General features: G+C 70.7%; 97 protein-coding genes and 1 pseudogene. 62 read left to right on the top strand and 36 right to left on the bottom strand.

Features of this window, described 5'->3' with window-relative positions:
• Nucleotides 1-73 precede the first annotated feature (73 nt).
• From IF188_RS15075 to IF188_RS15055, 5 genes are all read left to right on the top strand, one after another.
• The gene (locus IF188_RS15075) at nucleotides 74-1,030 is read left to right on the top strand and encodes a carbohydrate ABC transporter permease (RefSeq protein ID WP_224751926.1); all 957 of its coding nucleotides are present in this window, start codon (nucleotides 74-76) and stop codon (nucleotides 1,028-1,030) included.
• 1 nt (nucleotide 1,031) lies between these two features.
• Complete coding sequence (locus IF188_RS15070) at nucleotides 1,032-1,913, top strand: carbohydrate ABC transporter permease (protein WP_141896107.1); 882 nt, start codon at nucleotides 1,032-1,034, stop codon at nucleotides 1,911-1,913.
• A 54-nt stretch (nucleotides 1,914-1,967) separates the two neighbouring features.
• Nucleotides 1,968-4,001, top strand: coding sequence for a DUF4185 domain-containing protein (locus tag IF188_RS15065; protein ID WP_224751925.1), 2,034 nt, complete (start codon nucleotides 1,968-1,970; stop codon nucleotides 3,999-4,001).
• An 85-nt stretch (nucleotides 4,002-4,086) separates the two neighbouring features.
• A complete protein-coding gene (locus tag IF188_RS15060) occupies nucleotides 4,087-4,671 on the top strand; it encodes an AAA family ATPase (protein WP_224751963.1) in 585 nt (194 codons plus the stop codon).
• A gap of 102 nt (nucleotides 4,672-4,773) precedes the next feature.
• Nucleotides 4,774-5,676: an SMP-30/gluconolactonase/LRE family protein gene (locus tag IF188_RS15055; protein WP_191172621.1), complete on the top strand. Its 903-nt coding sequence runs from the start codon at nucleotides 4,774-4,776 to the stop codon at nucleotides 5,674-5,676.
• A gap of 17 nt (nucleotides 5,677-5,693) precedes the next feature.
• Here IF188_RS15055 and IF188_RS15050 read toward each other — a convergent pair whose 3' ends face one another.
• On the bottom strand, nucleotides 5,694-6,836 hold the full coding sequence (locus IF188_RS15050; RefSeq protein ID WP_191172620.1) for a glycoside hydrolase family 172 protein: 1,143 nt from the start codon (nucleotides 6,834-6,836) through the stop codon (nucleotides 5,694-5,696).
• Between the two features lie 141 nt (nucleotides 6,837-6,977).
• Between IF188_RS15050 and IF188_RS15045 the strand changes: the two genes are divergently transcribed.
• The 8 genes from IF188_RS15045 (at nucleotide 6,978) to IF188_RS15010 (ending at nucleotide 17,082) form a co-directional block, all read left to right on the top strand.
• A complete protein-coding gene (locus IF188_RS15045) occupies nucleotides 6,978-7,967 on the top strand; it encodes a LacI family DNA-binding transcriptional regulator (RefSeq protein ID WP_191172619.1) in 990 nt (329 codons plus the stop codon).
• A gap of 129 nt (nucleotides 7,968-8,096) precedes the next feature.
• Nucleotides 8,097-9,617, top strand: a complete 1,521-nt coding sequence (locus IF188_RS15040) for an FGGY-family carbohydrate kinase (protein ID WP_191172618.1) — start codon at nucleotides 8,097-8,099, stop codon at nucleotides 9,615-9,617.
• Nucleotides 9,614-12,214: a GH116 family glycosyl-hydrolase gene (locus IF188_RS15035; RefSeq protein WP_191172617.1), complete on the top strand. Its 2,601-nt coding sequence runs from the start codon at nucleotides 9,614-9,616 to the stop codon at nucleotides 12,212-12,214. Before IF188_RS15040 ends, IF188_RS15035 begins: the two co-directional genes overlap by 4 nt.
• A complete protein-coding gene (locus IF188_RS15030) occupies nucleotides 12,211-13,848 on the top strand; it encodes a fucose isomerase (RefSeq protein ID WP_191172616.1) in 1,638 nt (545 codons plus the stop codon). Before IF188_RS15035 ends, IF188_RS15030 begins: the two co-directional genes overlap by 4 nt.
• Before the next feature lie 23 nt (nucleotides 13,849-13,871).
• Nucleotides 13,872-14,846: a hypothetical protein gene (locus tag IF188_RS15025; RefSeq protein WP_191172615.1), complete on the top strand. Its 975-nt coding sequence runs from the start codon at nucleotides 13,872-13,874 to the stop codon at nucleotides 14,844-14,846.
• Nucleotides 14,847-14,873: 27 nt separating this feature from the next.
• Nucleotides 14,874-15,275, top strand: a complete 402-nt coding sequence (locus tag IF188_RS15020) for a YciI family protein (protein WP_191172614.1) — start codon at nucleotides 14,874-14,876, stop codon at nucleotides 15,273-15,275.
• Nucleotides 15,272-16,573 carry an RNA polymerase sigma factor gene (locus tag IF188_RS15015; protein WP_191172613.1) on the top strand — a complete coding sequence of 434 codons (1,302 nt, stop codon included), beginning with the start codon at nucleotides 15,272-15,274 and terminating at the stop codon, nucleotides 16,571-16,573. The genes IF188_RS15020 and IF188_RS15015 overlap by 4 nt, the downstream gene beginning before the upstream one ends.
• 41 nt (nucleotides 16,574-16,614) lie before the next feature.
• A complete protein-coding gene (locus tag IF188_RS15010) occupies nucleotides 16,615-17,082 on the top strand; it encodes a VOC family protein (RefSeq protein ID WP_191172612.1) in 468 nt (155 codons plus the stop codon).
• 51 nt (nucleotides 17,083-17,133) lie between these two features.
• Here the strand turns inward: IF188_RS15010 and IF188_RS15005 are convergent, their stop codons facing one another.
• A complete protein-coding gene (locus IF188_RS15005) occupies nucleotides 17,134-20,511 on the bottom strand; it encodes a DUF5979 domain-containing protein (protein WP_191172611.1) in 3,378 nt (1,125 codons plus the stop codon).
• Between the two features lie 177 nt (nucleotides 20,512-20,688).
• Between IF188_RS15005 and IF188_RS15000 the strand changes: the two genes are divergently transcribed.
• The gene (locus tag IF188_RS15000) at nucleotides 20,689-21,051 is read left to right on the top strand and encodes a hypothetical protein (protein WP_224751924.1); all 363 of its coding nucleotides are present in this window, start codon (nucleotides 20,689-20,691) and stop codon (nucleotides 21,049-21,051) included.
• Between the two features lie 43 nt (nucleotides 21,052-21,094).
• Here the strand turns inward: IF188_RS15000 and IF188_RS14995 are convergent, their stop codons facing one another.
• Together IF188_RS14995 and IF188_RS14990 are read right to left on the bottom strand one after the other, a co-directional pair.
• Nucleotides 21,095-22,495, bottom strand: a complete 1,401-nt coding sequence (locus IF188_RS14995; RefSeq protein ID WP_224751923.1) for a DUF2252 domain-containing protein — start codon at nucleotides 22,493-22,495, stop codon at nucleotides 21,095-21,097.
• A gap of 92 nt (nucleotides 22,496-22,587) precedes the next feature.
• Nucleotides 22,588-24,912, bottom strand: coding sequence for an arylsulfatase (locus IF188_RS14990; protein WP_191172609.1), 2,325 nt, complete (start codon nucleotides 24,910-24,912; stop codon nucleotides 22,588-22,590).
• A 174-nt stretch (nucleotides 24,913-25,086) separates the two neighbouring features.
• Here IF188_RS14990 and IF188_RS14985 point away from each other — a divergent pair, with 174 nt between their 5' ends.
• Together IF188_RS14985 and IF188_RS14980 are read left to right on the top strand one after the other, a co-directional pair.
• Nucleotides 25,087-25,758 carry a GAP family protein gene (locus tag IF188_RS14985; RefSeq protein WP_191172608.1) on the top strand — a complete coding sequence of 224 codons (672 nt, stop codon included), beginning with the start codon at nucleotides 25,087-25,089 and terminating at the stop codon, nucleotides 25,756-25,758.
• 18 nt (nucleotides 25,759-25,776) lie between these two features.
• Entirely contained in the window at nucleotides 25,777-26,691 is a 915-nt protein-coding gene (locus IF188_RS14980) for a formylglycine-generating enzyme family protein (RefSeq protein ID WP_318152893.1), read from the top strand.
• A 418-nt stretch (nucleotides 26,692-27,109) separates the two neighbouring features.
• On the opposite strand, the gene IF188_RS14975 is transcribed toward IF188_RS14980, so the two are convergent.
• Genes IF188_RS14975 through IF188_RS20605 form a run of 3 tightly spaced genes read right to left on the bottom strand, consistent with a single transcriptional unit; the run spans nucleotide 27,110 to nucleotide 32,028 of the window.
• Nucleotides 27,110-28,033 (bottom strand): HAD family hydrolase, encoded by a 924-nt coding sequence (locus IF188_RS14975; RefSeq protein ID WP_191172607.1) that lies wholly within the window; start codon nucleotides 28,031-28,033, stop codon nucleotides 27,110-27,112.
• 40 nt (nucleotides 28,034-28,073) lie between these two features.
• Nucleotides 28,074-29,432, bottom strand: coding sequence for a DUF2252 domain-containing protein (locus IF188_RS14970; protein WP_191172606.1), 1,359 nt, complete (start codon nucleotides 29,430-29,432; stop codon nucleotides 28,074-28,076).
• Nucleotides 29,433-29,475: 43 nt separating this feature from the next.
• Nucleotides 29,476-32,028 carry a LuxR C-terminal-related transcriptional regulator gene (locus IF188_RS20605; protein WP_191172605.1) on the bottom strand — a complete coding sequence of 851 codons (2,553 nt, stop codon included), beginning with the start codon at nucleotides 32,026-32,028 and terminating at the stop codon, nucleotides 29,476-29,478.
• 171 nt (nucleotides 32,029-32,199) lie between these two features.
• Here IF188_RS20605 and IF188_RS14960 point away from each other — a divergent pair, with 171 nt between their 5' ends.
• The 4 genes from IF188_RS14960 (at nucleotide 32,200) to IF188_RS14945 (ending at nucleotide 35,826) form a co-directional block, all read left to right on the top strand.
• The gene (locus IF188_RS14960) at nucleotides 32,200-32,439 is read left to right on the top strand and encodes a hypothetical protein (protein WP_191172604.1); all 240 of its coding nucleotides are present in this window, start codon (nucleotides 32,200-32,202) and stop codon (nucleotides 32,437-32,439) included.
• 57 nt (nucleotides 32,440-32,496) lie between these two features.
• Nucleotides 32,497-32,904, top strand: a complete 408-nt coding sequence (locus IF188_RS14955; RefSeq protein ID WP_191172603.1) for a DUF7144 family membrane protein — start codon at nucleotides 32,497-32,499, stop codon at nucleotides 32,902-32,904.
• 80 nt (nucleotides 32,905-32,984) lie between these two features.
• Nucleotides 32,985-34,421, top strand: coding sequence for an anaerobic C4-dicarboxylate transporter (locus IF188_RS14950; protein ID WP_191172602.1), 1,437 nt, complete (start codon nucleotides 32,985-32,987; stop codon nucleotides 34,419-34,421).
• Between the two features lie 55 nt (nucleotides 34,422-34,476).
• On the top strand, nucleotides 34,477-35,826 hold the full coding sequence (locus IF188_RS14945; protein WP_191172601.1) for a M20/M25/M40 family metallo-hydrolase: 1,350 nt from the start codon (nucleotides 34,477-34,479) through the stop codon (nucleotides 35,824-35,826).
• 65 nt (nucleotides 35,827-35,891) lie between these two features.
• Here IF188_RS14945 and IF188_RS14940 read toward each other — a convergent pair whose 3' ends face one another.
• A complete protein-coding gene (locus tag IF188_RS14940) occupies nucleotides 35,892-37,472 on the bottom strand; it encodes an MFS transporter (RefSeq protein WP_191172600.1) in 1,581 nt (526 codons plus the stop codon).
• Nucleotides 37,473-37,548: 76 nt separating this feature from the next.
• Between IF188_RS14940 and IF188_RS14935 the strand changes: the two genes are divergently transcribed.
• The 5 genes from IF188_RS14935 (at nucleotide 37,549) to IF188_RS14915 (ending at nucleotide 45,496) form a co-directional block, all read left to right on the top strand.
• Nucleotides 37,549-38,646 carry a hypothetical protein gene (locus IF188_RS14935; protein WP_191172599.1) on the top strand — a complete coding sequence of 366 codons (1,098 nt, stop codon included), beginning with the start codon at nucleotides 37,549-37,551 and terminating at the stop codon, nucleotides 38,644-38,646.
• Complete coding sequence (locus tag IF188_RS14930) at nucleotides 38,643-39,800, top strand: AI-2E family transporter (protein WP_191172598.1); 1,158 nt, start codon at nucleotides 38,643-38,645, stop codon at nucleotides 39,798-39,800. The genes IF188_RS14935 and IF188_RS14930 overlap by 4 nt, the downstream gene beginning before the upstream one ends.
• A gap of 25 nt (nucleotides 39,801-39,825) precedes the next feature.
• Nucleotides 39,826-42,540 (top strand): cation-translocating P-type ATPase, encoded by a 2,715-nt coding sequence (locus tag IF188_RS14925; protein ID WP_191172597.1) that lies wholly within the window; start codon nucleotides 39,826-39,828, stop codon nucleotides 42,538-42,540.
• A complete protein-coding gene (locus tag IF188_RS14920) occupies nucleotides 42,537-43,052 on the top strand; it encodes a hypothetical protein (protein WP_018173441.1) in 516 nt (171 codons plus the stop codon). Before IF188_RS14925 ends, IF188_RS14920 begins: the two co-directional genes overlap by 4 nt.
• A gap of 122 nt (nucleotides 43,053-43,174) precedes the next feature.
• The gene (locus IF188_RS14915) at nucleotides 43,175-45,496 is read left to right on the top strand and encodes an arylsulfatase (RefSeq protein ID WP_191172596.1); all 2,322 of its coding nucleotides are present in this window, start codon (nucleotides 43,175-43,177) and stop codon (nucleotides 45,494-45,496) included.
• Between the two features lie 60 nt (nucleotides 45,497-45,556).
• Here IF188_RS14915 and IF188_RS14910 read toward each other — a convergent pair whose 3' ends face one another.
• Complete coding sequence (locus tag IF188_RS14910; RefSeq protein ID WP_191172595.1) at nucleotides 45,557-47,200, bottom strand: SulP family inorganic anion transporter; 1,644 nt, start codon at nucleotides 47,198-47,200, stop codon at nucleotides 45,557-45,559.
• A 47-nt stretch (nucleotides 47,201-47,247) separates the two neighbouring features.
• Here IF188_RS14910 and cls point away from each other — a divergent pair, with 47 nt between their 5' ends.
• Nucleotides 47,248-48,714: a cardiolipin synthase gene (gene cls / locus IF188_RS14905; RefSeq protein WP_318152892.1), complete on the top strand. Its 1,467-nt coding sequence runs from the start codon at nucleotides 47,248-47,250 to the stop codon at nucleotides 48,712-48,714.
• 286 nt (nucleotides 48,715-49,000) lie between these two features.
• Nucleotides 49,001-49,984, top strand: coding sequence for a hypothetical protein (locus IF188_RS14900; protein WP_191172593.1), 984 nt, complete (start codon nucleotides 49,001-49,003; stop codon nucleotides 49,982-49,984).
• A 390-nt stretch (nucleotides 49,985-50,374) separates the two neighbouring features.
• On the opposite strand, the gene IF188_RS14895 is transcribed toward IF188_RS14900, so the two are convergent.
• A complete protein-coding gene (locus IF188_RS14895; protein ID WP_191172592.1) occupies nucleotides 50,375-51,538 on the bottom strand; it encodes an AI-2E family transporter in 1,164 nt (387 codons plus the stop codon).
• Nucleotides 51,539-51,659: 121 nt separating this feature from the next.
• Here IF188_RS14895 and IF188_RS14890 point away from each other — a divergent pair, with 121 nt between their 5' ends.
• From IF188_RS14890 to IF188_RS14875, 4 genes are all read left to right on the top strand, one after another.
• Nucleotides 51,660-52,043 (top strand): SHOCT domain-containing protein, encoded by a 384-nt coding sequence (locus IF188_RS14890; protein WP_191172591.1) that lies wholly within the window; start codon nucleotides 51,660-51,662, stop codon nucleotides 52,041-52,043.
• 26 nt (nucleotides 52,044-52,069) lie between these two features.
• A complete protein-coding gene (locus IF188_RS14885; protein ID WP_191172590.1) occupies nucleotides 52,070-52,486 on the top strand; it encodes a DUF6325 family protein in 417 nt (138 codons plus the stop codon).
• A 26-nt stretch (nucleotides 52,487-52,512) separates the two neighbouring features.
• Nucleotides 52,513-52,857, top strand: a complete 345-nt coding sequence (locus tag IF188_RS14880; RefSeq protein ID WP_191172701.1) for an SHOCT domain-containing protein — start codon at nucleotides 52,513-52,515, stop codon at nucleotides 52,855-52,857.
• A gap of 195 nt (nucleotides 52,858-53,052) precedes the next feature.
• The gene (locus tag IF188_RS14875; protein WP_224751922.1) at nucleotides 53,053-54,060 is read left to right on the top strand and encodes a TIGR00341 family protein; all 1,008 of its coding nucleotides are present in this window, start codon (nucleotides 53,053-53,055) and stop codon (nucleotides 54,058-54,060) included.
• A 21-nt stretch (nucleotides 54,061-54,081) separates the two neighbouring features.
• Here IF188_RS14875 and IF188_RS14870 read toward each other — a convergent pair whose 3' ends face one another.
• The 4 genes from IF188_RS14870 to IF188_RS14855 are packed head-to-tail and all read right to left on the bottom strand — an operon-like array spanning nucleotide 54,082 to nucleotide 57,741.
• Nucleotides 54,082-54,861: a potassium channel family protein gene (locus IF188_RS14870; RefSeq protein WP_191172589.1), complete on the bottom strand. Its 780-nt coding sequence runs from the start codon at nucleotides 54,859-54,861 to the stop codon at nucleotides 54,082-54,084.
• A 1-nt stretch (nucleotide 54,862) separates the two neighbouring features.
• Complete coding sequence (locus IF188_RS14865) at nucleotides 54,863-55,975, bottom strand: DUF998 domain-containing protein (RefSeq protein WP_224751921.1); 1,113 nt, start codon at nucleotides 55,973-55,975, stop codon at nucleotides 54,863-54,865.
• Nucleotides 55,972-57,078, bottom strand: a complete 1,107-nt coding sequence (locus IF188_RS14860; RefSeq protein ID WP_318152891.1) for an AI-2E family transporter — start codon at nucleotides 57,076-57,078, stop codon at nucleotides 55,972-55,974. The genes IF188_RS14865 and IF188_RS14860 overlap by 4 nt, the downstream gene beginning before the upstream one ends.
• Nucleotides 57,079-57,123: 45 nt before the next feature.
• Nucleotides 57,124-57,741 (bottom strand): hypothetical protein, encoded by a 618-nt coding sequence (locus IF188_RS14855; RefSeq protein WP_191172588.1) that lies wholly within the window; start codon nucleotides 57,739-57,741, stop codon nucleotides 57,124-57,126.
• 123 nt (nucleotides 57,742-57,864) lie between these two features.
• Between IF188_RS14855 and IF188_RS14850 the strand changes: the two genes are divergently transcribed.
• Both IF188_RS14850 and IF188_RS14845 read left to right on the top strand, forming a co-directional pair.
• Nucleotides 57,865-59,073 (top strand): glycosyltransferase, encoded by a 1,209-nt coding sequence (locus IF188_RS14850; protein WP_191172587.1) that lies wholly within the window; start codon nucleotides 57,865-57,867, stop codon nucleotides 59,071-59,073.
• A 6-nt stretch (nucleotides 59,074-59,079) separates the two neighbouring features.
• Nucleotides 59,080-60,366, top strand: coding sequence for a glycosyltransferase family 4 protein (locus tag IF188_RS14845; protein WP_191172586.1), 1,287 nt, complete (start codon nucleotides 59,080-59,082; stop codon nucleotides 60,364-60,366).
• Nucleotides 60,367-60,393: 27 nt separating this feature from the next.
• Here IF188_RS14845 and IF188_RS14840 read toward each other — a convergent pair whose 3' ends face one another.
• The gene (locus tag IF188_RS14840) at nucleotides 60,394-60,981 is read right to left on the bottom strand and encodes a hypothetical protein (protein WP_191172585.1); all 588 of its coding nucleotides are present in this window, start codon (nucleotides 60,979-60,981) and stop codon (nucleotides 60,394-60,396) included.
• 376 nt (nucleotides 60,982-61,357) lie between these two features.
• On the opposite strand from IF188_RS14840, the gene IF188_RS14835 reads away from it, so the two are divergent.
• The 3 genes from IF188_RS14835 (at nucleotide 61,358) to IF188_RS14825 (ending at nucleotide 66,592) form a co-directional block, all read left to right on the top strand.
• Complete coding sequence (locus IF188_RS14835; RefSeq protein ID WP_191172584.1) at nucleotides 61,358-62,386, top strand: GlxA family transcriptional regulator; 1,029 nt, start codon at nucleotides 61,358-61,360, stop codon at nucleotides 62,384-62,386.
• Nucleotides 62,387-62,573: 187 nt separating this feature from the next.
• Nucleotides 62,574-64,283, top strand: a complete 1,710-nt coding sequence (locus tag IF188_RS14830) for a SulP family inorganic anion transporter (protein ID WP_191172583.1) — start codon at nucleotides 62,574-62,576, stop codon at nucleotides 64,281-64,283.
• Between the two features lie 95 nt (nucleotides 64,284-64,378).
• A complete protein-coding gene (locus tag IF188_RS14825) occupies nucleotides 64,379-66,592 on the top strand; it encodes an ATP-dependent Clp protease ATP-binding subunit (RefSeq protein WP_191172582.1) in 2,214 nt (737 codons plus the stop codon).
• A gap of 80 nt (nucleotides 66,593-66,672) precedes the next feature.
• Here IF188_RS14825 and IF188_RS14820 read toward each other — a convergent pair whose 3' ends face one another.
• Nucleotides 66,673-67,254 (bottom strand): nitroreductase family protein, encoded by a 582-nt coding sequence (locus tag IF188_RS14820; protein WP_191172581.1) that lies wholly within the window; start codon nucleotides 67,252-67,254, stop codon nucleotides 66,673-66,675.
• Between the two features lie 206 nt (nucleotides 67,255-67,460).
• Here IF188_RS14820 and IF188_RS14815 point away from each other — a divergent pair, with 206 nt between their 5' ends.
• From IF188_RS14815 to IF188_RS14785, 7 genes are all read left to right on the top strand, one after another.
• On the top strand, nucleotides 67,461-69,212 hold the full coding sequence (locus tag IF188_RS14815; protein WP_191172580.1) for an aldehyde dehydrogenase family protein: 1,752 nt from the start codon (nucleotides 67,461-67,463) through the stop codon (nucleotides 69,210-69,212).
• A gap of 39 nt (nucleotides 69,213-69,251) precedes the next feature.
• Nucleotides 69,252-70,838 (top strand): AMP-binding protein, encoded by a 1,587-nt coding sequence (locus IF188_RS14810; RefSeq protein ID WP_191172579.1) that lies wholly within the window; start codon nucleotides 69,252-69,254, stop codon nucleotides 70,836-70,838.
• On the top strand, nucleotides 70,835-72,493 hold the full coding sequence (locus tag IF188_RS14805; RefSeq protein WP_191172578.1) for a GMC family oxidoreductase: 1,659 nt from the start codon (nucleotides 70,835-70,837) through the stop codon (nucleotides 72,491-72,493). Before IF188_RS14810 ends, IF188_RS14805 begins: the two co-directional genes overlap by 4 nt.
• 126 nt (nucleotides 72,494-72,619) lie before the next feature.
• Nucleotides 72,620-73,942, top strand: a complete 1,323-nt coding sequence (locus tag IF188_RS14800; protein ID WP_191172577.1) for an MFS transporter — start codon at nucleotides 72,620-72,622, stop codon at nucleotides 73,940-73,942.
• Entirely contained in the window at nucleotides 73,942-75,318 is a 1,377-nt protein-coding gene (locus IF188_RS14795; protein WP_224751920.1) for a PucR family transcriptional regulator, read from the top strand. The genes IF188_RS14800 and IF188_RS14795 overlap by 1 nt, the downstream gene beginning before the upstream one ends.
• A 6-nt stretch (nucleotides 75,319-75,324) precedes the next feature.
• A complete protein-coding gene (locus tag IF188_RS14790) occupies nucleotides 75,325-77,196 on the top strand; it encodes an alkyl/aryl-sulfatase (RefSeq protein ID WP_191172575.1) in 1,872 nt (623 codons plus the stop codon).
• A gap of 32 nt (nucleotides 77,197-77,228) precedes the next feature.
• The gene (locus IF188_RS14785; protein ID WP_191172574.1) at nucleotides 77,229-78,071 is read left to right on the top strand and encodes a UbiA family prenyltransferase; all 843 of its coding nucleotides are present in this window, start codon (nucleotides 77,229-77,231) and stop codon (nucleotides 78,069-78,071) included.
• 96 nt (nucleotides 78,072-78,167) lie between these two features.
• Here IF188_RS14785 and IF188_RS14780 read toward each other — a convergent pair whose 3' ends face one another.
• The 4 genes from IF188_RS14780 to IF188_RS14765 all read right to left on the bottom strand — a co-directional run bounded on the left by IF188_RS14780 (nucleotide 78,168) and on the right by IF188_RS14765 (nucleotide 82,785).
• Entirely contained in the window at nucleotides 78,168-79,307 is a 1,140-nt protein-coding gene (locus tag IF188_RS14780; protein WP_191172573.1) for an FAD-dependent oxidoreductase, read from the bottom strand.
• Complete coding sequence (locus IF188_RS14775) at nucleotides 79,300-80,004, bottom strand: methyltransferase domain-containing protein (protein ID WP_191172572.1); 705 nt, start codon at nucleotides 80,002-80,004, stop codon at nucleotides 79,300-79,302. Before IF188_RS14775 ends, IF188_RS14780 begins: the two co-directional genes overlap by 8 nt.
• The gene (locus IF188_RS14770) at nucleotides 80,001-81,155 is read right to left on the bottom strand and encodes a type III polyketide synthase (protein ID WP_191172571.1); all 1,155 of its coding nucleotides are present in this window, start codon (nucleotides 81,153-81,155) and stop codon (nucleotides 80,001-80,003) included. The genes IF188_RS14775 and IF188_RS14770 overlap by 4 nt, the downstream gene beginning before the upstream one ends.
• 193 nt (nucleotides 81,156-81,348) lie before the next feature.
• Entirely contained in the window at nucleotides 81,349-82,785 is a 1,437-nt protein-coding gene (locus tag IF188_RS14765; RefSeq protein ID WP_191172570.1) for an MFS transporter, read from the bottom strand.
• A 58-nt stretch (nucleotides 82,786-82,843) separates the two neighbouring features.
• Between IF188_RS14765 and IF188_RS14760 the strand changes: the two genes are divergently transcribed.
• The 3 genes from IF188_RS14760 to IF188_RS14750 all read left to right on the top strand — a co-directional run bounded on the left by IF188_RS14760 (nucleotide 82,844) and on the right by IF188_RS14750 (nucleotide 84,453).
• Complete coding sequence (locus IF188_RS14760) at nucleotides 82,844-83,377, top strand: helix-turn-helix domain-containing protein (protein WP_191172569.1); 534 nt, start codon at nucleotides 82,844-82,846, stop codon at nucleotides 83,375-83,377.
• A gap of 81 nt (nucleotides 83,378-83,458) precedes the next feature.
• Nucleotides 83,459-83,926 carry a ribonuclease E activity regulator RraA gene (gene rraA / locus IF188_RS14755; RefSeq protein WP_191172568.1) on the top strand — a complete coding sequence of 156 codons (468 nt, stop codon included), beginning with the start codon at nucleotides 83,459-83,461 and terminating at the stop codon, nucleotides 83,924-83,926.
• Between the two features lie 44 nt (nucleotides 83,927-83,970).
• On the top strand, nucleotides 83,971-84,453 hold the full coding sequence (locus IF188_RS14750) for a nucleoside deaminase (RefSeq protein ID WP_191172567.1): 483 nt from the start codon (nucleotides 83,971-83,973) through the stop codon (nucleotides 84,451-84,453).
• 189 nt (nucleotides 84,454-84,642) lie between these two features.
• Here IF188_RS14750 and xdhC read toward each other — a convergent pair whose 3' ends face one another.
• The 3 genes from xdhC to IF188_RS14735 are packed head-to-tail and all read right to left on the bottom strand — an operon-like array spanning nucleotide 84,643 to nucleotide 89,488.
• Complete coding sequence (gene xdhC, locus IF188_RS14745; RefSeq protein ID WP_191172566.1) at nucleotides 84,643-85,497, bottom strand: xanthine dehydrogenase accessory protein XdhC; 855 nt, start codon at nucleotides 85,495-85,497, stop codon at nucleotides 84,643-84,645.
• A gap of 8 nt (nucleotides 85,498-85,505) precedes the next feature.
• Nucleotides 85,506-87,980, bottom strand: a complete 2,475-nt coding sequence (gene xdhB / locus IF188_RS14740; protein WP_191172565.1) for a xanthine dehydrogenase molybdopterin binding subunit — start codon at nucleotides 87,978-87,980, stop codon at nucleotides 85,506-85,508.
• A complete protein-coding gene (locus IF188_RS14735) occupies nucleotides 87,977-89,488 on the bottom strand; it encodes a xanthine dehydrogenase small subunit (RefSeq protein ID WP_191172697.1) in 1,512 nt (503 codons plus the stop codon). Before IF188_RS14735 ends, xdhB begins: the two co-directional genes overlap by 4 nt.
• Nucleotides 89,489-89,600: 112 nt before the next feature.
• On the opposite strand from IF188_RS14735, the gene IF188_RS14730 reads away from it, so the two are divergent.
• From IF188_RS14730 to vapC, 4 genes are all read left to right on the top strand, one after another.
• Complete coding sequence (locus IF188_RS14730; RefSeq protein ID WP_191172564.1) at nucleotides 89,601-90,011, top strand: VOC family protein; 411 nt, start codon at nucleotides 89,601-89,603, stop codon at nucleotides 90,009-90,011.
• An 84-nt stretch (nucleotides 90,012-90,095) separates the two neighbouring features.
• A complete protein-coding gene (locus IF188_RS14725) occupies nucleotides 90,096-90,668 on the top strand; it encodes a hypothetical protein (RefSeq protein WP_191172563.1) in 573 nt (190 codons plus the stop codon).
• 133 nt (nucleotides 90,669-90,801) lie between these two features.
• Entirely contained in the window at nucleotides 90,802-91,032 is a 231-nt protein-coding gene (gene vapB, locus IF188_RS14720) for a type II toxin-antitoxin system VapB family antitoxin (RefSeq protein WP_224751918.1), read from the top strand.
• The gene (gene vapC / locus IF188_RS14715; RefSeq protein WP_318152889.1) at nucleotides 90,954-91,433 is read left to right on the top strand and encodes a type II toxin-antitoxin system tRNA(fMet)-specific endonuclease VapC; all 480 of its coding nucleotides are present in this window, start codon (nucleotides 90,954-90,956) and stop codon (nucleotides 91,431-91,433) included. Before vapB ends, vapC begins: the two co-directional genes overlap by 79 nt.
• Before the next feature lie 48 nt (nucleotides 91,434-91,481).
• Here vapC and IF188_RS14710 read toward each other — a convergent pair whose 3' ends face one another.
• Complete coding sequence (locus tag IF188_RS14710; protein WP_191172561.1) at nucleotides 91,482-92,591, bottom strand: ABC transporter permease; 1,110 nt, start codon at nucleotides 92,589-92,591, stop codon at nucleotides 91,482-91,484.
• The gene (locus IF188_RS14705; protein WP_191172560.1) at nucleotides 92,588-93,472 is read right to left on the bottom strand and encodes an ABC transporter ATP-binding protein; all 885 of its coding nucleotides are present in this window, start codon (nucleotides 93,470-93,472) and stop codon (nucleotides 92,588-92,590) included. Before IF188_RS14705 ends, IF188_RS14710 begins: the two co-directional genes overlap by 4 nt.
• A gap of 322 nt (nucleotides 93,473-93,794) precedes the next feature.
• Here IF188_RS14705 and IF188_RS14700 point away from each other — a divergent pair, with 322 nt between their 5' ends.
• Nucleotides 93,795-94,364 carry an NADPH-dependent FMN reductase gene (locus IF188_RS14700; RefSeq protein ID WP_191172559.1) on the top strand — a complete coding sequence of 190 codons (570 nt, stop codon included), beginning with the start codon at nucleotides 93,795-93,797 and terminating at the stop codon, nucleotides 94,362-94,364.
• A 200-nt stretch (nucleotides 94,365-94,564) separates the two neighbouring features.
• Here the strand turns inward: IF188_RS14700 and IF188_RS14695 are convergent, their stop codons facing one another.
• Together IF188_RS14695 and IF188_RS14690 are read right to left on the bottom strand one after the other, a co-directional pair.
• A complete protein-coding gene (locus IF188_RS14695) occupies nucleotides 94,565-95,260 on the bottom strand; it encodes a response regulator (protein WP_191172558.1) in 696 nt (231 codons plus the stop codon).
• Nucleotides 95,257-96,534: a sensor histidine kinase gene (locus IF188_RS14690; RefSeq protein WP_191172557.1), complete on the bottom strand. Its 1,278-nt coding sequence runs from the start codon at nucleotides 96,532-96,534 to the stop codon at nucleotides 95,257-95,259. Before IF188_RS14690 ends, IF188_RS14695 begins: the two co-directional genes overlap by 4 nt.
• A 180-nt stretch (nucleotides 96,535-96,714) precedes the next feature.
• Here IF188_RS14690 and IF188_RS14685 point away from each other — a divergent pair, with 180 nt between their 5' ends.
• From IF188_RS14685 to IF188_RS14675, 3 genes are read left to right on the top strand one after another with little or no spacing between them, the layout of a single operon-like run.
• The gene (locus tag IF188_RS14685; protein WP_191172556.1) at nucleotides 96,715-97,152 is read left to right on the top strand and encodes a VOC family protein; all 438 of its coding nucleotides are present in this window, start codon (nucleotides 96,715-96,717) and stop codon (nucleotides 97,150-97,152) included.
• The gene (locus tag IF188_RS14680; protein ID WP_191172555.1) at nucleotides 97,153-97,866 is read left to right on the top strand and encodes a winged helix-turn-helix transcriptional regulator; all 714 of its coding nucleotides are present in this window, start codon (nucleotides 97,153-97,155) and stop codon (nucleotides 97,864-97,866) included.
• A 30-nt stretch (nucleotides 97,867-97,896) separates the two neighbouring features.
• On the top strand, nucleotides 97,897-98,520 hold the full coding sequence (locus IF188_RS14675; protein WP_191172554.1) for a dihydrofolate reductase family protein: 624 nt from the start codon (nucleotides 97,897-97,899) through the stop codon (nucleotides 98,518-98,520).
• Nucleotides 98,521-98,694: 174 nt separating this feature from the next.
• On the opposite strand, the gene IF188_RS14670 is transcribed toward IF188_RS14675, so the two are convergent.
• Both IF188_RS14670 and IF188_RS14665 read right to left on the bottom strand, forming a co-directional pair.
• Nucleotides 98,695-100,782, bottom strand: a complete 2,088-nt coding sequence (locus tag IF188_RS14670; RefSeq protein ID WP_191172553.1) for a sigma-70 family RNA polymerase sigma factor — start codon at nucleotides 100,780-100,782, stop codon at nucleotides 98,695-98,697.
• Nucleotides 100,783-101,003: 221 nt separating this feature from the next.
• Nucleotides 101,004-101,843: an exodeoxyribonuclease III gene (locus IF188_RS14665; protein WP_191172552.1), complete on the bottom strand. Its 840-nt coding sequence runs from the start codon at nucleotides 101,841-101,843 to the stop codon at nucleotides 101,004-101,006.
• A 92-nt stretch (nucleotides 101,844-101,935) separates the two neighbouring features.
• Here IF188_RS14665 and IF188_RS14660 point away from each other — a divergent pair, with 92 nt between their 5' ends.
• The 5 genes and pseudogenes from IF188_RS14660 to IF188_RS14640 all read left to right on the top strand — a co-directional run bounded on the left by IF188_RS14660 (nucleotide 101,936) and on the right by IF188_RS14640 (nucleotide 104,293).
• Nucleotides 101,936-102,163: a ribbon-helix-helix domain-containing protein gene (locus tag IF188_RS14660; RefSeq protein WP_191172551.1), complete on the top strand. Its 228-nt coding sequence runs from the start codon at nucleotides 101,936-101,938 to the stop codon at nucleotides 102,161-102,163.
• Entirely contained in the window at nucleotides 102,160-102,525 is a 366-nt protein-coding gene (locus tag IF188_RS14655; RefSeq protein ID WP_191172550.1) for a type II toxin-antitoxin system PemK/MazF family toxin, read from the top strand. The genes IF188_RS14660 and IF188_RS14655 overlap by 4 nt, the downstream gene beginning before the upstream one ends.
• 49 nt (nucleotides 102,526-102,574) lie before the next feature.
• Complete coding sequence (gene pyrE, locus IF188_RS14650; protein ID WP_191172549.1) at nucleotides 102,575-103,153, top strand: orotate phosphoribosyltransferase; 579 nt, start codon at nucleotides 102,575-102,577, stop codon at nucleotides 103,151-103,153.
• Between the two features lie 67 nt (nucleotides 103,154-103,220).
• Nucleotides 103,221-103,499: pseudogene (locus IF188_RS20690) on the top strand (carboxymuconolactone decarboxylase family protein); the annotation flags it as partial.
• Nucleotides 103,500-103,576: 77 nt separating this feature from the next.
• Entirely contained in the window at nucleotides 103,577-104,293 is a 717-nt protein-coding gene (locus tag IF188_RS14640; RefSeq protein WP_449560817.1) for a sigma-70 family RNA polymerase sigma factor, read from the top strand.
• 213 nt (nucleotides 104,294-104,506) lie between these two features.
• Here the strand turns inward: IF188_RS14640 and pdxR are convergent, their stop codons facing one another.
• Nucleotides 104,507-105,940: a MocR-like pyridoxine biosynthesis transcription factor PdxR gene (gene pdxR, locus IF188_RS14635; protein WP_191172548.1), complete on the bottom strand. Its 1,434-nt coding sequence runs from the start codon at nucleotides 105,938-105,940 to the stop codon at nucleotides 104,507-104,509.
• A gap of 66 nt (nucleotides 105,941-106,006) precedes the next feature.
• On the opposite strand from pdxR, the gene IF188_RS14630 reads away from it, so the two are divergent.
• Entirely contained in the window at nucleotides 106,007-107,020 is a 1,014-nt protein-coding gene (locus IF188_RS14630) for an aldo/keto reductase (protein ID WP_191172547.1), read from the top strand.
• 238 nt (nucleotides 107,021-107,258) lie between these two features.
• On the opposite strand, the gene IF188_RS14625 is transcribed toward IF188_RS14630, so the two are convergent.
• The gene (locus IF188_RS14625) at nucleotides 107,259-108,068 is read right to left on the bottom strand and encodes an HAD-IIA family hydrolase (protein WP_191172546.1); all 810 of its coding nucleotides are present in this window, start codon (nucleotides 108,066-108,068) and stop codon (nucleotides 107,259-107,261) included.
• 40 nt (nucleotides 108,069-108,108) lie between these two features.
• Between IF188_RS14625 and IF188_RS14620 the strand changes: the two genes are divergently transcribed.
• Nucleotides 108,109-109,062 carry an SDR family NAD(P)-dependent oxidoreductase gene (locus IF188_RS14620; RefSeq protein WP_191172545.1) on the top strand — a complete coding sequence of 318 codons (954 nt, stop codon included), beginning with the start codon at nucleotides 108,109-108,111 and terminating at the stop codon, nucleotides 109,060-109,062.
• Nucleotides 109,063-109,353: 291 nt separating this feature from the next.
• Here IF188_RS14620 and IF188_RS14615 read toward each other — a convergent pair whose 3' ends face one another.
• The 3 genes from IF188_RS14615 to IF188_RS14605 form a co-directional block, all read right to left on the bottom strand.
• The gene (locus IF188_RS14615; protein ID WP_191172544.1) at nucleotides 109,354-109,989 is read right to left on the bottom strand and encodes a metal-dependent transcriptional regulator; all 636 of its coding nucleotides are present in this window, start codon (nucleotides 109,987-109,989) and stop codon (nucleotides 109,354-109,356) included.
• Nucleotides 109,990-110,013: 24 nt separating this feature from the next.
• On the bottom strand, nucleotides 110,014-110,922 hold the full coding sequence (locus tag IF188_RS14610) for a phosphotransferase family protein (RefSeq protein WP_191172543.1): 909 nt from the start codon (nucleotides 110,920-110,922) through the stop codon (nucleotides 110,014-110,016).
• Between the two features lie 82 nt (nucleotides 110,923-111,004).
• Entirely contained in the window at nucleotides 111,005-112,330 is a 1,326-nt protein-coding gene (locus IF188_RS14605) for an Nramp family divalent metal transporter (RefSeq protein WP_191172695.1), read from the bottom strand.
• Between the two features lie 85 nt (nucleotides 112,331-112,415).
• Between IF188_RS14605 and IF188_RS14600 the strand changes: the two genes are divergently transcribed.
• Complete coding sequence (locus IF188_RS14600) at nucleotides 112,416-113,066, top strand: TrmH family RNA methyltransferase (protein WP_191172542.1); 651 nt, start codon at nucleotides 112,416-112,418, stop codon at nucleotides 113,064-113,066.
• A 13-nt stretch (nucleotides 113,067-113,079) separates the two neighbouring features.
• Here the strand turns inward: IF188_RS14600 and IF188_RS14595 are convergent, their stop codons facing one another.
• Nucleotides 113,080-113,283, bottom strand: coding sequence for a hypothetical protein (locus IF188_RS14595; protein ID WP_191172541.1), 204 nt, complete (start codon nucleotides 113,281-113,283; stop codon nucleotides 113,080-113,082).
• Nucleotides 113,284-113,402: 119 nt separating this feature from the next.
• A complete protein-coding gene (locus IF188_RS14590) occupies nucleotides 113,403-114,728 on the bottom strand; it encodes an MATE family efflux transporter (RefSeq protein WP_191172540.1) in 1,326 nt (441 codons plus the stop codon).
• Nucleotides 114,729-115,343: the final 615 nt, after the last annotated feature.

The raw sequence follows: 115,343 nt of genomic DNA, 5'->3' as shown, positions 1-115,343 counted from the left end.
CGGACGGAAGGGGTCCGGGGGCCGATCGCATCGGCCCCCGGACGTGTGCCCGGGCCCACAGTGAGGTGAGGAAATGACCGCGACGCAGACCATGATGACCGAGACCGAGACGATGGTGCTGCCCGGCGGCCGCCGCGACAAGCGCAGGCACGACCGATTCCGGTACCGCGACGGCAGGATCGCGTACCTGTTGATCCTGCCCGCGGTGGTGCTGCTCGGGATCTTCGTGATCTGGCCGGCGGTGTACGCCGGCTACCTGTCCTTCCAGGACTGGAGCTTCTACAAGGACCCGCAGTTCGTCGGCTTCCGCAACTACACGAACGTGCTGAGCGACCCGCTGTTCTGGGAGGCGATCGGACGCGGCTTCGTGTTCGTCGCCATGACCGTGCCGCCGATGCTCATCCTCGCGTTCTTCTTCTCGAGCCTGGTGGTGAGCGTGTCGCGCTGGTTCGCGAGCGTGCTCAAGGTGAGCATCTACATCCCCACGATCATCTCCTCGGTGATCACGTCGATCATCTTCGTGCTCATCTACAACTACTCCGGCGGAGTCCTCAACGCGATGCTCGGCGGTTTCGGCATCGACCCGATCGCGTGGATCGGCGACCCGGCGTGGGCGCTCCTGGCGATCGCGATCCCCGCGATCTGGCTGGGCATGGGCCTCACCTCGCTCATCATGGTCGCGGCGATGGTGGACATCCCGGCCGAGTACTACGAAGCGGCCGCCATGGAGGGCGCCAACTGGTGGGAGAAGACCCGCTTCATCACCATCCCGCAGATGAAGAACGTGTTTCTCTACCTGCTCATCACGGGATTCGTCGCCGCGATCCAGCAGTTCGAGCTGCCCCTCGTGATGACCGGCGGCGGTCCGCTCAACGCGACCACGCTGCCGAACCTGTTCATCTTCAACCACTTCCGCAACGACATCAACGTCGGCTATTCGATCGCGGCCGCGCTGCTGCTGTTCGTCGTGCTGGGCACGGTGTCGGCGCTGGTGTTCCGCTTCGTCAACTCCGAGAGGCTGGTGGACTGACGTGACCGCCGTTCAGGATGCCCCCGTCACGACGGCGCTCGTCCCGCGCCGCCGGCACCGCGACACCGCATGGTGGCTGTACGCCATCGGCAAGACGATCGTCGGGATCGTGTTCGTCGCGGCCGCGCTCTTCCCCCTCGCGTGGATGGTGATCGCCGGCTTCAAGTCGAAGACCGAGGTGATCCAGACCCCGTTCCAGTTCTTCCCCGAGGTATGGCGCTGGGAGAACTACGCGCAGATCCTGGCTGATCCGACGTTCACCCGCACGATGCTGTGGACGTTCCTCGGCGCGGTGCTGTTCACGCTGCTCGCGCTCACGGTCAACTCGCTCGCGGCGTACGCGTTCGCGCGCCTGGACTTCCGCTTCAAGAGGACGCTCTGGGTCATCGTGATCACGACGATGTTCATCCCCGGCATGACCATCCTGCTCACGAGCTTCATCGTGGTGACGAACCTCCAGATGCTCGATACCCTCGCCGTGCTGGTGATCCCGGGCGCCGCGAGCGCGGGGATGATCTTCTTCATCCGGCAGTTCTACCTGAGCATCCCGTCGAGCCTCGAAGAGGCCGCGATGCTCGACGGCTGCGGTCGCCTGCGCATCTTCACGAAGTTGTTCCTGCCGCTCTCGAAGCCCCCGTTCGTCGTGATGGGCATCACGGCGTTCCTGGCGTACTGGAACTCGTACGTGTGGCCGATCATGACCATCACGACCCCCGACCAGTTCGTCGTGCAGCAGTACCTGGCGACGTTCCGCTCCGAGCGGAGCACGGAGCTCGGCCTGCTGATCGCCGGGTCCGTGCTCGCCGCGGCGCCGGTCGTGATCCTGTTCCTGATCTTCCAGCGCCAGATCATCGGCAACATCAAGATGGCCGGCCTCAAGTGATGTGATCCAGACCTCCGCGAAAGGCGCGGGAGGACGATACGGAAAGGCGCAATGATGCGACGATTCAGAACGACCACTGCCGCCCTCGCGGCGGTCGGCGCGCTCGCCATCGGGGTGATCGTCCCGATGGGAGCCGCGGCGGCGCCGACCGGCGAGGACGCCGTGCCGGCGGCATCCCCCGATCACTCTCCGGCGGTCGTCGTCGGCAAGATGACCGGACCGAAGTCGACGAGCGCCACCGACACGCAGTGGCGCGTCACCGGCACCGACCTCGGCATCATGTGGGACAACGGGCAGGGCGAGATCCTCACGGCGTTCGGCGACACGTTCGGCGACTGGACCGGACCGGGCGGCGGAGGCGGCGACTGGCGATCGAATGTGCTGCTGCGCAGCAGCGACACCGATCTCACCGACGGCATGACGTTCGATTCGGCCGTCGAGGATGCACCCGGTCACGCCGGCGAGCTCATCCCGTCGCTGAAGATCAACGGGCAGGAGATCACCACGATCCCGACCGCCGGCATCGCGGTGGGCTCACGCCAGTACCTCGCGTTCATGTCGGTGCGTCAGTGGGGCGACCCCGGCAAGTGGGACACGAACTACAGCCGCATCGCGTACTCCGACGACAACGGCGAGACGTGGAACTCGACCGATGGACCGCAGTGGACCAACACCGCCGACGGGCAGGACCCGTTCCAGATGGTCGCGTTCGAGCGTCACGACGGCTGGGTCTACATGTTCGGCACGCCCAACGGGCGCTTCGGCGCCGCTCACGTCGCCCGCGTGCCCGAGGCGCAGGTGCTCGACAAGTCGGCGTACACCTACTGGGACGGCGCGGCCTGGGTCGCGGACGAGACGGCCGCGGTCGCCATCGTGCCGCCGAACGTCGCGGAGCTGTCGGTGCAGTACAGCGACTACACCGGCGGGTGGCTCATGACGTACCTCGACGAGAACCTCGACCTCGTGCTGCGCACCGCGCCGTCGCCCGAGGGCCCGTGGAGCGACCGCCAGCGGCTGGCGAGCTTCGCCGACTACCCGGGGCTGTACGGCGGATACATGCATCCATGGTCCGACGGCGGTGACCTGTACTTCTCGCTCTCGCAGTGGGAGCCCTACAACACCTACCTGCTGCGCGCCGAGATCGACCGCGACGGAACCGTCGTCAACCCCAACCTCATCGAGGATCCGGGCTTCGAGCGCGCCGTCGACGGCTCCATGCCCGCGCCGTGGGCGTGCACCGGAAACTGCGGCATCGACATCAACCACACGTGGGCGTATGGCGGCACCAAGCAGGGCTGGATGCGCTTCAACGCGGGATGGATCGATGTGCATCAGGACGTCGCCGTCGAGCCGAACACCACGTACACGTTCACCGGGTTCGTGGTCACCGGCGGCACTCCCGCCGAGGGCTCGATCGGCGTCCGCGAGCTGGGCGCCGGCGGCACCACGATCGGTGAGACGACCTTCGAGGCGGTGGGGGCGTACACCCGCTACTCGGTCACCTTCCACAGTGGCGACCGCACCGCCGTGCAGGCCTACGTCGGCACGCACCTGAATGGCGACCGCTGGGTGCAGATCGACGACCTGTCGCTCGTCAAGGCGAAGGAGCAGCTCCCGGGCCTCACGGTCTCAGTGACCTCCGATCCCGCGGCGGGCAGCGAGGTGGTGCGCGACGACGTCGTGACGTACACGGTGCGCGCCTCGACCGACAGCGCCGGCCCGGAGGGCGTCACGCTCGCCGTCGACCTCGCCGGTCTCGTCGACGACGCGACCCTCGACGCGGCATCGCTGCGTTCATCGATCGGTACGCCGGTGCTCGACGGATCGACGTTGCGATGGGCAGGTGCGATCCCGTCGGGCGCGACACTGGACGTGACGTTCTCTGCCACGGTTCGTCGAGACGCGTCCCGCACCGACTCGAGCCTCGTCGTGACGACGTCGGCGATGGCCGACCGGGCCATCCTCACCTCGTGCGAGGGCTGCGTGACGATGTTGACGGCGGTGCACTACGACCCGCGCAAGCCACGGCCGGAGTTCCCCGACAAGCCCGGCAAGCCCGAGAACCCCGGCAAGCCCGACAAGCCGTAAGACGAAGCGCGCGCGCCGCCTCGCAGGAACGGAACCGGCGAGGCGGTGCGTCCGCACGAACGACAGGGAGTCACTCTTGCTGCTGATGGTGACCGGTGCCAGCGGCGCGGGCAAGTCCACCGTTCTCGCCGAGCTGGCGCGCCAGGATCTGGGGCATGCCGTCCGCTGCGTGGAGTTCGACTCCGTCGGCGTGCCCGAGGGCGCCGACACCGCGTGGCGGCACTCTGCCGTCGAGCACTGGGTCGACCGCGCGGTGGACCTCCAGTCGTCGGGGGTGCACCTGCTGCTGTGCGGTCAGGTGCCGCTCGGCGAGCTGCTGGCAGCCCCTTCGGCGGAGCGGCTTGACGGCCTCGAGGTGTGCCTGCTGCACTGCTCGCCCGAGGTGCGGCGCGACCGCCTGCGCCGTCGCGGCGAGCCGGAGGACGCCCTCATCCACCACGTGCGGTTCGGCGAGTGGTTCCTGCGGCACACGCTGGACCCGTCCCACAGCCCCGACGTGATCCGCGTCCCGTCGCCGACTCCGATGCGCTGGGATCGCTGGGAGGGCTGGACCGAGGACGATCCCCGGTGGGCGGCGCACGTCATCGACACCGATGCGCTCACCGCGACCGAGGCCGCCGGACAGGTGGCCGCATGGGCGCGCGCGGCACTCGAGCGTTCGGCCGCGTGAAGGCCCGGGAGAGCGGGGACCGCGCCGAGCGCGTGGTGCTTCCTAGGATGGGCTGATCACTGTATCCGGATGCCGGGCAGGGGCGAGCAGGAAGGCGGGCCGATGGCGACCGAGCGGCTGGCAGCGGTCTACGAATCGTTCGACGAGCGATTCGCCGATGTCGGCGGAGACCACTTCATCGAGTGCGTGTTCGACGACGGGCGTTGGCTGGAGGGCCCCGCCTACCACCCGGCGCATCGGTTCGTGCTGTTCAGCGACATCCCGAACGAGCGCGTCCTTCGTTTCGACGAGCGCACGCGCCGCGTCGACGTCTTCGATGCGGCGTCCGGCTTCGCGAACGGCCGCACCGTCGACGCGCAGGGACGATTCGTCTGGTGCGAGCACGGCGGCCGCCGTGTCGCGCGGCTGGAGCACGACGGCTCGACGAGCGTCGTCGCCGACGCGTACGAAGGCATGCCGCTGAACAGCCCGAACGACGTGGCGGTCCACCGCGACGGCTCGGTCTGGTTCACCGACCCGACCTACGGCATCCTGAGCGATTACGAAGGGGTCGCCGCGACCCCGCAGCAGGCGGTGCGCGGCGTGTATCGCGTGGATGCCGGCGGCTCGGTCGCGCTGCGCTTCGGCGGGCTCGATCAGCCGAACGGCATCGCCTTCGCCCCCGACGGCACGTCCGTCTACGTCACCGACAGCGGCACGCCGGCCATCTGGCGCGCCGAGGTCCGCGCCGACGGCTCGGCCGGCGCCGCGGACCGGATCGCCGAGGCCGACGTGGTCTACGACGGCATCCGCACCGACGCCATCGGCAGGCTGTGGGTGGCCGCCGCCGACGGTGTGCGCTGCCATGCCGCCGACGGCACGCTGATCGGTCGCATCCCGCTGCCGCAGATCGTGGCGAATCTCGAGTTCGGCGGCCAGCGGCGCAACATCCTGTACATCACGGCCACGACGAGCCTCTACGTCCTGCGCACCACGGTGCGCGGACGCGCGCTCGCTGACCGATGAGACGCGCCGCGCGCGCGTCAGTCCTGCGGCGCGCGCGGCGGGGTGGCGCCGATGTCAGGGACCGGGGCGGTGCCTAGGTGGACCTCCATGTCGTCGGCGCTCGGCGACTTGGGGCGCCGGGCCGTCGGCCGGTCGAGGTAGAACATCGCGGTCGAGGCGATGTCGTCGCGCAGCGGCAGGTATCGCCAGCCGCTGCGCCACCCGAGCGCCTGGATGTCGACCTTCGGGATGCCGGAACCGAAGAAGATCGGGTCCAGCAGGTGCCAGCGGTACATGCCGAAACGCTGCTGGCTGACGTACAGGCCGTCGGGGCGGATCACCTGCGGCATGCCGAGGTACGGGGTCGAGAACTCGGTGTACCCCTTGCCGGGGATGTCGAAGTTCCACGCGCCGCCGAAGTAGTCCTCGGTGCCGGTGCCGCAGATCGTCGGGTAGTCGGTGTCGTCGTCGAGGTAGAACTTGATCTCGCCCTCGCCCCACCACCCGTTGGAGTTGACACCCCAGGCGAGGTACGTGCCGACGTACTGTCCGCGCCCCTCGATGCCTTCGAGGATGGTGTGCGGCACGAGCTCCTCGAGCGGGTTCGAGCGGCGCCACTGGGCGTGGAAGTAGCCCTCGTTCGAGTAGTCGCCGCCGATCTCGTAGGTCACCTGGTAGTAGACGCGCACGTCGACCACCGACGTGTTCTCGATCGTGAGCCGCGCGCCGGTGCGGAACGGCATCGGCCAGTACGAGTTGAAGCCGCCGTGCGGGTTCGCGGCGATGGCCTGCGAGTTCACCTGCGCGAAGACGCCCCAGCCGTTGCAGAAGAAGTCGCCGTACGGCACCTCGACGGCGGGCTCGTCGGCGCCGTCCCAGTAGGCGCGGAGAATGAGGGTGCGCCAGTTGTCGGTGTGCGTGGTGATCCAGATGTGCGTGATCCTGCCGCCGCCCTGGATGTTCGCGAGGTCGAAGGTCTCGCCGGCCTTGATGTCGACGCTGGGCGAGATCTTCCAGCCCGGGCCGAGGTCGCGCGCGCAAGAGGCGCCCGTTCCCTCGGTCGCACGACCGCCGCCGCCGACCGCGCCGTCGAAGTTCTCGGGAGAGATCGACCGGGTCTGCAGCGACCGCAGCGAGGCGATCGACGAGAGGTCGGGGGAGGGGAGCTGGGGAGCGGTCATCGGGCCGTACGTCCTTGTGCCGGCGCACCGTGACGGTGCGGAGAGTCGATCAGAAGTCGGATATTTTGGAATCGATTTCAACACTGTATTGTGGGCTGACCGGCATGTCAACGCGCGCCGGAGCACGGGGAAGCGGGTGACATGGCCACGATCTACGAGGTCGCGAAGCTCGCTGGCGTGTCGCCGGCGACGGTCTCGCGCGTCTTCAACGGCATGGGTGTGTCGGACGAGAAGACGCTGGCGGTGCGCGAGGCGGCGCGGCAGCTCAAGTTCACCCCGAACCGCACGGCGCGCACGCTCCGCCGCCAGGCGTCCGAGGTCATCGCCCTCGTGATCCCCGACATCGAGAACCCGTACTTCACCGAGATGGCGCGGGGTGTCGAGGATGTCGCGTCGCAGGCCGGCTACTCCGTCGTGCTGTGCAACACCGACTCGCAGATCGAGAAGGAGGCCACGTACCTCCAGATCGCGATCTCGGAGCACATGGCCGGCGTGATCCTCGCGGCAGCCTCGGATCACACCAACCTCGACGAGCTCATGGCGACCGGCCGCCCCGTGGTCGCGGTCGACCGGGGAACCGGATACGACATCGACGGCGTCGTGATGGCGAACCGCACCGCGGGCCAGGCTGCGACCGAGAATCTCGTGCAGGCAGGCTACCGCCGCATCGCCTGCATCACCGGACCCCAGCACATCGAGACTGCGTACGAGCGCGCTCAGGGCTGGCGCGCCGTGCTGGCGCGCCACTTCCCCGACGGCGAGCCCGACGAGCTGCTGCGGTACTCGACGTTCCGCGTGGATGGCGGCCGTGAGGTGATGGAGGAACTGCTCGCCCTCCCCGAACCTCCGGATGCCGTCGTCGCGTGCAACAACATGCTCGGAGTCGGCGCGATCCAGGTGCTGACCGAGCACGGCCTCACGCCGCCGAAGCTCGGCGTGGCCGTCGTGGGCTCGCTGCCCTTCACGACGCTCTCGCCGACTGCCGTCACGGTGGTGCGCCTGCCGGCCCGGCACATGGGTGTCACGGCCGCCAAGATGCTGCTGGAGCGCATCAACGGCGACGACCAGCCGGCGCGCACGGTCGTCCTGCGCAACGAGGTCCAGCCGGCTCGCGCTCTGCTGCGCGGCTGATCCCGCAACCGCTGTTTCAGCCCGCATGCGATTTCGCGCGGTTGATCATGAAATCGATTTCGTCTACAGTGGACGCATTCGCCCGACGCCGTCCGCGTCTCAGGCGCTGTCGCGATCGAGGAGGATCCGATGACCGTCCGCTGCACGCTCGGTGTCGACATCGGCACGTCCAGCAGCAAGGGCGTGCTCGTCGACGAGACGGGCCGCATCGTCGCCGTCGCGACGCGTGTGCACGAGGTCTCGCGTCCGCGCACCTCGTGGGTGGAGATGGATGCCCACCTCTGGTGGGACGAGTTCGTCTCGCTCGCCCGCGAGCTTCCCGAGCGGGCGCGTGAGCAGGGGATCGACCCCGAGATCAGTGCCGTCGGCGTGAGCGGCATGGGCCCCTGCGTCCTGCTGGCCGACGAGCAGGACGAGCCCGTGCGCCCGGCCATCCTCTACGGCGTCGACATGCGCGCGGGCGCTCAGATCGCGCGCCTGACCGACGAGCTCGGCGCCGACGAGATCGTCCGGATCGGCGGATCGACGCTCACCTCTCAGGCCGCCGGTCCGAAGATCGCGTGGATCGCCGATGAGGAGCCCGAGGTGTTCGCGCGGGCGTGTCTGCTGTTCATGCCGGCGTCCTGGCTCGTCCGCCGGCTCACCGGCGCCTACGTGCTCGATCACCAGTCCGCCAGCCAGTGCTCGCCGCTGTACGACGTGGAGGCCGAGACCTGGCACGAGCCCTGGTGGGACCGCTACGCGTCCGGGATCCAGCGGCCACGGCTGGCGTGGGCGGGCGAGGTGGCGGGCGCCGTGACGGATGCCGCGGCCGCGGCCACGGGCATCCCTTCGGGAGCGCCCGTCGTCACGGGCACGATCGACGCGTGGACCGAGGCGGTGAGCGTCGGCGCGCACGAGGACGGCGACCTCATGCTCATGTACGGCACCACGATGTTCCTCATCGCGACGGGCACCGAGACGCTGCGCACCCCCTCGATGTGGACGACCGTCGGCGCATTCCCCGGCACCCGCAACCTCGCCGGCGGCCTGGCGACGTCGGGCGCGCTCACCGCCTGGCTGAAGGGGATCACGGATGCCGACTACCCGGCACTCCTCGCCGAGGCCGAGGTCTCCGGGCGCGGTGCGCGCGGGCTCGTCCTGCTGCCGTACTTCGCGGGCGAGCGGACGCCGATCCAGGACCCCGACGCGCGCGGCGTCATCGCCGGGCTGACCCTCGACCACACGCGCGGCGACCTGTACCGCGCCGCCCTCGAAGCCACGGCGCTCGGGGTCCGCCACAACGTCGAGACGATGCGCGCCGCGGGCGCCGACATCCGCCGCATCGTCGCCGTCGGCGGGGGCACCCAGGGCGGGCTGTGGCTGCAGATCGTGTCGGATGCGACCGGCCTCGTGCAGGAGGTGCCCCGCACGACCATCGGCGCCGGCTACGGAGCCGCGTTCCTGGCGGCCGCGGCGACGGCCGATGTACCGCCGCGCATCGCCGACTGGAACCCCGTCGCGCACACGGTGCACCCCGATCCCGACGCGGCGACCTATTACGACGAGCTCTTCGAGCGCTACCTGCATCTCTACGCCTCGACGAAGGAGCTCGTCCACGAGCTCGCCGCCGAGCAGCGGCAGGCGCTGCCCCAGGAGGCGATGGCATGACCGGCCCGTCCGAGACCCGCAGGCGTGCCCGCGGCATCCCGCACACCGCCGAGCGGGCCGCCTTTCCGCTGGGCGGCATCGGCACGGGCAACGTATCGCTCGGCGCGCGCGGTGAGCTGCGCGACTGGGAGCTCGAGAACGCCCCCGACAAGGGGCGGATCAACCCGTACTCGTTCTTCGCGATCCATGCGGCGCCGCTCGACGACGACGGCGCCGACGCCGGCGACGCCGTCACGCGCGTGCTCGAGGCGCGCATCACGGGGCGTCGCGACATCGACGCCGGCTTCCTGTTCGAGTGGCAGGCCGGCCTGCCACGGCTGCGGGGGGCGACGATGCACGGCGAGTACCCCGTCGTCGACATCGACTTCGACGACGACGTGCTGCCCGTCGAGGTGTCGCTGCGGGCGTTCACGCCTCTCGTGCCGCTCGACGCCGACGCGTCCGGCATCCCCGCCGCCGTCCTGCGCTACCGCGTGACGAACCCCGCGGACCGGTCGGTGCGCGTCACCGTCGCCGGCAGCGTCAGCCACACCGCCGGCCGCGGCGAGGGTCCGTTCGGCATGCGCGCGCAGCAGACGGTGCGCTGGCGCGAGGAGGAGGGTGTGCGGGGGCTCGACTTCGGCATCGGCCTTCCCGACGACGACCCCGGCTACGGCACGCTGAGCCTCACGACCACCGACGCGTCGACCACCGCCAAGCCGCAGTGGGTCACCGGGTTCTGGCCCGACGGCGCGCGCCTGTTCTGGAGCGACCTGTCGGATGACGGGATGCTGCAGCCCGAGCCCCGCCTGACGCTCGAGGACCGCCCGCGCGGCCTGTTCGCCGACTCTGCCGCGGCGGGGCCGATGAGCGAGGAGGAGCTGTTCGAGCGCCTGCCGCGGCTGCGCACCGGATCACTCGGGATCGTTCACGAGCTGGCACCGGGCGAGAGTCGCGACTTCGAGTTCGTTCTCGCGTGGAGCTTCCCGAACCGGGTCCGCTCGTGGCGCGGCAACATCGTCGCCGACGAACGCGCCGACCCCGGCACCGTGCGCAACCGGTACGCGGTGCTGTGGCCGGACGCGTGGGGTGCGGCATCCCATCTTCATCGTGAGCTGCCCGCGCTCGAGGCGACCACGCTCGCCTTCGTCGACGCGCTCTACGGCGGCACCCTCGACCCCGTCGTCGCCGATGCGGTGGGCGCGAACATCGCGGCGACGCGGTCGACCACGGCGTTCGTGGTGGAGTCGCCGCACGCCGACCTCGGCGACGGGCCGGTGCTCGCCGCGTGGGAGGGCTCGTTCTCCCACGTCGGCTCGTGCGAGGGCACGTGCACGCACGTGTGGTCGTACGCGCAGACGATGGCCTGGTTGTTCCCCGCGCTGGAGCGCAGCGCCCGCCGCGTCGAGTTCCTGCTCGAGACCGACGACGCGGGTGCGCAGAAGTTCCGCAGCAACCGCGTCTTCGGCGGTGAGCCGTGGTTCATGGGACCCGCGGTCGACGGACAGCTCGGCACCTTCCTGCGCCTGCACCGCGAGTGGCGGTTCTCGGGCGACGACGGCTTCCTGCGCGAGTCGTGGCCCGCGGCCGTGCGCACGCTCGAGCATGCGATCCGCGAGTGGGACCGCGACGGCGACGGCCTGATCGACGGAGAGCTCCACAACACGTACGACATCGAGTTCCACGGGATCGACCCGCTCGCCAACGGCATGTTCGCCGCGGCGCTGCGCGCGGGCGCCCGCATGGCGGCGCACCTCGGCGAGACCGCGCGGGCGGCAGACTGGCTCGACCGGGCCGACCGGGTCGCCGCAGGCATGGACGCGCTGCTGTGGAACGGCGAGTACTACCGGCAGGTGATCGACGACGTCGACGCGCACCGCTACCAGTACGGCGAGGGCGTCCTCTCCGATCAGCTGCTCGGCCAGTTCCACGCGTGGATCAACGGCCTCGGCGACCTGCTGCCGCGCGAGCACCTGCGCAGTGCTCTCGGCGCGATCGTCGCGCACAACCACCGCGCGGACCTGACGGCCCATGAGAGCACGCAGCGCGTGTACGCGCTCAACGACGAGGGCGGGCTCCTGCTCGCCTCGTGGCCGCGCGGCGGGCGGCCCTCGATCCCGTTCGTCTACTCCGACGAGGTATGGACCGGTATCGAGCACCAGGTGGCCGCATCCCTCGTCTACGCGGGTCTCGTCGACGAAGGCCTCGACGTCGAGCGCGTGCTGCGTGCCCGCTATGACGGCGAGTACCGCAGCCCGTGGAACGAGATCGAGTGCGGCAACCACTACGCCCGCTCGCTCGCGTCGTGGGCGCTGCTGCTCGCGTTCAGCGGCGTGCAATGGGATGCCCCCGCCCGCACACTCTCGTTCGACCCCGCTGTCGGCGGCCCCTTCCGCGCGCTGTTCACCACGGGCGACGCGTGGGGGCGCATCGAGATCGACGGAGACGAGCTGACCCTGCACGTCGACGGCGGCTCACTGACCCTGGAGCGTCTCGAACTGCGCGGCCGGCCCGTGCACGTCGCGGCCGCCCCTCCTTTCACCCTGACGGCCGGCGAGAGCGTGACCGCTCGCTCGGGTGCCGCCGTCGCAGACCCCTCACCTCAGGAGACCCCATGACCGGCTACGCCCTTCCCACCGTCCGCGAGCACCAGGCCGCGCCGCCGAAGACCGCCTACCTGATCGCGTCGGGCGACCTGCGCGAGTCGGCGAACGCCGCCGGCTGGCCCACGCAGGTCGAGCTCGAAGCCGGCGTCACCGGCGTGCTGAACGACCTCGGCTGGCAGGTGATCCGCGCCAACGACGTCGACCCGGCGACCGGCCACGGCTTCATCTCGAGCCAGCGGATGGGGCTCGAGGTCTTCAAGACCATCCCGCCCGACGCGCCGCTCGTCGTCGCCGAGGCGGTCTGGCAGTACTCGCACCACGTGCTCGCCGGGTTGCGCACGCACGAGGGGCCGATCCTCACCGTCGCCAACTTCGCCGGCGACTGGCCGGGGCTCGTGGGCCTTCTGGGGCTCAACGCCGGGCTCACCAAGATGGGCAAGGAGTACGCCTCGATCTGGTCGGTCGACTTCACGGACGACTGGTTCAAGAACGGCATCCGGGAGTGGACCGAGACCGGCGCCATCACGCACGACGCGTCGCACGTGCGCCCGCTGCCCGAGCTCCCCGACACCCCGGAGGTCGGGCTCGGCCGCGCGCTCGGCGACCAGCTGCTCGCGGATAAGGCGATCATCGGCGTGTTCGATGAGGGCTGCATGGGCATGTACAACGCGATCTTCGACGACGAGCTGCTCAACCGCACCGGCATCTACAAGGAGCGCCTCTCGCAGTCGGCGCTGTACGCCGAGATGCTGAACGTGACGGATGCCGAGGCCGACGCCGCCCGCGACTGGCTGACCGACCGCGGCATGACGTTCCGCTTCGGCACCGACGAGGCCACTGAGCTCACCGAGGCGCAGGTGCGCTGGCAGCTGAAGATGTACATCGCGGCACTGCGGATCGCCGACGACTTCGGGCTCGATGCCGTGGGCATCCAGTACCAGCAGGGCCTGAAGGACCTGGTGCCGGCATCCGATCTCGCCGAAGGCATCCTCAATTCGACCGAGCGCCCGCCGGTGCTCTCGCGCGACGGGTCGCGAGAACTGTTCGCCGGGCGGGCGTTCCCGCACTTCAACGAGGCCGACGAGGGCGTCGCGGTCGACGCGCTGGTGACCGACCGGGTGTGGACCGCGATGGGCCTCGTGCCCGACAACACGCTGCACGACGTGCGGTGGGGCGAGGACTTCGACGGCGAGTTCGTGTGGGTGTACGAGATCTCGGGCTCGGTGCCCGCCTCGCACCTCGGTGGGTGGGACAAGGCCGAGGGCTGGCGGCAGGGGCCGGTGTTCTTCCCGGCAGGCGGGTCGACGATCAACGGCGTCTCGAAGCCCGGCGAAGTGGTGATCTCGCGGGTGTACATCGCCGACGGCGTGCTGCAGGCCGACATCTTCCGCGGCACCGTCGTCGAGCTGCCCGCAGAAGAGACGCAGCGACGCAAGGACGCCACCAACCCCGAGTGGCCGATCGCGCACGTCGTGCTGCACGACGTCACCCGCGACCAGTTCATGGCCCGCCACAAGGCCAACCACGCGCAGCTCGTCTACGCGCCCGACGCCGAGACCGCCGACAAGGCGCTGATCGCCAAGGCCGCGATGCTCGACCGGATGGGCATCCGGGTGCACCTCGTCGGCCGCGTCGCCGGGCTGTGAGCGACACGGGCGAGGGCGAGAGGATGCCGCACGACAGCGAGGGCCGGGAATGGGCCGAGGCCGTGACCGACGGGCGCTGGCTGCGTCCCGCGCTGGTGGGAGGACCGCGTGAACCACGGTGGGGACACCCCGAGGGGATGCAGCTCGGGCTGCATCCGCTGTCGGGGCCGCGCGGCCTGCTGCGCCTCTACACGCCGTACCTCGGGCAGCCGCGGGACCGGCTGCTGAACTTCATCGCGGTCGAGCCGATCCCGGCGGGCGCCGCGGAGCGCGGCTACTCCGAGCTGGAGCGCAGCCGCCTCGACGATGTGCCCGGACTGCGCATGTGGTCGACAGGCGACCCCGGCGACGCGGCACCGCGCGACCCGCGCGATCCGGTGCGCGGCACGGTGGCCGACGTCGACGGCGTCGAGACGCTCACCGTGGACGTCGCCGTGGAGCCGTTCGCGAACGGCGCCGACGTGTGGGTGCGGGCGGTGTTCCGCGCCGACCGGCCCCACGAGATCTCGGTCGCCGCGTACCGGCGGGAGTCCTCGGCGGAGCTGGAGTCCTGCGTGCTGTCGGCGACGATGGGCAACTGGGCGCGGCTGCGCACGCTCCGGCTGGCCGACGGCGAGGCGCACGCGGGCGACCTGTGGCCGCATTACACCGACGTGCACTTCGCCGAGCATGCCCGCTTCGGGGTCGACCGGCTCGTGGGCGACAGAGGAATGGTGTCGGTCTCGGCCGCGCCCGACGAGACAGAGCCGCACCTCGCCGTGCACGCACCGGGAACCGCGGAGCACTGGTCGTACGTCGGACGCCCGGCCCTGCAGACGTGGCGCGCCGACCACCCCGACCCCGCCCTCGTGGCGCAGGTCAACGGTCGCTACACGTACTGGATGAGCGAGGCGCCGATCCCCGGCGGCATCGCGTTCGAGAACTTCGAGCTCGTCGAGCCGTTCCGCCAGGGCCGCGCGTTCACCTTCTCGGTCGAGCCGCTGGTGCCGGTTCCATGATGGGAGCCGCCCTGTCAGGATGACGGCATGCGCTTCATGCTGATGCAGACCTATGGCCCGACGGCCTCGGACGCCCCGCCGATCACGCAGTGGACGGCTGCCGAGGCCCAGGCCCACATCGCGTTCCAGCAGGAGCTGAACGAACGTCTGGCCGAGCTCGGCGAGCTGATCGACGCCGTGGGGCTCGCGGGGCCCGAGTCCGCGCGCGTCGTGACGAGCGACGGCCGCACCCCGGTGATCACGGACGGCCCCTTCCCTGAGACGAAGGAGCTGCTCGCCGGCTACCGGCTCGTCGACGTCGACTCGTGGGACCGCGCGCTCGAGATCGCCGCCCTCGTGTCGGCGGCCCCCGGTCCGGGCGGCGCACCGGTGCAGGCGCCCATCGAGGTGCGTCAGGTGATGGGCGCCCCGGCGACCGACGAGCTGTGACGACAGCGCCCGACTCCCGGCGGCTCGAGCGGCTGCTGCGCGAGCAGGGTCCGCGTGCCCTCGCGATCGTCGCGAGCCGGTACCGCGACTTCGACGGGGCGGAGGATGCCGTCCAGGAGGCGCTCCTCGCGGCCTCCGAGCAGTGGCCGGCCGGCGGCATCCCGGACGATCCCCGCGCCTGGCTCGTCACCGTGGCGTCGCGACGGCTGGTGGACGCCTACCGTTCGGCCGACGCACGCCGCCGGCGCGAGCGCGAAGCGTGGGACGACCGCGATGTCCCCGCAGCCGATGAGCCCGACACCGGCGGCACCGACGACTCGCTCACCCTCGTGCTGCTGTGCTGCCACCCGGCGCTCACGCCCGGTGCCGCGATCCCGCTCACGCTGCGGGCGGTCGGCGGGCTCACCACGCGCGAGATCGCGGCGGCGTTCCTCGTGCCCGAGGCGACGATGGCACAGCGCATCAGTCGGGCCAAGGCGACGCTCCGGGCAGCGGGCGGCCGGTTCGAGCCGCCGCCGGCCGATGCCCGCCATGAGCGCGCGCGCTCGGCACTGCACGTGCTGTACCTCATGTTCAACGAGGGCTACGTGGCGAGCGAGGGCGACGACCTCGCCCGCCCGGACCTCGCGGCCGAGGCGATCCGGCTGACCCGGATGCTGCACGCATCGCTTCCCGCGGACGCCGAGGTCGGCGGACTCCTCGCACTGATGCTGCTCACCGAGGCGCGCCGCGCCGCACGGGTCGACACGGCCGGCCGCCTCGTGCCGCTGCCCGCCCAGGACCGCAGCCGGTGGAACCGGGCGCTGGTGGCCGAGGGCGTTTTGCTCCTCACCGAGGCGATGCGCCGCGGCGAGGTGGGCGAGTACCAGCTGCAGGCTGCGATCGCCGCCGTCCACGACCAGGCGCCCTCGTACGCCGACACCGACTGGCCGCGCATCGCGGGGCTGTACTCCGCGCTCGCGCGGCTCACCGACAGCCCCGTCGTGAGCCTCAACGCGGCCGTCGCCGTCGCGATGACCGCCGGCATCCCGGCCGGCTTGGAGAGACTGGATGCCGCAGCCGCCGTCCTCGGCGACCACCACCGCGTGCACGCCGTGCGAGCGCACCTGCACGAACTGGCCGGCGATCGCGAGCGGGCTGCGGCCGAGTTCCGTGCCGCGGCCGCGCGGACGGCGAACGAGGCAGAGCGGCGGTACCTGACGGATGCGGCATCCCGGCTGGCCGCCGCGGCTGCCGAGGATTCTCGAGAAATGTCCGGCGCAGATGTCGAGAAGGGCGGATCGGCTCCGACTCCCTGATGAAGCCGCCCACCGGGGCGGCCACGACGGAAGGAACCGAAATGCCTCGCATCACCCCCAACCTCTGGTTCGACGGTCAGGCGCTCGACGCGGCCGAGTACTACGCGACGGTCTTCCCGGACTCGCGCATCACCGACGTGAGCCGTCTGGGCGAGGACGGACCGGTGCTCACGGTCTCGTTCGAGCTCGACGGGCAGCCCTTCCTCGGGCTCAACGGCGGCCCCCAGTTCACGTTCACCGAAGCGGTGTCGTTCGTGATCGACTGCGCCGACCAGGCCGAGGTCGACCGCTACTGGGACGAACTGACCTCGGGCGGCGGCGCCGAGGGCCGCTGCGGCTGGCTGACCGACCGGTTCGGGCTGTCATGGCAGGTGGTGCCGCGCGCGCTCGTCGAGCTGCTCACCGACCCCGATCCGCGTCGCGCGGCCGCGGCCGGCATCGCGCTGCAGGGCATGAGCCGCATCGACGTGGCGGGACTGCGCGCCGCCGCGGACGCCGCCGCTGCCTGAACCGTCGGAGGGAATGGATGCCTCGACCCGGCGGGTCGAGGCATCCATTCATCACATCCGGCGGGCGCGGCGCGTGTGCCGGATCGTCAGGAACGCACCGAGCGCGATCGCCGTGAGTGCGCCGAGCGGCACGAGCGGCGACACCGCGCCGCCACCCGTCGCCGGCAGCGGGGTCGGAGTGGGCGTCGGCGTCGGCGTCGGCTGCGTGGACGCCGTGTTGGTCAGCGTCAGCTCTGCGGTCTGCGGCGACGACGTCTCAGAGATCGGCAGCGTGACGCGCCCGTCGGCGTTCGGAGTCAGGACCTGCCCATCGACGGACCAGGTCGGCGTGCCCCAGTCGACCCCCAGCACATCGGGCAGGTCACCCTCCTGCGCCTCGATGACGGTGCCGACCGGGAAGTACGGCGAGACGATCTGCACGTTCGGCTCGAGTTCGACGGAGGTCTGCGGTTCGCCGTCGAGCCACCAGTTCGCGGGGAACGTCGTGCCCGCCGGGAGCGAGCCTGCCCCGTCGCCCTCGACGACCTTCGTGACCGCCCAGCGCGTCAGCGCGACGACCGAGTTGGTCACTTCGAGCACCGGCGTCTCGTCCACGCCGATCTCGACGGAGGTGCCGGGACTCCAGGTCGCTCCCGCCCACGCGTACCCCGGCGGGAGCGCGGCCGCATCGGGCGCCTCTTCGAAGAGCCACACGATCGTTCCGTTCGGGAAGGTGATCGGGTTGCCGTCCTCGTCGACCGGACCGGCAGGGGTGCCGTCGGCCGGGATGACGAAACGTCCGGCGGTCGGCATGGGGCCGTCGCTGCCGGGGGCGTGCGCCACGTAGTCGATCGTGAACGAGTCGGTGAGCAGCTCATCGGGATCGATGCCCGACAGCGCCTTCTGCACCTGGAACGTGCCTCGCAGAGGCAGGACGTGATTCGTCAGCGTCGAATGCACGACGGCCTGGTCGTCCTGGCCGATGACGAGCTGAGACAGGTCGAACTGCGCGCGTTCCCACGAGAGATGGGGAACGGCGGGCGGCACGGCCTCGGTGTAGCTCACGACGGTGCCGTAGGGGAACTGCATCGAGTCGCCCGCGTCGTCGACCGGCCCCACGGCGGAGCCGTCGCCGGGCAGGCGCAGCGTCCCTGTGCGCACCTCGCCCGTCGGCAGGGTCGCTGTCCATTCGACCGTGAACTCGAGATCGGACGGGACCTGGTCGTCAGGAATGCCCTCGAACGCCTTCGAGAGGGTGAAGGTGCCCTCACGCAGCTCGTTGGTCACGTCGATCGCGATGTCACCGGTCGCCGGCAGAGGGATGTCGACGATCGCATCGCTCAGGTCGGCCTGGCCCTCGTCGAAGGCGGCCGGCGTATAGGTCGTCGTGGTGCCGTCGACGGTCACCGCGATCACCGGCAGCTTCCACGCGGACGGGTCGACGGGGTCGCCGTCGAGCGTCGGCACGAGTTCGGCGAGCTCGAGCGTGTCGGCCTCTGCTTCGACGTCATCGATGAGCTGAGGCTCGCCGACGGGAAGGTCCATGGTCGTGCGCGTCCCGGGCGGGTCGGTGTTGTAGCTCACGGCATAGCCGTAGGCGGGGTCGGCAGCATCCCCCACCGCCGACTTCACGATCGTGATCGTGCGGGCGGACTCATCCGGCGTCACCGTGTTGGTGAGCTCGACCGACACGGTGTCGTCGGGGCCGACGATGAACGTCCGGCCTGGATCCCAGCCGACGCTTCCCCACTCGTACCCGTCGGGTGCGTCGATGCCGTCGAGGTCCTCCGTCAGCACGATCCGCGTGCCGACGGGGAACTGCTGGCCGACCGGCACGACGGTGCCGTCGAACGGCACGTCGAGCGTGCCCTGATCGATCTGCTCGCCGCCGTAGAAGGCGGTCCACGTCACCGGAACGGTCGCCTCGGACGGCGGCCCGGGCTGGCCGCCCGACAGGTCATCGATCGTCTTCATGACGCTGAAGGTTCCCGTGAGCTGTGTCGCCGTGTTCGAGACGACGACGTCCGCGGTGCCGACTCCTACCGTGAGGGGATTCGGCGTGATCGTCGCGTCGACCCACTCCCACCCGGGCACGCTCTCGGGTTCGATCTCGTCGAAGGTGACGACCGTCCCCGTCGGGAACTGCTCTCCCGCGGCGACCGGAGTCCCGTCAGCGGGGACCTCGAGCGTGCCGACCGTCACCGCGCCGTCGGGGTCGACGGCGCGGTAATTGACCGTGAACGTCGTCCCCTCGGGCAGGTCGGAGTCCTCGATGCCCGAGAGAGCCTTGCGCACGGCGAACGTGCCGTTCGATTCCGCGCACGGAATGTTGCTCGAGAAGAGATAGGAGTGCACCTCGCCGCCGCGCAGCGTCACGTCCTGGCCGATGACCTGGCCGTTCAGCGGTGCGGCGGTGACGGTCACCGAGGCGTCGGGAGCGTAGATCGAGCCGTCCATGCGGCCGCCGTCGGGGGCCGTGACGGTGACCGGTCCGGTGAGGGCCGAGAGGTCCCACACGATGTAGGGCGAATACGCACCCTGCGGGTCGACGCGCGCGCCCACCACATCAGTCGTGCCTGCCGCCACCCGGATGACGAGCGGATTGGCGACGCCCGGTGTGGGCCCGGCCGAGAACTGGATGAGCGAGGCGCCCGAGATGTCGGCGTAGTCGACCACGTTCGGCTGGTCGGCGCTGAGCGGGCCGAGCACCACGCGGTCGCCCGCGTCCTCGGCGATCGTCACGGGGTACCCGATCCCGTTCGTCGGGTCGGCGATGTCGGCGAAGCAGGCGGCCGCCTGGTCCCACGTCGCCTGGCGGTTCGCCTCCACGTAGTCGGCGACGGCCGTGTCGGACGTGTTCGCCGTGTAGATGCTGTGGTCGCCGGTCGCCCCCGTCGGCGGCTCGGCGTCGGCCGGGTACTGCTGGTGGGTCGTGTCGATGAGCGGCGTCTGGTCGGGGTTGGACGGGTTCTCGTTGAGTCGCAGGAAGTCGGCACGGGCGAACGCCTGCCACGGGCCGTCGCGCTCGACCATCTTCAGGTCGCCGAACAGATCCGGGTCGGTCGTGCCGGCGCTGGTGATCTGCAGGATGCCGGTGCTGTCGGTGCTGTACTGGTTGACGAGCAGGCGAGTGGGGTCGCCGTCGACGGTCGGCAGATCGTAGTCGCCGGTGCCCGCTGCGACATGGATGATCGTGTACGTCCCGCTGCTGCCCTGGACCGTCGCCGTGCCGCCCACCGCGATGCTGCCCTCGGTCTCCTGGTTCTGCAGCAGCGCGTCCTCACGGGCGTACACCGTGAAGCCGCCCGCGATGGCGAACGGGTTCACCGAGTCGGGGTACGCGGCCGCGGCCGGCAGGGCCGTGACGGCGACGGCCCCGGTGGCGGCCAGAGCGGTGGAGAGTGTCGCAGCCAGGATCCGGCGCAGACGGGGACGATGCGTAGTGCTCACAACGGTGCTCCTCTTGCTCTGCGCGGGGGACCACAGAGCGACGCAGTCGGGTGCTGTCGTGCTCAGTACACCACACCGGATGACGTGCCGTCACGTGACTCGGCGACCGCCGAGGCGCATGATGGGGACGTGGTGACGCTCGATGACATACGTGGGATCGCTCTCACATTTCCGGGGGTGGCCGAGCGTGTCGACGGCACTCGCGGGGCCCTCACGTGGCGCACGGCGACCGGCGTGTTCGTCTGGCAACGCGGGCCGAGCGGCCGGGACCTCGAGCAGCTCGCTGCGCTCGGCCGCGAGTGGCCGCCGGGCGAGGTGGTGGGCGTGCGCACCGACGGCGAGCAGGGCAAGCTCGCGCTGATCGAGACCTATCCCGGCGCGTTCTTCACGATCCCGCACTTCGACGGGTACCCCGCCGTCCTCGTCCGCCTGGACGCGATCGACCCGGCGCTGCTGCGCGAGGTCGTGACCGACGCGTGGCTGCTCAAGGTTCCGAAGCGCGTCGCGAACGAGTGGCTGGCTGCGCATCCCCCCGAGTGACGTGGATGCCGGGCGCCCGGCATCCACCCGCCATCGCGCGTCGCTACACGCCGCGGTGCGCGCGGAACAGCATCCAGTCCGCGCGTGACTGCTCGGCGTACGCGTGCGCCCACTCCAGGATCGCTTCGCCCGCGGCGCGGCCGCTGCCCAGGTACCCCGACACCGTCCCCGCGACGGGGGACTGCCCGTGGGCGCGCGCGAGGGTCGCCGCGCACGCCTCGGCGTACCAGTGGAAGGCGGGATCCTCGAGCGCGTCCATCTCGAAGCCGCCCTTCATGTCGTGGAACTGGCGCACGTAGTACGAGCGGAAGTCCACGCCAGGCGCCTGGTCGTCTCTGACGTGCCCGAGGAACGGATCCGACACGGCCTGCAGCACGCGCTGCATCGCGACGACCCTGGCGCCATCGGCGTAGCTGTCGATGTATCGCTGCACCGCACGCGGCTGGCGGATGCGCCCGTGCTGGGCGAGCACGCTGGGTCCCGCCTCCTTCGCCTGCAGCAGCACCGTGTGGCCGTCGGCGTCCTGCATCGCGATCAGGTAGCACCGGGTGCCGACGCTGCCGACTCCGACGACGCGGCGCACCACGTCGACGACCGCGTAGTGCGACAGCAGCACGCGGATGTCGGTGTTGGCGCTGCGCAGGTAGTCGTCGAACACCTCCTCGACGCGCGTCACGAGCTCGGGGCGCACGTGGGTCATGGTGGGCGGCGCCTCGACGAAGCCGACGCGGCCGTCGCCCCGGCGCTCGGTGAGCCGACGCGCCGCGCGCGCCCCGGTGCGCTTGGTGGCGTCCTTGATGGCCGCGCGCAGCGCCTTGGCGGTGTGGCCGTCCGCGGCGGCCTGGGCGGCCTGGGCGGCGCGCGCGTCGAAGTGGTCGTAATAGCGGTCGAGGGGGCTGCGCGTCACCCCGGCGCGCAGCGAGCGCGCGTAGGTCCGCACCGCGGCGAGTGCGGCATCCCTCACGACCATCTCGTCGCGCGAACTCGCCTGTCCGGCGATCACGATGCTCGTGACGAGTCGTTTGACGTCCCATTCCCAGGGTGCCCACGCCGCCTCGTCGAAGTCGTTCAGGTCGAACACCAGCGTGCGCTGCGGCGAGGCGTACAGTCCGAAGTTCGACACGTGCGCGTCGCCGCACGAGCCGACGAGCAGATCGGTGCCCGCAGAGTTCGCGAGGTCGGCGGCCATGAGCGCCGCGGTGCCGCGGAAGAAGGCGAAAGCGCTCTCGGCCATCCGTGCGGAGCGCAGCGGCACGAGCTCGGGCACGCGCGTCGCATCCTGTGCGTCCAGCACCGCCATCGGGTCGCGCTCGCCCGATGGCGGCTCGGCGAGCATGCGCCGCGGCAGCCGTTCGCGCAGTCGCTCGCCGCGCGCGAACTGCGCCTTCATGGGCTCGAGCGCGATCCAGTCCTCGCGCGGCGATTCGCGCCCCTCGGTCGTCATGGCGAAAGTGTGCCATGGGATGCCTCGCCCGAAACGCCGATCGGCGCCGGACCCCTGCGGGCCCGGCGCCGATCGCCGTCGATGCTGCGAGACTACTCGCGCGCGAAAGCCGCCTGCGCTTCGAGCTCGAGGTCGAGATATTGCTCGTCGCTCACATCCACCGCGACGCCGAGGATCTTGCCTCCCGTGAACCGGTAGGGCGTCTTGTACGAGCGGCTCACCGAGTCGGCGCTGTCGTAGCCGATGCAGAGGCCGTCGCCGCACAGCGTGAACTTGCCGACCTGCGCCCGCATCGGGCCGGACGCCACCGCCTGGTCGTCCACGTACAGGGTGGTCGTGCCGACCGACTCCTTGTTCGGACCGGCGCCCTCGCGGACGAACTCCATGCCGAGCGAGTGCTTGCCCGGCGTGAGCTTCTCGGACACGAACGTCTGCTCCGGCGGGATGCCGAGGAAGTTGTAGACGTAGTGCAGCTTGCCGTCCTGGATGAACAGCGCGTGCCCGCCGAAGCGGGAGCCGTGGGCGAAGATGACACCCTCGGCGCCCTCCTCGATGTCGACGTCGGCGATGATCTTGTACGACCGGCCCCGAACGTTGACGGCGACGCCCTCCGGGACAGCGCCGCTGTCGGGGTAGTACACGTAGCGGCTGCGCGGCGGCTCCGACGACGGGCGGTCGATCGTGAGCTGCTCCATCGCGGTGCGGTCGTCGATCGGCAGGCCGTAGTTGGCATCAGCCTCTTCGAACCAGGCGTCGACGAGCTCCTTGACCTTCTCGGGGTACTGGTCGGCGAGGTTCTTCGACTCGGAGCGGTCCTCGTCGACGTGGTACAGCTCCCACTTGTCTTCGTCGAAGCGGCCGTGCCCGGTGATCGGCGCGTGGGTTGCGGCGACCTTCCAGCCGTCCTGCCACAGACCACGGGTTCCGATCATGTTGTAGTACTGACGCTTCTTCTGCGTCGGGGCGTCGGGCGCCGCGTCGAACGAGTACCGCATCGACACACCCGGCAGCGGTGCCTGCTCCACTCCGCGGTACACCTCGGGCATCTGCAGCCCGGCGACGTCGAGGATCGTCGGCACGATGTCGGTGACGTGGTGGTACTGGTGACGGATCTCGCCCTTGGCCCTGATGCCGGCCGGCCAGTGGATGATCATCGGGTCGCACGTGCCGCCCGAGTACTGGCTGTAGCGCTTGAACATCTGGAACGGCGTCGAGAACGCCGCCGCCCACCCCGTCGGGTAGTGGTTGTACGCCTCGGGCCCGCCGAGGTCGTTCAGGCGGGTCAGGTTCTCGGCGAGGTCGTCGGGGTAGTTGTTGAAGAACTTGTTCTCGTTCACCGAACCGTCGGGCGATCCTTCGCCCGACGCGCCGTTGTCGGCGCAGTAGAAGATGATCGTGTTGTCGAGCTGCCCCGTCTCTTCGAGGAAGTCGATGATGCGGCCGATCTGAGCGTCCGTGTACTCGCTGAAGCCCGCGAACACCTCGGCCATCCGGCGGAAGAGCGTCTTCTCGTCGTCGCTCAGCGAGTCCCACGGCTTGACGTAGTCCGCCGGGTTCGCCTGGTCCTCGGGGATCGGGTTGAACGGCGTGAGATCGGTGTCTTCGGGCAGGATGCCGCGCTCGATCATGCGGCCGAGCACCCACTCGCGGTAGGCGTCGTAGCCGTCGTCGAACGCGCCCTTGTACTTGTCGATGTATTCCTGGGGAGCCTGGTGAGGTGCGTGGTTGGCGCCAGGGCAGAACCACATGTACCAGGGCTTGGAGGGGTTCGAGGCGCGGTTGTCGCGCAGCATCTGCAGCGCCTGGTCGGCGAGGTCCTTCGAGAGGTGGTAGCCCTCTTCCGGGGTGTAGGGCTGCTCGATGAAGTGGTTGTCTTCGGCGAGATCGGGGTACCACTGATTGGTCTCACCGCCGAGGAACCCGTAGAAGCGGTCGTAGCCCATCTGCAGCGGCCACTGCTTGCGGCTGCCGCCGGCGGCGTTGTCCTGCTCGGGCACGTTGTGGTCCTTGCCGAGCCAGAACGTCGAGTACCCGTTGTCCTGCAGGATGTGGGCCATCGGCGCGCAGTCGTCCGGGATGCGGCCGGAGTTGCCCGGGAAGCCGTTGGTGGACTCCATCAGCGAGGCGATGCTGTTGCGCGTGTGGTTGCGGCCGGTGAGGAAGACCGAGCGCGTCGGCGAGCACAGCGCGGTGGTGTGCCACTGCGTGTACGTCAGGCCGTTCTTGGCGAGCCGGTCGAGGGTCGGCATGTTGATGCGTCCGCCGTACGGCGACCACGACGCCATGCCGGTGTCGTCGTACAGGATCACCAGCACGTTGGGTGCGCCCTCCGGCGCCGTCGGGAGCAGATAGGGGTCCCAGTCGGGAACCGAGTCCCGCACATCCAGCTTGATGGTCCCCTTGAATTCCGCGGCCATGTTCTCTCCTACGTCGTTCCCGGTGCGCCGCGAGGGCGCGGCGCCCTTCCGACGCTATCCGTTCCTCCAAGCGGGCGAAAGGAACGGCGCGAACCGGATGCATCGATGCATCCGGTTCGGCAGCCGCTACGGTGAGTCCGACAGCCGAACCGTTCCGGACCAGGAGGCACGCTCATGGGCGCCGTCATCGGAGACATCCTTCCCCTCGCCCTCGGTGTGGCGATCAGCCCCATCCCCGTGATCGCGGCGATCCTCATGCTGCTGTCGCCGAAGGCGCGCGTCACGAGCGTCGGGTTCCTGCTCGGCTGGGTCATCGGCATCATCGTGGCGGTGACGGTGTTCACGCTGCTCTCGTCGGTGCTGCCCGATGAGGATGCGGATGCCTCCAAGCCGATCCAGGGCGTGATCCAGCTAGTGCTGGGCGCCCTGCTGCTGCTTCTCGCGGTCCGGCAGTGGCGCGGCCGCCCGAAGGCGGGCGAAGAGCCGAAGATGCCGAAGTGGATGCAGGCGATCGACAAGGTGACCTTCCCGGTCGCGTTCGGTCTCGGCTTCCTGCTGTCGGCGATCAACCCAAAGAACCTGCTCATGGCGGCGGGCGCCGGTGTCGACATCGGCTCGGCCGGTCTCAACACGGGTGAGATCGTGCTCGTGATCGCGATCTTCACGCTGCTCGCGGCATCCACCGTCCTCGTTCCCGTGGTCGGCTATCTGATCGCGGCAGACAGGCTGCGTGGACCGCTCGACGCGCTGCGGGTGTGGCTCGGCAGAGAGAACGCGATCATCATGGCGGTCCTGCTGCTGGTGATCGGCGTCTCGCTGATCGGCAAGGGGATCGGCAGCTTCTAGGCCGGATACGGTGGTCGGGTGACCTCAGCGATCCACGACCAGGTGCTGCTCCCCGGCGGCACGTTCACGATGGGCTCGGACGAGTTCTACCCCGACGAGCAGCCCGTCCACGAGCGCGAGGTCGCACCGTTCCGCATCGACCGCTATGCCGTCACGAACGAGCAGTACGCCGCGTTCGTGGACGACACCGGCTACGTCACCGTCGCCGAGCGCGAGCTCGACCCGGCGAACTTCGAGGGGGCAGACCCGGCCGACCTCGTCCCCGGCGCGATGGTGTTCACGCCGACGGCCGGCCCCGTCGACCTGCGCGACTGGCGCAATTGGTGGCGGTGGCAGCCGGGCGCCTACTGGCGGCGGCCGTTCGGACCCGAGTCGTCGATCGATGAGCGGCTGCGGCATCCCGTCGTCCACATCGCGTTCGAGGACGCCCAGGCGTACGCCGACTGGGCGGGGCTGCGCCTGCCCACCGAGGTCGAGCACGAGTACGCCGCCCGCGGCGGGCTCGAGGGCAAGCGGTTCGCGTGGGGCGACGAGCCCTACCCGGGCGGCGTCGCGCAGGCGAACTCGTGGCTCGGCCGCTTTCCGTACGACAACCAGGGAGTGGGGGATGCCGCCCCCGTCGGCTCGTACCCTCCGAACGGTTTCGGGCTGTACGACATGACCGGCAACGTGTGGGAGTGGACCACCGACTTCTACACCCCGCGCCACCTCCGGCTGTCGGACAAGCCGGTGGATGCCGGCAAGCGCGCCAACCTGCTGGCGGCCGCGAGCGCGCAGGACGGCTTCCCGTCGATCCCGCGCCGCGTGCTCAAGGGCGGCTCGCACCTGTGCTCGCCCGACTACTGCCTGCGTTTCCGTCCCGCGGCGCGCTCGCCGCAGGCCGAGGACACCGGCATGTCGCACATCGGATTCCGGCTCGTCGGCGAGGCCTGATCCCGACGCGGGCGGCGGCCGCTGACCTCGCTTCCGGTTCGGCCTGACCCGGCCCGGCCCGGCCTGACTGCCCGACCCGCCCCACGGCCCGGTCCATTCGCGTGTCGGGATCCTTCGCGCTGTCGAAATCGGCATCCGCGCATGAAACAAACAGGCGCGGTTGCCGATTTCGGCAGCGCGAGCAATCTGGGCGAGGCGAGAACGACAGCGGTTGCCGATTTCGACAGCGCGACCGCGACCGCGACTGTGCCGCGACCGCGACCGCGACCGCGACCGCGACCGCGACTGTGCAGCGACCGCGACCGCGACCGCGACTGTGTAGCGACCGCGACCGTGGCCGCGAGGCCACGCCGCCGCAGCTGCGACGGCCGGAGACCGGGCCGGCGGACGAGGCGGGCCGCCGGCATCCACTCTCCGGTCAGGCGGTCGGGAAGACCTGCGACCAGTCGTCGCGGACGCTGACGACCGTCACGCCGTCGGCGGCGAGCGCCTGCTCGGCCCCCTTGTCGTACGGCGCGTCGCCGCGGCCGGTGTCGTCGTCGTGGTGCACGAGCAGCGCGAGGCTGCGCGGACTGCCCTGCGCGAAGCGCAGCATCGGCAGGTCGCCGTTCGAGTTGCCGGCTGCGAGGATCGGGCGGCGCCCGGTGCGCATCCAGATGCGCACCGGCTTCTCGGGGCCGTCGTCGAAGAACGCGAGCTTCGGCGCATAGCGCACGACGTTCGCGTCGGCGTCGTACGTCAGGCCCATGCCGGTGCCGACCACCCGCTCGGCGGGGATGCCGTAGTTCGCCTCGGTCATCGGGCGCATGAAGTCGCGCTCGCCGCCCGACACGATGTACGTCGTGAAGCCGTTCGATTCGAGGAACCGGATGAGCTCGACCATCGGCTGGTAGACGACCTGCGCGTACGGCGTGCCGAGCGTGAGGTGGCGCGCGTCGCGATAGAAGTCGGCGACGGATGCCGCGTACTCGTCGACGCTGACACCCCCGGAGGCGCTCGCGACGGCGGCGATCAGCAGACCGAGGTCGGCGTCGTCACCGGCGTAGTGCTTGTCGATGGCCGCGCCGAGCCACGACATGTCACCGCCCGCGGCCGCCTTGTACGGCTGCGTGTCGGCGAGCGACGGATCTGCGGCGGCCGCGGCCTTCCACTGCTCCAGCAGGTAGTGCAGCTGCGTGGGCATCGGCTTCTCGGTCCACAGCGTCCCGTCGTTGTCGAACACGGCGACCCGCGCTTGCGGTTCGACGTAGTCCGGACCGTTCTCGTCGGTCACGGCGGCGACGAAGTCGAGGATGGCGGTGCGGGTGGCGGTGTCGCGCCACGACGGCAGGGAGTCGCTCATGGTGGCGACTCTAGCGGGGTTGGTGCGGCGGTCCGAGGCGTCAGTTCGCCGCGACGAACGTGTCGTAGTCGCCCTTCGACACCGCGGCGTAGGAGCGGGCCCATTCCAGGATCGCCTCGGCCGCGACGCGCCCGTTGCCGATGTAGCCGGCCACCTGCGCCGCCGTCTGCGACTGCGCGTGGGCGCGGGCCAGGATGATCGCGCACACCTGGGCATAGGTCGAGAACGGCACGTCCTCGAGCGTCTCGGCGGTGATGCCCCCCTTCATGTCGCGGAACTGGCGCACGTAGAAGTCTCGGCCCTCGGGTCCTTTGGCGTGACCGAGGAACGGGTCCGAGAACGCCTGCAGGGTCTTCTGCAGGCCCACGACACGACCGCCCTGCCCGACGCGGGCGATGAATCGCTCCGCTCGCGCCGGCTGCTCGATGCCGCCGTACTGGGCGAGCACGCTGCGGCCCGCCTCTTTGACCTGCAGCAGCAGTGCGCGGGCGTCGCCGTCCTGGAACGCCATCACCCAGCAGCGGGTGCCGACGCTGCCGACGCCGACCACCCGGCGCGCGATGTCGGCGAAGGTGTAGTTCTGCAGCAGCATGCGCACGCTCAGATCGGCGCTGGCGAGGTACTCCTCGATGTAGTCCTGCAGAAGTGCCGCGAATTCCGACGACACGTGGGTCATGGTCGGCGGCTGTTCGACGAACTGGCGGCGTCCCGACTCATCGAGCACCGTCAGCTTGCGGGCGGCCTTGTCGCCGGTGCGCTTCTGCGCCTCGCGGATCGCGGCGCGCATCGCCCGGCCTGACTGCTTGTCCATCGTCGAGAGCGCGGCATCCACGTCGGAGTGCAGGTAGAACCGCTCCAGTGGCGAGGACTCCACCGTCGTGCGGATGGTGCGGGCATAGGCCAGCACGGCCGCACGGCACGCGGCATCCACCACCGACTCATCTCGTGAGGTCGCCTGCCCGGCGATCACGACGCTCGAGATGAGCCGCTTGAGATCCCACTCCCACGGCGCCCACGCGGCCTCGTCGAAGTCGTTCAGATCGAACACCAGCGTGCGCTGCGGTGAGGCGTAGAAGCCGAAGTTGGCGACGTGTGCGTCGCCGCACGACGCCACGAGGATGCCGCTGTGCGGATCGCGGGCGAGGTCCGCGGCCTGCAGCGCGGCGGTGGCGCGATAGAACGCGAACGGGTTCGCCGACATGCGTTCGGTGCGCAGCGGCACGAGTTCGGCGACCCGCGTGCTGTTCTGCTCGGCGAGGATGGCCATCGGGTCGCGGCCCGTCGTCGAGAGCCGGGACAGCGATCGACGCGGGGTGAACCGACGGGCCTCCCGTCCGCGTTCGACGTGTTCCTGGGTGCTCACCGGCCCGACCCAGCCGGCATCCGACATCGTGCTCATGCGCTCATGGTGGCCCTGCGGGAGCCGCCGCGCATCACCCGCGTCAGACGACGCGGCTGTCTTCGCTCGTCTCGAACAGTCCGAGCTCGGTCGCGCGCTCGATCGCGGCATCCCGCGAGGCCACGCCGAGCTTGCGGTAGATGTGGGCGAGGTGGGTCTTGATCGTGTTCGTCGACAGGAAGCACCGTTCGGCGATGTCGGCGATCGTGTAGCGGGTGGGCAGGTAGCCGATCAGCTCGAGCTCGCGCGGCGTCAGGTCGTCGACGAGGCGCTCGCTGCGCGGCGATCCCTGGCTGCGCAACCGCTCTGCGATCGCCCTGCCGAACTCGCTGCGCCCGGTCGGCACCTCGTCGAGCAGTTCGAGCAGGGCGGGCCCGACCCGCAGGAACGGGCGCGACAGGCGGTCGTCCTGCGCGTGCTGCAGTGCGGACTCGAGGTGCTCCCTCGCGGCCATGCGGTGTCCTTCGGCCAGGCACAGCCACGCGGTGAGCGCGTCGACCTCGATCGGCGCGATCGGATGGGGCTGCACACCGCGGGCGCGCAGCTCGGCGAGGCGCTCACGGGCCAGCGGCGCGCGCCCCGCGGCCACGAGGCCCGCGACCTCCTCGAACGCGACCGCCGACCACTCCCCGGCCTGCGGGACCGGGGCGGCGGGCTGGCCCCTCATGCGGGCATCGCGCAGCGCCAGCGAAGTGAGCGTCTGACGCACGAGGGGCGGAGGCGGACCGACGGCATGGACGCTGTCGGGCTGGACGTGCGGATGGATGACCTGTGAGGCGGCGTGCGCGAGCCAGAGCAGTTGCGTCCGGTTGTCGGATGCCGCGGCCGAGACCGCGACGGCGAGCGAGGCTGCGCCCGCCCCCGCCTCACCGCGCTGGATGCACACGAGAGCACGCGCGAGATGCGCGTCGGCCGGTGCGGGGTGGCCGTGCGGGCCCACCTCGCGGGCGAGGTCGAGCGCCTCGTTCGCATGATCGGAGGCGTCGCCCAGTAGGCCGGACAGCGCTTCCGCGAGCGCCAGCGCACCGAGCGCGTGAACGCGGTGCCGGGCGTGGGCGAACGCCGCCGGCGAGAGCGCGGCCGCGAACTGCTCGCGCGCCTCGTCGATCCGTCCCAGCATCAGCCGGGCACGGCCCGCCGACACCCGGCTGATCAGCTCCAGCAGCGGACGCGACGTCAGGCCCATCAGGTCGGGCGGTTCCGTCGCGGGATGTGCCGTCAGCAGCGCGACCGCCTCGTCGGCGATCCCGACGAACACCTCGGGGTGGGAGCTGAACTGCACTTCCGCGCCGAGGTAGGCGAGTGCGATCTGGCGCCGGCCGACACTGAGACCTCGGTCGGCGACGAGACGCTGGAGGGCATCGACGGCCGAGATGGCGTGGCCGCCCATCGTGTTCGCGATCGCGAGCAGCAGCTCCGCATCCGGTCGTGACGCACGGACATCCGGGGGCACGAGCGAGAGCCACTGGATGATCTTGGCAATGCGCACATCCTCGTACGGGTCGGGTCCGATGCGCAGGATCACGTCCATCGCGCGGGCCCAGCGCCGGGCGCGCAGAAGGTACTCGACCGCCGTGTCGACGTCGCCCCCGGCGAGGAACCAGTCCGCTGCAGCCTCGAGTGCTTCATCCTCATCGGCCGCGCGCGTCGCGCGGAGCCGGTAGATGAGCAGGTCGCGGAACAGGCGGTGGAAGCGGAACCAGCCGGGGCGCCCCGGCACACGCACGAGGAAGAGCGAGTCGCGTTCGAGTCGGGTGAGGAAGTCGTCGCCGCCGGCGACCGCGGCGACGGCCTCGGCAAGTCCTGCCGACACCTCGTCGAGCACCGCCAGCCTCATGAGTGCGTTGCGCCGCTCCGGCCTGAGCCCGTCCAGCACCTCGACCCGGAGATAGTTCATGACCAGCTGGTCGGTGTCGGTGAGCTCGTCGACCACGCGGTCGGGGTCGTCGGCGAACCGCAGCCGCAGGGCCGTGAGCTGCACTCCTGCCGCCCATCCCTCGGTCTGCGCGGTGACCGCCGCCGCGGTGGCGGGCGCGATCTCTCGGCCCGCGATGGCCGACAGCACCTTGCCGGTGGTCTCGTCGTCGAACGCCAGCTCGCGCTGGCGGATCTCGACGAGGTCGTGCTCCAGGCGGTGCCGGCTCCAGCCGAGGTTCAGGTCCACGCGCGATGAGAAGACGGCGTGGGCGTTCGGGGGCAGCAGGTCGATGAGCCGCCACAGGTCGGTCAGCACCGCCGTCTTCGCCAGATGGTCGAGGTCGTCGAACACCAGGACGAGCTCGCCGGCATCGGCGAGCCGCTCGGCCAGGTCGACCAGGAACGGCTCGCCGAGCCGCGCCCTGGCGGTGACGGCGGGCGGCTCCGGCGGTGAGAAGCGCGGCGCGACCGCGGCGATCCCCGCGCACAGGCGACGCGCGAACGCACCGACGGCGCGATCGGCCGACGCCAGGTCGAACCACGCGACGGCGAGCTGCGGTCGGCTCTGCGTCCACTGCGTGATGAGCACCGTCTTGCCCGCCCCGGCCGGCGCCACCACGAGCGCCAGCGGCGAGAAGAGGGCCGCATCGAGCTGTCGCCGCAGCGCAGGGCGGTCCACAGCGTGCGGCGGTGTCCTGCGAGGTTCGACCACTGGCATCCCTTCCCCTGAGGGGGCGCGCGGTGGCCAAATCATCCCACAGGGGTGACGTGGCGGCGAGAGGGGTGCGGGAGAGTTGGCGCCTGCGGCGAGCAGAACGCACCGGGCACGTCGTCTCGAAGGGGGTTCGCGATGCACGACCAGACGGTCGAGATCGTGGTCGGCGGACCGCTGAGCCCCGACCTGGTCGTCACCGCGCTGGAGGGCTTCGCCGTGACGACCGACGACGACGGCCGCACGCACGTGATCGGCCGGGTGCCCGATCAGGCCCGGCTGATCGGGCTGCTCGCGATGTTCGACGGACTGCACATCGCCGTGATCTCGGTGAACCCGATCGCCGACGAGGATTCTCACCCTCACCGGGTGACGTGACACCCGGCGCACGACCATAGCGTGCGAGTGCGGGGCATGAGAGAACAGGAGAACGCAATGAGCAGCACAGCGAGCGGCCGTACCGGATGGGCGGGCTGGGGCGTCTTCGCCGGGGTGATCCTGCTGATCAGCGGGGTCTTCGGCGGGCTTCAGGGACTCGTCGCCATCGTCGGACCCGACGCCTACTTCGCCGTCGTCGACGGCTCCCTCTTCCTCTTCGACGTGCAGGGGTGGGGGTGGTGGAACCTCATCATCGGGGTGCTGCTGATCCTGACGGGCATCGCCCTGCTGGCGGGGCAGACCTGGGCGCGGGTCGTCGCGATCATCCTCGCCGCGCTGAGCGCCATCGGGCAGCTGATGCTGATCCCGACCCAGCCCTTCTGGGCGCTGGCGATCATCGCCGTGGACATCCTCGTGATCTACGCGCTCACGGCGCACGGCCGCGAATTGGCGATCCAGGACTAGCTCGATGATGGCCCGGGACCACGGTCCCGGGCCATCATCGATGATGCGGCGTCGTCGCCGCGCAGTGGCAGAGGAGCGACATGGAAACCGTCCTGATCATCCTGCAGGCCTGCGTGGTGCTCGGCGCCATCATGCTCGGCGTCCGCACCGGCGGCCTCGGCCTCGGCCTGTGGGGCGTCGTCGGCACCACGATCCTGGTGTTCGTCTTCCGGCTCGAACCCGGATCACCGCCCGTCGACGCCTTCTTCATCATCATCGCGGTCATCACCGCGTCCTCGGCCATGCAGGCGGCCGGCGGCATCGACTACCTGGTGTCGATCGCGTCGAAGATCATCCAGCGCAATCCGCGCCGTCTCACCTACGTCGCGCCGCTCGTGGCGTTCGTGTTCACTGTGCTCTCGGGCACGTCCAACATCTTCTTCGCACTGATCCCGGTGATCTACGAGACCGCGTACCGCAACGGGCAGCGGCCCGAGCGGGCGCTCGCCGCCTCGACGGTGACCTCGGGCCTCGGCATCACCGCCAGCCCGGTGTCGGCCGCCATGGCCGCGTACCTGGTGCTGATGGCGGGCACCGGGTACGAGCTGCCGCAGATCCTCCTCATCACGATCCCGTCGGCGATCGTCGCGTGCATCGCGACGTCGTTCGTGCAGCAGCGCCTCGGCAAGGATCTGCTCGACGATCCGGAGTTCCTGGGGCGCGTCGCGGACGGCCGCGTGGAGCTGTCGCCCGCCCTGCGCGCACGGTACGACGCCAAGATGGCGGGGACCGCCGAAGGCGGGGGCTCGGATGCCGCCGGCACAGGCCGCACGAAGACCGCCGGCGCGACGGCATCCACCTTCATCGAGCACCCGGTGCCGCCGGGCGGGCAGACGGCCGCGCTCATCTTCATCGCGGGCACGCTGCTGGTGGTGGTGCTGGGGCTCTTCCCCAGCCTGCGGCCGGCCTTCCCGAACGCGGACGGTGAGCTCGTCCCAATCGGCATGTCCACCGTGATCGAGATGGTGATGTTCACCGCGGCTCTCGTGATCATCCTGGTGCGACGGGTGAAGCCCAGCCAGGTGGTCGAGCAGCCCCTGCTGAAGGCCGGATACGTGGCCGCCGTCGCCCTGTTCGGCATCGCGTGGATGGCCGACACCTTCATCGCGGCCAACGAAGAGACCATCATCGAGCCGCTCGGCCAGATGATCGTCGCGAACCCGCTGCTGCTCGCGGTGGCGCTGTTCGTCGTCGCCGGCCTCACCACGAGCCAGTCGGCCACCACGAACACGCTCATCCCCATCGCGCTCGCCGCGGGCCTCGCACCCGGGGTGATCACGGCGATGTGGCCCTCGCTCATCGGCGTGTGGCTGTTCCCCGCGAACGGTTCGCAGATCGCCTCGGTCGAGACGGATGCCACCGGCTCGACCAAGCTGACGCAGATCCCCGTCTGGCACTCGTTCACGATCCCGATGCTGGTGTCGTGGGTCGCGGTCGTCGCCTCGGGCCTGCTGATCCAGCTGGTCGTGCCCTCCTGACGGAACCGAGACGCGCCCACCGAGAACGACCGACAGTCCGACAGGAAGAGGAACCATGTCTGATCGCGCAACCGAGGTCGAGCAGCTGATGCCGGAGGTGCTGGAACGCCTGCGCGCGCTGGTGAGGATCCCGTCCGTGGCGTTCCCGGGGTTCGACCCCGAGCCCGTGCACCGCATGGGCGAGGCGGTCGTCGAGCTGTTCCAGGCGGCCGGTGCCACCGACGTCGCCCTGCTCGACGTCCCGGGAGGGTACCCGTGCGTCTACGCCGACCTGCCGGGGCCCGAAGGATCGCCGACGGTGCTGCTGTACGCGCACTACGACGTCCAGCCTGCGCCCGCGAGCCAGCGGTGGTCGATCGCCGACCCGTTCGAGCCGGCCGACGGCGAGGACGGGCGCATCTACGGACGCGGCGCCGCCGACGACAAGTCGGGGCTCGTGATCCATTACGCCACGCTGCGTCTGCTCGGCGAAGACCGGCCGTGCCGCATCAAGCTGCTCGTCGAGGGCGAGGAGGAGACGATCTCGCACCTGGAGGACTTCGTCGAGGCGAATCCCGAACGGTTCGCCGCCGACGCCTTCGTCATCGCCGACATCGGCGGGCAGGTCGTCGGGCGGCCGGGGCTGACGACCGCTCTGCGCGGAGACGTGGCCTGCACGGTGACGGTGCGCACGCTCGCGTTCCCCGTGCACTCCGGTCTCTTCGGCGGAGCGGCACCCGACGCCATGACGGCGATGATCCGCATCCTCGACTCGCTGCACGACGAGGCGGGCGACACGGTCATCCCCGGCGTCGACACGTCGACGTGGAAAGGCGCCGCGATGGAGGAAGAGGTCTACCGCGACGGCTCGGCGATCCTGCCCGGCGTCGACTACCTCGGCACCGGGTCGCTGTCGGACCGCATCTGGGCGAAGCCCTCCGTGACGGTGCTGGGCATGGACCTGCCGAGCACCGCCGAGGCGTCCAATGTGCTGCTGCCCGAGGTGACCGCGAAGCTCTCGATGCGCATCGTTCCCGGCTCGGACGCCGATGCCCAACTCGAGGCGCTCATGGCGCACCTGCGCGCCCAGCGCCCGTGGAACTGCGAGGTCGAGGTCGCGAAGGTCAAGACCGGTCACGCGTTCGCGGTCGATGAGACGCATCCCGCGATCGTGGCGGCCAAGGATGCCCTCAAGGCGGCGTACGGCGCCGAGGTCGAATCGATCGGCAGCGGCGCGTCGATCCCGCTCGTGGCCTCGCTCCAGAAGATCGCCCCCGACGCGGCGATCGTGCTGTGGGGCGCCGAAGACACCGCGAAGGCCCGCATCCACGCCTCCGACGAGTCGGTGGATCCGGCCGAGATCGCGCGCATGATCGCCGCGCAGGTCGCGTTCATCGAAGAGGTCGCGAGGTCGGCACGCGCGTGAGCGCGGCAGCGTAGAGCAGGTGGATGCCGACGGGCGCGGCCGCCGGCATCCACCTGTCTCAGGCGTCAGCCGCCGATCACGCTGTCGACGCCGCTCGACGGGGCGGGATCGGGGAGCCGGCGCATCCGCAGGGCATTGAGGGCGCCGGCGGCGGCGGCGAGGATCGGCACGAACAGGGCGATCTGCAGGGCGATCGGGCCCGCCTCGCTGTTGATGCGGACGATCTCGGCCGAGGTCTCGGGCGGCTCGTCGGCGAGCATCTCTTCGAGCCCGGTGTTCGACATGAGTTCGGCGTCCTCTTCGAGCACCGCCGAGACGTGGGTCTTCTCGTCGGCGGTGAGCACCGTGCTCTGGTCGGCGAGCGCGGTGAAGCTGCTGGCCAGAGCGGCGAGCAGGATCGCGCCGGCGAAGGCGAGCCCGAACGACAGGCCGAACGAGCCGGCCGCCGAGTTGACCCCCGCCGCCTCGCTCACCCGTTCCTCGGCGATCGGCGAGAGCGTGTAGTTGTTCAGTTGCGAGACCAGCATGCCCAGGCCCGAGCCGACGACGATCAGCGGGATCGCCAGGTACCACCCGCTGGTCGCGATCGGCACCAGCGGCACCAGCACCACCAGGCCGATCACGGCCAGCAGGAACCCGAACAGGATGATGGTCGCCGGGCGGCGCTTGATGCCCCGGCCGGCCAGCAGCGCGATCGCGAACATGCTGAGCGAGAGAGGGGCGATCGACAGGCCGGCCAGGAAGGCGTTGTACTCCAGCACCATCTGCAGGTACAGCGGCAGCACGATCATCGTGCCGCCGAGCGTGATCTGCTGCAGCAGCTGCCCCGTCGCGCCGGTGCGGAACGGCTTCGAGCTGAACAGGGCCGGATCCAGCAGCGTCGGCTTGCCGCGCCGCTTGCGACGGACCAGCCAGAACCCGAGACCGACGAGCGCGACGAGTCCGAGCAGGATCGTCGCGCCGACGTACGCCGCCCCCTCCTGCCACAGCAGGATGCCGAGCACGACGCCGCCCATGCCGACGACCGACAGCAGCGAGCCGACGACGTCGACCGATCGGTCGCCGGTGTACGGCACGTCCTTCACGAGCCGCACGCCGATGAGCACGACCGCGATCGTCAGGGCCTCGAGCAGGAACCCGACCCGCCACGACAGGAAGGTGGTGATCGCGCCGCCCAGCAGCGGCCCGACGGCGGCGGCGATCGCGGCGGCCGCCCCGACCGTCGCATACACGCGGGTGCGGTGCGCGCCCTCGAAGTTGCCGTGGATGAGCGACTGCATCGAGGGGAGGAGGAGGGATGCCCCGAGACCGCCGATGATCGCCCAGAAGATGATGACGGCGGTGAGGCTCGTCGCGAGCGTCATCGCGACGGCGCCGATCGCGTAGCCGAGGAGCCCGAGCGTGTAGGCGAGCTTGCGGCCGATGAGGTCGCCGGTCTTGCCGCCGATGAGGATGAAGGCGGCCGACACCAGCGCTTCGAGCGCGATCGCCCCCTGCACGCCGCTCGCCGTCGCCCCGAGGTCCTTGACCACCGCCGAGATCGACACGTTCATCAGCGACGTGTCGACGACGAGGACGAACATCGCCATCGCCATGAGGATGGCCAGTCGCGCGTTGAAGCGACCCGTGTCTTGCCCGCTGCTCATGACGCACAGCGAACCATGCCGCGGCGCTGCGGGAATCACCCCCCTGGGGTGACGGTCCTCGGTACAGACTGACGCCATGACCCGGACCACACCTGCCGTCGCCCCGGCCGGGGCGACGCCGGAGCAGACTCCTCGCACCGAACGCGAGGCGCTCTACCTGTCGTTCGGTGCCCAGATCGTCGGCGGCGTGTACGGGTTCGTTCTCGCGCAGTTCACCGCGGCCCTGTCGCTCGCCGGCGACGACCCGTTCGCGCTGTGGGCGGCGATCGGTGCCGCCGTGGTCGCGGCGGTGGTGTCGACCGCGGGCTACTGGCGGTCGCGGGCCCAGCCCGAGCAGCGGTGGCGGCGCGACCTGCCGGCGTGGCTGTTCACGGTCAACACGATCTCGGTCGTCGTCGTGCACGTCGCCCTGGCGTTCCTCGCCACCTACGGCCTCTACCGGCTGCTGGCGCTCGGCTTCATCGGGCTGCCGGTCGTGACGTTCTGGGCGGTCGTGCTGATGGCGGTGACGCTCGGGCTCTCGGCGTACTTCGTCTATCTGTCGTCGTCGAGCATCACGACCCAGCGCCTGTCGACGCTGCTCATGGCCTTCATCGCGATCGGCACGCTGACGGCGACGATCACCACGCCAGATCCGGAGTGGTGGACGGTGCACTTCAGCCAGCTGGGCACGTTCGACGACCTGTCGAGCTGGATCTTCAACGGCACCCTCATCGCGGGCGGCCTGCTCGTCACGACGTTCGCGGTGCACATCTCGCGGGACCTCGGCGCCCTCGTCGAGGCCGGGACGCTCGTGCATCGCGGTGTCGCCCGCTTCGTGAGCACGGCGTTCGTGGTCATGGGCATCATGCTGGCGTTCGTCGGGATCTGCCCGGTCGATGTGAACCTGTGGGTGCACAACCTGTCGGCCTCGGGCATGGCGGTCGCCTACCTGGTGCTGCTGATCGCCGGGTACCGGAATCTGAACGGGATGCCGCGCGCCTACTTCGTCGCATCGTCGGCGTTCCTGGCGGCCACGGTCGCCTCGGTCGTGCTGTTCATCGTCGGGTACTTCTCGCTGACCGCGTTCGAGATCATCGTCTTCGCGCTGATCTTCGGCTGGATCGCGGTCTTCATCCGGTTCCTCGGCGTCGCGGGACGCAAGGACGACACCCCCGGAGGAATGGCGGCATGAGCGACACGACGGATGGCGCCGAGGTCGCGCCTGCGGTCGAGACGGCGGTCGCGCCGCTGCCGGCGGCGCGGCGCCGACGCGGGCCGCTGGCGGTCGAGGCGCTGTTCCAGCGCCCGCTGGTGTCGGGGTTCCTCGCGACGATCGGCGTGCTCGGGGCGATCCTGCTCGGCAGCGCGTTCATGTCGATCGGCACGATCCTGCTGTACATCGTGCTCGCGATGTTCCTCGCGCTCGGTCTCGACCCCATCGTGCGGCTGCTCGAGCGCAAGCGGGTCAAGCGGCCGCTGGCGATCCTCATCGTGTTCGGCTGCTTCGCGGTGCTGTTCGTGCTGTTCCTGGTGTTCGTGCTGCCGCCGCTTCTCGCGCAGATCGGCGAATTCATCAAGGCGATTCCCGAGGCGCTCGAAGAGGTCGATCAGACGCCGTGGTTCGCAGCCCTGCCGCCCGACATGCAGGCGGCCATCGCGGGCGTGGTGCAGGGACTGGCCGACTGGATCGCGAGCCCGTCGACGCACGCGGCGATCGGCGTCGGGATCGTCGCGGCCGGCGTCGGGTTCGTCGCCGCGATCTCGGCGAGCTTCGTCGTCGTCGCCCTGACCCTGTACTTCCTCGCATCGCTCGACGCGACGAAGCAGGCGTTCTACCTGCTCGCCCCGGCGCACAGCCGCCCGAAGCTGCAGGAGCTCACCGAGCGCATCACCGCGTCGGTGGGCAGCGCCCTGCTGGGGTCGGTGACGCTCTCGGCACTGAACGCGGGCACCGTGTTCGTGCTGCACCTGCTCATCGGCCTGCCGTTCGCGGCGCTGATGGCCGTGATCGCGTTCGTCATCACGCTCATCCCGCTGTTCGGCTCGGTCATCTTCCTCGTGATCGGCACGGCGGTGGCGCTCTTCTCCAGTCCGATGCAGGCGCTCATCTTCCTGATCTGCTACCTCGTCTACATCCAGGTCGAGTCGTACGTGCTGAGCCCGCGGATCATGAACCGCGCCATCTCGATCCCGGCTGCCCTGGTGCTCATCGCGGCGATGGTCGGCGGCGCACTGGGCGGGGTCATCGGGGTGCTCGTGGCCTTGCCTGTGACGGCATCCATCCTGCTCATCATCCGTGAGATCGTGGTGCCCCGGCAGGACCTCAAGATCACCCCCGAGGGGTGAACACCCCCTCGGTAGCGTCGGACACATGACCACCGCCACCGGAGGATCCACCGACACGCCCTGGTTCGCCCAGGACGCGGACGCCGTCGTCGCGAGCGTCGCCACCGACCGGGACGCCGGCCTGACGAGCGCGGAGGCAGAGCGAAGGCTCGCCGAGCACGGGCCGAACGCGATCGCCGCCGAGCCCGCGCCGTCGGTGTGGCAGGTGTCGCTCAGACAGCTCGCCGACCCGATGAACGTGATGCTCGTCGCGGTCGCGATCATCAGTCTGTTCATCAACCAGGTGAGTGTCGGCATCCTCGTCGGCGCCCTCGTGATCCTCAACGTGTTCCTCGGCACGCGGCAGGAGATGAAGGCGAAGGCGTCCGTCGACGCCCTCGCGAAGATGCAGATCCCGAAGGCCAAGGTCATCCGCGACGGCGCGCTCGTGCAGGTCGATGCGACCTCGCTCGTCCCGGGCGACATCATCACGCTCGAAGCCGGCGACATCGTGCCGGCGGACGGCCGCATCATCCGCTCGGCGACGCTGGAGACGCAGGAGGCGGCGCTCACGGGTGAGAGCGCGCCGATCGCGAAGGACGCCGCCGTCATCGCCGACCCCGAGACGACCCTCGGCGATCGGGCGAACATGGTGTTCCAGAACACGCAGGTGACGCGCGGCACCGCCACGGCCGTCGTGGTGGCGACGGGGATGGGCACCCAGATGGGCCAGATCGCCTCGATGCTGTCGGCCGTGAAACCGTCGAAGTCGCCCCTGCAGCGCGAGCTCGACTCGCTGACCGGCGTGCTCGGCTGGATCGCCTGGGGCGCGGTCGCGATCATCATCATCACGGGACTGCTGCGCGGGCAGGAGATCGCGTCGGTGATCCTGCTCGGCATCTCGATGGCGATCTCGGCGATCCCCACCGGCATGCCGTCGTTCGTGCAGGCCATGCTCTCGTACGGATCGCGGCAGCTCGCCGAGCACAAGGCGGTCGTCAAGAACCTCACCGACGTCGAGACGCTGGGGGCGACCAGCGCCATCAACTCCGACAAGACCGGCACGCTCACGATGAACGAGATGACGGTGGAGTCGCTGTACTACGCCGGCGAGTGGTTCACCGTCAGCGGCACCGGGTACGAGAAGACGGGCGACATCCGCCACGCCGCGGGGCTGCCCGTCCCCGACTTCACCCAGCTCGCCCTCGCGCTCACCCTGTGCAGCGACGCGACCGTGTCGGACGACGGCGACGTCATCGGCGATCCGACCGAGGCCGCTCTCGTCGTGCTGGCCGCGAAGATGGGGGCGGATGCCGCCCTCACCCGCGTCGAGTACCCCCGGGCCGCGGAGGTGCCGTTCGACTCGGCGTACAAGTTCATGGCGACCTTCCATGAGCGCCCCGCCGCCGGCGGCGGGACGGAGCTCGTCGAGCTCGTCAAGGGCGGTCCGGACGTCGTGCTCGAGCGCTGCTCGTCGGTGCTCACCGTCGACGGCGCCGCCCCCATCGAAGAGAAGCGGCAGGCGATCCTCGACGCGAACCGGGAGCTGTCGGAGCGCGGCCTGCGCGTGCTGGCGTTCGCGGTCCGGCGCTTCGCGCCCGGTACGCCGACGCCCGCCGATCCCATGGCCGAGGTGAAGGACCTCAGCCTCGCAGGGCTCGTCGGCATCATCGACCCGCTGCGCCCGTCGTCGAAGGAGGCCGTGCGGATCGCCCGTGAGGCGGGCATCGAGGTCCGCATGATCACGGGCGACCACGCCATCACCGCCGCGGCGATCGGCGCACAGCTCGGGCTCGGCGATGGGGCGGCGAGCGGCGCCGAGATCCAGGCGATGTCGGACGAGGAGCTCACGGCGAAGCTCCCGCACCTGCACGTCTTCGGCCGCGTCACCCCCGAAGACAAGCTGCGCCTCGCGCGCCTCATGCAGGAGGACGGCGCCGTCGTCGCCATGACGGGTGACGCCGTGAACGACGCTGCGGCGCTCAAGCAGGCCGACATCGGCGTCGCAATGGGCTCCGGCAGTGACGTCACCAAGCAGGCCGGCAAGATGATCCTCGTCGACGACAACTTCGGCACGCTCGTCACCGCGGTGCGGCTCGGCCGGGCGATCTACGACAAGATCGTCAGCTACGTGCGGTTCCAGATGTCGCAGTTGTTCTCGCTCGTGCTGCTGTTCCTCGTCGCGAGCCTCTTCGACATCAATCACGGCGTGCCGCTCACGCCGATCATGGTGCTGTTCCTGAACTTCTTCATCGCGATCTTCCCGGTCATCGTGATCCTGCTGGATCCTGCGCCCGAGGGCATCATGCAGAAGCCCCCGCGCGACCCGAAGAAGACCATCGCGAACGGCGGGGCGGTCGTGCTGTGGTTCGTCTACGGCGGGCTCATCTTCATCACGACCCTCATCCCGCTGCTGCTCTACCCCGACCAGCTCAGCTCCACCGCTCCGAACGCGCCCGTCACGATGGCCTTCGTGGTCGCCGCGCTCGGTTCGATCTTCGGCGGCCTGGTGATGCGTCGCGACCCGGAGTCGGGCCTGACGGCGCCGATCCTGGTCGCGGTCAAGTGGCTGGCGATCCCGCTGGCGCTGACCGTCGCGGCGGTCGAGATCGGCTTCCTGCAGCGCCTCGTCGGCACGACGTCGCTGACCGGGAACGAGTGGCTCATCTGCCTGGGCCTGTCGCTGCTGGTGCCGGTGTTCATCGAGCTCGAGAAGCTGCTGCGGCGCTCGCGGCACCGGCGACAGGCTGGGGCCTCATGAGCGAGGAGGATCTCGGCGACGAGACGGGCACCTCCCCGTCGCTGCTGCCGATCCTGATGACGGAGGAGGCGATCTACGGCCTCATCCTGGTCTCGGGCATGATCGTCGTCGCCGGCAGAGGAGCGTCGCTCGAAGTGCTCGTCACGGTCATCGTCACCGTTCTGGTCTTCTACGCCGCGCACGTGTACGCCGGCGCCGTGGCGCGCCTCGCCGAGTCCCGCGGCAAGGCGTCGCCCGCCGGGAGTCTGGCATTCGCGGCCCGGGAGTCCTCGGGGCTGCTCGTGGCGAGCGTCGTGCCTGTCGTCATCCTGTTCCTGGGCACCTCTCACGTCATTCCCGACGTGGTCGCCAACTGGGCGGCGCTCATCGTCAACACGATCCTGCTGGCGGTGCTCGGCTGGATCGCGGTCGGGCGCTGGCGGCCGAGGTTCGCCGCGCGCCTGCTCGGCGCCCTCATCGCGGCGTCGTTCGGCGTGATCCTCATCCTGCTGAAGGCGTTCGTCACGCACTGACCACGCCGCACGGCGACGGATCGGTGAATCGTCCGTGAGTCTCTCCCGCGGTCCCGGCATCCCCAATAGGGTCCGAGGTGGGGGCTCCGGGTGCCCTCGACACGTGAACGAAGGAGAGCCCTGTGCCTCGCGATTTCCAGGGGAAGATCGAACTCGACATCCGCGACTCGACGCCTGACTGGGGCGCCTACGAGCTGACGAAGGCGCCGAAGGATGCGCCGAACGTCCTCGTCGTCCTCTACGACGACACCGGCCTTGCGGCATGGGAGCCGTACGGCGGGCGGATCAAGATGCCGACCCTTCAGCGCCTTGCCGACAACGGTCTGACGTACTCGCAGTGGCACACGACATCGCTCTGCTCGCCCACGCGGTCCACCTTCCTCACCGGTCGCACGCATCACCAGAACGGTTTCGCGACGATCTCCGAGTCGGCGGTCGGCTTCCCGGGCTACAGCGGGCACATCCCGAAGTCGAACGCGTCGATCGCACGCATCCTCCGCGACGCGGGGTGGTCGACCTACTGGGTGGGCAAGAACCACAACGTGCCGGTCAACGCCCTCTCCAGCGGCTCGGATCGGAGCGAGTGGCCGCTCGGTCAGGGGTTCGACCGGTTCTACGGGTTCATCGGCGGCGAGACGAACCAGTGGTACCCCGACCTCGCCGTCGACAACCACTACATCGATCAGCCCTACATGCCCGAGGACGGCTACCACCTGTCGAAGGACCTCGCCGACCAGGCGATCCGGATGCTGCGCGACACCAAGCAGTCAAACCCCGACAAGCCCTGGTACCTGTGGTTCTGCCCCGGCGCGAACCACGCCCCCCATCACGCGCCTCAGGAGTACATCGACAAGTACAAGGGTGTCTTCGACGACGGCTATGAGGCCTATCGCGAGTGGGTGCTGCCGCGCATGATCGAGCGCGGCATCCTGCCCGAGGGCACCGAACTCACCGAGATCAACCCGATGACGGAGGGGACGTTCTCGCCCGGCGACGCGGTGCGACCCTGGGCCGAGCTGAGCGACGAAGAGAAGAGGCTGTTCAGCCGCATGGCCGAGGTCTTCGCGGGGTACAGCGAGTACACCGACGCCCAGGTCGGCCGCGTCATCGACCATCTCGAGAAGTCGGGACAGCTCGAGAACACCCTCATCATCTACGCGGCCGACAACGGCGCCTCGGGTGAGGGAAGCCCCAGCGGCTCGGTCAACGAGAACCTCTTCTTCAACGGCTACCCCGACGACGTCGCGCACAACCTCGAGATGATCGACAAGCTCGGCGGCCCCGAGGCCTACAACCACTATCCGACCGGGTGGGCCGTGGCCTTCTCGACGCCGTTCCGCATGTTCAAGCGGTACTCGTATGCGGGTGGCTCGGCCGATCCGCTGATCATCCACTGGCCGGCCGGCATCGCCGCGAAGGGCGAGGTGCGCGATCAGTACCACCACTGCACCGACATCGTGCCGACGATCCTCGAGGCCTGCGGCGTCACGGCGCCTTCCGTCGTGGACGGCGTCGAGCAGACACCGATGCCCGGTGTCTCCATGAATTACACCTTCGACAGCGGCGATGCGCCGACGAAGAAGGAGACCCAGTACTACGAACTCGCCGGCACCCGAGGTATCTGGCACAAGGGGTGGAAGGCCGTCGCCGAACACGGGCCGATTCCCATCGGCCTCGGGAACTTCGACAAGGACCGCTGGCAGCTGTTCCACGTCGACGAGGACCGCTCAGAGGCGCACGACCTCGCCGCCGAGCATCCTGAGAAGCTCGAGGAGCTCACCGCGCTCTGGCTCGAAGAGGCGCACAAGTACGGTGTGCTCCCGCTGAACGACCTCAGCGTCCCCGAGCTCGTGAAGCTCGAGTACCACCTGCCCGTGCCCGTCGACGGCCGCTACATCTACTACCCCGGCACGACCGAGGTGCAGGAGCAGCTCGCCGCGCGTACGCAGCAGGTGTCGTTCAAGATCCTCGCCGACGTCGACTTCACCTCCGATACGGAGGGTGTCATCGTCGCGCAGGGGTCGCGTTTCGGCGGCTACAGCCTGTACGTGAAGGACGGCGAGCTGTCGTTCGTGTACAACTTCCTCGGCATCCCACCCGAGCAGCGCGTCACCACCGGCGCGCCCTCCGAGGGCCGCCACGTCGTCGGCGTCGGGTTCGAGAAGAAGGGCCATGGCGAGCATGGCGAGGCCCTCGGCACGTTGACGCTCTACGTGGACGACCAGGCGGTGGATTCCGCCGACATCCGCACGCAGCTCGGCCGCTACGCCCTGACCGGCGAAGGCCTGAGCGTCGGATACGACTCCGGCGACACCGTGACGACCGCCTATCCCAACCGGTTCGCCTTCACCGGCGGCGAGATCCACGAGGTGGTCTACGACGTCGCAGACGATCACTACATCGATATCGAGAGGGAGTTCGCCGCGAAGCTCGCGAGCGACTGACACGGGCAGACGAGGGGGTGGATGCCGCGGCATCCACCCCCTCGCGCTGTCTCCGCGGCCTCAGACCGAGGCTGCGGCGAGTCCCTCCGGGACGGTCGCGTGGACGCGGCCGTCCCGTTCGAGGCTCGCGAACCACGGGGTCTTGCGGGCGATGGCGGTGGCCTTCTCGGGAAGGCGCGCCAGATGCAGCACGATGCCGAGCTGGGCCAGCTCCCGGTCGAGGCTCTCCAGCGCGTCGAGGATCGTGACGGTGATGATGTCGAGCCGCTCGACGTCGAGCACGAGTGCGTCGACCGGCGGAGTCTGACTCGTCGCGAGGGCGATGATCGCACGGGCGTTCTCGGCGGCATTGGCCGTGTACAGTCCGCGGCCGAGATGCACGGCGACGACATCGCCCTCACGGCCCGTGATGTCGAGCCGGGGGATGTTCACCTCGCGCAGGACGAGGACGAGGGTCATGACGACGCCGATGGCGACGGCCGGGAGGAGCCCTGCCGAGAGGCCGATGAGCGCCACGACCAGCGCGATCCAGAAGTCGATCCTGCTGATGTGCGCCCAGCGCACGAGCTCGGGGATGTTGATCAGCCCCATCACGGCGACGAACACCATCGCGGCCAGGGTGGCTTGCGGCAGCAGGCTCAGCACCGGCCCGAGGAACAGCGCCACCAGGATGGCGAGGACCACGGTGACGAGCGTCGACAGCTGCGTCTTGGCGCCGGCGTTCTGGTTGACGGCGCTCTGCGAGAACCCGCCGGCCGACGGCATGGTCGTGAAGAACGAGCCGACGACGTTGGCGGCGCCGGTGGCGAACAGCTCCTGGTTGCTGTCGATCTGCGGCTCGGTCGCCTTGCGGATGCCGCGTGCCACGGCCGCGGACTCCAGGAACGCCATCACCGCGATCGCCAGGGCACCCGGGATCAGATCGGCGAAGTGGGTGAAATCGGGCAGCGACGGCGTCGGGAAGCCCGACGGCACCGGGTCGATCAGTGCCACGCCTGCGGCGGTCAGCCCCGTGAACGCGGCGAGCAGGATGCCGGCTGCGACGACGATGAGCGTTCCCGGCACGCGCGGCGCGAAGCGCTGCAGCAGCACGAGGACGAGGATCGACCCGACAGACAGTGCCACCGTCGGCCAGTTGACGCTGTCGAACGCCTTGCCGACCGCGACCAGCGAGCTGATGAAGCCCTCGCCCGACACATTGCCCGTCTCACCGAGCAGCTTCGGCAGCTGGCCGACCGCGACCGTCGCGCCGACGCCGATCTTGAGGCCCAGCACGGTCGCGCCGCTGATGTTCTCGACGAGCGAGCCGAGCTTGAGCAGCCAGGCGAGCAGCAGCATCGCGCCGACCAGCAGCGTCAGCGTCATGAGCGAGCCGAGGGCGGCGTCGGGGTCGTCGGCCGACGCCGCGACGCCGGCCGACACGAGCGTCGTCGCGGTGAGCGTCGCGATCGTCGAGGTCGTCGACACGCTCATCGCCCGGCTGCCGCCGAGCAGCGCGTACACCAGCATCGGCAGGATGCACGTGTAGAGGCCGATCTGCACCGGCAGGTTCGCGATCGTCGCGTAGGCCATCGCCTGCGGCACCACCACGGCGCCCGCCGAGAGGCCGCCGACGATGTCGGGCAGCAGCCACTCGCGGCGGTACCCGGCGAACGTGGGAAGCAGCCAGCGGGGTCGGCGGGAGACGGTGGCGGTCGAGGTCACATTCGCGAATGTACCGGGATCGCCGCGGAATGCGGCACACTGCTCACGTGGACTCCGCTCTCTTCGCGAACCTCGGCTGGGGCATCGGCCTCCTCGTGGTGCTCGCCATCGACATCGCCGCACTCATCGTGATCCCCAAGGGCCGCAAGCCCACGGCGGCGATGGCATGGCTGCTGCTGATCTTCCTTCTGCCGCTCTTCGGCATCGCGCTGTTCCTGCTGATCGGCAACGTCAAGCTCCCGAAGAAGCGCCGTGCAGAGCAGGCCCGCATCGACGGGATCATCCGCGAGCGCGTGCAGTCCGAGAAGGACAGCGAAGCGGACCCCGACACCTGGCCGATCTGGTTCCGGCGTGTCGCGGCGCAGAACGAGAAGCTCACGAGCCTGCCGGCGGTCGGCGGCAACCGGGCCGAACTGATTCCCGATTACGAGGCATCCATCACCGCCATGGCGGCAGCGATCGACACCGCGCAGAAGTACGTCCACGTGGAGTTCTTCATCGTCTCGTGGGACAAGACGACGGAGGTCTTCTTCACGGCGATGGAGAACGCCGTCAAGCGCGGAGTGACGGTGCGCCTGCTCGCCGACCACGTCGCCTCCCGCAAGGCGGTCGACCAGAAGAAGACGTTCGCCGAACTCGATCGCATCGGCGTCATCTGGTCGTGGATGCTGCCGGTGCAGCCCTTCAAGGGCAAGTACCAGCGTCCGGATCTGCGCAACCACCGCAAGATCGTCGTGGTCGACGGCCGCACCGCGTTCGTGGGCTCGCAGAACCTCATCGACCGCAGCTACAACACCCCGAAGAACCTCAAGCGGGGCCTCAAATGGCAGGAACTCGTGTCGCGGGTCGAGGGTCCGGCGGTCGCCGAGATCGACGCCGTGTTCCAGTCGGACTGGCTCGTCGAGACCGGCGTGGAGCTGACCGACGAGCGGGTGCCCGCCACGGCGCTCGCTCCCGCCGGCGACCTCGTCTGCCAGCTCGTGCCCAGCGGCCCGGCCTACGAGACCGAGAACAACCTTCGGCTCTTCCTGTCGCTGATCCACGGGGCGACCGAGCGCGTCATCATCACGAGCCCGTACTTCGTGCCCGACGAGGCGATGGTCTACGCGATCACGACGGCGTGCCAGCGAGGCCTGGAGGTGCAGCTGTTCGTCTCCGAGATCGGCGACCAGGGCATGGTCTACCACGCCCAGCGCTCGTACTACGACGCGCTGCTGGAGGCGGGCGTGCGCATCTTCATGTACCCGGCACCGTTCATCCTGCACTCGAAGCACTTCTCGATCGACGACGACATCGCCGTCATCGGCTCGAGCAACATGGACATCCGCTCGTTCAGCCTCAACATGGAGGTGTCGATGATGGTGCTGGGCTCCTCGTTCGTCGCGCAGATGCGCGAGGTCGAGCAGGCCTACCGCGACGCCGGTCGCGAGCTCACCCTCGACGAGTGGCGCCGCGAGCCCGCCAAGGCGACCTTCCTCGACGGCGTCGCGCGCCTGACCTCGGCCCTGAACTGAGCCGCCGGGACGGGATGCCGGGCGCCCGGCATCCCGTCCTCCGCTGTGGTGCGGCGTCCCGAGGTCGGGTATCTGTGGGCCGAGCCAGGGGATTCGCCGCGAGACCGGGGACGTCGCCCTGGGTTTCGGCAGGGATCCCTTGGCTCGGCGCAACCGGGGATCCGGGCGTGGCCCCAGCGTCGGCGCCCTCCTCCACAGAGGTGCCCAAGACGCCCGCTGCGACGAGTTGTCCACCGGCCGCGGCGGCGCGAGGCTGCGCGATGCGACCGCGATGCATTGTGGGTTCATGGCCGCACCGACCCGAGTCACTCTGCTGCTCAGCCGCGAGCGGCCGTTCGAGGTGGCGCGGCTCGACCGCGACCGGCGACTGCATCGAATCAGGGCCGGGGCGTACGTCCTTCGCGAGGTGTGGGACGCCCTCCCGCCGTGGGAGCGGTATCGCGTCCGGGTGCAGGCGGTGGCGCGCACCTGGAGCGCACCGATCTTCTGCCTGGAGTCAGCCGCGGTGCTGCAGGGGCTTCCGATCTTCGGCGAGCCGTCGCATATCCACCTCCTGAGCGCGGACGGCCGTTCGTGGAGCGAGGGCGACGTCATCGTCCACGGCCATGTCGACGAAAGAGAGATCGTGGATGCCGGCGGCCACGGCATGACGGCGCTCGCCGATACTGCAGTCGACCTTGCGCGGGTGCTGCCACCGGCGTTCGCTCTTGCGCTCGTCGATGCCGCGGCGCGGCTGCTCCAGGCGTCCGGCGCGGCGCTCGACGTCAGCGAACGAGGGCGTGCGCGGGCGAACCGGCGAGGAGTGCGCCAGCTCGACTGGGTGCAGGCGCGTGCCACGCCGGTGTCGGAGTCGGCGGGCGAAGCCGTGAGCCGAGCTGTGATCGAGTGGCTCGGGTACGAGCCGCCCGAGCTGCAGCACGAGTTCCACTACGAGGGCTTCGACGACCGTTCGGACTTCTACTGGAAGCGAGCTCGCATCATCGGCGAGTCGGACGGTTACGGCAAGTACGACGCCGACGATCCCGAGGGGATGAAGGCGCACTTCGTCCGGGAGAAGAAGCGGGAGGACCGTCTCCGCCGACACGAAGGCGGGTTCGCGCGATGGGACTGGTCCGACACGATCAGCCACGAACCGTTGGACGAGAAGCTTCGGTCCGCGGGGCTCCTCCCGCTCTACGCACGTCAGGACGGCATGCTCGCCACGCTTGCGCGCAACCCCCGCTCGCTCATCCCCTCCCGGAGTACGAAGGCCTCCGCCACCCGCGCTTGACCCGCATCGCGAGGCGCCACGGTTCGGGCACTCGGTCGCTCCGCCGGCGGCGTCGTGGGCGAGACCGCGGGAGCCGTGCGGCGAGGCAGGGGGTTCTTCGCGAAACCGGGGGTGTGGTCCTCGGTCTCGGCGCGGATCCCTTGGTTCGGCGAGACCGGGGCGTGCGTGCGGTGGTGGGGGCGTGCGGTGGTGGGGGCGTGGATGCCGGGCGCCGGGCATCCATCCATCGCCCCTGAAGCGCGACACCGGGGATCTCTGCGCCGAGGCAGGGGGCTCTTCGCGAGACCGGGGGTGTGGTCCTCGGTCTCGGCGCGGATCCCTTGGTTCGGCGAGACCGGGGATTGCCGCGGGCGTGTGCGCGGGGGCGGTGTGCGAGACCGGCAGCCGGCGTCAGACCTTGATGTCCTGACGGGGCACCACGACCTCGCGGATGATCAGCAGCAGCGACGCGATCACCGGCAGGGCGAGCAGCACGCCGACGATGCCCATGAGGGCGCCGCCGGCGAGGGCTCCGATCAGCACGAGTGCCGGCGGGATCGAGATCGCCTTGTTCATGACGCGCGGGCTGACCACGTATGACTCGATCTGGATGTAGACGAGGTAGCAGACCGCGAAGATCAGGGCCTGCAGCGGGCTCGTGAACAGGGCGACCAGAGCTCCGAGGACGAGGAAGATCACCGAGCCGAACAGCGGGATCAGCGTGATGACGAACGCGATCACCGCCATGAGCGCCGGGAACGGCAGGCCGATCAGCAGGTGCAGCACGAACACCACGGCCGCGTTGATGAGCGACAGCGTCACCGATCCGAGCAGCGCCGAGCCCACCGAGCCGGTGATGCGCTCGGTGAGGTCCTCGATGCGGGCACGGCTGCGCGCGGGGGCGAGGGCGTACAGCGCGCGCTTGCTCGCGGCGAGGGATGCGAGGAAGTACAGGGTCAGTGCGACCACGATGAAGGTCGCCGACACGGCCCCGATGAAGCCGATGCCGGCCGACAGCAGTCCGCCGCCCAGATGGGCGAGGGTCGACGGCGACGAGATCCAGTCGCCCGCCTGCTCGATGCCCGCCAGCACCGCCTGCTGCGCGCCGGGCTCGAGCGCGCCGAACCACGCGGACTCGGGAACGGCCGCGATCGCGTCGGGGATCGCCGCGACAAGCTCGCCGATCTGCGCGAGCACCGGGGGGAAGACGAACAGCAGGAACGCCGCCATCGCCACCGCGAAGCCGCAGAACACGATCGCGATGCCCGCGCCGCGTTTGACACCCTTGCCCTCCAGGCGTCGCACGAGCGGATCGAGCCCGACCGCCAGGAACATCGCGAGCACGATGTACACGAGGATCGTCGAGATGACGGTCACCGCGAGACCCATCACGAGCGCCGCGAGGACCCCGATCGTCACGAGGAAGCCCAGCGCGAGCGGGTGGTCGAGCCCGGCGACCACCGCCCACACCCGTCGCGGGCGCTCCGTGGCCGCAGCGACGACCGCGGGGTCGTGGGATGCTGCGACCTCGGTGTCGCGTCCGGAGATGTTCGAGGACTCGGGGGGAATCGTCATTTTCACATGATGCCGTGAAGGGACGGTTGGGAGTAATGTCGCGAAAAGGAACGGCGCGCCGCGCTGTTCCTTTCGTTACAGCGACGGGCTGACGTCCGTCCGACAGATTGGCAAACCGCACATGGGCTTCTGGGACCTTCTCGCTTGGATCTTCTGGGTCTTCGTCTTCGTCGCCTACCTGATGGTCGTCTTCTCGATCATCGGCGACCTGTTCCGCGACGAGAAGCTGAACGGCTGGCTCAAGGCGGTCTGGATCCTGTTCCTCATCTTCGTCCCCTTCATCACCGCGCTGGTCTACCTCATCGCACGCGGCAAGGGTATGCAGGAGCGCTCCATCGCACAGGCGCAGGCACTGCAGGCCGCGCAGCAGGACTACATCCGTCAGACCGCGGGCACGTCGGCCAGCCCCGCTGACGAGGTCGCGAAGGCCAAGGCGCTGCTCGACGCCGGGACGATCACCCAGGCCGAGTTCGACTCACTGAAGGCGAAGGCGCTCTCGGCCTGAGAGCCCTGATCGGAAACGGAGAAGACATGACTGACTTCGACTACGGCCCCATCGAGTTCTACGCGATCGGGTTCGAGGGCGACCGCCCGGGTCCCGGCGTGCTGCAGGCCGTCGACGACCTCGTTGCGGCCGGCACCGTGAACGTCCTCGACCTGGTGTTCGTCCGCCGCTCGCCCGAGGGTGAGCTCGAGATCCTCGAGCTGTCGGACACCATCGAGAGCGACGTGCCGACCCTCGACCTCGAAGGCCTCGCCGGCGAAGAGGACATCCTCGCCCTCGCCGCGGGCCTCGAGCCGGGCACCTCGGCGGCGATCCTCGTCGTCGAGCTGCTGTGGGCCAAGGCCTTCGCATCCGCGCTGTACGACGCCGGCGGCGCCGTCATCGCGCGCGAGGGTGTTCCCGCACCGATCGTCAACGCGTTCCTCGCTGAGAACGCCGACTGAAGGAGGAAGACATGCCACTCGGAAGAATGGGCCGCCCCGGCCTGATCGGCATGGCCGCTCGCACCGCCGTCGTCGCGGGCACCGCGACCGCCGTCTCGGGCGCCGTCGCCGGTCACCAGCAGCAGAAGGCGTACGAGCGCCAGGAGCAGCAGGCGTACGAGATGCAGCAGCAGCAGGCTGCGATGGATGCCGCCGCCGCACAGGCCGTCGCCAACGCGCAGGCCGCCGCTCCCGTCCCCGCTCCGGCAGCGCCCGCTGCCGGCGGCGGTGACGACCTGATGGGCAAGCTCAACCAGCTCGCCCAGCTGCACGCGCAGGGCATCCTGTCGGACGAGGAGTTCGCCGCCGCGAAGGCGAAGCTGCTCGCCTGACACTCCGTCACGCGAACCGCGACGAAGGCCGCACCCGCAAGGGTGCGGCCTTTCGCCATGCGAGCGGCTCAGGACGGGTGCACGCGGCGCGCGGAACGGGCGCTCGCGGGGCCTTGACGGGCATGGTCGACACGGCACGGGCATGCTCGACGACGAAAGGGCATGGCCGGTGGGAGTGTGCGCCATGATGTGCGCATGGCGATCTTCTCCGGTGCGATGAAGGCACTCATTCCGTTGACGCAGCGGCAGACCGCCGACGAGGTGACCGAGGCGCTCGACCTGGGCTCCGGCGACCGGGCAGGCAAGCGCAGCGGGTTCCTGATCATGCTCATCCTCGCTGCGATCATCGCGATCGCCGGCGTGCTGACCGACTCGACGGCGACCGTCATCGGCGCGATGATCATCGCGCCGCTGGGCACCCCCATCCTGGGGATCGGCCTGGGCATCGTGCGGGGGCAGCTTCGGCTGGTGGTCCGATCGATTCTGTGGGTCCTCAGCGGGTTGGGGATCGTGGTCGCGCTGGGCCTGCTGTTCTCGGCGTTCGTCGCCACGCCGCAGAGCCTCTTGACGAACTCGCAGGTGCTGGGACGCACGTCGCCCAGCTTCCTCGACCTGGTCGCGGCTCTGGCCACCGGGTTCGCGGGGGCCTTCGCGATGTGCCGCCGCGACCTCAGCGCGATCCTTCCCGGCGTCGCGATCGCGATCTCGCTGGTGCCTCCGCTGGGGGTTGTCGGCGTGTGCGCGGGCCAGGGACTGTGGCCACAGGCACTGGGCGCCCTGTGGCTGTTCCTGTCGAACGTCCTCGCGCTCATCATCGCGGGCAGCATCGTCTTCACGCTCGCCGGCTTTGCGCGCGAACCCGGGTCGTCGCCGGTCGCCAACCGTCGCCGCGCGTACATCATCGTGACCGTGCTGACGATCGTGATCGCGATCCCGCTCGCGCTCAACTCGATCGTGTCGATCGCGCTGGCACGCTGGTCGGTGGTGATCCAGCAGACGACGGCCGGCTGGCTCGCCGACGACGGTACGGCACGGGTGACGGGCGTCGACTGGTCGGGTACGACGGCGACCGTCGAGGTCGTGACCGACGACGGGATCACTCCGCCGATCGACGAGCTGCGCAGCGCGCTCGCCGATGCGGTTCCCTCGTTCATCGGCGTCGTGGTCGACGCCGGGCAGGGGGTCGAGATCCCCGTCCAGTGAGCCGGGCGGGGAGAGGATGCCTCACACCTGGCGGTCGGACGACGTGGCGTCCTCGACGCCGGTACCGCCGGCATCCGTGCCCTCGTCGATCGTCCTCGAACCCGGGTTCTGCGCGGCCGTCAGCTCGTCGATGCGCGCCATCAGCTCGCGCACCTGCGCCCGGGTGGCGGGCTCCTCGGCGTCGTTGTTGCGGGTCCCTCGCTCGACCACCCACGACGCCAGCGTCGCCGTGATCACGCCGGCCAGCGCCACGCCGCCGAGCATCAGCCCCACGCCGACCCACCGGCCTGCCGACGTCACCGGCGTGTAGTCCCCGAACCCGGTCGTCGTCACCGTCACGCACGACCACCACAGCGCGATCCCGAAGGTCGTGATCGTGGCGTCGGGCGAGTGACGCTCGGCGTCGAGCACCGCCAGCGACGCGACGAAGACGAGCAGCACCGACGCGCCGGCGCCGTAGACGATGATCTGGGTGCGCAGCAGAGCACCACGCGTGGGCTTCATGCCGGGGAGCTTCGTCAGCACCTGCAGCAGCCGCACGAGTCGCAGCACCGGGATGACGGCGAACGCCAGTGCGAACAGGTGCGTGCGGAACCAGAGCCATCTCTGCTCGGCGAGGAACAGCCGCACGAGGTAGTCGGCGATGAACATCGCCCACGTCACGAGGATGACGATGTCGGCCGCGACGCGCGCCGGACCCTGCAGGTCGGCGATCACCCGCCACGAGAAGGCGACGAGGTACGCGAAGCCCGCGACCATCAGCGGCACCTCGGTGCGCCGATGCCACGTCTGCTCGTTCATCTCAGGCCCTGCGGGCATCCAGTTCGAGGGCGGCCGTGTTGCGGATGAACAGCACGATCCACGAGAAGATCAGGATGCCGGCGACCAGCTCCACGGCGGTCAGGGTGTAGTACCCGATGCCGAAGAAGATGCCCAGTACGACGGTGACCGCCAGGAACACCCACCCGACCGCATAGAACGCGCGCGGCATCCCGGGGATCCACTTCGGCAGCATGACCACGAGGGCGGCGTAGGCGACGACCATGCCCGTCGCGACGGTGTTGTGCACCAGGAAGAAGTCGTCGACGTGGAAGATGCCCACGCACGCGAGGAAGATGCCGACGATGACCAGCAGCGCGCGGACCCATCGCCGGGCGCTCGCACTCGTGGCAGGCACGTTGCGGGTCGCGTAGCGGGCGAGGGTCGTCACGATCACACCCGCGACGATGATCGTGATGTTGAACGCCCACGAGGACGTGTTCGACGACATCCCGAGGGCGCTGAGGTTGTCTTTCCACCAGTCGGGGTCGCTCGCGGTCATCATGCTCGCGACGACGCCGAGCACCAGGAACACGGCGAGCACCACGGCGAGCAGCTGCAGGTCCATGTGGGTCGCCGAGTAGAACGCGATGTAGGCCGTGAGCGCCGACGACGCCCCCGCGAGGACGAGGGCGGGGATCGCGAACACCTCGGCACCGAGGAACGACTGTTCGAGGATCACGGCGAGCAGGGTCCAGCCGAGCACCGCGATCACGCCGTGCGCGAAGGCGAGCGCGGCGATGTCGACGTAGTCCAGGAACCGCAGCCGGGTGCCGTGCCGGCCGCGTTCGCGCAGCACGAACCGCCCGGCGATCACCGCGAGCAGGGCCGAGACGCCGGAGGCGACAGCGGCGTACTCGCCGATCGACCCAGGGCCCGAGATCGGCGTCGACTGCAACCGGAAGACGATGAGCGCCACGAGCGCGGCGACGACGAACGCGATCGCGCCGACGCTGAGCGCCATCGACTCGAGGCCGCGCTCCGTGGACGAGTCGAGCAGTCGCGCCGCGACCGCCTCGCGGCGGGTGGCCTCGTGCGGGGCCGACGAGGACGCGGGGTCGGCGGCATCCATCTCGTCGATCGGGGTCTGGGTCATGGCCGCCTCCCTGCGGTCTGGTGGTCGGATGCGGGGCGCGGTCGCGCGGAGCGGTCGCCCGAGAGCCAGCGCAGCCAGGTTGCCCCCGGGTCGCCCTCGAGCACGAGCGTGCGGACGAAAAGGGTGAGCGGGATCGACAGGATCGCGCCGAGCGGGCCGATCACGAACGTCCAGAAGATCACCGAGAAGAAGCTCAGCGTGAGGCTGAGGTCGACCGCGTCGCTCACGAACTTGGGCTGCACGAGCACCTGCAGCACGACGTTGACGACGCAGTAGATCGCGATGACGCCGAGGAACAGCGGCCACCCGCCGACGACGAACGCCAGCACCGCCGGCGGGATCAGGCCGATGACGAAGCCGATGTTGGGGATGAAGTTCGTGACGAACGCGAGGATCGCCCAGGTCACCGGGGCCGGCACGCCGAGCGCCCACAGGGCGAGGCCGTCGATGATCGCCACGATCGCCCCGAAGCTCGCGTTGACGACGTAGTAGCGGCGGATGCCGGTGTTCAACTGACGTGCGCGCTGGATGACCGGCCGGCGCTCGGCGCCGAAGACGCGCTCGGCCTCCCCGTAGCGGGCGGCGTCGGCCGCCATGAAGATGACGTACGCGAACACGAAGAACAGGGCCGTCGCGATCCCGACGACGGTACCGCCGAGGCTCGACACCAGGCCGAGGATCGTCTTCGGGTCGACGGCGGCAGCCGTGGCGTCCGCCGCCTGCTGGTCGAGGCCGAGCGACTGCAGCCACGCGACGACGTCATCCGCGCTCGAGCGCAGCTTGTCGGCGTAGTCGGCGATCAGGCCCGCGAACTGGGTGCCGGCGACCCACAGCAGCGCCGCCATGCCCAGCAGCACCAGGTACGCGACGACGATGACGGCGGTCGTGCCGGCCCATCGCGGCCAGCCGAGGCGCTGCAGCGGACGCCGTGCCGGCTCGCAGATGACCACGAGCACGATCGCGAGGGCGAGCGGGCCGAACACGCCGCGGGCGAAGTACACCCCGGCGAGCACGACCGCGGCGGCGGCGAGCGTGAGCAGCACACGCAGGCTCGGCGACAGCACGGGTGCTGCGGGCACGGCGGGCGGGGTATCGCGCTTCACGTGCTCAGGCTAGCGGCGCGAGGCCGCCGCGGGCGGTTGCGTCGATCAGTTCTTCGGGTCGATCCGCAGCACGCCGGGCGTCTCGCCGATCGCGACGTCGTCGATGACCCGCAGGGTGCGCGCGATGTCGTCGACGCTGCCGATGACGGTGCCGAAGCGCTCGCGGTCCGAGCAGACCGCCGTGACGGTCACGAAGTGCGTGCCGGTGTCCCAGGTGTACGTGGCGAAGGGTGGCGTCCGCGGGTCGGACGGCAGCGCCATCTCGAGTTTCTCGCCGACGCCCAGGTACGGATTGCGGAAGGACTCGGTGTCGTCGTACTCCATCGGCATCATCGCCCGTGCCGCGCGAAGGTCGTTCGTGGCCTGCTGAACCTGCGCCATGACGACGACGAGCTCGGCGTCCGCCTTCCAGACCCACACCAACACGCGGCCCGCGGCGCGTCGCATCAGGAACGGGGCGGCCTGACTCATCGCCCACGCGGCCACCGAGCTGCCCGGGCGGGCTCCTCCTGCCGCTGAGCTCGTCGAAGCGCCGACGGCGCCGCCGGCCTGGGTGAGCAGCATCCGGATCGCCGCTTTGCGATGGCGGCGTCCGCGGAAGCCGAGGGACTCGGTCACCGGCACCCACAGGTTCGGATCGGCGTCGGCCTGCAGTCGGGGCATGCCCCCAGGGTACGTGCCGCCTCTGGCGCGTTCCTGGGGGTCCGCGGAACCGCGTGAAGTAAGGTGGATGCCGCGCCCCGACCAGCCCTCGGTGCGCATCCGCCGCACAGAAGGCCCTGATCCGTGACCGATCCTGCGACGCCCGAAACCCCCGGCGCTTCCGAGCGCCCGCTGAAGATCCTCATCGGCGCCGACACCTTCCTGCCTCATGTCAACGGCGCGGCCCGCTTCGCGGAGCGCCTCGCGGCCGGTCTCGTCGCGCGCGGCCACGACGTGAACGTCATGGCCCCCAGCAAGACGCATCGCGAGCACGGCACCTTCACGGAGGTCATCGAGGGGCAGCCGATGACGATGTACCGGCTGCCGGCGTGGCGCTTCCTGCCGCACGACTGGCTGACCTTCGTGCTGCCGTGGATGTCGAAGCACTACGCCCGCCGCGTGCTGGACGAGGTGAAGCCCGACGTCGTCCACATCCAGTCCCACATCGTGATCGGTCGCGGCCTCTCGCGCGAGGCGCACAAGCGCGGGATCCCGATCATCGCGACCAACCACGTGATGGCCGAGAACATCCTCGACTTCACGACGCTGCCTGATGCCCTCGACCGCGTGTTCGTGAAGATCGCCTGGGCCGACGCGAAGCGCACGTTCGACCTCACGCGTGCCGTGACGACGCCGACGCGCAAGGCCGCCGACTTCCTGGAGTCGACGATCGACATCGATGGCGTGATCCCGATCAGCTGCGGCATCGACGCCGGCAACTACACACCCGACCTGCAGCCGCGGGACGGCAACCGCATCGTGTTCGTCGGCCGTCTGACCACCGAGAAGCAGATCGACGTGATCCTGCGGGCGATCGCGAAGCTCGACCCCGCGCTGGATGTGCGCTTCGACATCGTGGGCAGCGGCGACCAGCGCCGCAACCTCGAGAACCTCACCGCGGAGCTCGGGCTGTCGCAGCGCGTGCACTTCCACGGGCACACGAGCGACGAAGAGATCCGGTCGCTGCTGACGAACGCGAGCGTGTTCGCGATCGCCTCGATCGCCGAGCTGCAGTCGATCGCGACGATGGAGGCGATGGCCTCCGGCCTGCCGATCGTCGCGGCGGATGCCGTCGCGCTGCCGCACCTCGTGCACGACGGCGAGAACGGGTACCTCTTCCGCCCCGGCGACGTGGACGACCTCGTGGCGAAGCTCACGGCCGTGCTCACGCTGCCGCACGAGGAGCGGGTGCGCATGCAGCAGGCGTCGCTCGACGGCGTCAAGGTGCACGACATCCAGCGCACCCTCGACACGTTCGAGGCGCTCTATCGCGACGAGCCGCTGCCCGAGTAGGCCGCCGTGCACGTCCTGATGTTCGGCGACCAGCATGCCGAGACGCTGGGCGGGGCCCAGGTGTCGATGCGCCTGCAGCGGCGATTCCTCGAGAAGGCCGGGCACACGGTGACGATCGTGGCGCCGGCCCGTCATGGCCGCGCCCGCTCGCGGGGGGCAGCGGCCGATCCGTCGTATCTCGATCTGCCGTCGATCCCGATCACGTTCGACCGCGAGTACTCGATGACCTGGCCGGGCGCGCGCACGGATCGACGAGTGGATGCCGCCCTCCGGCGCCTGCTCGAAGACACCGGCCGTCCGCTCGTCGATGTCGTGCACGTGCAGGCCGACTTCTGGGGCGCGTTCATCGGCCACCGGTTCGCGAAGCGCCACGCCCTGCCCGTCGTGCACACGATGCACAACCGCGTCGACGTCGGCATCGAGGCCACGGCGCCGTTCCCGGGGCTCGTGCTGCGCGTGCTCAACGCGTGGCAGCGCCGGGCGCTGGGGGTGTTCATGGAGGCGAAGCCGGTGGGGCGCGACGGCTGGGCGTACCTGCGCCGGTTCGCCGGCCGATCGGATGCCGTCACCGCGCCGTCGACGCACTTCGCCCGGCGTCTCGAGGCGCATGGTGCGGTGCCCCAGGGCCGACGAGGCATCCCTCCCCATCTGGATGCGCCGCCGACGGATCCGACCGTCGACGTCATCTGGAACGGCATCGACGACGACCTTCTCGAGGCGGCGCTCCTCGCGGCGCCGGCCGAGCGCGCACCAGGCCCGCCGCGGTTCGTGTGGCTCGGGCGGATGAGCCCCGAGAAGCGGCTGCTGCCGTTCCTCGAAGCCCTCGCGCTGTCGGGCGTCGACGCCGAGGTCGAGATCATCGGCGGCGGCGGTCAGCAGCGGGCGGCACAGCGACTGGTCGGCAGGCTCAGGCCGCGCGCCGCCGTCACGTTCGCCGGCCGGATGCCGTACGCCGACACGCTGCGGCGCATCGCCGCGGCGGATGCGGTCGTGCAGACCTCGATCGGCTTCGAGACGCAGGGCATGACGATCTTCGAGGCGGCCTCGCTCGGCACTCCCGCCGTGGTGAGCGATCCCGACCTTGCCGCCGAGCTCGGCAGCGGGTACTGGCCGGTGGGCGACGGTCCCGGCGCCGATCCGTCGATCGCGGCGCTCGCCGAGGCGCTGCGGGCGGCGGCATCCGACATCTCCGCGGGGTCGCCGCGCACGCCCGACCCGACGGTCCGCGAGCGGTTTCGCCAATCGTCCCGCACGGCGGCGATGGTCGACGTCTACGAGCGCGTCACCGCCTGACGGGGCCGCCCGGCGCGACGGCCCGTGTCAGCCGTAGACGATGCTGAGGATGCCGCTGTAGATCAGGTTGCCCAGGATCGCCCAGATCGTCGCGACGCCGATGCCCAGCCCGATGCCGGCAGCGCCCTTCGGCGCGCCCTTCTTCGCCAGTCCGATGGCGCCCAGCACGACGGCAGCGAGCGCAAGCAGGCCGCCGATGCTCGTGAAGACGGTGGTCACGAGGTTGACGAGCACGTAGTTGTAGTTCGGCTGCAGCATCATCGCCGCCTGAGTGACGAGCGTCACGGTGGACAGCACGAGCGTCGCGATCGCGATGATCAGCGCGACGAGACCGAGGGTGTTCTTCGGCCGTGCGGGCGCGGTCGCCGCGGCGCCGGGGGAGCTCTGCGCCGGGTACGTCTGCGCATTCGGGTATGCCGCGTTCGGGTATGCCGCGTTCGGGTCCGGTGTGCTGGGGTAGACCGGAAAGGCGGTGGGGTCGGACTGCGGCGCAGGCTGCGCGGGGCTCGCGGCAGCAGGCGCGGGTGTCGCGGCGGGTCCCGGCTGCGACGCCGTCGTGTCGGCCGGGATCGGCTGGTCGTGGGGAGTTTCGGGGGTGCTCGGGGGAGTCGTCACGTGCCAGAGCTTAGGGTGCCGCAGCGACGTTCGCACGGGTCCCGCCGGGTGAGCCGCCGCGCTCCGGCGTGATCTGCCACACTTGCGCCACCGGTGTGCGGCGCATCGTGCAGAAGTGCGGCGGCTCGGGCGGCGGAGAGCCCGAGGAGAGTCAGGGCAGACGAGTGCGGTCGGTGGGCACGCGGCGGTAGCCGTCGGTGCGGAGTGCGAGGGCGGTCGACGTGAGGGCCCAAGCCGCCAGGCCGGCGAGAACGATGATCAGGAACATGGCAGAAACGCTACGCTTGCGGTAGGACTGCCACGAGTGGCAGGATTGACACACATCGCACGAAAACTGCCACACTGGAGTTCGTCCGAATCCGCATCGGAGGTCTGCATGAGAACCGTCGCCTGCATCGTCGTCGACGGGTTCGCACCGTTCGAGTTCGGGGTCGCGTGCGAGGCCTTCGGCCTCGACAGGTCGGACGACGGCGTGCCGAACTTCGACTTCCGCGTCGTCACGGCAGACCCCGGCGTGGTCCGCTCGAAGCTCGGCTTCTCGCTCAACGTCGAGCACGACCTGTCGTTCGCGTACGAGGCCGATCTCGTGGTCGTGTGCCCCACGCCGCGCGAGTACTGGGGTCACACCGATCCGCGTGTCATGTCCGCGGTGCGCGCCGCGGCCGCGCGCGACGCCTGGGTGCTGAGCGTGTGCAGCGGGTCGTTCATCCTCGCCGAGGCCGGGGTGCTCGACGGACGCAGGGCGACGACGCACTGGATGTATGCCAACGTCATGGCTTCGATGTACCCCTCGATCGATGTCGACCCCGACGTGCTCTACGTGCAGGACGGCCGCATCATCACGAGCGCCGGCACCGCCGCCGGCATCGACGCGTGCCTGCACCTGCTGCGGCAGGAGCTCGGCGCCGAGCTCACCAACAAGATCGCGCGCCGCATGGTCGTGCCGCCGCAGCGGGACGGCGGCCAGGCCCAGTTCATCGCCAGCCCGCTGCCCGCGACCACGTCGCTGTCGCTCGCCCCGGTCACCGACTGGATGCTCGACAACCTGCGCCTCGACCTCACCGTCGACCAGCTCGCGGCGAAGGCGCACATGTCGCCGCGCACGTTCGCGCGCCGATTCAAGGCCGACCACGGTGCGACGCCCGCGGCGTGGCTCGCGCGGCAGCGCATCATCCACGCCCAGCGGCTGCTCGAGAAGACCGACCTCGGACTCGACCGCATCGCCTACGAGAGCGGATTCGGATCGGCGGCCGTGCTTCGCCAGAACTTCGCGCGCGTGCTCGGCACGACGCCGACGGCCTACCGCGCCCGGTTCGCCTGCACCGATGACGTGGTCGTCGGCGAGGAGCCGGTGGATGCCGGTGCGGCAGAGGCTGCGGCATCCACTCTCGAATCCGTCGCCTGACGGCTCCCGGGCCGTTCTCCCAGATCAGGAGATCTCGCCAGCGCAGGACGTCTTCTGCAGAAACGGCCTGTCTTCGCGAGATCTCCTGATCTCGGCGAGGGAGCGCTCGGCGAGGGAATGCACGGCGAGGGAGCGCACGGCGAGGCGCGTCCGCGACAGGCGGGCGCCTGTTCGCTAGCGTGTCAGCGTGGGGCTCAATCCGCGGACGTGGTTCTCGCGCAAGACGCTGCGCAAGGACCTGGTCGCGGGTCTGACGCTCGGCGTCGAGAGCGTGCCGGACGGGCTGGCGCAGGGGCTGCTGTCGGGGCTCAACCCGCTCGCGGGCCTCTACGGACACCTGTTCGGCATGATGGGCGCGGCGCTGTTCACGAGCAGCGCCCTGATGACCGTCCAGGTGACCGGTGCCATGGCGCTCATCGTGTCGGACGCCGGACTGCAGACCCTCGCGGATCCCGACCGAGCGCTCTACACGCTCACGATCATGAGCGGGATCATCCTCGTCGTCGCGGGTCTGCTGGGCGCGGGCAGGCTGGTGCGGTTCGTGCCGACCGCCGTCATGACGGGGTTCGTCACCGCGGTCGGCGTCAACATCGTGCTGGGCCAGCTGTCGAACTTCACCGGGTACGCGGCGCAGGGCGACAACCGCATCGCCAAGACCATCGACCTGGGACTGCACATCGTGCAGTGGAGCATCCCTGCCCTCGTCGTGGGCGCGATCACGGTGCTCATCATCGTGCTGCTGCAGAACACCCGCGTGGGTGCGCTGGGCATGGTCGTCGCGGTCGTGGTCGGCTCGATCTCGGCGGTGATGCTCGACCTGTGGGTGCGCACGCCGGTCGTCCTGCTGCGCGACCTCGTCGCGGTGCCGGGGTCGCTGCCGGCGCCCGTGCTGCCGAGTCTCGACGACGTCGTGTTCCTGATCCTTCCCGCGATCTCGCTCGCGTTCGTGGCGATGGTGCAGGGTGCCGGGGTCTCGGCGGGCATCCCGGTGCAGGGCAAGCCCGCCGACACGTCGCGCGACTTCATCGGGCAGGGCGCGGGCAACATCGTCTCGGGCATCTTCCGCGGGATGCCGGTCGGCGGGTCGTCGTCGGGCTCGACCCTGGTCGCCGCGGCCGGAGCGCGCACGCGGCTCGTGTACTTCGTGGCCGGTGCCGTGATGTCGCTGGTCATCCTGCTGGCTTCGGGGCTTGTCGCCTACATCGCGATGCCCGCCCTCGCCGGCCTGCTGATCGTCGTCGGCGTGACCGCGGTGAAGCCGAGCCGCGTCTACTCGGTCATCAAGAGCGGCCCGCTGCCGACGGTCGTGATGGCGGTGACGTTCGTGCTGACCCTGCTCATCCCGCTGCAGTTCGCCGTGCTCGCGGGCGTCGGCCTCGGCATCATCATGTTCGTCGCGCAGCAGTCCAACCGCGTGCGGGTGCGGCGCGTGGTCTTCGCCGACGACGGGCGCATGCGCGAGATCGATCCGCCGCGCCGCATCCCGCCGCACGAGATCGTCGTGCTGCAGCCCTACGGCAGCCTCTTCTTCGCCAGCGCACCCACGTTCGAGAGGCAGCTGCCCGCGGTCACCGTGGAGTCGACGCGCTCGATCGTGATCGTGCGTCTGCGCGGCGTCGACGAGGTCGGTCTCGCGTTCGTAGAGGTGCTGCGCCGTTACGCGCGCGAACTGCGGGCGGCCGAGTCCGGCCTCAAGCTCGTGGTCAGCGAGGCGCGCGTCATCCGGCAGCTCGAGGCGGGCGGCCTGCGCGCCGAGATGGGCGAGGCGAACCTCTATCGCGGCTCGGAGTGGGTCGGCGCCGCGCTCCGCCGTGCCTATGACGACGCACGCGACGAGCTGCGGGACGAACCGCGCGAGCCCCGAGAAGAGAGGCGGGAAGGACCCCGCGAAAGCTGACGCGTCTTGCCGCGGCATCCCTCTCTTGATAAACTTGAGCCATCACGACTCAACTTTGAATCGCCACGTTGAGTCTCACAGATTTCAGGAGACACATGAACGCCACGCAACAGCCCGGACAGGAGGAGGCGCAGAGCGCCCTCGAGCAGTTCGGCATCAACCTCACCGACCGCGCCCGGCAGGGCAAGCTCGACCCCGTCATCGGGCGCGACAGCGAGATCCGGCGCGTCAGCCAGGTGCTGACCCGCCGCACCAAGAACAACCCCGTGCTCATCGGCGAGCCCGGCGTCGGCAAGACCGCCGTCGTCGAGGGCCTCGCCCAGCGCATCGTCGCGGGCGACGTCGCCGAGTCGCTCAAGAACAAAGAGCTCGTCACCCTCGACATCTCGGCGCTCGTCGCCGGTGCCATGTACCGCGGCCAGTTCGAGGAGCGCCTGAAGAGCGTGCTCAAAGAGATCACCGAGTCCGACGGGCGCATCATCACCTTCATCGACGAGCTGCACGTGCTCATGGGCGCAGGCGGCGGCGAGGGCTCGGTCGCGGCATCCAACATGCTCAAGCCCATGCTCGCGCGGGGCGAGCTGCGGCTCATCGGCGCGACCACGCTCAACGAGTACCGAGAGTTCATCGAGAAGGATGCCGCGCTCGAGCGCCGCTTCCAGCAGGTGTACGTGGGCGAGCCGTCGGTCGAAGACACCGTCGCGATCCTGCGCGGACTCAAGGAGCGGTACGAGGCGCACCACAAGGTCGCCATCGCGGATGCCGCACTCGTGGCCGCCGCGTCGCTCTCGCACCGCTACATCCCGAGCCGCCAGCTGCCCGACAAGGCCATCGACCTGATCGACGAGGCCGCGTCGCGGCTGCGCATGGAGATCGACTCGGCCCCGCTGGAGATCGACGAGCTGCGCCGCCACGTCGACCGGCTCAAGCTGGAGGAGCTCGCGCTCAAGAAGGAGAAGGACGACGCCTCGAAGGAGCGCCTGGCCGCACTGCGCGAGACGCTGCGCGGGGAGCAGGAGCGTCTCGACGAGCTTCAGGCGCGGTGGGAGCGCGAACGGTCGTCGCTCAACCGCGTCGGCGACCTCAAGACCAAGCTCGACGCCGCCCGCATGGAGGCCGAGCGCGCGCAGCGCGAGGGCAACCTCGAGAAGGCGTCGCGTCTGCTGTACGCCGAGATCCCGGCGCTGGAGCGGCAGCTCGTCGAGGCCGAGCGCGAAGAGCCCGCCGGCGACCGGATGGTCAACGACCAGGTGACCGACGAAGACATCGCGGCCGTGATCGCCGCGTGGACGGGCATCCCGGTCGGGCGCCTCCTGCAGGGCGAGACCGAGAAGCTGCTGCACCTCGAGTCCGAGCTCGGCAAGCGGCTGATCGGGCAGAAGGATGCCGTCAAGGCGGTGTCCGACGCTGTCCGGCGCTCCCGCGCGGGCATCAGCGACCCGGGACGGCCGACCGGTTCGTTCCTGTTCCTCGGCCCGACCGGTGTGGGAAAGACCGAGCTCGCCAAGGCTCTCGCCGAGTTCCTCTTCGACGACGAGCACGCCATGGTGCGCATCGACATGTCGGAGTACGGCGAGAAGCACTCGGTCTCGCGCCTGGTCGGCGCCCCTCCCGGGTACATCGGGTACGAGCAGGGCGGCCAGCTCACCGAGGCCGTGCGCCGTCGGCCGTACTCGGTCGTGCTGCTCGACGAGGTCGAGAAGGCGCACCCCGAGGTGTTCGACGTGCTGCTGCAGGTCATGGACGACGGTCGTCTCACCGACGGTCAGGGCCGCACGGTCGACTTCTCGAACGTGATCCTCATCCTGACGTCGAACCTCGGCTCGCCGATCCTCATCGACCCGACGCTGTCGACCGAGCAGAAGCGCGAGTCCGTCATGGCCATCGTGCGGCAGGCGTTCAAGCCCGAGTTCCTCAACCGCCTCGACGACGTCGTGATGTTCTCGGCGCTGAGCGAGGACGACCTCGCGCAGATCGTCGAGCTCACGGTGGACGCGCTCCAGCGTCGCCTGCACGACCGTCGACTGACCCTCGCGGTCACCCCCGACGCGCGTGCGTGGCTCGCCGAGCGCGGCTACGACCCGGTGTTCGGCGCCCGGCCGCTGCGCCGGCTGATCCAGTCCGAGATCCAGGACCGCCTCGCGATGGCGCTGCTGTCGGGCGGCGTGCGCGACGGCGACGTCGTGCGGGTCGACGTCGCGGCCGACGGCTCGCAGCTCGTGCTCACGAGCGACGGCCCGGCAGCGCCCGAGTCCGCCGCCGCTGACGACACCGACGAGGTGATCGAGGCCGAGCTGCTCGACGACTGACCCTGCGCGCCCTGCGGAAGAACGGATGCCGCCGTCCCAGCCTGGGACGGCGGCATCCGCTTCCTCGAACCGGGGCTGGGTCAGTCGTCCACGAGGACTGACTCGGCGACGGGCCGACGCACGCGGGGCGCGTTCTCGCGCGCCTGCAGCTCGTCCGACGCCTGACGGATGTCGCCGAGCTCGCCGACCGCCATGACGGTGACGGGAGTGAACTCCGCGCCGAGGCCGAAGCCGGCCGCGATCGCCTCGCGGTCGAAGCCGCCCATCTGGTGGGTCGAGAGGCCGTTCGCGTGCGCCTGCACCGTGAAGTGGGCGGCGACCTGACCGGTGTCGTACTGCGCCCACAGCATCGGCTTGCCGTCGCGCTCGGTCTCGGCCACGAAGACGACGAGGGCCGCGGCGTCCCCTGCCCACGCGCTGTTGAACCCGGCCAGCGACGAGAGCACGGTCGCGTGCGCGGCCGATCCGCGGCGGGCGACGATGACGCGCCACGCCTGGGTGTTGGCGGCGGTCGGCGCCCAGCGGGCCGCCTCCAGGGCGCTCGCGAGCGACCCTTCGTCGATGACCGCGTCGCGGTCGAAGATGCGGGTGCTCCAGCGTTCGGCCAGGACGTCGATGATCGGGGCGTCGGTCTCGGCGGTGCGGGTGCTGAGGGCGGACATGTGGCGTCTCCTTGCTGTCGTGCGATGTGGCGGGACGCCATCGGCCCACGTCTATGCAACCGCATGGAACTGGATGTATTCCGTGCCAGGTGAGCCTCCGTGCCAGGGTTGTGCACCACGCACAAGGCTGCTCGGCAAGTGTGGAATTCCCGCCATTCCGTCGCGCTGCGGCGGTGCGCAGACTATCCGGGATCGAAGGAGATCCCATGACCATCATCGAGTCGACAGCGCCGTCCGCTCCCGCCGAGACGTCGTCGCTCACCGAGACGAGGCGACGCGAGCTGGACGCCGTCATCGCCGAGCTGCAGCAGGGCGAGAAGGCGTGGGCTCGCACCTCGCTCGCCGAGCGAGCCGCGCTCCTCGGCAGGGTGCACGCCGCGGTCGCCGACGCGGCGGAGGAGTGGGCCGCCGTCGCGGGCACCATCAAGGGAATCGACCCGCACGCCACCGCCATGGGCGAGGAGTGGATCTCGGGGCCCTACCCGGTGCTCGCCGGCGCCGGCACGCTCGCGCACAGCCTCGCCGCGCTCGCACGGCGCGAGAGCCCGCTGGCCCGCACCCCGTTCGGCACCGCACCGGGCAACCGCACCACGGTCAAGATCCTCCCGCAGGACGCGCACGAGTGGACCCTGCTCAACGGCTTCTCGGCGGAGGTCTGGATGCCGCCGGGCGTGGCCGCAAGCACGGTCCGGTCTCGTGCGGGCCTCGGTTCGCGCCGGCCGTCGCTCACCCAGGGCGTCGGGCTCGTGCTCGGCGCGGGCAACATCACCTCGATCGCCCCGCTGGACGTGCTGTACCAGCTCATCGCCGACAACCGCGTCGTGCTGCTGAAGCTCAACCCGGTGATGGCCGACATGGAGGGGCCCTACCGCAGGGCGCTGGCGCCGCTGATCGAGCTCGGCGTGCTGCGCATCGTGCAGGGCGGCGGCGACGTCGGCGGCTACCTCGCCCATCACGCCGGTATCGCCCACGTGCACATCACCGGCAGTGCGGCCACGCACGACGTCGTGGTCTACGGTCCGGGTGACGAGGGGCGCCGCCGCAAGGCCGCCCGCACCCCGCTGCTCGACAAGCCCATCACCAGCGAGCTCGGCGGCGTCGCCCCGGTCATCGTCGTTCCCGGGCGGTGGACGACGCGGGATCTGACGTACCAGGCCGAGCACATCGCGACCATGCGCCTGCACAACGGCGGCTACAACTGCATCGCCGGGCAGGTCGTGATCGTGAGCGAGGACTGGCCCCAGAAGGAGGCGTTCCTCGCCGAGCTGAGCAGGGCGATCGATCGCGCCCCCGCACGCCGGCCCTGGTACCCCGGCAGCGATCAGCGGCTGGCTGCCGCGAAGGCGGCGTACCCGTCCGCGACGACACTCGGACCCGATGGCGGGCGCCTGCTCGTGCGCGCCACAGCCGCGCCCGACGTCATCGAGAACACCGAGTGCTTCGCGCCCGTGCTCGGGGTCGTGGAGGTGCCGGGCTCGGGGCAGGCCTTCCTCGACGGCGCGGTGGCACACGCGAACGAGAAGCTGGTCGGCACCCTCGGAGCGAACATCCTGATCGCCCCCCGTGACCGCAAGGCGCTCGGCGAGGGATTCCGCGAAGCCGTCGCCGCACTGCGCTACGGCACGATCGCGGTCAACGCGTGGACCGGCGTCGGATTCCTCACCGCGACGGCGCCGTGGGGCGCCTTCCCCGGGCACACCCTCGACGACATCCAGAGCGGCCGCGGCGTGGTCCACAATGCCCTGCTGATCGAGGACCCCGAGCGCACCGTGGTGACCGGTCCGTTCCGCCCCTTCCCCCGCTCCGTCGCACACGGCGAGATGACGCTCTTCCCGAAGCCGCCGTGGTTCGTCACGGCGCGCTCGGCGGCCGCCACCGGACGCCGTCTGACCGAGTACGCGACGAGCCCCGGATGGATGCGGATGCCGGCGGTCTTCGCCGCCGCCTTCCGCGCCTGAATCCCACCCCCCCGAACCCGAATCGAAGGAGATTCTGCGATGTTCCGCAGCCCCCTGCCCGACGTCGTCATCCCCGACGTCACCGTGTACGACTTCCTCTTCGGCTCCCTCGCCGAGGCCGACCGCGAGCGCTGCGCGCTCGTCGACGGCCCGAGCGGCGCGGCGACGACCTACCGCGAGCTGCAGGCGCGCATCGACGCCGTCGCCGGCGCGCTGGCCGCCCGCGGTGTCGCCCCGGGCGACGTGGTAGGCCTCCACGCCACGAACTCCGTCGAATTCGTCGTGGTGTTCCACGCCATCCTGCGCGCGGGAGCGACGGCCACGACGGTGAACGTCATGGCGACGGCATCCGACCTCGCCTCGCAGCTGACCGACTCGGGGGCGACCACGCTGTTCACGACCTCGGCCCTGCTCGGTCAGGCGCGCGAGGGGGCCGCGGCCGCCGGCATCCCGGACGAACGCGTGATCGCGATCGACGGTGCCGACGGGCACCCTTCGCTCGACGAACTGCTCGCCGAGCAGCACGCCGCGCCGGACGTCACGATCGACCCGGCGACGCACCTCGCGGTGCTGCCGTACTCGTCGGGGACCACCGCCCGGCCGAAGGGCGTGATGCTCACGCACCGCAACCTCGTCGCGAACGTCGTGCAGTGCGGCGACCTCGTCGGCATCGAAGACGACGACCGCGTGCTCGCCGTCCTGCCGCTGTTCCACATCTACGGCATGACGGTGCTGCTGAACATGGCGCTGGCGCGCCGGGCGGCCCTGGTCACCATGCCGCGGTTCGACCTGCCCGAGTTCCTGCGCACGATCCAGGACGAGAAGTGCACCCTGGTGTTCATCGCCCCGCCGATCGCGCTGGCACTCGCCAAGCACCCGCTGGTCGACTCGTACGATCTGTCGAGCGTGCACACGATGACCTCGGGCGCTGCGCCGCTCGACGGCAAGGTGGGCGCAGCTGTCACCGAGCGGATCGGATGCCGCATGCGTCAGGGCTACGGCATGACCGAGATGAGCCCGGTCTCGCACGTGATCCCGCTGGACCGCGACGACATCGCCCTCAGCAGTGTCGGCATCACCATCCCCAATGTGGAGTGCAAGCTGATCGACACCCTGACCGGGGCAGAGATCGAGGTGCCCGCCGAAGGCGTCAGCGAGCCGGGCGAGCTGCTCTGCAAGGGCCCGAACATCATGGTCGGCTACCTCGGCAACCCCGAGGCGACGGCCGCGACCATCGACGCCGACGGGTTCCTGCACACCGGCGACATCGCGACCGTCGACGCGGACGGCCTCGTCACCGTCGTCGACCGGCTCAAGGAGCTCATCAAGTACAAGGGCTACCAGGTCGCGCCGGCAGAGCTCGAGGCGGTGCTCGTCTCGCACCCGCTGATCGCCGATGCCGCGGTGATCGCCGGCCGCGATGCCGAAGGCGAGGAGATCCCCAAGGCGTTCGTCGTGCTGCAGGCGGGGGCCGAGCTCGACGGCGACGACGTCATCGCGTTCGTCGCCGAGCGCGTCGCGCCGCACAAGAAGGTCAGAGAGGTCGCGATGATCGACAGCATCCCGAAGTCGGCGGCGGGCAAGATCCTCCGCAAGGACCTGCGCGCGCTGGAGGTCGTCGCATGACCGCCCCCGCCACGGCGTCGTCGACGCCCGCGCAGACCCGCACCGAGACGCACGACTACGTGGTCGTCGGCGCCGGTTCGGCCGGCGCCGCGCTGGCCGCGCGACTGAGCGAGAGCGGCGCGCATCGCGTGCTGCTGCTGGAGGCCGGTCCCGTCGACAAGAAGATGGAGATCCACATCCCGGCCGCGTTCTCGAAGCTCTTCCGCACCGAGCTCGACTGGGATTACGACACCGAGCCGCAGCCGGCGCTGGCCGATCGCCGGGTGTTCTGGCCGCGCGGAAAGATGCTCGGCGGGTCGTCCTCGATGAACGCGATGATGTGGGTGCGCGGCTTCCGCGAGGACTACGACGCGTGGGGCGAAGCCGCCGGCGAGGGCTGGTCGTGGGAGGCACTCGTCCCGTACTTCCTTCGTGTGGAGAACGTGGATGCCTCGGCCCCGACCGATGCGGCAGCCCCGACCGGCCGGGCCGGGGCGATCTCGGTCCAGTCGCAGCGCAGCCCGCGCCCGGCGACGTCCGCATTCCTGCGGGGTGCGGCCGAGGTCGGCATCCCTACCGTCCCGGCGAACGGCATGAACCAGGAGGGCGCCTGCCAGACCATGGTGTCGCAGTCGAAGGGCTCGCGGTTCAGCACCGTCAACGGCTACCTCCACCCCGCGCGCAAGCGGCCCAACCTCGTCGTGCGCGCCGGCGCCCAGGCGACGCGCGTGCTGTTCGAAGACGGCCGCGCGGTCGGCGTCGAGTACGTGGTGGACGGCGTCACCCGGCGCGTGCGCGCGGCGCGCGAGGTGATCCTCTCGGGCGGTGCGATCAACACGCCGCAGCTGCTGATGCTCTCGGGCATCGGCGACCGCGACGAGCTCGAGACGCTCGGCATCGAGGTCGTGGCGCATTCGCCCGAGGTGGGCAAGAACCTGCGCGACCACCTCGTCGCGCTGCTGGCCGTCGAGGCGCCTGGCGACACGCTGTTCACGGCCGAGAAGCCCGGGGAGCTCGTCAAGTACCTGACGCAGAAGAAGGGGATGCTGACGTCCAACGTCGGCGAGGCGTATGCGTTCATCCGCTCGAACCCCGAGCTGGAGCTGCCCGATGTGGAGCTGATCTTCGGCCCCGTCGCCTTCATCGGCGAGGGGCTGGTCGGCCACGACGGCCACGGCGTCTCGGTCGGGGCCATCCTGGTGCAGCCCGAGAGCACCGGGACGATCACGCTCGCGACGGCCGACCCGTTCGACAAGCCGCTGATCGACCCCAACTACTTGAGCGATCCCGAAGGCAAGGACCGCGCCGCCATGCTCGCCGGGCTCGGGGTGTGCGAAGACATCCTCGACTCGCAGGCGATGCGGGCCGTGTCGTCGAAGAGGTTCATCCAGCCGGCCGGCGGCGAGACACTCACGCGCGAACAGCGCGATGTCGTCGCGCTCGAGCGCCACTCCCACACGCTCTACCACCCGGTGGGCACCGCCCGCATGGGCACCGACGCCGGGTCGGTCGTCGACGAGCGGCTGCGGGTGCGTGGCGTGACAGGTCTGCGCGTGGCCGACGCGTCGATCATGCCGACCATCATCCGCGGCCACACGAACGCCCCGGCGATCGTGATCGGCGAGAAGGCGGCCGACCTGATCCTCGACGACAGCCGGTCGGCGTCCGCGCGCTGAAACCCGCACCCGGGGCCGTCGCCGCAGCGGCGGCGGCCCGCTCGACGTGGAACGTGCCGCGTTCCCGTGCCGGCGACCGCATCGGCCGCCGGCATCCATCCCCCCGATAGTCACAACGGAGTGCACATGACCTCAACCGTGCCCACCGACCGCGCCACGCGCGTCGGCAGCAGAGGACGAGCCTGGACGATCACCGTCCTGCTGATCGTCTTCATGCTGATCAACTTCGGCGACAAGGCCGTCCTCGGCCTCGCCGCCGCGCCCATCATGGAGGAGCTGAATCTCACGGCGACGCAGTACGGGCTGGCGTCCAGCGCGTTCTACCTGCTGTTCAGCGTCTCGTCGATCGTCGTCGGGTTCGTGGCCAACCGCGTGTCGAACCGCCTGATCCTGCTGATCCTCGCCGCCGTGTGGGCCCTCAGCCAGGTGTCGGTGGTGATGGCGTCGGGCCTCGGCCTGATCCTGGTCAGCCGCATCGTGCTGGGCGCCGCCGAAGGCCCGGCGAACCCGCTGGCCGTGAACGCGGTGCAGCGCTGGTTCCCCGACCAGAAGCGCAACCTGCCGACGTCGCTCATCAACCTCGGCGCAGCGCTGGGCGTGGTCACACTCGCGCCGCTGCTGACGTGGATGATCACGAACCACGGGTGGCGTTCGGCCTTCGTCCTGCTCGCCGTCATCGGCGCCGCCTGGTGCGTGGTCTGGATGATCTGGGGACGCGACGGCGACGCCGGTGTCGCGGCCGCATCGACGACGGCGGACTCGGGCGAGGTGCTCGTCGCCTCGATCACGCGGGTGCCGTACCGCAGGATCTTCCTCAGCGGGACGGGCATCGCCGTGTTCATCGCCGGCTTCGCCGCCTACTGGGGCCTGGCCCAGCTCGTCGCCTGGGTGCCGCTGTACCTGGGCGGGCCGCTGCAGCTGGGCACCACGGGCTCCGGGCTGCTCGTCATCCTGCCCTGGCTGATGGGCGCGATCGTCATCCCGGTGCAGGGGGTCGTCAGCGACCGGCTCATGCAGCGCGGCGTCTCGTCGCGGGGCGCTCGCGTGCTGCTCTCGGCGGTGTTCATGACCATCGCCGCAGTGAGCCTCGTCGGCATGATCCTCGCGCCGGCAGTCCCGGTGAAGGTCGCGCTGCTGACGGTCGGCTTCTCGTTCGCCACCGTGCAGATCGCGATCGGCATGACGCTCATCGCCGAGATCACGCCGCTCAGCCAGCGCGCGGCGAGCATCGCCACCGTCACAGGTGTGATCGGCCTCGCGGGGATCATCGCCCCCGCGCTGACCGGCAAGCTCGTCGACGCGGCCGGCGTGGCCGCGCCCGGCGGCTACAACACTGCGTTCCTCATCGCCGCGGCGCTCTTCGTGGTCGGCGCGCTGGTGCTCGTGCTGCTCGCCCGACCCGTGCGCGACGCCGCGCGACTGACGGCGTCCGCGACCACGGCCGGCTGATGGCGGCGTCCCGGCCCTCGATCGTCGACGCCGCCGACGCACCGGCGGCGCACGCCGGTCGTAGGGTGAGCGAGACAGGATCGGGGGTCGGGATGCCCGACGAAGGGACGCCCGCGGGCGCGGTGCCGGAAGACGGATCGACGACGGTGAAGGACTGGGTCGCCGCCTATGTGGTGACGGCGCGCGAGGCCGAGCATGTCCAGGAGTTCGTGACGTTCGTCGACGAGCGCATCAGCGGGGGCATCCCCGAGATCCATCGCGACCCGGCCCTCATGGAGGATCTTCACCAGAGCACCCGGTCGCAGTGGATCGGGTTCCTCGGCGGACTCTCAGGCGACGGGTACACGTTCACGCTGACCCCGCAGGCCATCGCGCTCGCGCAGTCGATCGTCCGGCGCGGCCTCGACCTCACGGTGCTGCTGAACGTCTACCGCATCGCATCGCAGGCCCTGTGGGACTTCTTCACCCGCTTCGTGGCCGGCCTCGGCCCCGGCGACCCGCCCCGCGACGAGGTCCTCGTCCACCTGTACGGACTGTCGAGCGCGTGGGTCGAAGAGATGACCGAGCGCCTGATCGAGGTGTTCTATGCCGAGCGCGGCCAGTTCTTCGACGGCGCGGCGGCACGCCGTCGTGAGCTGATCGACGCCATCCTCGCCGGCGATCCCGTCGAGCGCGAGGCGGCCGGCCGCGTGCTCGGCCACCAGATCGAGCGCACTCAGCTGTGCGTCATCTTCTGGGTCACCGAGGCGACGGCCCACACGCTTCCGACGCTGCGCGAGGCCGCGCGCAGCGTCGCCGAGCAGCTGGGCGCTCCGCCGCCGTTGACGGTCGTGGCCGGCAGTCGCGAGGTGTGGTGCTGGATCGCTCTGCCGAACGGCCACGACGCTGTGCCCGCGACCGCCCTGGACGTCCCGGCCGCCATCAACGCGGCCGTCGGCTCGCCGGTGCCCGGCGTCGACGGCTTCCGGATCGGCTACGAGCAGGCCCGTGCCGTGCAGGCGCTCGTCGAGTCGGCGGGCGGCGACCACCCGTTCACCCGGTACGAGGACGTCGACGTGCTGTGCCTGGTCGGCGGGCGGACGGATGCCGCCGACCGGGTCGTGCGGCGCACCCTCGGCGATCTCGCCGGCGGCGGGCCGAGCCGGCGTGTGCTGCGCGAGAGCGTCCAGGTCTACCTGCAGCACGGGATGAGCGTCGACGCCACCGCGGCCGCGCTCGTCGTGCACCGCAACACCGTGCGCTACCGGCTGGAACGGGCGGAGCGCCATCTGCCCGCACCCATCGCCGACCACATCTTCCCCCTGGCGTTCGCGCTGCAGTACGTCGCCTGGTTCGACGTCGCCGCGCCCGAGCGTCGTCACCGACCAGAGAGCTGAGAACCGATGCACCACCACGACGCCGAGGCATCCATCCTCGACGCACACGCCGCGGCGCTCCGTCAGCTGCCCTTCGACGACGAGACCGATTTCGCCGCCGCCGACCGCGGCTTCCTCGGCACGCTGGACGATCCGGTGATCCGCGACGACGCCGGCGGGATCGTCTGGGACGCCGGGGCCTACGACTTCGTCCAGGGCGATGCGCCGAGCACGGTGCACCCGAGCCTGTGGCGGCAGTCGAAGCTGGTCGCGCGGCACGGTCTGTTCGAGGTCGTGGAGGGCATCTACCAGGTCCGCGGATTCGACCTGTCGGTCGTGTCGTTCATCGAAGGGCGCACCGGCGTGATCGTCGTCGACCCGCTGCTGGTCGCCGAGACCGCGCGGGCCGCGTGGGAGCTGTACCGCCGGCATCGCGGGGACCGCCCGGTCGTCGCCGTCATCCACACCCACAGCCACGTCGACCACTTCGGGGGCGTGCTGGGCATCGTCTCGCAGGAGCAGGTCGACGCCGGCGAGGTGCAGGTCATCGCGCCGGAGGGGTATCTCGAGCACGCGGTCTCGGAGAACGTGTACGCGGGAACGGCGATGTCGCGGCGATCGGGCTACATGTACGGGGCCGCGCTCGAGCGCGGCCCGCACGGTCAGGTGGGCGCGGGCCTCGGGCAGACGACGGCGCGGGGGCAGATCGGGATCGTCGTGCCGACGATCCTGGTGGGCGAGACGGGCGAGACGCTCACCCTGGACGGGGTCGAGTTCGAGTTCCAGATGGCGCCGGGCACCGAGGCCCCCGCCGAGATGCACTTCCACCTGCCGCAGTTCCGCGCGCTGTGCATGGCCGAGAACGCCACCCACACGCTGCACAATCTGATCACCCTTCGCGGCGCCCTCATCCGCGATCCGCACGTGTGGTCGCAGTACCTGACCGAGGCGATCGAGCGGTACGGCGACCGCACCGACGTGCTCTTCGCGTCGCACCACTGGCCGACGTGGGGTCAGGACGAGGTCCGCGAGTTCCTGTCCGTGCAGCGCGACGTGTACGCGTACCTGCACGATCAGACGCTCCGGCTGCTCAACAAGGGCATGAACGGCGCCGAGATCGCCGAAGCGATCGAGCTGCCGCCGGCGCTGGAGAACTCGTGGAGCACGCGGGGCTACTACGGCTCGGTGAGCCACAACGTCAAGGGCATCTACCAGCGGTACATGGGGTGGTTCGACGGCAATCCCGCCCGACTGTGGCCGCATCCGCCGCAGGCGCTCGCGACGCGGTACGTCGAGGCGATCGGCGGCGCCGCCCGCGTCGTCGAGCTCGCGCGGCAGGCCTACGAGGCGGGCGATCTCCGCTGGGCCGCGACGCTCCTCGACCATGCGGTATTCGCCGACCCCGACGACGCGGCGGCACGCGAGCTGCTGGCCGCCACGTTCGAACAGCTGGCCTACGGCGCCGAGAACGGACCGTGGCGCAACTTCTTCCTCTCGGGGGCGAAAGAGCTGCGCGATGGCGGCTTCGGCACCCCGGTCTCCGCGAACGCGGGGGCCGTCATGGCGCAGCTCACGCCGGAGCAGCTGCTCGACGCGATCGCCATCACCGTCGACGGGCCGCGTGCATGGCATCTGGACCTGGCCTTCGACATCACCTTCACCGAACTCGGACGATCCCTGCACGTGACGCTGCGCAACGGGGTGCTGATCTACGTCGAGCGTCGGCCGTCGCCGGAGTCGCCGCTGCACGTCCGTCTGACGGTCCGGCGCTTCCTCGGACTCGTCCGCGGAGACACCGCTTCTCCGGGTGTCGTGATGGACGGCGACGGGAGCATCCTGTCGACCCTCGTCGGCGTGCTGGACCCGGGCGACCCGGACTTCGACATCGTGCTGCCCTGAACACCCGCCGGGCCGCGTGAGAGCATCGACGCGTGCGCACCGTCCGCGCCCTGTGGGGCTCATCGCATCCGGGGCCGACGCTCGTCGTCACGGCGCTCGCGCTCGCGCTCGGCATCGCGACCGGTCTGGAGCCGTGGCGCCTCACGGTGCTGACGGCGGCGGTGTTCTGCGGGCAGCTGTCGGTGGGCGTCTCGAACGATGCCTTCGACGCCGGCCGCGACCGCGAGGTCGGGCGCACCGACAAGCCGCTCGCGCGCGGCGATGCCCCGCTCGGCGTCGCGTGGGCTGCCGCGGCGGGCCTGCTGGCGGCGGCGCTGGTGCTGTCGTGCCTGGTGGGATGGTGGATGCTGGCGGCCCATGCGCTGGCTCTCGGCTCGGCGCTCGCGTACAACGCCGGGCTCAAGTCGACCCCCTGGTCGATCGCGCCGTTCCTCGTGAGCTTCGGTGTCTTCCCGTCGCTCGCGACGCTGTCGGCGCCCGACCCCGCGTTCGCGTCGTGGTGGGCGTGGGTCGCCGGGGCGGCACTCGGTGCCGCCGTGCATCTGACGAACGTGCTGCCCGACCTCGACGACGACGCCCGGACGGGCGTGAGAGGGCTGCCGCACCGGCTCGGGCCGCGCGCGTCAGCGGTGATCGCAGCGATCGCGGTGGTGGGCGGCGCCGTCGCGGTGCTGGTCGGGGCGGCGGGCGGTGACCTCTCCGCCGTGTCGCCCGTGTCATGGGTGTTCTTCGCGGCGGTCGTCGTGGTGGCGGCCGTGACCGCGTGGCGGGCGATCGTGCGACCGCCGTCGCGCGCGCTGTTCCGGCTCGTGATGCTGGCCGCGCTGCTGCTCGCGGCGCAGCTCGTGGCGTCCGGCAGCGCTCTGGTCGCCTGAGCCTCCCGGGCTTCGCTGGTCACGTCGTGCGGGTTCGGGCGAGTGGATGCCGCGTGTCGTGATCACGGAGCGCGCGGCCGTGCGGCGGGGCGGGCGTCAGGCGTCGGCGTCGAAGCCCATGGCGTACGCGCGGGCGAAGAGGCCGCCGGTGGGCGGCGCCAGCATCGTGCGGACGACGCCGCGGCGGACGACGTCGAATGCGCCCGTCGGTCGTCCCAGCGCCGTGTTCGCGTACGCCAGTGCCGCTGCGCGCCGGGCGGAGCGGACCCGGCGCGCCTCCCATCGCCCCAGCTCCGCATCGGGCGCCTGGTGGGCGGCGACCCAGGACGCGAGGAGCGGCGCGAGGGTGACGGCATCCAGCAGCCCGAGGTTCATGCCCTGCCCGCCGATCGGGCTGACCTCGTGCGCGATGTCGCCGATCGCGAGGATGCGGCCGTTGCGCAGGCTCGGCGCGACGACCCGGCGCACGCCGAACGATGTCGCGCCTGTCACCGCGGCGGCTGCCTCCGCCTCGCCGCGGCGCGCGAGCGCGGCGCGCAGGCGATCCGTGCGCGCCTCCGCGTCGTCGTCGCCACCGGGGGCGTCCCACGCCACGAACCGACGTCGGCCGCCGGGCAGCGGGAAGGATTCCAGCACCCCGCCGGCATCGAGATGGACCACCGCGACCGCGTCGTCGTCGCGCCCCGGCGTGACGGCATCCGTCATCAGATACCGGTCCCGGTATTCGTGCGGGCGCACGGCGCCACCGCGGTACACGAGGTCTCGCCCGCCGGTTCCCGCGGCGACCACGACCAGGCGGCTCTCGGACTCGATGATCCGGCCGAGCAGTTGCGACCGCACGACGACGGCGTCAGGGCGGGGGATCACCGCCGTCACGTGGGCCCCGCGCAGGGGCTCGGGTGCGCCCGCGGCGAGCACGGCCTCGGTGCGCGACTGCGGCAGCGTCGCCACGAACGGGAACCGTGCGGCGAGGGCGTCGAACCGCACCGTGCCCAGCAGGCGGCCGCGGCTGCGCGCCTCGCCGCGTCGCACCCGCACCGCGTCGGCGAGCAGGCGCTCGGTGACGCCCGACGGCTCGAGGGCGGCCAGGACGGGGGAGTGGATGCCGATGGCCCGGGTGGCCTCGCCGGCCACCGGCCGGCGCTCCAGCAGTTCGACGTCGACGCCGCGGCGGGCCAGTTCGCCGGCGAGCAGCATCCCGACCGGACCGGCGCCCACGACCGTGACGTCACGCACGGCCGCGACCGATCGCAAGGACCCGGAACGGAGCAGGAGACTCGACCGTCCACGCGTCCGGCCGTGCGTGCTGCAGCGTCTCGGCGAGCTCGGCGCGCGTGTAGCTGCGGCGGATCGACCGCAGTCCGTCCGTGCGCAGGAACGTTCCGGGCGCGAACGGGGTGATCCCCACCGCATACAGGGCGTACGCGCGTCGGGACCGGGCGATGTCGCTGTGCAGCACGATGCCGCGCGACAGCGCGAGCGACTCGTCGGCGAAGGCGGGCAGGGAGCCGCCCAGGTGGTGGAGCACGTGGTTCGACACCACCGCGTCGTATGTCGCACCCTCGTGGACCAGTGCGGCGGCGTCCGTGCAGCGGAAGGTCACGCCGGGGAGGGGCCCGCGCGCCGCCGCGACGGCGTGCGCACGGGGGTCGGGGTCGATGCCGGTCCACGCGACGTCGAGGCCGTCACGCTGTGCAGCCGCGGCCAGCCGGGCGATCAGGTCGCCGCCGCCCGATCCGATGTCGAGCACGCGCGCCGGTCGGCCGAGTTCCGCGAGGTGCGGGCGCAGGCGTAGGCGGTACACCGCGCCCCAGCCCGACACCAGGCGGTTGATCGTTCCGAACCGGCGCAGGGTGGCCTCCAGCATCCGGCCGTCGCAGGCCGGGTCGTCCATGATCTCCGCGAGCTCGTCGTCGCGGACGGCGAGGCTCACGCGGATGCCGCCAGCGCGACACTCGAGCGCATCGGCGGGGCCGCCTGCGGACGCCGCCGGGTGAGCAGCGCCGACTCGACGGTGAGGCCCGGTCCGAAGGCCAGTGCGGCGACCCGCGCCCCGTCGCCCACGCCGTCGTCGCGCAGCAGCGACTCGAGGATGAACAGGATCGTCGCGCTCGACATGTTGCCGTACTCGCGCAGCACGCGCCGCGATGCGGCGAGCGCCGCGGGCGGCAGGCCCAGTCCGGTCTCGACCCGATCCAGCACGCTGCGGCCGCCGGGGTGCACGGCCCATGCGTCCGGGACGTCATCGCCGAGGAACCGGCTGACGGCCCCGCGGATCTCGCGCCCGATGATGCGCGGCACCTCGGCCGACAGCACCATCTCGAAGCCGTGATCGCCGATGGTCCAGACCATGTCGGTCTCGCCCTCGCTGGTGAGCGCCGAGCCGGAGCGGCCCAGCTCGAGGCCGCCGGGCCGCCCCGTCGCGGCATCGGCGGTGACGACGGCGGCGGCGGCGCCGTCCGCGAAGACGGATGCCGCCACGATCTGCTGCGGGTCGCTCGAAGCCCGCAGGTGCAGCGAGCACAGCTCCACGCAGACGACCAGGACGACGGCATCCGGACGCGTCCCCGCCAGCGCCGCCGCGACCCGCAGCGCCGGCAGCGCCGCCGCGCAGCCGATGAACCCGAGGTGGCAGCGCTCGACGGTCGGCGCCAGGCCGAGGTCGCGCACCAGTCGATGGTCGAGGCCGGGGGCGAACAGGCCCGTGCACGACACCGTGACGACATGCGTGACGGCCGAGGGATCGAGCCCACTGCCCGCGAAAGCGTTGCGCGCTGCGCGGGCGGCCAGGTCGGGCGCGACCGCGATGTAGAGGTCGTTCCGTTCGCCGGTCGTGGGGGAGAGGATCGTGCCGCTCGCGTCGACGAACCGGGGGCGGCCGCGCGCGGGGGCGGTGCCGGGCGCCGCCAGCTCCGCGAGCACCGTGTGCCGCCGCTCGATGTCGGCCGCGTCGAACACCGCGCGGATGCGTCGCTGCGCCAGCCGGTCGATGCCCTGCTGCACCCCGAAGAGGTCGCGCACCGCATCCTGTCGGAGCTCGGTGGGAGGAACCGCCGTTCCGATCGACACGATGCGGGCCGTCATGGAGCAACCTAAGCACGCCGTGGCCTGCCGTCGCACCGGGATTGCGTGATGTCGGATGGTGGGTTACCGCCGGTGCGGGAGAAGCGGATGCCTCGGCCCGCCCCTGCACGGCGGGCCGTGGGCCCACGCGCCCCGAGGCTCCGCGCGGCGCGGAGCGACGCGTGGAGAGGGCGTGGGGAGCATCCTGGCTCGGTCAGGCGGTCGCCGGTTCCGACGGTGCGGCCGGCAGGTCGCGCATGGTCCAGAACGGGCCGACCACGACGAACAGCGCGGACGCGAGTTCGATCACCGCCGCGATCCACAGGGTCGGGACGACGCCCAGCGACTGGCCGAGGATGCCCGCGAGGATGGCCGAGATCGGCATGACGCCCCACACCACGAACCGGATCGACGCGTTCATGCGTCCGAGCAGACGGGGCGGGGTGATGCGCTGGCGGAACGTGACCTGCGTGATGTTGTAGAGCAGCACGGTGAAGCTCGCGATGAAGCTCTGGACCACCAGCAGCGGGAACGCCGCGGCGGGGAAGATCGCGGCGAGCGGCACGGCGGCGCCCGAGACGCTGAACGCGATCGCACTCACCGGGATGGCGCGCGCCTCGCCGATGCGGGCGACGATCCGGGGTGTGGCGATGGCGCCGAGCAGACCGCCCACGGCGCCCAGCGAGAAGATGATGCCGTAGGCCTGGGGTGTGAATCCCAGCTGGCGCAGCACGAAGATCGGCAGCATCGTGAACATCATCGTGCTCGCGAAGTTCGACACCGCCGTGGTGCCGACGATCCGGCGCAGCAGCGGATTGCCGAAAACCCACCGCAGGCCCTCGCCGATCTCAGTGAGGATCGGCTGGTGGTCCTCGGGAGCGCGACGCTGTTCGTGGTCGCGCGTGCGCAGCAGTGCGAGGAACGAGATCGCGTACGTCACCGCGTCGACCAGGATCGCGATCGGAGCCGTCACGACGGCGACGAGCCAGCCCGCGATCGCCGGACCGGCGAGGTGGGCGATCTGCTGCGTCGACTCGAACTTGCCGTTCGCCTCGCCGATCTGATCGGGGCGGACGAGCGACGGGATGATGCTCTGGTACGAGACATCGAAGAACACGGTGGCGATGCCGATGACGAGGCCGACGGCCATCAGCTGCCAGACATGCAGCCAGCCGAGCGCCCACAGCACGGGGATCGACGCCAGTGCGACCGCACGCACCGCGTCGGCCCAGATCATCACGTGCCGCTTGCGCATGCGGTCGATCCACGCACCCGCGGGCAGCCCCACGAGAAGGAATGCCGCGACCTCGGCCGCATTGAGCAGGCCGATCTCGAACTCGGTGGCATCCAGCAGGAGGACCGCGATGACGGGCAGCGCCACCGTCGTGATCTGCGAGCCGAACTGGCTGAACGCCTGACCCGTCCACATCGTGAGGAAGTTGCGGTCGCGCCACAGCGACCCCTTGGGGTGGTGGGGCTGCGCGACGTCGGTGCCTGCCGCGCCGGCGGCGGCATCCTGATCCGCCTCGACGGCGCCGTCGACCCGGCTGGCCATGGGGCTGGATGCCTCGGCCCGCGCTTCGGCGAGGGCTTCGGCCGCGAGCCCCTGGGGGGCGCCGTCGTCGGCGCGGGGCTCATCTGGTTGGGACATGCCAATCAGTGTGCGGCACCGATTGAGTTCTGTCAATCAGTGGCGCTACGCTGGGCACGTGACCGGACCAGAGGACCGTCTCGAGCTGCACTACGGCGACCCGGAGGCCGAGGCGCGCATGCGCGCGCTCAGCTCTCCGCTGCGGTTGCGCGTGCTGCGGCTGTGCGCCTTCGAGTCCCGCACGAACAAGGAGCTGGCCGAACTGCTCGGCGTGAACCCGGGCACGATGCTGCACCACGTGCGCACCCTCGTGCAGACCGGATATCTCGCCGCCGAGCCCGAACGCACCGGCGCGCAGGGCGCGCGCGAGGTGCCATACCGCGCGACCGGACTGTCGTGGCGCACGTCGATGCCCGGCGGTTCGCCCGTGCTCGTCGAGACGTTCCTGCAGCAGATCCAGGGCGTGCCCGACGACGAGCTCGACGTGACGTGGATGGGGCTCAAGGTCAATGCCGCCCACAAGGAGGAGTTCGGGCGGCGGCTGTACGAGCTCGTGAACGAGTTCAAGGAACGCGGCCCCGACGCCGACGGCGACACGTACTCGTTCTTCAGCGCGTTCCACCCCGACGACAACCCGCCCGCGGCCCGCTGAACTTCTCGGCCGCGGAATCCCGGGCGAACTTCTGCCGCCGGCGCGCGAACGGTCGGCGGCATCCCGCCATAGCCTGGGCGCATGACCATCGCCACGGCAGACCTGTACGACGAGCGCGGCGACGAGCTCGACTCTGTTGCGCTGCAGTTCCACGATCTCGGTGGACGCGTCGCCTTCGACGGCCCGATCCGCACGGTGCGGTGTCACCGCGACAACGCGCTCGTCAAGGAGCTGCTCGCCACGCCGGGCGACGGTGCCGTGCTCGTGATCGACGGCGGGGGCTCGCTGGAGTCCGCGCTCGTGGGCGACCTCATCGCGGGGTCCGCGGTGGCGCACGGCTGGGCGGGTCTCATCGTGCACGGTGCGATCCGCGACCGTGCGGCGATCGCGGATCTCGATCTCGGCGTCAAGGCCCTGGGATCCAACCCTCGCAAGAGCGCCAAGGCCGGCGTCGGCGAGGTGGACGTGCCCGTGACGATCGCGGGTGTCGTGCTCGCACCCGGGCGTCACGTGTGGGCGGATGCCGACGGCATCCTCGTCGAACGCTGACGGTTGATGCGCGAGCGGGGCGGCGCTCGTAGGGTGGAGGCCTGATGTCCTCCACCGACGGAGCGCCCGCGCAGCACCTGGCGCGGGCCATCGAGATCGCGACCGAGAACGTCCGCAATGACGGCGGACCGTTCGGCGCCCTCGTGGTGTCTGCCGACGGCCAGGTGTTCGAGGGCGTGAACCGCGTGACGGCCGACCTCGACCCGTCCGCGCATGCCGAGGTCACGGCGATCCGTCGGGCGTGCCGCGGCCTCGGCACCTTCGACCTGAGCGGCGCCACGCTCTACTCCAGCTGCGAGCCGTGCCCGATGTGCCTGGGCACGGCGCTGTGGGCGCGCATCGAGCGCGTCTACTTCGCCGCGGACCGAGAGGATGCCGCCGCCGCGGGCTTCGACGACGCGCTCTTCTACCGCTACTTCGACGGTCATACCGAGATCATGCCGGTGACGACGATCGAGCTGCCCGGCATGCAGCGCGTCGCCCCGTTCGAGGAGTGGCGCCGGACCTCGACCCGCATCGAGTACTGAACGCGTACGTCGCGGACGGGGCCGGGTCCGACGGGCGGCTCACGGCGTTTCGTCTCGCTCCGCTCGCTCAACGACCAATTCCTGGTCGTTGAGCGGAGCGAGGAACGAGCGGAGACGAAACGCGGTGGGCCGCTCTCGAGAACCCGCCGCCTCGCTACGTCGCGGACGGGGCCGGGTCCGACGGGCGGCTCACGGCGTTTCGTCTCGCTCCGCTCGCTCGACGACCGGGTGGGGACGACCGGCCGGGGCGGACTGCTCGATGAGCTCGAGGATGCTGGCGGCCACGCTCACCGCAATGGTCGCGGGCTGCTTGCCGGCGAGGCCGGGCAGCCCGATGGGCGTCGTCACCCGGGCCAGCGCGTCCTCTTGGTGTCCGGCATCCAGGAGCCGCACCCGAAATCGGGCCCACTTGGATCGCGAGCCGATCAGCCCGATCGAGCCGATGCCGTCTGTGCGCAGCGCCTGGTCGACGATCGCGAGGTCTTCGGCGTGGTCGTGGGTCATGACGAGCACGTGGGTGCCGGCCGGCACCTCGCGCAGCACCGCCTCGGGCACGGGCGCGAGATGCGTGTGCACCTGCGCCACCGCGTCGGCGAGGGGCGCGAGCCGCTCGGGCGCGAGCATCTCGGCACGCGAGTCGACGAGGTGCAGCGACAGCTGCTGACGCGCCAGGATGCGGGCGAGCTCGAGCCCGACATGGCCGAGCCCGAACACCGCGACCGACGGCACGACGCGCACGGGTTCGAGCAGCAGCGTCACCTCGCCGCCGCAGCATTGCACGCCGTACTCGGTCACCGCCTTGTCGCTCAGTGTGAGGGTGAGCAGCTCCGGCTCGGCGGCTCCCGAGTCGAGCATCGTCCGCGCCCGAGTCACCGCGGTGGCTTCGAGGTTGCCGCCGCCGATCGTCCCGAACGCCGCGTCGGGCGAGACGACCAGCTTGGCCCCGCCGTTGCGCGGCGCATGTCCGCGGACCATCGCCAGCGTCACGACGACCGCCGGGGTGCGGGCGTCGCGCAGCCGCTGCAGCGCGTCGAGCCAGTCCACGCCGGGCCTCACTCCGTGACGGGGAGCGGAGCCGTCGGTCGCGCGGGCTCACCCTCGTCGGCAGGCCGCGCCGGCCGCGTGGCTTCTTCCCGTCGCTCGGCGGCCCCCGGCGCGGTCGTCTCCCTCATGCCCTGGCCGCCGGCATCCACTTCTCCCTCACGTGTGCCCCGCGCGGCCTCGATCGCCCAGAACACCGCCTCGGGGGTCGCGGGCGAGCCGAGCTCGACGGTGCGCCCTTCCGGCCCGAAGGCCCCGACGGCCTGGCGCAGGGCCTCGCGGGCGCTGAAGGCGAGCAGGAACGGCGGCTCGCCGACGGCCTTCGAGCCGTAGACGGCACCGTCCTCGCGGGCGTCGTCGAACAGCCGCACGTGGAATTCGTCCGGCAGCTCCGAGAAGCTCGGCAGCTTGTACGTGCTCGCCGACGGCGTCTGCAAACGGCCGCGGGTGGGGCCGTCGCCGTCGTCCCACCGCAGCTCCTCCATCGTGAGCCAGCCGACGCCCTGCACGAAGCCGCCCTCGATCTGGCCGATGTCCAGCAGCGGCGACAGCGAGTCGCCGACGTCGTGCACGATGTCGACCCGGCGCAGCCGGTGCGCGCCGGTGAAGCCGTCGACCTCGACCTCGGCGGCCGCGGCGCCGTACGCGAAGTACTTGAACGGCGAGCCCTGGTTGCGGGCGGCATCCCAGTGCAGACCGTCGGTGCGGTAGTACCCGGCAGCGAACAGCTGCACGCGCTGCAGGTACGCGGCCCCGACGACCTCGGCGAAGGTCAGTCGCGGGCCGTCGCCCAGCCCCGACACCACTCCGCCCGAGAACCGCACGTCGCGCTCGTCGATCCCGAGCATCCGCCCGGCGACCGCCGCGAGCCGGTCGCGGATCTCTTCACACGCGGCCTTCACCGCGCCGCCGTTGAGGTCGGTGCTCGACGACGCCGCCGTCGCAGAGGTGTTGGGCACCTTGTCGGTGCGGGTCGGCGCCAGCCGCACCGCCTCGAGCGGAACCCCGAGTGCCGTCGCGGCGACCTGCATCATCTTGGTGTGCAGCCCCTGCCCCATCTCGGTGCCGCCGTGGGTGATCAACACCGAGCCGTCCTTGTAGACGATGACGAGGGCGCCGCCCTGGTTGAACGACGTGAAGGTGAACGATATGCCGAATTTCACCGGTGTCATCGCGAGCCCGCGCTTGCGGTCGGCGTGCGCGGTGTTGAAGCGGTCGACCTCGGCCTGGCGCGCATCGAATGCGCACTCGTCGCGCAGCTGTGCCCAGATCGCGGGCAGGCGCTCGGCGTCCTTCACAGGCTGCCCGTACGGCGTCGTGTCGTCGGGACGGTAGAAGTTGCGCGCCCGCAGCTCGTGGGGAGGGATGCCGAGGGCCGGCGCCGCGCGTCCGAGCACCTCTTCGATCACGAACACGCCCTGAGGGCCGCCGAAGCCGCGGAAGGCCGTGTTCGACGGCTTGTGGGTCTTGGCGATGCGGCCGTGGGCGCGGACGTTCGGGATCCCGTACGCGTTGTCGACGTGGGCGAGCGCGCGGCCGAGCACCGGCTCCGACAGGTCGAGGCTCCAGCCGCCGTCGGAGGTCAGCGTCGTATCGAGCGCCTGCAGCCGGCCGTCGGCGTCGAAGCCCGCGCGCCACTCCAGCAGGAACGGGTGGCGCTTGCCGGTCATCGTGATGTCTTGCGTGCGGTTCAGCCGCAGCCGCACCGGGCGGCCGGTCAGCTTCGCCCCGAGCGCCGCGATCGCGGCGAACCCGTGCGGCTGCATCTCCTTCCCGCCGAAGCCGCCGCCCATGCGCAGGCACTCCACGGCCACCTCGCTCGAGGGGATGCCGAGGACGTGCGCCACGATCTCCTGCGTCTCGGACGGATGCTGCGTCGAGCACTCGATCAGGTACCGGCCGTCCGGCTCGCGCACCGCGAAGGCCGCGTGCGTCTCGAGCGAGAAGTGCTCCTGCCCGCCGATCTCGATCGAACCCTCGAACACGTGCTCCGCGTCCACGAGAGCGGCGTCCACGTCGCCGCGCTCGATGGTCGGGGATGCTCCCTGGAACGAACCCGCGGCGATCGCCTCGCGCACCGTGACGATCGACGGCAGCTGCTCGTACGACACCCGCACCGCCGCCGCGCCCTGGCGGGCGGCATCCATCGTCTCGGCCAGCACCCACGCGAGCGCGTGCCCGTGGAACATCGCCTCGGACGGGAACAGCGGCTCGTCGTGCTTCACCCCGGCGTCATTGACGCCGGGGACGTCGTCGGCCGTCAGCACCCGCACCACCCCGGGCACCTCGTACGCCGGTTCGACGTCGAGTGTCACCAGGGCATGCGCCGATGTCGACGAGACCGGCCACGCCGTCAGCACGCCGTGGGCGCGCGCGGCGAGGTCGTCGGTGTACAGCGCGGCACCGGTGACGTGCAGCGCCGCGCTCTCGTGCACGACCGGACGCCCGACCACGGCATCGGGCGGGCGATCGGCCAGGCCGCTCACGCCGGTGCCCCCTCTGCGCTGCGCGCCTGCAGTGCGAGCAGCGCGGTGCCCAGCATGCGGGCGCGGTACTCGGCGCTCGCGCGATGATCGCTCAGCGGGGTGCCCTCGCTCTGCAGGACGAGGGATGCCGCCGCCGCCGTCTGCGCGTCCCAGGCGAGTCCGATGAGCGCCTGCTCGGCGGCGTGGGCCCGCAGCGGCGTCGCCGCGACGCCGCCGAGCCCGATGCGCGCCGCGCTGACGACGCCGTCTTCGAGGTCGAGCACGACCGCGACGGCGACCGACGAGATGTCGTCGAATCGGCGCTTGGCGACCTTGTGGAACCCGCTGACCCTCTCGGTCGCCTGTAGCCGTTCGCGACGGTTCGCGTCCGTGCCCGGCGCAGCGGGGAGGCGGATGGACCTGATGAGCTCGTCGGGACGCCGGACGGTCGTGCGGTAGCCGGTGAAGTACTCCGCGAGATCGACCTCCCGCTCGCCGCCGTCGGCGGACGCGAGCACCACTGTGGCGCCGAGGGCGAGCAGCGCCGGTGCCGCGTCGCCGATGGGTGACGCCGTGCCGAGGTTGCCGCCGAGCGTGGCACGGTTGCGGATGAGACGCGAGGCGAACTGGGGGAGCAGCTGCCCGACGAGCGGGACGTCGACCGCGAGCTGCCGTTCGAGGTCGGTGAGCGTCACGGCCGCGCCGATCTCGACGACTCCGTCCGAGACCGTGACGCCGCGCAGCTCGGGCACCCGGTCGATCGCGAGCACGAGGGGTGAACGGGCGGCCCGCAGGTTGACCTCGACGCCCCAGTCGGTGCAGCCCGCGACGGGCACGGCGTCCGGTTCGTCGCGCAGCAGCCGCAGCGCCTCGGCGAGCGTCCGGGGGCGCACGAAGCGCGCGCCGTCGGACGTGATGTCGGTGGCGGCGGGCGGCGGAGCGCCGCCGGCGAGACGACGCTTCAGGGGGTCGCCGGGCTGCGGCATCCCGAGCGCGAACGCGGCGTCGCGGATCGGACGGTACCCGGTGCACCGGCACAGGTTGCCGCTCAGCGCGTGCAGGTCGAAGCCGTTCGGCCCGTGCTCGGTGTCGGGCGAGGCGCCGGCAGCGTCCGGCGCGGCGGGGTCGGCGGGCTCTCGGCCGGGCCGGTAGAACTCGCCCGCCATGGCGCACGCGAAGCCAGGCGTGCAGTAGCCGCACTGCGAACCGCCGGCTCCGGCGAGCGCCTGCTGCACCGGGTGCAGCGCATCGGGCGCGCCGAGGCCTTCCGCCGTGACGACCTCTTGCCCGTCGAGCGCGTGCGCCGGCACGAGACAGGCGTTCACAGGAGTCCACGCGGTGCGGCCGTCAGGCCCCTCGGTCGCCAGCAGCACGGCGCACGCGCCGCACTCGCCCTCGGCGCAGCCCTCTTTGGCGCCGGTGAAGCCTGCGGCCCGCAGCCAGTCCAGCGCGGTGGCGTGCGGCACCGTGCCGGCGAGCGGAACCTGCCGCCCGTTGACTGTCGCTTCGCTGTCATGGTTCGTGCGGATGCCGGGAGTCTACGCCGCGTGTCCGGTGCTGCGAAGGAGCACGCGGGCACCTCTGGACAGCCCCTCGGGGCAAGAGGATCGTTGAGTCGGGAACGATCACTGGGAGGATGAGATGTTCACCACAGCACAGGCGTATTCGAGCTTCGCCGTCCCCGACATCGACGAAGCCGTGGCCTTCTATCGCGACACCCTGGGGCTCGACGTCACCGTCTGGGAGGAGATGGGCGGCGGGTTCACGTTCAAGCTCCCCGCAGGGGGAACCGTCTTCGTGTACCCGAAGGAAGACCATGAGCCGGCGGTCTTCACGATCCTGAACTTCGGGGTCGACGACATCGACGCGGCGGTCGACGACCTCAACGCGCGCGGCGTCGTCACGAAGATCTACACCGATCCGGACTACGGCACCGACGAGAAGGGCATCTCGCGCGGCTTCATGGGCGGACCCGACATGGCGTGGTTCCGCGACCCCGCGGGCAACGTGATCTCGGTCGGCGTGATGACGCTGCAGATGCTGGGGGAGTGAGCGCAGCCGGGCGCGGCGATCCCGAGCGCTGATACGGGGGTCCACCCGATACCGGCCGGCAGGGGGAGCCGGTTGGCTGGCCTCATGCGACGCCTCGTGTTCCCCCGTATCTGGGCGGCAGTCCTGGTCGGCTGCCTGCCGCTGCTCGGGCTGCTGCTCGTGCCCCAGCTGATGCGCAGCCGCGCCGGCAGCGAATCGCTGCTGATGATCGGAGTCGTCGCGCTGCTCGTCATGCTCGTCGCCGGGGTGGTACTCGCCCCGGTCATGAGCGCGTTCGCGGCGCCGGTCGCCGGCGTGTGGCAGCCGCGGACGGCGCTCGGCGCGACCCGCCGCGTGTGGCGCAGCCGGCGCGCTCAGGCATGGCTCGCCCTGGGGCTGTTCATGCTCATCTACGCCGCCGGCCAGACCGCCGGCTATGCGCTCGGCTCGGCCGTGCCGTACGTGCACGACAACCCTGCGTTCCCCGCAGACCCGACCGCGTCGCCGTGGGTCATCGACTACCCCGCGTACGCGCTCCAGGCGGCGGTGATCTACCTGGTCACCACACTGGGCCTCGCGGTCTACGCGGCACGGCTGCGGTCGCTCGCGGTGGCCGGTCCCGTCGACGTGTCGGCGCGGCGGTGGCAGCAGGAGTCGGCGCCCGCAGCCCCAGCGTGAGGTTCACCGCGAGCGCGGGCGGCTACTCGCGCGGTCCCAGTCCGAAGGCAGACCCAGCGGTCCGCATCGTCCCCACCGCCGCCGACGGAGAGGATAAGCTTGTATATACGCAACGGATATACGAGGAGCTCCCATGGTGCGAACGACGGTCTTCCGGTCGAACCGGACGCAGGCGGTACGGCTGCCGAAGCCGGTGGCGCTGCCCGACGACATCGCAGAGGTCGAGATCACAGCGATCGGTGACGCGCGGCTGATCACTCCCGTGATGGGCGCCATCGACTTCTGGTGGGACGACGGTGCGCGCGTGACGGCCGACTTCCTCGACGAGCGCGCGCAGCCCGAGCCGCAGGAGCGTGCGCTGTGACGCACCGATTCCTGCTCGACACGAACATCGTGATCTTCGCGTTACGCCGCACAGATGGGCCCCTTCGCGCGCACCTGCGTGCCGAGTCGGACCGACTGGCGGTCTCGACCATCACCGTGTCCGAGCTCGCCTATGGTGCTGAGAAGTCGGCAGATCCGACGGCGAACCGTCATGCGGTGGAGCAGTTCCTCGCGCTAGCTCGGATCCTCCCTTTCGATGCGGCGGCCGCGCAGCACGCGGGAGAGATCCGTGCGCAGCTGGCCATGACGGGTACGCCGATCGGAGGCTACGACGTACTGATCGCCGGCCATGCGCGTTCCGCCGGCCTCGCCGTGGTGACGAACAACCGGCGCGAGTTCGATCGTGTGCCCGGCCTCGAGGTGGTCGACTGGAGTGTATGAACGGTGGATGCCGCAAGCACAGCTTGCGGCATCCACTCCCCACCGGCGTCAGCCGGCGAGCGCCTCGGACAGCTTCACGCGGCCGCCCATGCGCAGCAGCGAGTTCTGGTAGATCCGCGCGGCCACGAGGATCGCGGCGATGCACGTCGCGACCAGGATCACGAGCGACACCAGCGGCTCCCACCACTGCGCCTGGCCGAGGAAGATGCGCATCGGCATGCCCACGGGAGCCGAGAACGGCACGTACGACATGATCGTCAGCACCAGCGGGTTGTCGTTGAAGAAGATCACCAGGAAGTACGGCGCCATGATCAGCATCGTGATCGGCATCGTGGTCGACCCGATGTCTTCCTGACGCGAGACCATCGATGCCGCCGCGGCGAACAGCGACGCCAGCAGGATGAACCCGAACAGGAAGAAGATCGCGAACCAGGCGATCGGCGCGCCGAGGCCCTGCAGCATCGCGGTCTGGTCCGTGACCGTCAGGCCGATGACCGCGATCGCGGCGAGCACGAGGATCTGACCCATCGCGAGGATGGTGTTGCCGATCACCTTGCCGGCCAGCAGCGCCCGCACCGGGATCGCCGAGATCAGCAGCTCGACGACGCGGGTCTGCTTCTCTTCGACGACGCTCTGCGCGATCGTGCTGCCGAACAGCGACGCGGCCAGCAGGAACACGATGCCGAAGCCGATCGCGGCGATGTAGCCGAGCGCGGCCGTGGCGCCGCCCTCGGGGTTCAGCAGCTCGACGGGGGGCAGCTGCGCCAGGGTGAGCAGCAGCTGGGTGGGCGCGGAGTCGTCGGCGACCACGGCGAAGCCCATCGGCGAAGCGGGGTCCCCGACGATCGCGGCGTCGACCGTGCCGTCCTTCACGAGCGCCTCGGCGGCGGCCTTGTCGGCGACGTCGGTGACCTCCACGCCGGGAAGACCCTCGACGTACTGCTGCGCGTCAGCGGTCACGGCGACCGGCGTGCCGGTCTGGCTCGACGCCGCGAAGCCGGCCCAGATGACGCCCGCGAGCGCCACCAGCAGCATGATGGCGGTCGAGATCACGAACGCCTTGCTGCGCAGCTTCGACGCGATCTCGCGCTCGGCGACGAGCCAGATGGCCTGCGGGTAACCGAGACCCTGAGTCTCGGCGCGAGGTGCTGTGCTCACTGGATGACCTCCTTGAAGATCTGTGCGAGAGAGGGATGCTGCGGCGAGAAGCTCGCGACATCCCCCTGTGCGACCGCCCGGCGCAGCACGCGCTGCGCGGTCTCGTCGCTGTCGGCGTCGAACACGGCGTACCCGCCGTCGAAGTCGAGGACGTCGACCCCGGGCTCGGAGCGCAGCCACCCGGCGTCGCCCGCCGACACCAGCTCGAAGCGGCGCGTGGAGTGCTCGGCGCGCAGCGCGTCACGCGCGCCGGCCGCGCGGATCGTGCCGCCGGCGATGATGACGAGGTCGTCGCACAGCCGCTCGACGACATCGAGCTGGTGCGACGAGAACAGCACCGCCGCGCCGGCCTGGGCGCGCTCCTGCAGCACGCCGGCGACGACGTCGACCGCGAGCGGGTCCAGGCCCGAGAACGGCTCGTCGAGGATCAGCACCTCGGGGTCGTGCACGAGCGCGGCGGCGATCTGAGCGCGCTGCTGGTTGCCGAGCGACAGCGTCTCGACGTTGTCGTCCAGCCGCTCGCCGAGCCCCAGCCGCTCGAGCAGCGCGCGGGCGCGGGTCGTCGCATCCGCCTTCGAGAAGCCGTGCAGTCGCGCGAGGTAGACGATGTGCTCGAGCACCTTCATCTTCGGGTAGAGCCCCCGCTCCTCGGGCATGTAACCGAAGCGGCGGCGATCGGATGCCGTCACCTCCGCGTCGTCGAGCGTCACGGTGCCGGCGTCCTTGGCGAGGACCCCCAGCACGATCCGCATGGTCGTGGTCTTGCCGGCGCCGTTGCCGCCGACGAAGCCGGTCAGCCGCCCCGGGCGCACGTCGAACGACACTCCGTCCAGCGCCCGGCGTCCGCCGTAGCTCTTGGTGACACCGCTCAGCTGCAGCATCCTGTCTCCTCTCGGTTGCCCGTACTCGAGGCTACGGAGTCGTACCCCGCCCGGACTCCCCCCTGTGGGGGATCCCGCACGTCCGCCGCGCGGCGGACCCTGAATGGTTTCACTTGCGCTGAACGTACGCGGATACGCGCATTTGACGTACAAACAGCGCAAGTGAACAGGGTTGAACGGGCGTTCGCAGGCGGAGGCGAGGGTGTGTGTCGGCGTTTTGCATACGTCGGAATAGACCACGGGTCCATGTGCTTGCATGGAGATGGAACGTCCACGGTGGATCCCCATCGGGGACGCCTTTTGTTTTCAAGGAGCAGGACATATGACCGACCGGACCATCGGCTACATCGTCGGCAGCATCTCGTCGACCTCGATCAACCGCCGCCTCGCGAAGGCTCTCGAGCGTCTCGCGCCCGAGGGCACCACGCTCGTCGAGATCCCGATCAAGGACCTCCCGTTCTACTCGCCCGATTTCGACGCCGACTACCCGCAGGTCGCGCGCGACCTCAAGAAGGCCATCGAGGACGTCGACGGCGTCATCATCATCACGCCCGAGTACAGCCGCTCCATCCCCGGCGTGCTCAAGAACGCCCTCGACTGGGCCGCTCGCCCGTGGGGTCAGGGCTCGTTCAACGGCAAGCCCACCGCCGTCATCGGCACCTCGGGCGGCGGGATCGCGACCGCTGCCGCGCAGCAGCACCTCAAGGCGATCCTCAGCCACTTCAACGCCCCGACGCTGGGTCAGCCCGAGGGGTACGTGCAGACCACCCCGGGTCTGTTCACCGAGACCGGCGAGGTCACCAACGAGCAGACCGCCGAGTTCCTGGTCGCCTACCTCGAGGCCTTCGCCGCCCTCATCGAGCGCTACGCCCCGGTCGCCGTCGCGGCCTGACCGATCTCGGGTGGATGCCTCGGCCCTGAGCCCCTCGTAGGCTCGGGGCGCGGGGATCGTCCCCCGGCTCCGCAGTCACCTTTCGCTATCCCGACGCGGATCGCGCGCAGGTTGTGACTGCGGAGCCGACTGTTCCGCAGTCACAACGTGCGCCCGACGGGCGGCGGCTCAGTGCAAAGTGACTGCCGAGCAGCGTGGGATCAGACGAGGCCGTGGCGGTGCGCGTAGACCACCGCGGCCACGCGGTCGCGCGCGCCGAGCTTCTGCAGCACGTTCGACACGTGCGTCTTGACGGTCGCCTCGCCGATGTACAGGCGCTGCGCGATCTCGGCGTTGCTCATCGCCTGTGCGACGAGCTGCAGCACCTCGGCCTCGCGGTCGGTGAGGTCGACGCCGGGGCGCGCTTCGACGAGCTCCGTGACCGGCTTCGGTGCGCTCGCTCCCTGAGCCTGTCGAAGGGCGGGCGGCGTGGCGAACCGGGCGATCACGCGCCGGGTGACCTCGGGTGCGAGCAGCGCGTCCCCGGCGGCTGCCACGCGCACGGCCGCGATGAGCTCCTCGGGGCCGGCGTTCTTGAGCAGGAACCCGCTCGCCCCCGCGGCGAGGGCGTCGAACAGGTAGTCGTCACGGTCGAACGTCGTCACCACGACCACCGCCGCCCCGCTCGTCGCGTCGCCGACGATCCGGCGCGTGGCCTCGAGCCCGTCCATGTCGGGCATCTGGACGTCCATGCAGATCACGTCGGGATGGAGAGTGGATGCCGCAGCCACCGCCGCAGCGCCGTCAGCGGCTTCTCCGACCACGGCGATGTCGCCGGTGGATTCGAGGATCATGCGGAAGCCCGCTCGCATGACGGCATGGTCGTCGACGAGGAGCACACGGATCGGCGCGGTCATGCGACCGCCTCCGCGTGTGCGGCCAGCGGCACCCGCAGGCGCACCAGGAAACCGCCGCGGGTTCGCGAGCCGGTCTCGAGCTCGCCGCCAGAGGCTGCGGCACGCTCGCGCATGCCGACCAGGCCGAGTCCCGGACGCATCGGCGCGGCCACCGCGCGCCCGGTGTTGACGACCTCGAGCTCGACGGCCTCGCCGCCGTAACGCAGGCGGACGTCGGCGGTGGCGTCCGGTCCGCCATGGCGGCGCGCGTTCGTGAGGGCCTCCTGTGCGATCCGGTACACGTTCACCTGCACGAGATCGGGCAGCGGCACCGGCTCGCCGACGATCGTCAAGGTGGTGGGCAGGCCGTTGTCGTTGGCGTGCGCGACGAGGTCGGGCAGGGCCGAGAGATGCACCGTCGATCCGCCGTCGGGGTCGGCGGCAGAGGTCCGCAGCGTCTCGAGCAGCTGTCGCAGCTCGACCAGCGCCGAGCGCGCCGACGCCTCGACGCCGAGAAGCGCCGTGCGGGCGGCATCCGGATCACGCTCCAGCACCGCCCTCGCCGCGCCCGCCTGCACGCCCATCGCCGACACGTGATGCGCGACGACATCGTGCAGCTCGCGTGCGATGCGCACCCGGTCCAGCGCGACCGCCTGAGCGGCGGTCACCTCGCGCTCGCGTTCGAGCTCGTGCGTGCGCTCTTCGAGCGCTGCTCTCTCCAAGGCGGCGCCGTACGCGCGATCGCCCATGTAGTACGCGCCGCCGAAGAACGCGGCGTTGATGAGCAGCTGGATGAGCAGCATCGCCGCGAACGGCGAGAACAGCCCCGCCTTCGAGAGGGCGTCGTCGGAAGGGTCGATCGCCGCCTGGAACATCGTGACGAGCAGCCACACGAACATGCCGACGATGACGCCCGCGCGCACCCACATCGCGCGGCGGCGATCGTCGACCCAGGCGCCGACCGTGTACATCGCGATGAACATCGAGACGTTGCCGACGTACAGGTCGGGGATGCGGAACGTGACCCCCACGAAAAACACGACCGCGACGGCCACGACGACTACCTCGGGGTACCGGCGGCGGACGGCGAGCGGGGCGGTGAGGGCGAACGCGTACAGCAGAGCCCATTGCATGCCCTCCGCGGCGTCGCCGCCGTACACGCCGGCGACCGAGCCGAGCGCGCTGCTGAGGATGGCCGAGACGAAGAGGGCGGCGGCGAGCCAGACGTCGCCCCGCAGCTCGCGCGAGGTCGGCGGCGTGCGCCGGAGCGGACGAGCGGGCGAGTGGTCGGACATGTCTCAACGGTACGGATCGGGGCGGGTCGTGGCATCCGCCTCACGGGGGAGAGGAATCTGCGTTGCTTGCTATTGACAAGCAAGCTTGTTTTTTGCAACCATGGTTCGACGAGCTCACCAACCGGGTGAGCAAGCCCACCAACCGGGTGAGCGCCCGTACAGATGCCAAGGAGCACGGCAATGACGCACATCTTCGTCAACATCCAGACGACCGACCTCGAACGGTCGAAGGCCTTCTACACGGCGCTGGGAGCGAGTATCAATCCGCAGTTCACCGACGAGAACGCCGCCTGCATCGTGTGGGACGACAACGTCTACTTCATGGCAGTCACCGAGGCCTACTTCGCGACCTTCACCGACAAGCAGATCGTCCCCTCACGCGGGCAGGCCCAGGTGCTCATCGCGCTCAGCCGCGACTCTCGCGAGGATGTCGACAAGGCCATCGCCGCCGGTGTCGCGGCCGGTGGTGTCGAGCCGACCGCGCCGAAGGACTACGGCTTCATGTACAGCCGCGACCTCGACGATCCCGACGGCAACGGCGTGGAGTTCTTCTTCATGGAGCCGCAGGCCGTCGAGCAGGGCCCCGACGCCTATGTGGCGGAGCAGGCGAGCGCGTAAGTGGCCTCCCGCAGCTACGGGCAGTACTGCGGGGTCACGACCGCCGTCGAGCTGATCGGGGAGCGGTGGGCGCTGCTCATCGTCCGCGATCTGCTCGTCGGCCCTCGGCGCTACACCGACCTCAAGCAGGGACTGCCCAAGATCCCGACGAACATCCTCTCGACGCGGCTGAAAGAGCTGCAGGAGGGGGGAGTGGTGCGCCGCGTTCCGCTGCTGCACTGCGGCCTCGTCTACGAGCTGACGCCCTACGGCCGCGAGCTCGAGCCGATCGTGCTCGCGCTCGGCCGGTGGGGGTTCGCGCAGATGGGCGACCCGCAGCCCGACGACGTCGTGACTGCGGACTCGCTCACGGTGGCGCTGCGCACCGCTTTTCGGATGGATGCCGCCACCGCCCTCCCTCCGGCGGACTATGAGCTCCACGTCGGCGATGTAGTGCTGCGGGTGCAGGTGTCGGCCGACGGACTCCGCATCGCCCAGGTGCAGCCGGCCGGACGGCCGGTCGACCCGAAGCTCGGAGGCCAGGCCTCGACCGCCGGCGACCCCGAGCTGGTCTTCGCCGCGGGCCCCGGCATCCGTCGCCTCATCTCGGGAGAGCTCACCCCGGCCGAGGCGATCGACCAGGAGGTGCTGGCCGTCGTCGCAGGAGACGCGACGCTGCTGGAGCGGTTCGCGCAGACGTTCCGCATCGAACCGGGGGTCGTGCTCGCCGCGTGAGGCGGCTCCCACTGTGGAGAGGAGGCGGTCATGACCGGCCGCATCTACATCGATCTGTTCACCACGCTCGACGGAGTCGCGCAGGCGCCGGGCGGTCCGGAAGAGGACCCGTCGGGCGGATTCCCGTTCGGGGGCTGGCAGGCGCCGTTCCCCGACGAGCAGATCGGGGCGGCGATCTGGCAGGGCATCGAGGGCCTCGACGCCCTCCTGCTCGGGCGCCGCACGTACGACATCTTCGCCGGGTACTGGCCGAACCACACCGACGGCCCCGAGGGAGGCATCGGTCGCAAGTTCGACGCCGTGCCGAAGTACGTCGCGTCGCGCGGCACGCCCTCGCTCCCGTGGCAGGGGTCGTCGCAGCTCGGCCCGGATCTCGCCGCCGAGGTCGGCGCGCTGCGCGACCGGCACGACAGCATCCACGTCATCGGCAGCATCGACTTCGCGCAGACCCTGCTGCGAGAGCAGCTGTTCGACGTGCTGACGCTGTGGGTCTACCCGGTCGTGCTCGGTCAGGGCAAGAAGGTCTTCCCCGACGGCGCCGCCCCGGCGAACGTGACGCTGCTGGAACCGGCGACGTCGGGCCCGCTCGGCGTCGTGCAGCTGCGCTACGGCCCCGCCGCGGGTCCGGTGCAGACCGGCACTATGGGCGGTTGAGCAAGTCCCGGTCGTTGAGCGGAGCGACGAAGGAGCGGAGACGAAACGTCGTGAGCCGCTCTCGACACCCGGCCACGCGCACGAGTCGGCGAGGTGGCCGTGTCCGATGGGCGGGTTGCGGCGTTTCGTCGTCGCTCGTGCCTCGCTCCGCGGGGCGAGCAAGTGGTGACGAACTCAGCGGGCGCGGACGTGCAGCGTGACGTAAGAGACGCGGCCCTCGGCACCGGTCGCGGGGTCGACATAGCGGATGCCGATCACGTGATCGCCGGGTGCGACGTCATACACGGCGCGGCGTAGTGGCGCGCCGGTCAGCGTGTGCAGATTGCCGGTCCAGCGCCCGTCGACCGACACCGCGACGGTCTGCCCGCGCTGACCGCTCAGCAGCAGTGTCAGATCGTCAGCACGGAAGTCGAAGTCGAGGTTCTCGAGGCGGGCGTCGAGGGTGCCATCACTGGAGGTCACCGTCGGCACGGCCAGGGTGAACGGCCCCACGGGTGCGCTCGGAGTTGAGGGGCGCAGATCCGGGCCCGTCTGCACGGCGCGCACCGTCATGCCCTCGTGCAGCAGATCGCCCGGGATGGTCGCCGAGAATCGACCGTCGGCGCCCGCGGTCGTGCGGGCCAGCGTCGCCCCGGACTCGTCGAGCAGCACGACGCTCGCGTCGGCGACACCGGTCCCGGTGATCGGCGCCGGGACGGGTGCTGACAGGTCGTCCGGTGTGTCGAGGCGTGCGGTGGGCGTCACCGCGGGCTCGGGATCCGGCGTGGGCGTTGGCGTGGGCGTGGGCGTCGGTGTCGGTGTCGGTGTGGGAGTCGGCGTCGGTGTCGGTGTGGGATCCGGCGTGGGCGTGGGCGTGGGCGTCGGCTCCGGCGCGGGGCTGGTCGGCTCCGGAGCAGGAGCGGTCGGCTTCGGCGCGGGGGTGGTGGGTTCCGGCGCGGGAACGCTCGGCGAAGGCTCCGGACGGGGAGCCGGTGCACTGGGCTGCGGCTGGGGAACCGGCGCGCTCGGCCGCGGCGCCGGCGCAGGCTCCGGTGCTGCCGGGCTGAGGGTGTCCGGCGTCTCGGGCATCGGCGTACGCGGCGACGTCACGGGCGCATCGACACCGTCATCCGCAGCCCGCGGCGCATCCGCCGGCTCAGCGACCTCGACCTCGGTCGCCGTGTCGTCGGCCGCCGCGTCGGCAGTGTCGGCGGCATCCCGATCGGCGGTCTTGACGTCGGCGGCAGCGGGTTGCTCGGCCGGTGGGCTCCACGACGGTGCGAGGGCCAGCGCGACGGCCGCCACCGCGGCGACGGCGAGCACGCCGACGCCGACGCCGATCGCCGCGACCGGGACGGCAGCGGTGCCGGCGCCCCCCGCGCCGACACCCCCGCCGGAGGCGCCCCCCGGCGCCTGTCCCCCGGAACCGGATGCCCCGCCACCCCCGGTGGGCGATCCGGCGACCACCGATGCCGCGGCCGGGGCGGCATCGGAGGTGTAGGCGAGGGCCCCAGCCCCGCCGAGGACAAGTGGCAGCAGCACCGCGCGGAGCTTCTGCGACACGTGTTCGAGGTCGGCCGCGACGATGCGGCACGCCTGGCAGTCGTGCAGGTGCGCGTCGAGGCGACGGCGATCTCCCCGCTTGACGGGCTTCTTCTCGCTGGCCACGAGCAGTTCGCACACCCAGCGGCATTCGGCGGGGCGGGCGGGGTCGCTGATGTGCGCCTGCAGCCACGCCTGCTTGAACCCCTCGCGCGCGCGGTACGCGAGCGCCGACACCGCGTTGGCGCTCATGCCGAGCAGCGGCGCGATCTCTCGCGGCTTCATGCCCTCGACCTCGACGTACCAGAGCAGTTCCCGCCAGCGCTCCGGCAGCTCGCGGAACGCCTGCGCCAGGACCGACCGGTCGGCGACGAGCTCGGCGAACTCGACGGCGGAGTCCGCGGCCCGCTCGTCGAGGTCGTCGAGCGGCAGTTCGCTCGTGCGTCGCCCCCACGAGGCGGCGACGTTGCGGATCGTCGCGAACAGGTAGGGACGGAAGCCGTCCTGGGGGCCGCCGCCCTTGCGGATCGTCGACAGGATCGAGGTGAACGACTCCGAGACGAGGTCGTCCGGGTCGACGTTCGGGCTCACGGCGCGGGCCGCGTTGCGCCCGCTCGCGGAGTGACGCTCCCACAGCACCGCATACGCGGCGTCGTCGCCCGCACGCGTCGCGGCGACGAGCTCGTCGTCGGAGCGCTCGCGCAGCGGACCGCCGGCGACGGCGGGGGTGGGGGTGGTCACGTATCTCCTCGCCGGATGGCGCTCGGGGGGTTCAGCCGGCGACGGCAGATCGGCGCCAGGCTAACGACACGCGCTGGGAAACCGCTGGTGAGCGGCCCCGCGCGCAACGGGGGGACACACAGCAAGACGCAGGTGGATCGCGATCATGACGCACCCCGAGAAAAAAGTTCTCGTGGAGTTCCCTCGGACGATGGATGCCGCCGGTCACGGCATCCGCATCGTCAGAAGATCATCGGACGGTCGTCGTCATCCGGGCCCTCGAGGTCGAGGTCCACGACCACGGGGACGTGGTCGCTCGGCGCCTCGCCCTTGCGCTCGTCGCGGTGGATGGTGGCGCCCGTCACGGCGTCGGCGATCGCGTGCGAGCCGAGGATGAAGTCGATGCGCATGCCCTCGTTGCGGGGGAAGCGCAGCTGCTTGTAGTCCCAGTAGGTGTAGCCGGTTGGGATGAGGGGGCGGACCACGTCCTGCAGCCCGGCGGCCTCCAGCGCCGCGAACGCCTCGCGCTCGGGCGGCGACACGTGCGTGGCGAACCCCTGGACGACGGTCGGGTCGCCGTTGTCGGCATCGGTCGGGGCGATGTTGAAGTCGCCGACGAGCGCGAGGGGCAGGTCTGGGTTCGCCGTGAGCGACTCGCGCGTGTACTGCTCGAGCGCCGACAGCCAGTCGAGCTTGTAGAAGTAGTGGGGATCGCCCAGCGAGCGCCCGTTGGGCACGTACAGGCTCCACACCTCGACGCCGCCGATGGTCGCCCCCATCGCCCGCGCCTCTTGGGGCGCGTCGGGGCCGTTGTGCCCCTTCTCGAAGCCGGGCATTCCGGGGAACGCGGTGCGCACGTCGGTGATCGGCTCGCGGCTGGCGATCGCGACGCCGTTCCACTGCGAGAACCCGTAGGCCTCGACGTGGTACCCGGCCTCTTCGAACCTGTCGAAGGGGAACTGCTCGGTCTTGCACTTGATCTCCTGCATCGCGAGCACGTCGATGTGCTCGCGCACCGCGAAATCGACGATGCGGTCGACCCGCGCGCGGATCGAGTTGACGTTCCAGGTGGCCAGACGCATGGGATCAAGCCTATGCGGGGCCGCCGACGCCGATCATCTCGCCGTTCGCTACCTCGGTAGCATCATCGCTGCCACCGAGGTAGCATCGATGCATGTCGTTCACGAAGGTGAGTGTGAGCCTCAGCGAGAACGACCTCGCGTTCCTTGATCGTGAGGCGCTCGACGGCAGGTTCGAGAGTCGGTCCGCCGCTGTGCAAGAGGCCGTGAGGATGCTGCGCGAGAGCCGGCTGGCGGACGCCTACGCCGAGGCCTTCGGGGAGTGGCGAGAATCCGGCGAAGAAGACGTATGGAGCGTGGCAAGCGGTGACGGAATCGCATGAATGATGCGGTTCCCTTCCTTCGTCGAGGGCAGATCGTGCTCGCGGCGCTCGATCCGACGATGGGGAGTGAAGCGGCGCGGACTCGTCCTGTCGTGGTGGTGAGCAACAACACCTCGAACGCGGCGGCGTTGAGAGCGGACGGCGTGGTCACAGTCGTGCCGGTCACGTCGAACACCGCGCGTGTGCACGACTTCCAGGTGCTTCTGCCTGCCGCGCAGACCGGACTGCCCCGGGACTCCAAGGCGCAGGCTGAGCAGGTCCGCGCGATAGCGGTCGCGCGCATATCGAGCGTCGTGGGCTGGGTGCCGGCCGAACTGCTCGGTGCTCTGGACGACGCGTTGCGACTGCACCTGTCGTTGTGACACGGCCGCCCCGGGGCGAGGCATCCAGTCCGTCCGTAGAATCGACGGCATGACCGCCGCCTCCACGTCCGAGCTCGAAGCCGACCGCCAGCGCCTCATCGGCCTCATCAAGGACGAGGCGGTGTTCCACGGCGACTTCACGCTCTCCAGCGGCAAGAAGGCGACGTACTACGTCGACATGCGCCGGCTCACCCTCGACCACCGTGCGGCTCCCGCGATCGGCCGCATCATGCTCGACCTCATCCGTGACGTCGACGGCATCGTGGCCGTCGGCGGACTGACCCTCGGCGCAGACCCGATCGCCAACGCGGTCATGCACGAGTCGGCACGCACCGACGCGCCGCTGGACGCGTTCGTGGTGCGCAAAGAGCCGAAGGACCACGGCCGCGGCCGCCAGGTCGAGGGCGCCGACATCGTCGGCAAGCGCGTGATCGTCGTCGAAGACACCTCGACCACCGGGCAGTCGGCGCTGAAGGCGGTCGAGGCGCTGCGGCGCGAGGGCGCCGAGCCCATCGCGGTGGCCGTCATCGTCGACCGCAAGACCGGCGCGCAGGCGGCCGTCGAGGCCGAGGGCCTGCAGTGGCTCGCCGCGATCGACCTCGACGATCTGGGACTCGCGCCGCAGTAATCGCGCGAACCTGTCACACACCGGCGGCGGCCGGTGTCTTCATGTGCAGAACGATCCGTTCCACGCCATGGAGGAAGAAATGACCGTCTCGACCCGCATCCCCGCCGCAGAGATCACCGGCCTGAAGGGCGCCGCCATCAAGGCGATGGCCCGGAAGATGGCCGGCAAGGTCCCCGACTCCCTGGGTGTGCTGTGGCACCACCAGGGCGTCATGATGGACTCGATGAGCATCGGGCGCAAGACCGAGGGTTGGCACGAGCTGGACCCGAACCTCGCGTCGTACGCCGTGATGGCCGCCGCTGCGACCATCGGCTGCAGCTTCTGCCTGGACTACAACTACTTCGTGGCGCACAACCACGGCCTCGACGAGACGAAGGTGCGCCAGGTGCCGCGCTGGCGGGACTGGAGCCGCGCGCCTACCTCGTGCGCATCGTCACGAGGCAGGCGCTCAACCAGCTGCGCACGGTGTCGCGCCGGCGCGAGGACTACGTCGGCGAGTGGCTGCCCGAGCCGCTGCTCACCAGCCCCGACGTGGCCGAGGACGTCCAACTCGCCGAGAGCCTCTCGATCGCGATGCTCACCGTGCTCGAGACGCTCGCGCCGGCCGAGCGGGCCGTGTTCGTGCTGCGCGAGGTGTTCGACGTGCCCTACGACGAGATCGCGGATGCGGTCGGCAAGAGCCCCGCGGCGGTGCGGCAGATCGCGCACCGGGCCAAGGATCACGTGGCCGCGCGCCGGCCGCGCGTGCCGGTGCGGCCCGCCGAGCACGAGGAGGTCGTCGAGCGCTTCGTGGCGGCCCTGAACACGGGCGACCTGCAGGGGCTCATGGACGTGCTCGCGCCCGATGTGGTGTCGGTCGCTGACGGCGGCGGCAAGGTGCGCGGTGCCGCCCGGCGTCCGATCGTCGGATCCGACCGGCTCGCGCGCTACCTGGTGGGGAGCATGGCGAAGGTCACCGGCACGCTGGTGGCCACGCCGACGTGGATCAACGGCCTGCCGAGCATCCGCATGGAGCTCGACGGCGTGCTGGCCGGCGTCGTCACGCTGACCGTCGAGGACGGCCGCGTCACGCAGATCTACTCGATCGCGAACCCCGACAAGCTCGGGTGGGTCGATGCCGAGGCGGTCGTCGCGCGCTGACCGCCGCCGAAGCGACCGGGTCAGTCGCCGCCCTTGCCGCGCCCTCGCCACAGCCGCCACACCAGCACGACCAGCGTGCTCAGCACGATGAGGGCCGACACCCACAACAGGATGGTCTGGTCGCTCTGCGAGATCATGCCGCGACCCTATCGCCCGCCACTGAATCAGTTCACTTGCGCTGTTTGTACGCCCAGACCGTCGAATCGCGTACGTTCAGCGCAAGTGAACTGCGGGAGCCTGCTCGCGCACGACCGCCGCCAGCAGCCGCACCGCCTCGTCGACGAGCGGGTCGGCGAGGTCGCCGTAGCCGAGAACCAGGCGCTCGGCCGCGGGTGCGTCGGGCGACACCCGATAGCGGCGGATGTCGGTCAGGCCCACATCGTGGCGCTCCGCCTTGCGCACGACGTCGACCGCCCGCACGCCGGGCGGCAGGTCGAGCACCACGTGCAGACCGGCGGCGAGGCCGGAGACCCGACAGTCCGGCAGCATCCGGCCGAGCGCGTCGAGCAGCGCCTCACGCCGACGGCGGTAGCGTGTGCGCGCGGCCCGCAGGTGACGGTCGAGCCCGCCCGTCGTGAGGAACCGCGCGAGCGCGAGCTGGTCGAGCGTCGAGGGCGCCGGGCCGCCGGCATCCCTCACCGTCCCTTGCAGCCACGGCGGCAGCACCAGCCAGCCCAGGCCGAGGGCGGGGGATGCCGTCTTGCTGAGGCTTCCCGCCAGCACGATGCGGTCGGGCGCCATGCCCTGCAGCGCGCCGATCGGCCGGCGGTCGTAGCGGAACTCGGCGTCGTAGTCGTCCTCGATGACGACGCCGTCGCATGCCCGTGCCCATTCCAGGAGTCCCTCGCGACGCTCGGGCGACAGCGCGGCGCCGACGGGGAACTGGTGCGCGGGCGTCACGAGCGCCGCGCGCGCTCCGGTGCGGGTGGATGCTGCCACCAGCGCCGCGACGTCGACCCCGTGCTCATCGACCCGGACGGGCACCGAGGCCAGGCCCTCGGTGGCGGCGACCTGGCGCATGCGTGCCCAGGAGGGGTCCTCGACGAGGAGCGCCGTGTGACCGAGCAGCCGCAGCGTCCGCGCGACCCTGCGCATGCCGTCCGTCGCGCCGTGGGTGACGAGGACGGCGTCGGCGTCGGCGCGGGCGAAGCGTGAGCGTGTCAGATAGGCCGCGACGGCGGCGCGCGCCGCGGGCACATCCGGGTCGAGCCGGAACAGCTCGGCATCGGGCGTCTCGGCGAGCGTCTCGGTCATGGCGCGCAGCCACAGTGCTCGCGGCGCGTGACGCAGGTCGGGCACGCCGGGGGCGAGGTCGAAGCGCGGCCGGCGCAACGGCGCCGCGGGCGCGGGATCCGGGCGCGGCGCGGTGATGGCGACCGAGGCCGCCACGCGCGTCGCCGATCCGGTGCGGGCGTCGAGGATCCCCTCGGCGGTGAGCCGCCCGTACACCTCGGTGACGACCCACCGCGAGACGCCGAGCGACGCCGCGAGCAGGCGGCTCGGGGGCAGGGCGGCCCCCGACGGCAGGCGGCCGGTGGCGACAGCATCCCTCACCGCCAGCTCGAGCCGCACGTGACGCGGGCCGTCGTAGGCGGCGAGGTCGAGCAGAGTCTCCCACGCCACCGGATTGGTCTGGGTTTGTGCCATGGAATCGGATCGTACTCCCAGACCGTTCGCAATCCAGCATGGAGTCATCCCACCGAAAGGACCGCCATGCAGTACCGCACCATCTCGAACGGCACCACCTCATTCGAGGTCTCGACGCTGTGCCTCGGCGCCATGAACTTCGGCACCATCACCGACGCCGTGACGTCGCAGCAGATCCTCGACCGCTTCGTCGAGGCCGGCGGCACGTTCGTCGACACCGCCAACAACTACAGCGCCTGGGCGGGAGGACACGGCCGCGACAGCGAGGACGTGCTCGGCGACTGGATCGCCCGCCGCGGGGGACTCGGAGACGTGCGCCTGGCCACCAAGCTCGGCGCCGCCAAGAAGGATCCGGCGCTGCCGCTGCAGAACGTCGAGCCGACCAACTTCCAGGGCCTGTCGGCCGAGGTCGTCGCGTGGGAGGCCCGCGAGAGCCTGCGCCACCTCGGCATCGACCGCCTCGATGTGCTGTACGGGCACGTCGACGACCGCGAGACGCCGGTCGCCGAGACCGTCGCCGCCTTCGGCGAGCTGCAGCGCGAGGGGCTCGTCGGCATCTCGGGCATCTCGAACATCGCCGTGTGGCGCCTGGTCGAGGCGCGCGAAGAGGCGCTGCGCCAGGGCGTCGACCCGTACGGCGTGATCCAGCAGGGGTACAGCTACGTGTACCCGAGCCCCGGGTTCGGCCGCACCAACGACGTGTCGGCAGATCTGCTGGATTACGTCGCCTCGGCCGGCGTCGACGGTCGCCCGCCCCTCACGATCACCGCGTACTCGCCCCTGCACCAGGGAGCGTTCACGCGCGACGACAAGCCGATGTGGCCCGCCATGCGCCACGCCTCGAACCGCGACCGCGTGCGCGTGCTGCACGATGTGGCCGCAGAGCTCGGCGCGACTCCCAATCAGGTCGCGCTGGCGTGGCTGATGGGCGGCGAGGCGCCGGTGATCCCGGTGATCGGCCCGTCGACGGTCGCGCAGCTGGAGGAACTGCTCGGTGCCGCCGACCTCGTGCTCGACGACGACGTGCGCGCACGCCTCGACACGGCCGACCTCGACGTGCGGGCGCCCGTCGCAGCCTGACCGATGCCGTCCGGGTGGTCGGCCCTGCGGAGCCCGCCGCCCGGTCGGGTTGCGCCATCCCCGTGGTCGCTGAACGTGTTCACTTGCGCTGTTTGTACGCCGATCGACGTTGTTCGTGTACGAACAGCGCAAGTGAACCGATTCATCACCGGCGTGCCGGGGTGGGGGCAGCACAGACGCTGGGGGAGTGGATGCCGGGCGCCCGGCATCCACTCTTCCCATGCCGCGGCGGCAGAGACTAGAGCAGCTGAGGATCCTCGGACTCGACGGGCTCGGGGTCGAGCAGCTCGGCCACGGAGGTGAGCACCTCGTCGGGGCGGAACGGATAGCGGGCGATCTCTGCGGCGTCGCTGATGCCGGTGAGCACGAGCACCGTGTGCAGGCCCGCCTCGATGCCGGCGACGACGTCGGTGTCCATGCGGTCGCCGATCATGCCGGTGTTCTCGGAGTGCGCGCCGATGCGGTTGAGCGCCGAGCGGAACATCATCGGGTTCGGCTTGCCGACGACGTACGGCTCCATGCCGGTCGCCTTCGTGATGAGCGCCGAGATCGCACCGGTCGCCGGCAGCACGCCCTCCGTCGAGGGTCCCGTCGCATCGGGGTTCGTCGCGATGAACCGGGCGCCGGCGCCGATGAAGCGGATCGCCTTGGTGATCGCCTCGAACGAGTAGTTGCGGGTCTCGCCGACGACCACGTAGTCCGGGTCGGTCTCGGTCATGATGAAGCCCGCCTCGTGCAGCGCCGTCGTCAGGCCGGCTTCACCGATCACGAACGCCGATCCGCCCGGCATCTGCGAGCGCAGGAAATCGGCCGTGGCCAGCGCCGAGGTCCAGATCGACTCCTCGGGCACGATCAGCCCCGAGGCCCGCAGCCGGGCCGACAGATCGCGCGGCGTGAAGATCGAGTTGTTGGTCAGGACGAGGAACGGGACACCCTGCTCGCGCCACTGCTCGAGCAGCTCGGGGGCACCCGGAATGGGCGTGTTCTCGTGCACCAGCACGCCGTCCATGTCGGTGAGCCAGCATTCGATGTCGGACCGGGTGCGCATGCGTAAAGACTAGGTGCCTCGCGGGCGTAGGGTCGAAGCCGTGACGTGGGACCCCCGCAGCCTTCCCGACCTGTCAGGTCGCGTGTACCTCGTGACCGGCTCCAATGCCGGCCTCGGGTACTTCGCGTCCGAGCAGCTCGTGCGTGCGGGCGCGAGGGTCATCATGTCGGCACGTCATCCGAACCGCCTGTCGGCCGCGCGGGCCGCCATCCGGCGGAGAGTGGATGCCGCACCCGACGCCACCGAGCCGCTCATCCTGGACACGTCCAACCTGGGCTCGGTGCGCTCCGCGGCGGCATCGGTGCGCGGTCGCGGGCCGTTGGACGGCGTGCTGCTGAACGCGGGGATCGTCCATGCGCCGAAGACCCGTGAGACCACGATCGACGGGCACGAGGTGGTGTTCGCCACGAACGCGCTCGGCCACTTCGCGCTCGCCGGAGAGCTGCTGACCGCGCTCGCCGGCGCCTCGGGGCGCATGGTGTGGGTGGGCAGCATGTCGACAGCGCTCACCCCCTACGACCCGGTGGACCCGCAGCTCAAAGACGGGTACACCGCGTGGCGCGCCTACGTGCAGTCGAAGGTGGCGACGACCGCGTTCGGCTTCGAGGCCGACCGGCGCCTGCGCGACGCGGGCGTGCCGGTCGAGAGCGTCGTCGCCCACCCCGGCTATTCGACGGGCGGCCGCACGCCCGGCATCGTCGGCGTGAACGAACCGTCCCGTGCCAAGCGTTTCGCCGACAACCTGCAGGCCGTGGCCGCGCAGTCCAAAGAGCACGGCGCATGGCCGCTCGTACGCGCGATCGTCGATGCCGACATCGAGGGCGGCGAGTTCTGGGGTCCGCGCACCGGTTCGCGCGGCGAGCCCCGTCGGCAGACGGCCGCCAAGGTCACGCGCGACCCCGAGATCGCCGCGCGCCTGTGGTCGTTCGCCGAGTCCGCGACCGGCGTGGCGTGGCCGTTCGCCCAGGCCGCGGCCGTCGCCGCGCGGCGCTGACCGTCGCCGGTCCGTCCGCCCGCCCGCCTCGGCCTGTCCTCTCCGGCTCGCCACTCGCGCTTCCGCCGCCCGCTGCGCGCTCCCGCAGGGTCCCGGCACAGAATCGGATCCGCGCCTGCGGAGCGAGCGAGAGACACGCCGAATGCGCGGTCCCCTGCACGGCGTGTCGCCCGACGGCTCCGCACCTGCGGATCCGATTCTGTGCGGGGGATGCCGCCGGCCTGGGCGTCCGGAGTGCCGATGGTCAGGCGCCTGTGCGGGGGGATGCCGCCGGCCGCCGCGCACTGACGGTCAGGCGCTCAGCCACACGGCATCGGCGGCGGCTGCGGGCAGGACGACCTCGGCGTCGTCGAGGCGCAGAGATGCGGCATCCACCACCGTCACCGTCGTGCCGACGGCCACGCCGGACGCCTCCACGGCGCGCAGCAGGTCGGGGTCGCGGTCGCTCACGCGCAGCACGCGGCCGACGTGACCCGCCGGCGCCGCGCCGAGCAGCACGAACGGCTCGCGGTGGACGTGACCCGCGGCATCGGGGATCGCATCGCCGTGCGGATCGAAGCGCGGGCGTCCGAGTCTCTCGTCGATGCCCTCGAGCAGGCGGTCGCTGATGGCGTGCTCCAGGACCTCGGCCTCGTCGTGCACCTCGTCCCACGCGTAGCCGAACTCGCGCACCAGCCAGGTCTCGATGAGCCGGTGGCGGCGGATGATCGCCGCGGCGCGCAGCTCGCCGGCCTCGCTCAGCGACACCGGCCCGTACGGGCGGTGGGTCACGAGCCCCTGCGCGGCGAGCTTCTGCACCATCTCGGTGACGCTCGACGGCGCGAGCCCGAGCTCGGAGGCCAGCTGCGACGGCGTGATGCGGTCGTCCTGCCACTCGGTGTGGTGGTAGATCGTCTTCAGGTAGTCATCGACCGCGGGTGAGGGCACGGCCCCAAGGGTACCCGCGGGGTCTCAGCGGTCGAGGGCCGGCAGAGCCGACAGCGCCGCCTCGGCGCGGTCGAGCGCCTCGGCTGCCGCGGGCATCGGGCCGTGCGCGATCGTCCAGGGCAGGTACTGCAGCGGGATCTGCACGGCGGCCCACGCGCGTCCGAGCTCCTCTTCGTGCGCCTCCAGCGGAGCCGAAGCCCGGGCGCGGGCGCGGGCGTACAGGCGCGTCACCGAGCCGTCCGGATCTGGCGTGTTCGCGAGGTCGAGCATCGCCGGACCGACACGGGAGCTGCCCCAGTCGATCAGCCTGCTCCCTTCGGGGCCGACGAGCACGTTGCCGCCGTGCACATCGCCGTGCAGCAGCGTCGCGGGCACGCGCGCGAGCAACGGCCCGACGCCCGGGTGCCCGGCGGCGTGCTGCAGCACGCGCACCGCCCGCTCGATGAGCTCCGGTCCGTGCGAGCCCCGATGCTCGAGCACGTGTGGCACCGCCCAGTCGACGAGCAAGGCGTGCCACCAGTCCGCGTCGACGACGGGGACGCCGCCGGGTCGCTCGCCGACGAAGGCCGCGTGCATCCCGGCGAGCGCCGTGACCGCATCGTTCGGCAGCGGGCGCTCGCCGAGCGGCTCACCTGCGGCGTAGGGGAGGACGACGAAGTCGTCGCCGGACGCGACGAGTTCGGGGATGACCCCGCGGGCGTCGCGCGCGGCCTGGGCATGTCTGAGCCCGGCGACCTCTGCGGGCGTCGCCGTCTTGAGCACGAGCTCCAGTCCGGCGCCGGTGTCGAGCGCCACGCGGATCCGCCGTACGGCGGGCGAGACTGCGCCCCCGGTGAGCGGCTCGGTCTCGACACGGACGACATGGGCGGCGCCGGCGCGCTCGCGCACCCACCGTTCGACCTCGGCCGGCAGGGCACTCTGCGGATCGGGCACGGGGCTCCTCTGCTCTGCGGGCCTGTCAAGCTACCCACCTCGGCGCCGGGCCACAACCCCCCGGTCGCGCGTGGGTCGCCGCTCACGCCCCGGTGAGCACCAGCCACAGCAGCACCCCGTTGAGCGCGATGAGGAAGATGGATGCCGCCACCCCCGCGATCGTCGTCCAGACCCGGTTGCGGTACCCGCCGAGCACTTCGCGGTTCGCGGTCAACGCGACCAGCGGCACCAGCGCGAACGGGATGCCGAACGACAGCACCACCTGGCTGAGCACCAGAGCGAGAGTCGGGTCGAACCCGAGTGCGAGGATCACGAGCGCGGGGATGAGGGTGACCAGTCGACGCGCGAGCAGCGGCACGCGGATGTGCAGCAGCCCGTGCATGATCTCGGCGCCCGCGTACGCTCCGACCGAGGTGCTCGCCAGGCCGCTCGCGAGCAGACCCACCGCGAACAGCGTCGCGACGACGGGGCCGAGCCCGGCGTAGAGCGCCGCGTAGGCGCCCTCGAGCGAGTCTGTGCCGGGCACGCCCGCGAGATTGGCCGCCGCGAGCAGCAGGATGCACAGGTTCACCGTGCCCGCGATCAGCATCGCGATCGTGACGTCCCACTTGGTGGCGCGCAGCAGCCGCCGGGTGGGGATGCCGCGCAGCTCGTCGAGCGTCGGGTCGGGCGCGGTGCGGTCACTCGCCGGACGGCCGCCGGGGTGCTCGCGCGGTGGCCGGGCACCGGGGGCGAAGCGGTCGCGCGCGAGGGCGCTGTGGGCGTAGATCGCGTGCGGCATGATCGTCGCGCCGAGGATCGAGGCGGCCAGCAGCACCGAGCCGGTGTCTTCGAACCGGGGCGCGAGGCCGCTGACCACGCCGGCCGCATCGGGCGGTGCGACCAGCACGCCGAACGAGAAGCCCAGCGCGATGATCGCCAGCAGTCCGATCACCACGAACTCGAACGTGCGCGGGCGGCGCCGCGACTGGATGAGCAGCAGCGCGATCGACACGGCGCCGGTGATGGCGCCGCCCCAGACCAGCGGCACGCCGAACAGCAGGTCCAGGGCGACGGCGCCGCCGATCACCTCGGCGATGTCGGTCGCCATCGCCACGAGCTCGGCCTGCAGCCAGTACGCGCGGCGCGCCCACGGACGGCGGATGCGGGCGCCCAGGGTCTCGGGCAGGCTCCGGCCGGTGACGATCCCGAGCTTGGCCGAGAGGTACTGGATGAGCCAGGCCATGACATTGCCGAGCACGACGACCCACACCAGCAGGTACCCATACCGGGCTCCTGCCGTCATATTGCTCGCGACGTTGCCGGGATCGAGATACGCGACGCCGGCGACGAGGGCGGGGCCGATCAGCCACGCCGCGCGCGGCAGGCTCGGGGGACGGCGCGCGGCGGTGGCGGCATCCGGAAGCATCCCCGTTTTCGGCATACCGAAAACGTACACGCTTTTCGGGTGACCGAAAAGAGCCGGCCGCGACAGCGGCGGATAACCTGTCCCGGTGACCTCACCCGACTCCGCGGCGCACGCCGAACCGGTCGAGCCGACGCTGCCGGTGGGCGTCGGGCCGTGGCCCGGCGGCCCAGACGCGTGGCCGGACGATCCGCGCTACGATCCCGAGCTGCTCGCGAACGGCGACACCCGCAACGTCGTCGACCGCTACCGCTACTGGACGATGGACGCCGTCGTCGCCGACCTCGACGAGCGCCGCCACGGCTTCCACGTGGCGATCGAGAACTGGCAGCACGACATGAACATCGGCTCGATCGTGCGCAGCGCCAACGCGTTCCTCGCTGCCGAGGTGCACATCATCGGCAAACGCCGCTGGAACCGCCGCGGCGCGATGGTGACCGACCGCTACCAGCACGTGCGACACCATGAGACCGTCGAGGCGTTCGCCCACTGGGCGGCTGCGGCATCCCTCCCGATCATCGCGATCGACAACGTCGAGGGCTCGGTGCGGCTCCCCGAGGCCGACCTTCCCGAGGCGTGCGTGCTCCTGTTCGGGCAGGAGGGGCCGGGGCTCTCGCCCGAGGCGCTGGCGGCGGCGTCCGCCACCGTCGAGATCGAGCAGTACGGCTCGACGCGCTCCATCAACGCGAGCGCGGCCGCCGCCGTCGTCATGTACGAGTGGTGCCGCCGCTGGGCGTGAGGCCGGACGGGGGTCAGTCCCGGTCGATGCCGAAGGTATGCCGCATGAGCGCTTGCACGTCGCGGTCGAGGTTGTCCATGCGGACGGTGAGCTTCGCGTCGAGCCCGCGGATCTCGCTGCGTACGACATTGATGAACAGCGTGGACACGATCGTGATCAGGCCGAACATCGCTGCCGCGAAGACGCCGATCAACGTCCACACCTGCGGTTCCGTCATGGTCAGCACTCCTTCATCTTGGCCCGGCGCGCCCAGATTGTCACGGCGCGCCGGGGCTGCAGACTGCCATCGCCGCGACTGTGGAGACCGCCGCAGATGCGCCGGCTGGGGAGGAAGGGTCAGGCGCCGACCGTCATCCATGTCGAGCCGCGCACACGCCAGCCCAGGGTGAACAGGCGCGCCAGCATGTACACGCCGAAGAACGCGACGGCGAGCCACGCCAGTCCGGCCGCCCCCGTCGGCTGCAGCACGGCGATGATCACGAGCGCCGGCACGAACGGCACGAGATTCAGCACCCCGACGATCGCGAGGTAGCGAGCGTCGCCGGCGCCGATCAGCACTCCGTCGAGCACGAACACCACGCCGCACACCGGCTGGGCGACGGCGAGCACGATGAGCGCGGGCTGCACGAGCGCGGCGAGCACGGCATCCCCCGTGAACAGCAGCCCGATGACGCCCGACAGCGCGCCGATGATGACGCCGGTGATGATGCCGAACCACGCGCCCCAGGCCACGGTGCGGCCGAGCACGCGGCGCACGGTGTGCGGGTCCTCGGCGCCGAGGCCCTTGCCCACGAGTGCCTGCGCGGCGATCGCGAGGGCGTCGAGCGCGAACACCGAGGTCGAGAAGATCGTGAACGCCACCTGCCAGCCGGCGAGCTCTTCGGTGCCGAGCCCCGTCGCCACGGCCACCGTGGCGAGCAGCGCGACGCGCAGCGACACCGTGCGCAGGAACAGCCAGCCGCCCGATCTCGCCGACCCGCTCACCCCGTCGCGCTGGGGGCGGATGGATGCCTCATGCCGGCGTGCGAGCCTGCCTACGACGACCACATACGCGGCCACCATGCCCCACTGCGCCACGACCGTGCCGAACGCGGAGCCCGCGATGCCCCAGCCGAAGCCGTAGATGAACAGGCAGTTGAGCAGCGCGTTGGCGCCGAAGCCGAGGCCCGCGATCCACAGCGGCGTCACCGTGTCCTGCATGCCGCGCAGCAGGCCCGTCGCCGCGAACACGACGAGCATCGCGGGCAGGCCCCACATCGAGACGCCGAGGTAGACCTCTGCCTGTTCGGCGACCGCGGCCGGTGCGCCGAACAGCGTGACGACGAACGGTGTCGCGAGATAGCCGACCACGGCGAGCACCGCGCCGAGGCCGAGGGCGAGCCACATGCCGTCGATGCCCACCGATACCGCGCGCGACGCGTCGCCGGCGCCGAACCGGCGTGCGACGGCGGGGGTCGTCGAGTACGCGAGGAACACCATGAGGCCGACGATCGTCTGCAGCACCGCCGAGGCGATCCCGAGGCCGGCCAGCGGCACGACGCCCAGGTGCCCGACGAGCGCCGAATCGACGATGAGGAACAGCGGCTCGGCGATGAGCGCGCCGAGCGCCGGCACGGCGAGCCGCAGGATGTCGCGGTTCAGGGTGTCGCGGGCGCTCGTCACTCTCCGAGCCTAGGGCGGACCGCCGACGCCGCGAGCGCGCCCATCCCTTTGAGGCGCCCTTGACTGACGACCCGGCCAGGATGTGTTGACCCCCGCGGTGTCCGCAGTCCGGTTCGCATCATCGGGAGAGGAACGGCGCGAACGGTGGCTTCGACACCCGTCTCTGAGCGGGAGCGCATGTGGGATCTCTCGCCGTGGCCAAGGTCTGCGCATCGAGCTCGGGGCGCGCGGACTCGGGTGGGATCGCGAGTGTGCTCGGTGCGTCTCGATCGGCGCACGCCCGTTCGCGCCTGCGGGTCGGGAGCTGGCCAGCCGTGCAGGTTTCTAGATCAGATCCCTCTTGACAAATGCCAGGTCCCATCGATATTTTCGGCCGAAACCGCGGTCAGACGAGTCAACGAGGAAGTTGAGTTGCAGCATGACATCCAAGCGCAGAAAGACGCCGCGCGTCTTGGCGGTAATTGCACTCGCTGGAGCAGCAATGCTCGGAAGCGCACAGGGGGCGGCAGCACTTGGCTGGAGTTCGGTGGTCAACTGCGCGGGCGGGGGGCAACTGTCCGGGCGTTCTTACCAGATTACCTTCTCCAACGCTGGGGGGGGGGGGGGGGGGGGGAC

The organism is Microbacterium helvum, from assembly GCF_014779795.1.
In the GTDB taxonomy this organism is placed as follows: Bacteria; Actinomycetota; Actinomycetes; order Actinomycetales; family Microbacteriaceae; genus Microbacterium; species Microbacterium helvum.
The sequence above is the reverse complement of the archived record's forward strand: the minus strand, read 5'-3'. Positions and strand labels throughout refer to the sequence as shown.

Coding starts and splice junctions, on each gene's coding strand:
- pdxR (WP_191172548.1), bottom strand. CDS start 105,940: ATGGCACAAACCCAGACCAATCCGGTGGCGTGGGAGACTCTGCTCGAC.
- IF188_RS14865 (WP_224751921.1), bottom strand. CDS start 55,975: ATGACCCAGACCCCGATCGACGAGATGGATGCCGCCGACCCCGCGTCC.
- IF188_RS15065 (WP_224751925.1), top strand. CDS start 1,968: ATGCGACGATTCAGAACGACCACTGCCGCCCTCGCGGCGGTCGGCGCG.
- IF188_RS15045 (WP_191172619.1), top strand. CDS start 6,978: ATGGCCACGATCTACGAGGTCGCGAAGCTCGCTGGCGTGTCGCCGGCG.
- IF188_RS14765 (WP_191172570.1), bottom strand. CDS start 82,785: ATGTCCCAACCAGATGAGCCCCGCGCCGACGACGGCGCCCCCCAGGGG.
- IF188_RS14730 (WP_191172564.1), top strand. CDS start 89,601: ATGTTCACCACAGCACAGGCGTATTCGAGCTTCGCCGTCCCCGACATC.
- vapB (WP_224751918.1), top strand. CDS start 90,802: ATGGTGCGAACGACGGTCTTCCGGTCGAACCGGACGCAGGCGGTACGG.
- IF188_RS15020 (WP_191172614.1), top strand. CDS start 14,874: ATGCGCTTCATGCTGATGCAGACCTATGGCCCGACGGCCTCGGACGCC.
- IF188_RS15050 (WP_191172620.1), bottom strand. CDS start 6,836: ATGACCGCTCCCCAGCTCCCCTCCCCCGACCTCTCGTCGATCGCCTCG.
- IF188_RS14800 (WP_191172577.1), top strand. CDS start 72,620: ATGACCTCAACCGTGCCCACCGACCGCGCCACGCGCGTCGGCAGCAGA.
- IF188_RS15025 (WP_191172615.1), top strand. CDS start 13,872: ATGCCGCACGACAGCGAGGGCCGGGAATGGGCCGAGGCCGTGACCGAC.
- IF188_RS14930 (WP_191172598.1), top strand. CDS start 38,643: ATGAGCGACACGACGGATGGCGCCGAGGTCGCGCCTGCGGTCGAGACG.
- IF188_RS14655 (WP_191172550.1), top strand. CDS start 102,160: ATGAATGATGCGGTTCCCTTCCTTCGTCGAGGGCAGATCGTGCTCGCG.
- IF188_RS14855 (WP_191172588.1), bottom strand. CDS start 57,741: ATGCCCCGACTGCAGGCCGACGCCGATCCGAACCTGTGGGTGCCGGTG.
- IF188_RS14820 (WP_191172581.1), bottom strand. CDS start 67,254: ATGTCCGCCCTCAGCACCCGCACCGCCGAGACCGACGCCCCGATCATC.
- IF188_RS14810 (WP_191172579.1), top strand. CDS start 69,252: ATGTTCCGCAGCCCCCTGCCCGACGTCGTCATCCCCGACGTCACCGTG.
- IF188_RS14675 (WP_191172554.1), top strand. CDS start 97,897: ATGACCGGCCGCATCTACATCGATCTGTTCACCACGCTCGACGGAGTC.
- IF188_RS15060 (WP_224751963.1), top strand. CDS start 4,087: ATGGTGACCGGTGCCAGCGGCGCGGGCAAGTCCACCGTTCTCGCCGAG.
- IF188_RS14990 (WP_191172609.1), bottom strand. CDS start 24,912: ATGGCCGCGGAATTCAAGGGGACCATCAAGCTGGATGTGCGGGACTCG.
- IF188_RS14750 (WP_191172567.1), top strand. CDS start 83,971: ATGTCCTCCACCGACGGAGCGCCCGCGCAGCACCTGGCGCGGGCCATC.
- IF188_RS15075 (WP_224751926.1), top strand. CDS start 74: ATGACCGCGACGCAGACCATGATGACCGAGACCGAGACGATGGTGCTG.
- IF188_RS14885 (WP_191172590.1), top strand. CDS start 52,070: ATGACTGACTTCGACTACGGCCCCATCGAGTTCTACGCGATCGGGTTC.
- IF188_RS14695 (WP_191172558.1), bottom strand. CDS start 95,260: ATGACCGCGCCGATCCGTGTGCTCCTCGTCGACGACCATGCCGTCATG.
- IF188_RS14900 (WP_191172593.1), top strand. CDS start 49,001: ATGGCCGCACCGACCCGAGTCACTCTGCTGCTCAGCCGCGAGCGGCCG.
- IF188_RS14825 (WP_191172582.1), top strand. CDS start 64,379: ATGAACGCCACGCAACAGCCCGGACAGGAGGAGGCGCAGAGCGCCCTC.
- IF188_RS14805 (WP_191172578.1), top strand. CDS start 70,835: ATGACCGCCCCCGCCACGGCGTCGTCGACGCCCGCGCAGACCCGCACC.
- IF188_RS14660 (WP_191172551.1), top strand. CDS start 101,936: ATGTCGTTCACGAAGGTGAGTGTGAGCCTCAGCGAGAACGACCTCGCG.
- IF188_RS15035 (WP_191172617.1), top strand. CDS start 9,614: ATGACCGGCCCGTCCGAGACCCGCAGGCGTGCCCGCGGCATCCCGCAC.
- IF188_RS14700 (WP_191172559.1), top strand. CDS start 93,795: ATGACCGACCGGACCATCGGCTACATCGTCGGCAGCATCTCGTCGACC.
- IF188_RS14795 (WP_224751920.1), top strand. CDS start 73,942: ATGGCGGCGTCCCGGCCCTCGATCGTCGACGCCGCCGACGCACCGGCG.
- IF188_RS15040 (WP_191172618.1), top strand. CDS start 8,097: ATGACCGTCCGCTGCACGCTCGGTGTCGACATCGGCACGTCCAGCAGC.
- IF188_RS14685 (WP_191172556.1), top strand. CDS start 96,715: ATGACGCACATCTTCGTCAACATCCAGACGACCGACCTCGAACGGTCG.
- IF188_RS14690 (WP_191172557.1), bottom strand. CDS start 96,534: ATGTCCGACCACTCGCCCGCTCGTCCGCTCCGGCGCACGCCGCCGACC.
- IF188_RS14945 (WP_191172601.1), top strand. CDS start 34,477: ATGTCTGATCGCGCAACCGAGGTCGAGCAGCTGATGCCGGAGGTGCTG.
- rraA (WP_191172568.1), top strand. CDS start 83,459: ATGACCATCGCCACGGCAGACCTGTACGACGAGCGCGGCGACGAGCTC.
- IF188_RS14985 (WP_191172608.1), top strand. CDS start 25,087: ATGGGCGCCGTCATCGGAGACATCCTTCCCCTCGCCCTCGGTGTGGCG.
- IF188_RS14880 (WP_191172701.1), top strand. CDS start 52,513: ATGGGCCGCCCCGGCCTGATCGGCATGGCCGCTCGCACCGCCGTCGTC.
- IF188_RS14960 (WP_191172604.1), top strand. CDS start 32,200: ATGCACGACCAGACGGTCGAGATCGTGGTCGGCGGACCGCTGAGCCCC.
- IF188_RS14935 (WP_191172599.1), top strand. CDS start 37,549: ATGACCCGGACCACACCTGCCGTCGCCCCGGCCGGGGCGACGCCGGAG.
- IF188_RS14920 (WP_018173441.1), top strand. CDS start 42,537: ATGAGCGAGGAGGATCTCGGCGACGAGACGGGCACCTCCCCGTCGCTG.
- IF188_RS14605 (WP_191172695.1), bottom strand. CDS start 112,330: ATGCTTCCGGATGCCGCCACCGCCGCGCGCCGTCCCCCGAGCCTGCCG.
- IF188_RS14870 (WP_191172589.1), bottom strand. CDS start 54,861: ATGAACGAGCAGACGTGGCATCGGCGCACCGAGGTGCCGCTGATGGTC.
- IF188_RS14630 (WP_191172547.1), top strand. CDS start 106,007: ATGCAGTACCGCACCATCTCGAACGGCACCACCTCATTCGAGGTCTCG.
- IF188_RS14815 (WP_191172580.1), top strand. CDS start 67,461: ATGACCATCATCGAGTCGACAGCGCCGTCCGCTCCCGCCGAGACGTCG.
- IF188_RS15030 (WP_191172616.1), top strand. CDS start 12,211: ATGACCGGCTACGCCCTTCCCACCGTCCGCGAGCACCAGGCCGCGCCG.
- IF188_RS14790 (WP_191172575.1), top strand. CDS start 75,325: ATGCACCACCACGACGCCGAGGCATCCATCCTCGACGCACACGCCGCG.
- IF188_RS15055 (WP_191172621.1), top strand. CDS start 4,774: ATGGCGACCGAGCGGCTGGCAGCGGTCTACGAATCGTTCGACGAGCGA.
- IF188_RS14835 (WP_191172584.1), top strand. CDS start 61,358: ATGAGAACCGTCGCCTGCATCGTCGTCGACGGGTTCGCACCGTTCGAG.
- IF188_RS15010 (WP_191172612.1), top strand. CDS start 16,615: ATGCCTCGCATCACCCCCAACCTCTGGTTCGACGGTCAGGCGCTCGAC.
- IF188_RS14890 (WP_191172591.1), top strand. CDS start 51,660: ATGGGCTTCTGGGACCTTCTCGCTTGGATCTTCTGGGTCTTCGTCTTC.
- IF188_RS14950 (WP_191172602.1), top strand. CDS start 32,985: ATGGAAACCGTCCTGATCATCCTGCAGGCCTGCGTGGTGCTCGGCGCC.
- IF188_RS14925 (WP_191172597.1), top strand. CDS start 39,826: ATGACCACCGCCACCGGAGGATCCACCGACACGCCCTGGTTCGCCCAG.
- IF188_RS14955 (WP_191172603.1), top strand. CDS start 32,497: ATGAGCAGCACAGCGAGCGGCCGTACCGGATGGGCGGGCTGGGGCGTC.
- pyrE (WP_191172549.1), top strand. CDS start 102,575: ATGACCGCCGCCTCCACGTCCGAGCTCGAAGCCGACCGCCAGCGCCTC.
- IF188_RS14975 (WP_191172607.1), bottom strand. CDS start 28,033: ATGAGCGACTCCCTGCCGTCGTGGCGCGACACCGCCACCCGCACCGCC.
- IF188_RS14770 (WP_191172571.1), bottom strand. CDS start 81,155: ATGACGGCCCGCATCGTGTCGATCGGAACGGCGGTTCCTCCCACCGAG.
- IF188_RS14665 (WP_191172552.1), bottom strand. CDS start 101,843: ATGCGTCTGGCCACCTGGAACGTCAACTCGATCCGCGCGCGGGTCGAC.
- IF188_RS14705 (WP_191172560.1), bottom strand. CDS start 93,472: ATGCTGCAGCTGAGCGGTGTCACCAAGAGCTACGGCGGACGCCGGGCG.
- IF188_RS14970 (WP_191172606.1), bottom strand. CDS start 29,432: ATGAGCACGATGTCGGATGCCGGCTGGGTCGGGCCGGTGAGCACCCAG.
- IF188_RS14940 (WP_191172600.1), bottom strand. CDS start 37,472: ATGAGCAGCGGGCAAGACACGGGTCGCTTCAACGCGCGACTGGCCATC.
- IF188_RS14895 (WP_191172592.1), bottom strand. CDS start 51,538: ATGACGATTCCCCCCGAGTCCTCGAACATCTCCGGACGCGACACCGAG.
- IF188_RS14875 (WP_224751922.1), top strand. CDS start 53,053: ATGGCGATCTTCTCCGGTGCGATGAAGGCACTCATTCCGTTGACGCAG.
- IF188_RS14625 (WP_191172546.1), bottom strand. CDS start 108,068: ATGCGCACCCGGTCCGACATCGAATGCTGGCTCACCGACATGGACGGC.
- IF188_RS14595 (WP_191172541.1), bottom strand. CDS start 113,283: ATGACGGAACCGCAGGTGTGGACGTTGATCGGCGTCTTCGCGGCAGCG.
- IF188_RS14725 (WP_191172563.1), top strand. CDS start 90,096: ATGCGACGCCTCGTGTTCCCCCGTATCTGGGCGGCAGTCCTGGTCGGC.
- IF188_RS14995 (WP_224751923.1), bottom strand. CDS start 22,495: ATGACGACCGAGGGGCGCGAATCGCCGCGCGAGGACTGGATCGCGCTC.